114 protein-coding genes (2 of these 114 cut by a window edge) are annotated in these 115343 nt (G+C 56.3%); 49 read left to right on the forward strand and 65 right to left on the reverse strand.

What is annotated here, in order from left to right; all coding sequences use genetic code 11:
• From nadD to JYG33_RS07220, 7 genes are all read left to right on the forward strand, one after another.
• Positions 1 to 565: the 3' portion of a nicotinate (nicotinamide) nucleotide adenylyltransferase gene (nadD, locus tag JYG33_RS07190; protein ID WP_207875305.1), read on the forward strand. 53 nt of this gene lie to the left of the window's left edge; 565 of the gene's 618 nt are visible here — the last part of the coding sequence; the start codon falls outside the window, past its left edge; its stop codon occupies positions 563 to 565.
• A gap of 8 nt (positions 566 to 573) precedes the next feature.
• Positions 574 to 978: a ribosome silencing factor gene (gene rsfS / locus JYG33_RS07195; RefSeq protein ID WP_207875306.1), complete on the forward strand. Its 405-nt coding sequence runs from the start codon at positions 574 to 576 to the stop codon at positions 976 to 978.
• A gap of 147 nt (positions 979 to 1125) precedes the next feature.
• The gene (rlmH, locus tag JYG33_RS07200) at positions 1126 to 1596 is read left to right on the forward strand and encodes a 23S rRNA (pseudouridine(1915)-N(3))-methyltransferase RlmH (protein ID WP_009456141.1); all 471 of its coding nucleotides are present in this window, start codon (positions 1126 to 1128) and stop codon (positions 1594 to 1596) included.
• Between the two features lie 26 nt (positions 1597 to 1622).
• The gene (locus JYG33_RS07205) at positions 1623 to 2234 is read left to right on the forward strand and encodes a Maf family protein (RefSeq protein WP_207875307.1); all 612 of its coding nucleotides are present in this window, start codon (positions 1623 to 1625) and stop codon (positions 2232 to 2234) included.
• Between the two features lie 150 nt (positions 2235 to 2384).
• Entirely contained in the window at positions 2385 to 3158 is a 774-nt protein-coding gene (gene dsbG / locus JYG33_RS07210) for a thiol:disulfide interchange protein DsbG (protein ID WP_207875308.1), read from the forward strand.
• A 20-nt stretch (positions 3159 to 3178) separates the two neighbouring features.
• Entirely contained in the window at positions 3179 to 3481 is a 303-nt protein-coding gene (locus JYG33_RS07215) for a hypothetical protein (protein ID WP_207875309.1), read from the forward strand.
• 132 nt (positions 3482 to 3613) lie between these two features.
• On the forward strand, positions 3614 to 4384 hold the full coding sequence (locus tag JYG33_RS07220) for a MipA/OmpV family protein (protein ID WP_207875310.1): 771 nt from the start codon (positions 3614 to 3616) through the stop codon (positions 4382 to 4384).
• Positions 4385 to 4387: 3 nt separating this feature from the next.
• On the opposite strand, the gene JYG33_RS07225 is transcribed toward JYG33_RS07220, so the two are convergent.
• The 6 genes from JYG33_RS07225 to JYG33_RS07250 form a co-directional block, all read right to left on the reverse strand.
• Positions 4388 to 4765, reverse strand: a complete 378-nt coding sequence (locus JYG33_RS07225) for a translation initiation factor (RefSeq protein WP_207875311.1) — start codon at positions 4763 to 4765, stop codon at positions 4388 to 4390.
• Positions 4766 to 4839: 74 nt separating this feature from the next.
• On the reverse strand, positions 4840 to 6294 hold the full coding sequence (locus tag JYG33_RS07230) for a YdgA family protein (RefSeq protein ID WP_207875312.1): 1455 nt from the start codon (positions 6292 to 6294) through the stop codon (positions 4840 to 4842).
• Positions 6295 to 6372: 78 nt separating this feature from the next.
• Positions 6373 to 7248: an NAD(P)-dependent oxidoreductase gene (locus tag JYG33_RS07235; protein WP_207875313.1), complete on the reverse strand. Its 876-nt coding sequence runs from the start codon at positions 7246 to 7248 to the stop codon at positions 6373 to 6375.
• Between the two features lie 116 nt (positions 7249 to 7364).
• Positions 7365 to 8012, reverse strand: a complete 648-nt coding sequence (gene maiA / locus JYG33_RS07240; protein ID WP_207875314.1) for a maleylacetoacetate isomerase — start codon at positions 8010 to 8012, stop codon at positions 7365 to 7367.
• Positions 8013 to 8046: 34 nt separating this feature from the next.
• The gene (ispH, locus tag JYG33_RS07245) at positions 8047 to 9018 is read right to left on the reverse strand and encodes a 4-hydroxy-3-methylbut-2-enyl diphosphate reductase (RefSeq protein WP_207875315.1); all 972 of its coding nucleotides are present in this window, start codon (positions 9016 to 9018) and stop codon (positions 8047 to 8049) included.
• A complete protein-coding gene (locus JYG33_RS07250) occupies positions 9018 to 9494 on the reverse strand; it encodes an FKBP-type peptidyl-prolyl cis-trans isomerase (protein ID WP_243430294.1) in 477 nt (158 codons plus the stop codon). Before JYG33_RS07250 ends, ispH begins: the two co-directional genes overlap by 1 nt.
• A gap of 49 nt (positions 9495 to 9543) precedes the next feature.
• Here JYG33_RS07250 and radC point away from each other — a divergent pair, with 49 nt between their 5' ends.
• From radC to JYG33_RS07290, 8 genes are all read left to right on the forward strand, one after another.
• Entirely contained in the window at positions 9544 to 10215 is a 672-nt protein-coding gene (radC, locus tag JYG33_RS07255; protein ID WP_207875316.1) for a DNA repair protein RadC, read from the forward strand.
• 86 nt (positions 10216 to 10301) lie between these two features.
• On the forward strand, positions 10302 to 11144 hold the full coding sequence (locus JYG33_RS07260) for a MurR/RpiR family transcriptional regulator (RefSeq protein ID WP_207875317.1): 843 nt from the start codon (positions 10302 to 10304) through the stop codon (positions 11142 to 11144).
• A 311-nt stretch (positions 11145 to 11455) separates the two neighbouring features.
• A complete protein-coding gene (locus JYG33_RS07265; protein ID WP_207875318.1) occupies positions 11456 to 12874 on the forward strand; it encodes an MFS transporter in 1419 nt (472 codons plus the stop codon).
• A 38-nt stretch (positions 12875 to 12912) separates the two neighbouring features.
• A complete protein-coding gene (locus tag JYG33_RS07270; protein ID WP_207875319.1) occupies positions 12913 to 13590 on the forward strand; it encodes an aspartate/glutamate racemase family protein in 678 nt (225 codons plus the stop codon).
• Positions 13591 to 13624: 34 nt separating this feature from the next.
• Positions 13625 to 14950: an MFS transporter gene (locus JYG33_RS07275; RefSeq protein ID WP_207875320.1), complete on the forward strand. Its 1326-nt coding sequence runs from the start codon at positions 13625 to 13627 to the stop codon at positions 14948 to 14950.
• A gap of 408 nt (positions 14951 to 15358) precedes the next feature.
• Complete coding sequence (locus tag JYG33_RS07280) at positions 15359 to 15625, forward strand: type B 50S ribosomal protein L31 (RefSeq protein WP_003802796.1); 267 nt, start codon at positions 15359 to 15361, stop codon at positions 15623 to 15625.
• Between the two features lie 135 nt (positions 15626 to 15760).
• The gene (locus tag JYG33_RS07285) at positions 15761 to 17521 is read left to right on the forward strand and encodes a glycosyltransferase (protein ID WP_207875321.1); all 1761 of its coding nucleotides are present in this window, start codon (positions 15761 to 15763) and stop codon (positions 17519 to 17521) included.
• Between the two features lie 9 nt (positions 17522 to 17530).
• Positions 17531 to 18940, forward strand: a complete 1410-nt coding sequence (locus JYG33_RS07290; protein ID WP_207875322.1) for an MATE family efflux transporter — start codon at positions 17531 to 17533, stop codon at positions 18938 to 18940.
• A 219-nt stretch (positions 18941 to 19159) separates the two neighbouring features.
• Here JYG33_RS07290 and JYG33_RS07295 read toward each other — a convergent pair whose 3' ends face one another.
• From JYG33_RS07295 to JYG33_RS07305, 3 genes are all read right to left on the reverse strand, one after another.
• Positions 19160 to 20437 (reverse strand): glycine betaine/L-proline ABC transporter ATP-binding protein, encoded by a 1278-nt coding sequence (locus tag JYG33_RS07295; protein WP_207875323.1) that lies wholly within the window; start codon positions 20435 to 20437, stop codon positions 19160 to 19162.
• Complete coding sequence (locus JYG33_RS07300) at positions 20434 to 21291, reverse strand: proline/glycine betaine ABC transporter permease (RefSeq protein WP_207875324.1); 858 nt, start codon at positions 21289 to 21291, stop codon at positions 20434 to 20436. Before JYG33_RS07300 ends, JYG33_RS07295 begins: the two co-directional genes overlap by 4 nt.
• Positions 21292 to 21455: 164 nt before the next feature.
• Positions 21456 to 22499, reverse strand: coding sequence for an ABC transporter substrate-binding protein (locus JYG33_RS07305; RefSeq protein WP_243430295.1), 1044 nt, complete (start codon positions 22497 to 22499; stop codon positions 21456 to 21458).
• A gap of 185 nt (positions 22500 to 22684) precedes the next feature.
• Here JYG33_RS07305 and JYG33_RS07310 point away from each other — a divergent pair, with 185 nt between their 5' ends.
• Entirely contained in the window at positions 22685 to 22966 is a 282-nt protein-coding gene (locus JYG33_RS07310; RefSeq protein ID WP_207875325.1) for a hypothetical protein, read from the forward strand.
• 71 nt (positions 22967 to 23037) lie between these two features.
• Here JYG33_RS07310 and JYG33_RS07315 read toward each other — a convergent pair whose 3' ends face one another.
• A complete protein-coding gene (locus tag JYG33_RS07315) occupies positions 23038 to 24294 on the reverse strand; it encodes a class I SAM-dependent methyltransferase (RefSeq protein ID WP_207875326.1) in 1257 nt (418 codons plus the stop codon).
• 332 nt (positions 24295 to 24626) lie between these two features.
• Between JYG33_RS07315 and JYG33_RS07320 the strand changes: the two genes are divergently transcribed.
• From JYG33_RS07320 to rpmG, 3 genes are all read left to right on the forward strand, one after another.
• A complete protein-coding gene (locus JYG33_RS07320; RefSeq protein WP_207875327.1) occupies positions 24627 to 25775 on the forward strand; it encodes a Bcr/CflA family multidrug efflux MFS transporter in 1149 nt (382 codons plus the stop codon).
• A gap of 138 nt (positions 25776 to 25913) precedes the next feature.
• Positions 25914 to 26150 (forward strand): 50S ribosomal protein L28, encoded by a 237-nt coding sequence (gene rpmB / locus JYG33_RS07325; RefSeq protein ID WP_121739234.1) that lies wholly within the window; start codon positions 25914 to 25916, stop codon positions 26148 to 26150.
• Positions 26151 to 26185: 35 nt separating this feature from the next.
• Positions 26186 to 26353, forward strand: coding sequence for a 50S ribosomal protein L33 (gene rpmG / locus JYG33_RS07330; protein ID WP_003802781.1), 168 nt, complete (start codon positions 26186 to 26188; stop codon positions 26351 to 26353).
• 76 nt (positions 26354 to 26429) lie between these two features.
• On the opposite strand, the gene JYG33_RS07335 is transcribed toward rpmG, so the two are convergent.
• From JYG33_RS07335 to JYG33_RS07345, 3 genes are all read right to left on the reverse strand, one after another.
• Positions 26430 to 26996 carry a DinB family protein gene (locus JYG33_RS07335; RefSeq protein WP_243430296.1) on the reverse strand — a complete coding sequence of 189 codons (567 nt, stop codon included), beginning with the start codon at positions 26994 to 26996 and terminating at the stop codon, positions 26430 to 26432.
• Between the two features lie 114 nt (positions 26997 to 27110).
• Positions 27111 to 27740 (reverse strand): LysE family translocator, encoded by a 630-nt coding sequence (locus tag JYG33_RS07340; RefSeq protein ID WP_207875328.1) that lies wholly within the window; start codon positions 27738 to 27740, stop codon positions 27111 to 27113.
• A 45-nt stretch (positions 27741 to 27785) separates the two neighbouring features.
• Positions 27786 to 28190: a VOC family protein gene (locus tag JYG33_RS07345; RefSeq protein WP_207875329.1), complete on the reverse strand. Its 405-nt coding sequence runs from the start codon at positions 28188 to 28190 to the stop codon at positions 27786 to 27788.
• A 264-nt stretch (positions 28191 to 28454) separates the two neighbouring features.
• Here JYG33_RS07345 and leuS point away from each other — a divergent pair, with 264 nt between their 5' ends.
• From leuS to JYG33_RS07390, 9 genes are all read left to right on the forward strand, one after another.
• A complete protein-coding gene (gene leuS, locus JYG33_RS07350; protein WP_207875330.1) occupies positions 28455 to 31112 on the forward strand; it encodes a leucine--tRNA ligase in 2658 nt (885 codons plus the stop codon).
• 2 nt (positions 31113 to 31114) lie between these two features.
• Positions 31115 to 31747, forward strand: coding sequence for an LPS assembly lipoprotein LptE (gene lptE / locus JYG33_RS07355; protein ID WP_243430297.1), 633 nt, complete (start codon positions 31115 to 31117; stop codon positions 31745 to 31747).
• Positions 31748 to 31749: 2 nt separating this feature from the next.
• The gene (gene holA, locus JYG33_RS07360) at positions 31750 to 32811 is read left to right on the forward strand and encodes a DNA polymerase III subunit delta (protein ID WP_207875331.1); all 1062 of its coding nucleotides are present in this window, start codon (positions 31750 to 31752) and stop codon (positions 32809 to 32811) included.
• A gap of 121 nt (positions 32812 to 32932) precedes the next feature.
• A complete protein-coding gene (locus JYG33_RS07365; RefSeq protein WP_243430341.1) occupies positions 32933 to 34174 on the forward strand; it encodes a glutamate-5-semialdehyde dehydrogenase in 1242 nt (413 codons plus the stop codon).
• 3 nt (positions 34175 to 34177) lie between these two features.
• Positions 34178 to 34594 carry a CopD family protein gene (locus JYG33_RS07370; RefSeq protein WP_035272539.1) on the forward strand — a complete coding sequence of 139 codons (417 nt, stop codon included), beginning with the start codon at positions 34178 to 34180 and terminating at the stop codon, positions 34592 to 34594.
• Between the two features lie 10 nt (positions 34595 to 34604).
• On the forward strand, positions 34605 to 37211 hold the full coding sequence (locus JYG33_RS07375) for a THUMP domain-containing protein (RefSeq protein ID WP_207875333.1): 2607 nt from the start codon (positions 34605 to 34607) through the stop codon (positions 37209 to 37211).
• Between the two features lie 150 nt (positions 37212 to 37361).
• On the forward strand, positions 37362 to 37880 hold the full coding sequence (locus tag JYG33_RS07380) for an RDD family protein (RefSeq protein ID WP_207875334.1): 519 nt from the start codon (positions 37362 to 37364) through the stop codon (positions 37878 to 37880).
• 43 nt (positions 37881 to 37923) lie between these two features.
• On the forward strand, positions 37924 to 38835 hold the full coding sequence (hslO, locus tag JYG33_RS07385) for an Hsp33 family molecular chaperone HslO (protein WP_207875335.1): 912 nt from the start codon (positions 37924 to 37926) through the stop codon (positions 38833 to 38835).
• A 78-nt stretch (positions 38836 to 38913) separates the two neighbouring features.
• Positions 38914 to 39747: a hypothetical protein gene (locus JYG33_RS07390; protein ID WP_207875336.1), complete on the forward strand. Its 834-nt coding sequence runs from the start codon at positions 38914 to 38916 to the stop codon at positions 39745 to 39747.
• A gap of 129 nt (positions 39748 to 39876) precedes the next feature.
• Here the strand turns inward: JYG33_RS07390 and ftsB are convergent, their stop codons facing one another.
• The 4 genes from ftsB to JYG33_RS07410 form a co-directional block, all read right to left on the reverse strand.
• Positions 39877 to 40182, reverse strand: a complete 306-nt coding sequence (gene ftsB, locus JYG33_RS07395) for a cell division protein FtsB (protein ID WP_094197272.1) — start codon at positions 40180 to 40182, stop codon at positions 39877 to 39879.
• A 45-nt stretch (positions 40183 to 40227) separates the two neighbouring features.
• Entirely contained in the window at positions 40228 to 41514 is a 1287-nt protein-coding gene (gene eno / locus JYG33_RS07400; protein ID WP_207875337.1) for a phosphopyruvate hydratase, read from the reverse strand.
• A 354-nt stretch (positions 41515 to 41868) separates the two neighbouring features.
• Positions 41869 to 42315, reverse strand: a complete 447-nt coding sequence (locus JYG33_RS07405; RefSeq protein ID WP_207875338.1) for a MarR family transcriptional regulator — start codon at positions 42313 to 42315, stop codon at positions 41869 to 41871.
• A 2-nt stretch (positions 42316 to 42317) separates the two neighbouring features.
• Entirely contained in the window at positions 42318 to 43886 is a 1569-nt protein-coding gene (locus tag JYG33_RS07410; protein WP_243430298.1) for an MDR family MFS transporter, read from the reverse strand.
• 163 nt (positions 43887 to 44049) lie between these two features.
• Between JYG33_RS07410 and JYG33_RS07415 the strand changes: the two genes are divergently transcribed.
• Positions 44050 to 44775, forward strand: a complete 726-nt coding sequence (locus JYG33_RS07415) for an SDR family oxidoreductase (RefSeq protein WP_207875340.1) — start codon at positions 44050 to 44052, stop codon at positions 44773 to 44775.
• Positions 44776 to 44907: 132 nt separating this feature from the next.
• Here the strand turns inward: JYG33_RS07415 and JYG33_RS07420 are convergent, their stop codons facing one another.
• The 8 genes from JYG33_RS07420 to JYG33_RS07455 form a co-directional block, all read right to left on the reverse strand.
• A complete protein-coding gene (locus JYG33_RS07420) occupies positions 44908 to 45192 on the reverse strand; it encodes a DUF1330 domain-containing protein (protein ID WP_153230618.1) in 285 nt (94 codons plus the stop codon).
• Positions 45193 to 45210: 18 nt separating this feature from the next.
• On the reverse strand, positions 45211 to 46062 hold the full coding sequence (kdsA, locus tag JYG33_RS07425) for a 3-deoxy-8-phosphooctulonate synthase (RefSeq protein WP_207875341.1): 852 nt from the start codon (positions 46060 to 46062) through the stop codon (positions 45211 to 45213).
• Positions 46063 to 46138: 76 nt separating this feature from the next.
• Positions 46139 to 46519 carry a VOC family protein gene (locus JYG33_RS07430; RefSeq protein ID WP_207875342.1) on the reverse strand — a complete coding sequence of 127 codons (381 nt, stop codon included), beginning with the start codon at positions 46517 to 46519 and terminating at the stop codon, positions 46139 to 46141.
• A gap of 88 nt (positions 46520 to 46607) precedes the next feature.
• Positions 46608 to 48254: a CTP synthase gene (locus JYG33_RS07435; RefSeq protein ID WP_207875343.1), complete on the reverse strand. Its 1647-nt coding sequence runs from the start codon at positions 48252 to 48254 to the stop codon at positions 46608 to 46610.
• Positions 48255 to 48401: 147 nt separating this feature from the next.
• Positions 48402 to 50186: an aminopeptidase P family protein gene (locus tag JYG33_RS07440; RefSeq protein WP_207875344.1), complete on the reverse strand. Its 1785-nt coding sequence runs from the start codon at positions 50184 to 50186 to the stop codon at positions 48402 to 48404.
• A gap of 93 nt (positions 50187 to 50279) precedes the next feature.
• The gene (locus JYG33_RS07445; RefSeq protein WP_153230622.1) at positions 50280 to 50933 is read right to left on the reverse strand and encodes a CoA transferase subunit B; all 654 of its coding nucleotides are present in this window, start codon (positions 50931 to 50933) and stop codon (positions 50280 to 50282) included.
• Between the two features lie 19 nt (positions 50934 to 50952).
• A complete protein-coding gene (locus JYG33_RS07450; RefSeq protein WP_207875345.1) occupies positions 50953 to 51651 on the reverse strand; it encodes a CoA transferase subunit A in 699 nt (232 codons plus the stop codon).
• 122 nt (positions 51652 to 51773) lie between these two features.
• Entirely contained in the window at positions 51774 to 52196 is a 423-nt protein-coding gene (locus JYG33_RS07455; protein WP_207875346.1) for an acyl-CoA thioesterase, read from the reverse strand.
• Between the two features lie 182 nt (positions 52197 to 52378).
• Between JYG33_RS07455 and JYG33_RS07460 the strand changes: the two genes are divergently transcribed.
• Positions 52379 to 54025, forward strand: a complete 1647-nt coding sequence (locus tag JYG33_RS07460; RefSeq protein WP_207875347.1) for an electron transfer flavoprotein-ubiquinone oxidoreductase — start codon at positions 52379 to 52381, stop codon at positions 54023 to 54025.
• Positions 54026 to 54105: 80 nt separating this feature from the next.
• Here JYG33_RS07460 and JYG33_RS07465 read toward each other — a convergent pair whose 3' ends face one another.
• The 3 genes from JYG33_RS07465 to JYG33_RS07475 all read right to left on the reverse strand — a co-directional run bounded on the left by JYG33_RS07465 (position 54106) and on the right by JYG33_RS07475 (position 58548).
• Positions 54106 to 54996 carry an EamA family transporter gene (locus JYG33_RS07465; protein ID WP_243430299.1) on the reverse strand — a complete coding sequence of 297 codons (891 nt, stop codon included), beginning with the start codon at positions 54994 to 54996 and terminating at the stop codon, positions 54106 to 54108.
• Positions 54997 to 55159: 163 nt separating this feature from the next.
• Positions 55160 to 57145, reverse strand: a complete 1986-nt coding sequence (gene acs / locus JYG33_RS07470) for an acetate--CoA ligase (RefSeq protein WP_207875348.1) — start codon at positions 57143 to 57145, stop codon at positions 55160 to 55162.
• A 98-nt stretch (positions 57146 to 57243) separates the two neighbouring features.
• The gene (locus JYG33_RS07475) at positions 57244 to 58548 is read right to left on the reverse strand and encodes an MFS transporter (protein WP_207875349.1); all 1305 of its coding nucleotides are present in this window, start codon (positions 58546 to 58548) and stop codon (positions 57244 to 57246) included.
• Positions 58549 to 58895: 347 nt separating this feature from the next.
• On the opposite strand from JYG33_RS07475, the gene JYG33_RS07480 reads away from it, so the two are divergent.
• Complete coding sequence (locus JYG33_RS07480; protein ID WP_222666932.1) at positions 58896 to 59615, forward strand: C40 family peptidase; 720 nt, start codon at positions 58896 to 58898, stop codon at positions 59613 to 59615.
• Between the two features lie 109 nt (positions 59616 to 59724).
• Here the strand turns inward: JYG33_RS07480 and JYG33_RS07485 are convergent, their stop codons facing one another.
• The 3 genes from JYG33_RS07485 to JYG33_RS07495 form a co-directional block, all read right to left on the reverse strand.
• Complete coding sequence (locus tag JYG33_RS07485; RefSeq protein WP_207875350.1) at positions 59725 to 60060, reverse strand: DUF2325 domain-containing protein; 336 nt, start codon at positions 60058 to 60060, stop codon at positions 59725 to 59727.
• A gap of 214 nt (positions 60061 to 60274) precedes the next feature.
• Positions 60275 to 61225: a CysB family HTH-type transcriptional regulator gene (locus JYG33_RS07490; RefSeq protein ID WP_207875351.1), complete on the reverse strand. Its 951-nt coding sequence runs from the start codon at positions 61223 to 61225 to the stop codon at positions 60275 to 60277.
• Between the two features lie 86 nt (positions 61226 to 61311).
• Positions 61312 to 62805: a CoA-acylating methylmalonate-semialdehyde dehydrogenase gene (locus JYG33_RS07495; RefSeq protein WP_207875352.1), complete on the reverse strand. Its 1494-nt coding sequence runs from the start codon at positions 62803 to 62805 to the stop codon at positions 61312 to 61314.
• A 165-nt stretch (positions 62806 to 62970) separates the two neighbouring features.
• Here JYG33_RS07495 and JYG33_RS07500 point away from each other — a divergent pair, with 165 nt between their 5' ends.
• Positions 62971 to 63864: a LysR family transcriptional regulator gene (locus tag JYG33_RS07500; protein WP_207875353.1), complete on the forward strand. Its 894-nt coding sequence runs from the start codon at positions 62971 to 62973 to the stop codon at positions 63862 to 63864.
• 66 nt (positions 63865 to 63930) lie between these two features.
• Here JYG33_RS07500 and lptF read toward each other — a convergent pair whose 3' ends face one another.
• Entirely contained in the window at positions 63931 to 65040 is a 1110-nt protein-coding gene (lptF, locus tag JYG33_RS07505) for an LPS export ABC transporter permease LptF (RefSeq protein ID WP_207875354.1), read from the reverse strand.
• Between the two features lie 56 nt (positions 65041 to 65096).
• Here lptF and JYG33_RS07510 point away from each other — a divergent pair, with 56 nt between their 5' ends.
• The 4 genes from JYG33_RS07510 (at position 65097) to epsC (ending at position 69017) form a co-directional block, all read left to right on the forward strand.
• The gene (locus JYG33_RS07510) at positions 65097 to 66590 is read left to right on the forward strand and encodes a leucyl aminopeptidase (RefSeq protein WP_207875355.1); all 1494 of its coding nucleotides are present in this window, start codon (positions 65097 to 65099) and stop codon (positions 66588 to 66590) included.
• A gap of 2 nt (positions 66591 to 66592) precedes the next feature.
• Positions 66593 to 67018 (forward strand): DNA polymerase III subunit chi, encoded by a 426-nt coding sequence (locus JYG33_RS07515; protein WP_207875356.1) that lies wholly within the window; start codon positions 66593 to 66595, stop codon positions 67016 to 67018.
• Positions 67019 to 67099: 81 nt separating this feature from the next.
• Positions 67100 to 67810, forward strand: coding sequence for a Bax inhibitor-1/YccA family protein (locus JYG33_RS07520; protein ID WP_207875357.1), 711 nt, complete (start codon positions 67100 to 67102; stop codon positions 67808 to 67810).
• A gap of 277 nt (positions 67811 to 68087) precedes the next feature.
• Positions 68088 to 69017, forward strand: a complete 930-nt coding sequence (epsC, locus tag JYG33_RS07525) for a serine O-acetyltransferase EpsC (protein WP_207875358.1) — start codon at positions 68088 to 68090, stop codon at positions 69015 to 69017.
• A gap of 230 nt (positions 69018 to 69247) precedes the next feature.
• On the opposite strand, the gene rarD is transcribed toward epsC, so the two are convergent.
• The 20 genes from rarD to JYG33_RS07625 form a co-directional block, all read right to left on the reverse strand.
• On the reverse strand, positions 69248 to 70153 hold the full coding sequence (rarD, locus tag JYG33_RS07530) for an EamA family transporter RarD (RefSeq protein WP_207875359.1): 906 nt from the start codon (positions 70151 to 70153) through the stop codon (positions 69248 to 69250).
• Positions 70150 to 70755 carry a PIN domain-containing protein gene (locus tag JYG33_RS07535; protein ID WP_207875360.1) on the reverse strand — a complete coding sequence of 202 codons (606 nt, stop codon included), beginning with the start codon at positions 70753 to 70755 and terminating at the stop codon, positions 70150 to 70152. Before JYG33_RS07535 ends, rarD begins: the two co-directional genes overlap by 4 nt.
• A gap of 1 nt (position 70756) precedes the next feature.
• Positions 70757 to 71347, reverse strand: a complete 591-nt coding sequence (gene recO, locus JYG33_RS07540) for a DNA repair protein RecO (RefSeq protein ID WP_207875361.1) — start codon at positions 71345 to 71347, stop codon at positions 70757 to 70759.
• Positions 71340 to 72230, reverse strand: a complete 891-nt coding sequence (gene era / locus JYG33_RS07545; RefSeq protein ID WP_207875362.1) for a GTPase Era — start codon at positions 72228 to 72230, stop codon at positions 71340 to 71342. Before era ends, recO begins: the two co-directional genes overlap by 8 nt.
• Complete coding sequence (rnc, locus tag JYG33_RS07550; RefSeq protein WP_009456563.1) at positions 72227 to 72985, reverse strand: ribonuclease III; 759 nt, start codon at positions 72983 to 72985, stop codon at positions 72227 to 72229. The genes era and rnc overlap by 4 nt, the downstream gene beginning before the upstream one ends.
• A complete protein-coding gene (lepB, locus tag JYG33_RS07555) occupies positions 72985 to 73869 on the reverse strand; it encodes a signal peptidase I (protein ID WP_207875363.1) in 885 nt (294 codons plus the stop codon). Before lepB ends, rnc begins: the two co-directional genes overlap by 1 nt.
• 64 nt (positions 73870 to 73933) lie before the next feature.
• On the reverse strand, positions 73934 to 75727 hold the full coding sequence (gene lepA, locus JYG33_RS07560) for a translation elongation factor 4 (protein ID WP_207875364.1): 1794 nt from the start codon (positions 75725 to 75727) through the stop codon (positions 73934 to 73936).
• A 243-nt stretch (positions 75728 to 75970) separates the two neighbouring features.
• Positions 75971 to 77479: a DegQ family serine endoprotease gene (locus JYG33_RS07565; protein WP_207875365.1), complete on the reverse strand. Its 1509-nt coding sequence runs from the start codon at positions 77477 to 77479 to the stop codon at positions 75971 to 75973.
• 26 nt (positions 77480 to 77505) lie between these two features.
• Positions 77506 to 78531: a MucB/RseB C-terminal domain-containing protein gene (locus JYG33_RS07570; RefSeq protein WP_222666923.1), complete on the reverse strand. Its 1026-nt coding sequence runs from the start codon at positions 78529 to 78531 to the stop codon at positions 77506 to 77508.
• Positions 78528 to 79025 carry a sigma-E factor negative regulatory protein gene (locus JYG33_RS07575; protein ID WP_207875366.1) on the reverse strand — a complete coding sequence of 166 codons (498 nt, stop codon included), beginning with the start codon at positions 79023 to 79025 and terminating at the stop codon, positions 78528 to 78530. Before JYG33_RS07575 ends, JYG33_RS07570 begins: the two co-directional genes overlap by 4 nt.
• 6 nt (positions 79026 to 79031) lie before the next feature.
• Positions 79032 to 79634 (reverse strand): RNA polymerase sigma factor RpoE, encoded by a 603-nt coding sequence (gene rpoE / locus JYG33_RS07580; protein WP_207875367.1) that lies wholly within the window; start codon positions 79632 to 79634, stop codon positions 79032 to 79034.
• On the reverse strand, positions 79634 to 80041 hold the full coding sequence (locus JYG33_RS07585) for a hypothetical protein (protein WP_207875368.1): 408 nt from the start codon (positions 80039 to 80041) through the stop codon (positions 79634 to 79636). The genes rpoE and JYG33_RS07585 overlap by 1 nt, the downstream gene beginning before the upstream one ends.
• A 55-nt stretch (positions 80042 to 80096) precedes the next feature.
• A complete protein-coding gene (gene fabF / locus JYG33_RS07590; protein ID WP_207875369.1) occupies positions 80097 to 81329 on the reverse strand; it encodes a beta-ketoacyl-ACP synthase II in 1233 nt (410 codons plus the stop codon).
• Positions 81330 to 81469: 140 nt separating this feature from the next.
• Entirely contained in the window at positions 81470 to 81709 is a 240-nt protein-coding gene (gene acpP, locus JYG33_RS07595; protein WP_003800961.1) for an acyl carrier protein, read from the reverse strand.
• Between the two features lie 184 nt (positions 81710 to 81893).
• The gene (gene fabG / locus JYG33_RS07600; protein ID WP_207875370.1) at positions 81894 to 82637 is read right to left on the reverse strand and encodes a 3-oxoacyl-ACP reductase FabG; all 744 of its coding nucleotides are present in this window, start codon (positions 82635 to 82637) and stop codon (positions 81894 to 81896) included.
• Complete coding sequence (gene fabD, locus JYG33_RS07605; RefSeq protein WP_207875371.1) at positions 82638 to 83573, reverse strand: ACP S-malonyltransferase; 936 nt, start codon at positions 83571 to 83573, stop codon at positions 82638 to 82640.
• Positions 83574 to 83619: 46 nt separating this feature from the next.
• A complete protein-coding gene (locus tag JYG33_RS07610) occupies positions 83620 to 84597 on the reverse strand; it encodes a beta-ketoacyl-ACP synthase III (protein ID WP_207875372.1) in 978 nt (325 codons plus the stop codon).
• Positions 84598 to 84622: 25 nt separating this feature from the next.
• Positions 84623 to 85711: a phosphate acyltransferase PlsX gene (plsX, locus tag JYG33_RS07615; RefSeq protein ID WP_207875373.1), complete on the reverse strand. Its 1089-nt coding sequence runs from the start codon at positions 85709 to 85711 to the stop codon at positions 84623 to 84625.
• 41 nt (positions 85712 to 85752) lie between these two features.
• The gene (gene rpmF, locus JYG33_RS07620) at positions 85753 to 85935 is read right to left on the reverse strand and encodes a 50S ribosomal protein L32 (RefSeq protein WP_003800968.1); all 183 of its coding nucleotides are present in this window, start codon (positions 85933 to 85935) and stop codon (positions 85753 to 85755) included.
• A gap of 74 nt (positions 85936 to 86009) precedes the next feature.
• Positions 86010 to 86531 carry a YceD family protein gene (locus JYG33_RS07625; RefSeq protein ID WP_207875374.1) on the reverse strand — a complete coding sequence of 174 codons (522 nt, stop codon included), beginning with the start codon at positions 86529 to 86531 and terminating at the stop codon, positions 86010 to 86012.
• A gap of 317 nt (positions 86532 to 86848) precedes the next feature.
• Here JYG33_RS07625 and JYG33_RS07630 point away from each other — a divergent pair, with 317 nt between their 5' ends.
• The 3 genes from JYG33_RS07630 to JYG33_RS07640 are packed head-to-tail and all read left to right on the forward strand — an operon-like array spanning position 86849 to position 88950.
• Positions 86849 to 87403, forward strand: a complete 555-nt coding sequence (locus JYG33_RS07630; RefSeq protein WP_243430300.1) for a Maf family protein — start codon at positions 86849 to 86851, stop codon at positions 87401 to 87403.
• A gap of 13 nt (positions 87404 to 87416) precedes the next feature.
• Positions 87417 to 88139: an SAM-dependent methyltransferase gene (locus JYG33_RS07635; protein ID WP_207875376.1), complete on the forward strand. Its 723-nt coding sequence runs from the start codon at positions 87417 to 87419 to the stop codon at positions 88137 to 88139.
• 1 nt (position 88140) lies between these two features.
• Positions 88141 to 88950, forward strand: coding sequence for an N-acetylmuramoyl-L-alanine amidase (locus JYG33_RS07640; RefSeq protein WP_207875377.1), 810 nt, complete (start codon positions 88141 to 88143; stop codon positions 88948 to 88950).
• A 41-nt stretch (positions 88951 to 88991) separates the two neighbouring features.
• On the opposite strand, the gene JYG33_RS07645 is transcribed toward JYG33_RS07640, so the two are convergent.
• From JYG33_RS07645 to JYG33_RS07660, 4 genes are read right to left on the reverse strand one after another with little or no spacing between them, the layout of a single operon-like run.
• Positions 88992 to 89600 carry a protein-methionine-sulfoxide reductase heme-binding subunit MsrQ gene (locus JYG33_RS07645; RefSeq protein WP_207875378.1) on the reverse strand — a complete coding sequence of 203 codons (609 nt, stop codon included), beginning with the start codon at positions 89598 to 89600 and terminating at the stop codon, positions 88992 to 88994.
• A 1-nt stretch (position 89601) separates the two neighbouring features.
• Complete coding sequence (gene msrP, locus JYG33_RS07650; protein ID WP_207875379.1) at positions 89602 to 90555, reverse strand: protein-methionine-sulfoxide reductase catalytic subunit MsrP; 954 nt, start codon at positions 90553 to 90555, stop codon at positions 89602 to 89604.
• Between the two features lie 58 nt (positions 90556 to 90613).
• Complete coding sequence (locus JYG33_RS07655; protein WP_207875380.1) at positions 90614 to 91267, reverse strand: HAD-IA family hydrolase; 654 nt, start codon at positions 91265 to 91267, stop codon at positions 90614 to 90616.
• Positions 91264 to 92172 (reverse strand): RluA family pseudouridine synthase, encoded by a 909-nt coding sequence (locus JYG33_RS07660; RefSeq protein ID WP_207875776.1) that lies wholly within the window; start codon positions 92170 to 92172, stop codon positions 91264 to 91266. The genes JYG33_RS07655 and JYG33_RS07660 overlap by 4 nt, the downstream gene beginning before the upstream one ends.
• 548 nt (positions 92173 to 92720) lie before the next feature.
• On the opposite strand from JYG33_RS07660, the gene JYG33_RS07665 reads away from it, so the two are divergent.
• Complete coding sequence (locus JYG33_RS07665; RefSeq protein ID WP_207875381.1) at positions 92721 to 96050, forward strand: Rne/Rng family ribonuclease; 3330 nt, start codon at positions 92721 to 92723, stop codon at positions 96048 to 96050.
• A gap of 673 nt (positions 96051 to 96723) precedes the next feature.
• Here JYG33_RS07665 and accD read toward each other — a convergent pair.
• The 4 genes from accD to JYG33_RS07685 form a co-directional block, all read right to left on the reverse strand.
• Complete coding sequence (accD, locus tag JYG33_RS07670) at positions 96724 to 97602, reverse strand: acetyl-CoA carboxylase, carboxyltransferase subunit beta (RefSeq protein WP_207875382.1); 879 nt, start codon at positions 97600 to 97602, stop codon at positions 96724 to 96726.
• A gap of 117 nt (positions 97603 to 97719) precedes the next feature.
• Positions 97720 to 98553: a tryptophan synthase subunit alpha gene (gene trpA / locus JYG33_RS07675; protein ID WP_207875383.1), complete on the reverse strand. Its 834-nt coding sequence runs from the start codon at positions 98551 to 98553 to the stop codon at positions 97720 to 97722.
• Between the two features lie 16 nt (positions 98554 to 98569).
• A complete protein-coding gene (trpB, locus tag JYG33_RS07680) occupies positions 98570 to 99769 on the reverse strand; it encodes a tryptophan synthase subunit beta (protein WP_207875384.1) in 1200 nt (399 codons plus the stop codon).
• A 75-nt stretch (positions 99770 to 99844) separates the two neighbouring features.
• Positions 99845 to 102139: a bifunctional (p)ppGpp synthetase/guanosine-3',5'-bis(diphosphate) 3'-pyrophosphohydrolase gene (locus JYG33_RS07685; protein ID WP_207875385.1), complete on the reverse strand. Its 2295-nt coding sequence runs from the start codon at positions 102137 to 102139 to the stop codon at positions 99845 to 99847.
• Positions 102140 to 102222: 83 nt separating this feature from the next.
• On the opposite strand from JYG33_RS07685, the gene JYG33_RS07690 reads away from it, so the two are divergent.
• Positions 102223 to 102741: an NAD(P)H-dependent oxidoreductase gene (locus JYG33_RS07690; protein ID WP_207875386.1), complete on the forward strand. Its 519-nt coding sequence runs from the start codon at positions 102223 to 102225 to the stop codon at positions 102739 to 102741.
• A 64-nt stretch (positions 102742 to 102805) separates the two neighbouring features.
• Here the strand turns inward: JYG33_RS07690 and pncB are convergent, their stop codons facing one another.
• The gene (gene pncB / locus JYG33_RS07695) at positions 102806 to 103981 is read right to left on the reverse strand and encodes a nicotinate phosphoribosyltransferase (protein ID WP_207875387.1); all 1176 of its coding nucleotides are present in this window, start codon (positions 103979 to 103981) and stop codon (positions 102806 to 102808) included.
• A gap of 240 nt (positions 103982 to 104221) precedes the next feature.
• Between pncB and fdxA the strand changes: the two genes are divergently transcribed.
• From fdxA to JYG33_RS07725, 6 genes are all read left to right on the forward strand, one after another.
• Complete coding sequence (gene fdxA / locus JYG33_RS07700) at positions 104222 to 104545, forward strand: ferredoxin FdxA (RefSeq protein ID WP_153230656.1); 324 nt, start codon at positions 104222 to 104224, stop codon at positions 104543 to 104545.
• A 212-nt stretch (positions 104546 to 104757) separates the two neighbouring features.
• The gene (phaZ, locus tag JYG33_RS07705; RefSeq protein ID WP_207875388.1) at positions 104758 to 105981 is read left to right on the forward strand and encodes a polyhydroxyalkanoate depolymerase; all 1224 of its coding nucleotides are present in this window, start codon (positions 104758 to 104760) and stop codon (positions 105979 to 105981) included.
• Positions 105982 to 106033: 52 nt separating this feature from the next.
• Positions 106034 to 106675, forward strand: coding sequence for an RnfABCDGE type electron transport complex subunit B (locus JYG33_RS07710; RefSeq protein WP_207875389.1), 642 nt, complete (start codon positions 106034 to 106036; stop codon positions 106673 to 106675).
• Complete coding sequence (nth, locus tag JYG33_RS07715; RefSeq protein ID WP_207875390.1) at positions 106672 to 107310, forward strand: endonuclease III; 639 nt, start codon at positions 106672 to 106674, stop codon at positions 107308 to 107310. Before JYG33_RS07710 ends, nth begins: the two co-directional genes overlap by 4 nt.
• 245 nt (positions 107311 to 107555) lie before the next feature.
• The gene (locus tag JYG33_RS07720; RefSeq protein WP_207875391.1) at positions 107556 to 108269 is read left to right on the forward strand and encodes an ATP-binding cassette domain-containing protein; all 714 of its coding nucleotides are present in this window, start codon (positions 107556 to 107558) and stop codon (positions 108267 to 108269) included.
• 192 nt (positions 108270 to 108461) lie between these two features.
• Entirely contained in the window at positions 108462 to 109103 is a 642-nt protein-coding gene (locus JYG33_RS07725; RefSeq protein WP_207875392.1) for an OmpW family protein, read from the forward strand.
• Here the strand turns inward: JYG33_RS07725 and JYG33_RS07730 are convergent.
• The 4 genes from JYG33_RS07730 to JYG33_RS07745 all read right to left on the reverse strand — a co-directional run bounded on the left by JYG33_RS07730 (position 109100) and on the right by JYG33_RS07745 (position 114062).
• Positions 109100 to 109882, reverse strand: a complete 783-nt coding sequence (locus tag JYG33_RS07730; protein ID WP_207875393.1) for an ABC transporter ATP-binding protein — start codon at positions 109880 to 109882, stop codon at positions 109100 to 109102. The two genes, JYG33_RS07725 and JYG33_RS07730, sit on opposite strands and share 4 nt — an antisense overlap.
• On the reverse strand, positions 109879 to 111711 hold the full coding sequence (locus JYG33_RS07735; protein ID WP_207875394.1) for a branched-chain amino acid ABC transporter ATP-binding protein/permease: 1833 nt from the start codon (positions 111709 to 111711) through the stop codon (positions 109879 to 109881). Before JYG33_RS07735 ends, JYG33_RS07730 begins: the two co-directional genes overlap by 4 nt.
• Positions 111712 to 111716: 5 nt before the next feature.
• Positions 111717 to 112754 carry a branched-chain amino acid ABC transporter permease gene (locus JYG33_RS07740; protein WP_207875395.1) on the reverse strand — a complete coding sequence of 346 codons (1038 nt, stop codon included), beginning with the start codon at positions 112752 to 112754 and terminating at the stop codon, positions 111717 to 111719.
• 138 nt (positions 112755 to 112892) lie between these two features.
• Entirely contained in the window at positions 112893 to 114062 is a 1170-nt protein-coding gene (locus JYG33_RS07745) for an ABC transporter substrate-binding protein (protein ID WP_207875396.1), read from the reverse strand.
• Positions 114063 to 114391: 329 nt separating this feature from the next.
• On the opposite strand from JYG33_RS07745, the gene msrB reads away from it, so the two are divergent.
• Both msrB and JYG33_RS07755 read left to right on the forward strand, forming a co-directional pair.
• Positions 114392 to 114787, forward strand: coding sequence for a peptide-methionine (R)-S-oxide reductase MsrB (gene msrB / locus JYG33_RS07750; protein ID WP_207875397.1), 396 nt, complete (start codon positions 114392 to 114394; stop codon positions 114785 to 114787).
• Positions 114784 to 115343, forward strand: the 5' portion of a protein-coding gene (locus tag JYG33_RS07755) for a septation protein A (protein WP_207875398.1). 7 nt of this gene lie beyond the right edge of the window; 560 of the gene's 567 nt are visible here — the first part of the coding sequence; its start codon is at positions 114784 to 114786; the stop codon falls past the right edge of the window. Before msrB ends, JYG33_RS07755 begins: the two co-directional genes overlap by 4 nt.

Below are 115343 nucleotides of genomic sequence, written 5' to 3' on the forward strand. Positions count from 1 at the left end.
AGCCCATGTAACGCTGGCCGTGGCCGCGTTTGAACAGCTCAAGCTGGACCAGGTGCAATTATTGCCCGCGGCCCAGCCCTGGCAGCGCAATACGCTAGGTGCGAGTACCGAGGACAGGCTCGCCATGGCAGAGCTGGCCGCCCAAAGCCACCCTGCCCTGGTGGTCAACCCAGTAGAAATCCTGCGCGGGGGACCCACCTACACCATAGACACGGTGCGCACCTTGCCTGCCGGGTCTCAGTACTACTGGATTTTAGGCAGCGACCAATTGCATAATTTTTGCAGTTGGAACGACTGGCAGGAAATTCTTGAATACGTCGAACTGGCTGTTGCCCAGCGCCCAGGCAATTCCCTGGAAACGCCTGCCGCCTTGCAACAGGAACTGCATCGACTTCAGCGCCGTTTACATCAGATCGATTTTCTGCCCATGGACATCTCGGCGACCCAAATTCGGGAGCGAGTGCAGCGCGGTGACAACATCACCCCCCTGGTCCCGGAAAAAGTCGCTCAATACATTGACAAAAACCGGCTCTATCTTTCCCACCCACAGGCGCGCCCTGTATAGTTCTTTTTATGAATATAGAAACACTTCAACGACTCGTCATCGATGCTCTCGAAGACGTCAAAGCTCAAGACATCAAGGTCTTTAGCACTACCCACATGACCGGCCTGTTCGATCGTGTGGTCATCGCCAGTGGTACATCCAACCGGCAAACCCGCGCTCTGGCCCAGAACGTGTTTGATAAAGCACGCCAACAGAAAGTCGAAGTCCTGGCCCATGAAGGCGAGGATACCGGCGAATGGGTCTTGCTGGATCTGGGCGATATCGTGGTGCATTGCATGCAGCCCGCTATCCGCCAGTACTACAACCTGGAAGAGCTGTGGGGCGAGCGCCCCGTCGACGTCGAACTGCTGCCGCAATCGCGTCAGGTTCCACCTGCAGGCTTTTTCGCCAGCGCCGACGAAGACGAAGACTAAGCGCTTCCTCTGCCCTGTCGGCAACACCCGGGCCGCCGCTTGTGATGCGGCCTTTTTTTTACCGCCGGGCCGCCCCAAGGTAAAAACGCCCCCCTGGGGGGCAGCAAGCCGAAGGCGCAGCGTGGGGGCTTTTTTTAGCGTTTTTTCATGAAACTCATTGTCATCGCGGTAGGTCAGCGTATGCCCGACTGGGTGGAACAAGGCTGGCAGGAATACGCACGCCGCATGCCCCAGGATTGCGCCATTGAGCTGCGCGAAATCAAGGCTGAACCCCGTACCAGCGGCAAGACGCCTGCCCAGATGATGCAGGCCGAAGCCAAGCGCATTGAAGCGGCGATTCCCGCCCAGGCGATGCGCATTGCCCTGGACGAACGCGGCAAGGACCTGACCACCGTCAAGCTGGCCCAGGAACTGGAACGCTGGCGTAGTAGCGGCCAGGACATTGCAATTTTGGTCGGTGGCCCGGACGGGCTGGATGCCGCCTTGAAGCAAAGCTGCCACGGCATGCTGCGCCTGTCTTCCCTGACCTTGCCCCACCCCTTGGTCCGCATTTTTCTGGCCGAACAGCTTTACCGTGCCTGGTCCGTCATGACCGGACATCCGTATCACCGCGCCTGAACCCTTTTTGCCAGTCCCTGTTTCCTATGTCTTTTCAGCCTATCTATCTGGCCTCCGCCAGCCCTCGACGCCACGACCTGCTCAACAGCATTCAAATCAGCCACGAGGTACTGAATGTCCCCAGCCCTCCCGGCGAGGACGAGCCCCGTCTGGAACAGGAGGCCGTGCTGGACTATGTACGCCGCACCGCCCGTGACAAGCTGCTGCGTGCGCTGGAATGGCGTGCCCAGAACAGCAGCCTGGATCAGGAACGCGCTATTTTGAGTGCAGATACAACCGTCTGCATGGGCGAAGACATTTTTGGCAAACCCTCGGATATTGAAGACGCTGCACGCATCTTGCGTGAGCTCTCGGGTCGCCGTCACAAAGTCATGACGGCCTTGTCCTTGGGCGTGGGCGGGGTGGAATTTGAAAGCATCAGCATTAGCGAAGTCAGCTTCAAGACTCTGAACGAGCAGGAAATTGCAGAATACTGCGCCAGCGGTGAACCGATGGGCAAAGCCGGTGCCTATGGTATTCAAGGTTTGGGCGGAGCGTTTATCAGCCACTTGAGTGGCAGTTATACCGGCGTGATGGGTTTGCCTGTGCATGAAACCTACCGCTTGCTGGAACTGGCGAATCTGAAGATCCGCGCATAAGGCCAGTCCCAAGCGGAGAAACAGCCCGACCTGTACAAGAATGGGGAACTATCCTGTCACGGCCCAGTCCCATTCTTTTATTCTGTTTGGATCTTAGTATATATTTTCTGGATATATACACTTACCGACTGTTTTGCAGGATTAACCACCATGCCGCTTTCCTCTATTTCGATTCGTCTTGCCCTGGCCGGTTTACTGTGTGCCAGCACCCTGGCACAAGCCGCCGACCGCCCTGCTGCCCTGAAGGCGCTGGAAGAACAAGGGCTGTCTATTGTGGGCGAGTTCGATGCGCCCGGTGGCTTGAAAGCCTGGGGCGCCTATAGTGGCAATCGTGCCTTGGCCGTCTACAGCCTGCCCGACGGGCAACACATGATGGTCGGCACCCTGATCGATGCCAAGGGCGAAGAAGTCCGCCCGGCCGGTCTGGACAAGCTGGTTCAACCCGCCATCGCCAAAGACATGCTGGGCAAGCTGGAACAATCCCGCTGGATCAAGGATGGCGACGACAAGGCCCCCCGCGTGGTCTACGTCTTTACGGACCCGAACTGCCCCTACTGCATGCAGTTCTGGCAAATGGCCCGCCCCTGGGTGGAGTCGGGCAAGGTACAACTGCGCCACATCATGGTGGGTATTCTGGCCCCCAGCAGCAGCCTGAAATCCGCTGCAATCCTGGCTGCCAAGAATCCTACACAAGCCTTGAACGAACATTCCCTGGCCATGTTGAAAGATCGTAGTGCAGGCGTAAAAGGTCTGGACAGCGTGCCCAGCAACATCGAGGCCGACCTGACCCGCAATGAAGACCTGATGATGGGTTGGGATCTGCGCGCGACGCCCGCCATGGTCTGGCAGGACGAGCAAGGTCACATTCAAATGCAGACCGGCGCCTCGCCCGACATTACCGAACGCGTATTCGGCCCACGCTAACTTCACCAGGAACACTATCCATGAGCCACTGCGTTCTCTTGCACGCCCCCACCCCTGATGCCCTGGAGCGTGCACGCAGCAATGCTCGCAATTTGCTCAAGGATATGCCGGATGCCCAGATCCGTATCATCGTCAATGCGCAGGCCGTCAAAGCCTGCGTAGAAGGCGCTAAGCACGATTGTGACGGCTATACCTATCTGTGCCCCAATACGCTGCGTAACCAGTCACTAAATGCGCCTGAACGCTTCCAGACACTGGAGCAAGGCGCCATCACGGCACTGGTGCAACTCCAGGCCGAAAACTGGATTTATATCCGCGCCTGATAGGGTGTAGGGTCAGAACAACAGACCATACTGGCCGGTCATGATTCTGCCTGCCCTGACCCAAACCTTGATACGATAGCTGGGCCCGCGACAAGCGGGCCTATTTCCACCCCGTATCACAAGGAATCTGTCATGCCCACCCTCTCCCGCGCTGCTCTGCGTCCCTGCTTATTACTGGCTTTGTTTGCTTTAGGAAGCAGCCAGGCACTGGCACAGCAAACTACGATTGGTGTGGGTGTGGGCTTTGCTCCCAAGTATGAAGGCGCTGACAGCTACGATGGTCGTTTCTACCCGCTGCTCTCGCACCGCAATGGCCACTTCTTCCTGGCCCCTAAAGCGGGCATGCCTGCCATTGGCCTGCAAACCAACCTGACCGACAACTGGACCATCGGCACCTATGCCGCCCTGGCCCGTGCCCGTAAATCCGGTGATGCTGACCGTTTGTACGGCACCGACGATATTGATCGTCACGGTAATCTGGGCGTGTTCACCGCCTACCGACTGGGCAATGCCAAGATCGAAGGTAGTTACTATCAGGCGCTGAAAAGTGGCTATGGCGCAACCGCCGTACTGGATCTGAGCTACCGTCTCTGGAACGATCAGGACAGCAGCTTCTCCCTAGGCGCTGAACTGAAATGGTCCAACGAAAAAGCCATGCGCACTTACTTTGGTGTGAAGTCGCACGAAGCGGCAGCCAGCAATGGTCAACTGCGCAGCTACCGTCCTGATGCAGGCCTGCGCTCCTACGCGCTGTACGGCCAGTACACCCACAAGCTCAGCGAAAGCTGGTCCCTGCAAGGCGTGCTGGGTGTGAACACGCTGGGTGAAGAAGCCAAAGACAGCCCGCTGGTCGAGAAAAACAGCAGCGTCTTTGGTGGCGTAGGCTTGGGCTACAGCTTCTAAAGCCTAGGGTCTGCCAACCCGCTTGACCGTCAAGCCGTTGTGTTCCAGGCGTGCCTGCACAACGGCTCGATGATCACCCTGAATCTCCAGCGTTCCTTCTTTTAGCGTCCCGCCCGCTCCACAGGCGTTTTTCAGCTCCTTGACCAAAGCCTTGAGCTGCTCTTCCGGCATGACCAGCCCCGCAACAACGGTCACCCCCTTCCCCTTGCGCCCCTTGGTTTCCAAGCTCAGACGCACCGGCCCTTGAGTCTGGGACAAGCTTTCCTGACGACGATTTTCCTCGCAACGGCATTGGTTCTGCGGCTGCCCACAATCCGGGCACATGCGCCCTTGCTCGGTGCTGTAGACCAATCGAGACAATTGATCCGATAAGCTGGCCATGGAATCTGGCTCCTTGAATAATAAAAAAGCCCACCGAACTCGGTGGGCTTTACGCTGGACAAAGCCCAGACGAATTACATCATGCCCATCAGGACCAGACCAAGCAATTGCTCGGAGGTAAAGCGTTGGCCGTTGATGTCGAACACGCGGTCCTTGCCGTCGTACTTGATGGCAGTCGACACACCGTTTTCGTCATTCTTGAGCATCTTGGACTCAGCGTAAGGAGCCACAGCCGCATCCAGAATCATGTCCAGCATGGCGGCATTGCCTTCCTCAGCCGACATACCTTCAGCCTTGTCCATTTCGGTAGCCAGGTCACGCAGCATGGGCTTGGAAATCAACACATCCAGTTGAGCGGCAGGAATCGCTTCCACCCACAACTCTGGGCTTTCTTTCAGCTCTTGAAGGCTGGCGTTAGGCTTCTGGAAATCCATGCGCAAGGTCGCTTTGGACTCACCAGCCGCGGTGTACCAACGCAGTGGCTCAACGCGCAGAACAGGCTTGTTCTCCAGTGCTTGCAGAACCAGTTCCATCATTTTATCGGCGGTGGCCGAGTCTACGGAATCCAGATCGTTTTGCAGATTGGAATCAGAAACCAGCTTGGACAGAGCAGAAATGGCAGGAGCAGACACACGGTCAAAGCTCATGACCAGCTCAGCCGAACCCAGCTTGATCTTGTCTTCAAACACCAGATCGGACAATTGGTAGCTGATCTTGGTATCGCTGATGGAATCTTTGGTGACAGCGTCAGAGTTCAGTGCAATCTGCTTGAAGGTAATGCCATCGGTTTCAGCGGTTTGCATCTTGATGTTATCAACGCTCAGCTTGCCCACTTGGGTGCCGTTCACATTGATGTCACCATTTTGCTTGAAGTCCACCATAAAGTTGTCGGCTTCCAGCTTCAAGGGATCTGCGCTGATGTCATCCACAAACAACTTGGGGAAGCTGCCTGTCACAACAATATCTTTGCTCTTGCCACCGGCTTTGGTGCGCAACTGACCACCGCTGAAATCCACCTTGATTTCGTCGCCCTGGTGCTTGATGGCTTCAAAATGCATATTGGAATCGACGGCACCGTCAAAACCCACCAGGCTGTCAGCCCACAGAGGGGTCTTGTCGCCGGTCAGCTTGAACCAGCCTTCCGTGTCCTTGGTCTTGACCAGGGTGCTGTGCGACAAAGCGGCAACGGGGGTGAAGTTACCCAGTGCCAATGCCGACATGGGCAGTGGACCGTGGCTGATCTTGTCCTCGAAGGTCAACTCCAGAGGTTTCTCTTGAGCGTCAGCCGGTTTAACGGTGATGGTGTAGCGAGCGGTAGAGGAAAATACGCCACGTTGGTAGTCAACCACGTTCATGACGACCGACTCGTTCATTCCCATTTGCTGCAATTGTTCTGCGGCCAAGGTATTGAACTCGGCCACTTTACCGGACACCAGCGCTTCTGTTTTCTTGCCGGTGTACCAGGTTGAACCACCATATACGGCCGCTAACACGACAACCAGTGTGACTAGCCCTGTACTTTTCTTCATGACTTCCCTTTTGTAGACCTACAGTCCCAACTTCAAATAGCCGACATAATACCGAAACTAAGTTTGACTGATGGTAGTTTATTCCCCGTAATTGTAACTATTCACATGCGTAATGCGAGCGACATCTTCTTCGCCCAGGCCCAGACGATGGGCCGCACGATAGGTTTGCTGCGCGGCATGGGCCACCGGCATACTGGTGTGGCTGACACTGGCCAGCTCGGCCACGGTGTTCAAATCCTTCAACATCGTGTCTACCGACGCCTTGACTTGATTGTCTTGCACGGTCATGCGGGGCACGAACAATTGCAGCAGAACCGAATCGGCCCAGCCGCCACCCAGAGCTTCATTGATTTTGGACGCATCCACACCATTGTCATTGGCCAAGCTCAGCGCCTCGGCAATCGCGGTCAAGGTCGTCGCTACAATCGTCTGGTTGCATAACTTTGTTACTTGGCCAGCCCCTACCGCGCCCATCAAGGTGACGCGTTGCGAATACGCTGCCAGTACCGGGCGGACCTGATCCAACTGCGCCGCCTGCCCACCGACCATGATGGCCAGAGTACCCTGCTCGGCTCCACCTACCCCACCAGATACCGGCGCATCCAGCCAATGAGCTCCACACCGTTGTTGCAGTTGCGCCGCCATATCGCGAGTCGCCTGCGGCGGGATCGAAGAATGGTCCACCACAATACGCAAGGCTCCCGGCACACTGGCCAGACCTTGCTCGCCCAAAACAGTATCGTGCACCGCCTGAGCATCGAACACGCACAGGAATACGGCTTCACATTGCTGGGCCATTTGCGCTGGAGTATCACACCAGCTTGCTCCTGCTTCTAATAAGGCAAGCGCCTTGTCTTTGGAGCGATTCCAGATACTGACCTGATGACCCGCCCCCAACAAGCGACGCACCATCGGTTGACCCATACGACCCAAGCCACAAAAACCAATCTTCATGTTTTGTCCTTTACGCCTCCAGGCCGCCGCTTTAACGGCGATGAGGCAAGAAAAACCCGCCTGTCAGGCGGGTGGATTCCGGCTAGCCCCGCTTCGGGCCGCCCTCACGCTGGGCGTCAGGCCGCATCAGGCTGGCGGTCGGGAGCAGCTTCTTGAAACGCGGAGAGTTCCAGACATTTTTCTTCCACCGCCAACAGGCGAGGAAAAGCCGTCAGGTCGATCTCGAAGCGACGCGCATTGAACATCTGGGGAATCAGGCAGATCTCGGCAATACCGGGCGTATCACCAAAGATAAAATGCTGATCTCTCTTGCCATGACGCTGCACCAACGCTTCCAAGCCTTCCAGCCCCACCTTGACCCAGTGGCGATACCACTGGTTGCGGGCGTCTTCCTCAGCATGCAATTCGTTCTTCAAATACTGCAAGACACGCAGATTATTCAAAGGATGAATATCACACGCCACGGTTTGCGCCATGGAGCGTGCCCAGGCACGTTCAGCCGAGGCTTTGGGCAACAAAGGCAGCTCGGGATAGCGTTCGTCCAGATACTCCAGAATGGCCAGGGACTGGGTGATTATCAAACCATCATCATCCAGAGCGGGAAGCAATTGCACGGGATTGACCTGTACATACTCTGGCTGATGCTGCTGGCCGCCGTCTTTCAGCAGATGGACGGGTTTGATCTGATAGTCCAGACCCTTGAGGTTCAAACCAATCCGCACCCGGTAAGCGGCGGAACTGCGAAAGTAGCTATACAGAATCATCTTGTCTCCTGTCCACCCTGCAAAAATCGTTTTTTTATTTGTTCAGGCTTTCAATTTTGCGCGACAGCTCTCGGGGCAGCGGGAAGGCAATGTTTTCTTCCACACCATCCAGGGCTCGCACACGACCCACACCCAGTTCCTGCAAGCGTTGAATCACCTGATTGACCAGAACTTCCGGTGCCGAAGCACCTGCCGTCACGCCAACACGCTTTTTACCCACCAGCCAGGCCGGATCAATCATTTCCGGCTTATCCAGCAAATAGGCTTCCGCCCCCTTGCGTTCGGCTACTTCGCGCAAGCGATTGGAGTTGGAGCTGTTGGTACTGCCCACCACCAGGACCAGATCGCACTGAGGTGCCATGATCTTGACCGCATCCTGCCGGTTCTGTGTGGCGTAACAGATATCGCTTTTCTTGGGTTCCACGATATTGGGAAAGCGCTCGCGCAAGGCCTGGGCCACCACGGCGGCATCATCCACGGACAACGTGGTTTGCGTCACAAAAGCCAGCTTGTCCGGGTCTACAACAGTCAGCCGAGCCACATCTTCCGGCGTTTCCACCAGGTACATGCCGCCATCGGCCTGCCCCAGGGTGCCCTCGACTTCAGGATGCCCCACGTGACCGATCATGATGATTTCCCGGCCTTCGGCACGCATACGCGAGACTTCAATATGCACTTTGGTGACCAGCGGGCAGGTTGCATCGAACACTTGCAAACCACGCTGTGCGGCATCATCACGCACCTGACGCGACACGCCATGCGCCGAGAAAATCACAATGGCACCCGAGGGGGCTTCGTCCAGCTCTTTAATGAAGATCGCCCCCTTGTTGCGCAGGTCTTCGACCACGTAACGGTTATGAACGATCTCGTGACGCACATAAATCGGTGCGCCATGCAATTCCAAGGCACGCTCGACAATATCAATCGCGCGATCAACCCCAGCACAGAATCCACGGGGCTGGGCCAGAACAACCTCAGCGTTCTGAACAGGAGTAACTTGGCTCATTACAGAATCCCCAAAATATGAACATCCAGGCGCAAGGCCACACCCGCCAAGGGGTGGTTGAAATCAAACAAGGCAGTCTTGTCGTCAATTTCCTTGAGCACGCCCGAGTAACGGCTGCCATTCGGGGCGGCAAACTCCACCATATCACCGGGTACGAATTCCACACCTTCAGCAGCATTGGACGCCAGCATTTCGCGAGTGATGCGCTGCAAGAGGTCAGGGTTACGGGCGCCGTAGGCATCCTCCGGGGTGATGTCGAGCTGAAAGCGCTCGTCTTCACGGTGACCCAGCAATTGCTCTTCCATGCCAGGGGCCCACTGACCATTACCCATTTGCAAGGTCGCAGGACGGCCCGTAAAGGTATCCGCAAACACAGAGCCTGCCGCCGGGCCACTGGCCAGCTCTATACGATAGTGCAAAGTCAGGTAGGAATCCTGACGGACAATTCCAAGCTCGGAACTAGCAGAGTTACTCACGATCGCTCACTATAGAAAATCATTCAATTACCGCATTTTAGCGTTTCTTATGGTCACATCCACATTACGCCGCCAAGGGCCCCGTGAGCGCATGTTGGCGCACGGCCCTGCTTGTCTGACCACCCCTGAACTGCTGGGGATTGTGCTGCGCACCGGTACGCGTGGGCGCAATGCTGTCGAGCTGGGCCAGATGCTGCTGGAACATTTTAACGGACTCAAGGGATTATTATCGGCCGATGCGTCTGCACTGCGTCAGCTAGACGGAATCGGCCCGGCCAAATGCACGGAACTGTTGGTTATCCGGGAACTGCAACGACGCTGTGCCCTGGAATCACTAACCGGCCTGCCTGTCCTGAATCAGGCCGACAAGGTTCGCGAATACTGCCTGGCCCATATCGGACATTTGCCAGTGGAACACTGTCTGGCCCTGTTTCTGGATAATCAACTGCGCTTGATCTGTGCGGAAGAAATCAGCCGGGGAACCGTGAATCAGGCCTCGGTCTACCCGCGGGAGATTTTGCGTGCTGCCCTGCGCCACCATAGCTGCGCCATTATTCTCGCTCATAACCATCCTTCCGGGGCCGCCCACCCCAGCGCGTCCGACATACGGCTGACCCGTCATATCCGTCAGGCTCTGGCTTTGGTGGATATTCGTTTGCTTGATCACATCATCGTCACGCCCAGCGAAACTGTCTCCATGGCCGAACGCGGTGATCTGTAAGCCAGAAGGGCCAGCCGGTTTTTTGATACAGTTCGGTGAGCTTCCCCGTAAAATCCAGAACACACCCAAGCCGAGCACGGAGCGCCATGTCTGATACCGCCGTGAAGTCCTTTGTTGGACGCGTACGCGATATTCTTCACGATCTATCCCCCTCAGAACGACGTCTGGCGGAGTTCGCCCTGGACTTCCCGGGCGATCTGGCGGGCTATACCGCTTCCGAACTGTCTACCCTGGCCAATGTCTCCAACGCCACGGTTACCCGTTTCATCCGGCGCCTGGGCTATGCCAACTACGAAGCTGCCCGCAAGCAAGTACGTTCTGAAAAGAATGCGGGTTCGCCACTGCTCCTGGCGGCCACCGAGACGGAGGCCGGACGCTCACTGGCCACACACCTGCAGCAAAGCCAGAATAATCTGGCCTCAACCTACCGGCGCATCCCCGAAGCGCTGCTACAGGAAATTGCCCAGGCTATTTTGGGCGCACGCAAAGTCTGGGTGCTCGGGTTTCGATCCAGCCACGCGCTGGCCAGCTACTTTCGCTGGCAAATGCTGCAAATCGTGCCCGAAGCCCAACTTATCCCCGGCCCCGGGGAGACCATGGGCGAGCATCTGGCAGGCATACAGGCAGACGATGTCGTGGTGATCTTTGCGCTGCGCCGTCGCGTACGCAGCATGGATCAGCTCATCGAGCAAATAGCCCAGCTCAACCCGAATGTGCTGCATATCAGCGATCAGCTCAGCCCGGAAAAAAGCGCCTGCCGCTGGACCTTGCGCTGTGATGTCCAATCGCCCGGCGTGCTGGATAACCACGTGGCCGTTATTGGTCTGTGCCATTTGATCCTCAGCCAGGTCATGGACCAGGCCGGTCCTGCCGGACGCCGCCATCTGGGTATGGTAGAAGCCTTTCACGACAGCTTTCTGGAGCTGTAGGTCGCCCTACGGGCCCCACAAGACCGCGCAAACAACAAGCGCAAGGGCAAGGAAACACGCTGGGGACAACATCCGGGGCAAGAACAATCGCCGCCCATTCAAGGAATCAAATAAGGATCATACGTAAAACGCGATGATCCTTATTTTATTAAAAAACCTTAAATATCAACAACCTGGAAAGCACCCCACCGATTCTGCAAAATCTTTCTCGTTTACCCTAGTATTGAAAATATTTTTTCATATCAATAATTACTGAAAAAATAATGTTGGGAGACGGACGTGCCATACACGTCCTGAAACGAGGAGAAACCATGTCTAGCACCCGTCAAACCTTGCCTGCTGATGCAGAGCAGGCGCAGGCCAGTTCTACGGCCAACCATCATACGGTTCAGCAGCAATTGGAAAATTCGCTGGAAACCATTGGTGTCACCCATTCGCACCGCAAGGTGCTGGCCCTGATTTTGCTGGGCGTGCTGTTTGACGTGCTGGAGCAAAATGCCGTGGGTCTGGTCGGCCCCCTCCTGCAGGAACACTGGGGCCTGACGCCTCGCGATGTCGGGTTTCTGAACACCCTGACCTTCGCTGCCGCTGCTCTGGGACGTCTGCTGTCCGGCTATATCGCGGATCACTATGGTCGACGCGTGATGCTGACTATCAATCTGGCTCTGTTTACCTTGGGTGCACTGATCTGCGCCCTGGCCCCCAGCTACGGGATTCTGGGCCTGGGCCGTGTGATTGTGGGCTTTGGCCTGGGGGGCGAGATTTCCATTGCCGTCACCATGCTGGCCGAGTTCTGCTCCTCTCGTTTTCGCGGCACCGCCGTGGGCACGATTAACGTGGCAGGCGGCGGTTTGGGCAATATGCTGGCTCCCGCTTTCGGGCTACTGGTTTTTACACTCTTTCCCGGCCCGGAAAGCTGGCGCTGGGTATTTGGCCTGCTGGTCATGCCCGCCTTCATGGTCTTGTTCTATCGCCGCTACATTCCCGAAACACCACGCTTTCTGGTGTCCCAGGGGCGTATTGAGGAAGCCAATCAGGTTCTGAATATCCTGGCCTCGGGCAAACTGGGCCGCCATGTCGCCAATCCCTATCCGTATTTGCACAGTGGACCTCAGGCACAGAAAGCAGAGCGCGTACGTTTGAGCGAGATCTTCCAAGGTCCTCTGGCCATGCGCACTCTGGTTACCGGCATTGCGGTCTGCATGACCTACGGCGCACAACTGACGGTTCTAACGCTGATGCCGACTCTGCTGGTAGAGCAAGGGCACTCTTTGGTGAAAAGCTATACCTTCACCATCCTGATGCAGTCCGGCAGTTTGCTGGGCGCCTTGACCGCCTCTTATCTGGGTTCCCGTGTTCCCCGCAAACGCGTGTTCACCATCGGCGCCCTGCTGGCCTGCGCCAGTGGTCTGGCCTTCGGCTTTCTCAGTTTCAACATCTATTTAGTACTGCTGTTTGGCGCAGCCTTCCAGTTCTGCGTGCTGCTGCTGAATACGACGATCTGGATTTTCTCCCCCGAGCTGTATCCCACCCGAGTCCGTGCCTTTGGAACCGCCTTCATTCTGGCACTAGGAACGCTGGCGGGTGCATTTGTGCCCACCCTGAGCGGCTGGGTACTGGAAAGCTACGGCGTGGCAGGCATGTTCACGTTAATGGCGGGTATGTATGTCACCTTTGCCGCCGTTTTGCAGCTAGCGCCCGAAACCTTTGGCCGCCCGCTGGATACCTGATTTCACTTGATAAGCCGTGTTTCTGCGGCCCTGTATTTATGTCTCATACCGTACTGCTCATCAATCCCAATACTTCCCGTCCCACTACGGACATGATGGTCGCGCTTGCCCAGGCCTGCTTCACCAGCCTGAAGCGCGACGATATCCGGGTCCGGGGGCTAACCGCCCCCGAAGGACCAGCCATGTTGACCGAAATGGATGAACTGGAACAGGCCGCTGCCATCGCTGAACACCCACTGGTATTGGCCCAGGCACAGGACTCGGATGGCGTCATCGTCGGCGCTTTTGGTGATCCTGGCCTGCAGACTCTGGCAGAGCAGGTCTCTGTCCCGGTGATAGGCATAGGCCAGGCCTCCATGATGCAAGCCGCCCGCGCTGGCTCCCCTTTTGGTATCGCCACCACCACGCCCGGCCTGGAGCCATCCATTCTGGAACAGGTCCAGCGTTACGGCTGGGCCGAGCAATTCTCGGGCCTGCGTCTGACAGCGACAGCCCCGCTGGATCTGGCCCAAGCACCCCGGCGTCAGGATCAGGAGCTGGAAGACAGTGTGCTGGCCTGTATCCAGAAAGACGGAGCCCGTGCCGTGATCATCGGTGGCGGCCCCCTGGCGCAAAGCGCCCAAGCCTTGCAAAGCAAGCTGGCCGTTCCCGTCATCAACCCAATTATTGCTGCCTGCGAGCTGATGGCCGAGCGCCTGCCTCCAGATCAGCCTTAAGACGCTGTACCCACAACAAAAAAGGAGAAGCCCCATGACAAGCAGTATCCCCGTGGACGATGCCCGTGCCTCGCCCGCCAGCAAAAAAGAACTGGATCAGATCTACAAGAAAGTGATGTGGCGCATTTTGCCCTTCATCTTTTTGCTATGGATGCTGGCCTGGATCGACAGGCTCAATATTGGTTTTGCCAAACTGCAAATGCAGCCCGAGCTGGGCTTTTCCGAAACGGTTTACGGCATAGGCGCCGGTATTTTCTTTCTGGGTTACTTCTTTTTTGAAGTCCCCAGCAACTGGCTGCTGCTGCGTATTGGCGCACGCAAGACGCTGGCCCGTATCGCCTTTGGCTGGGGCCTGATCTGCGTGCTGATGATGTTCACCAAAACAGCCGCCTATTTTTATGTGATGCGCTTTTTGCTGGGCGCCTTTGAAGCCGGTTTTCAGCCCGGCGTGCTGCTGTTCCTGACCTTCTGGTTTCCGGCCCATCGCCGTGCCAAGGCCTTTGCGGTGTTCATTTCCGCCTCCGCCGTTGCCTCTGTCATTGGTGCCCCGCTGGCGGGCTTGATCATGACCCGCCTGCATGGCGTCAATGACTGGTCCGGTTGGCAATGGTTGTTCCTGCTGGAAGGTCTGCCCACAATTTTTGCAGGCATTCTGGCTGTGATCTTCATTGTGGATAGCCCGGAAAAAGCCAGTTGGCTCAGCCAGCGGGAAAAAGACCTGATCAAAGAAGAGCTGGCCCTGGATGCCAAGGCCGCAGGCCCACGCGAACACAGTTTCAAGAAAGCCTTGGGCAATCGTGATCTGTGGACGCTGACCATGATGTTCTTTGGCATTGTGGCCGCCAACTCCACCCTGGCCTTTTTTGCGCCTACGCTGGTACGCTCGCTGGGCCCAAGCGATCCCCTGCACGTCGGGCTATTGGTGGGGCTGGTCTATGTGTTTGGAGCCATTTTCCAACTGGCACTGGGCTTTAGCGCCGACCGTCGCCGCGAAGCACGCTTGCATACGGGCATTCCGGTCATCATCGGGGCCATTGGTCTGGCCGGTGTGGGCCTGTTCCTGGGCAATAACACGCCTATGGCCTTCATCAGCCTGATTATTGCCGTGTCTGGCACCATGGGTTGTATCCCGGTGTACTGGCAATTGCCTAATGCGGTGCTGGCGGGTTCGGCAGCCGCGATTGGCGTGGCCTTCATCAACTCGGTCGCCAACCTGGCAGGCTTTGGGGCGCCCTTTATGTTAGGTGCGCTGAAAGACTCCAGCGGCAATTTCCAAAGTGGTCTGTGGATTATTGCTGCACTGGAACTGGCGGTAGGTATCTGGATTCTGTCTTTCCGCAAGCGCAATGTAGCGGGCTGATTTTCCAGGAGCCCGCACTTGAGTCACACCCTGAAACCTGATCAAGACCCAGGTTTCAGGGTGTTTTCTTATTGTCGAAAATGCCGGGCGTGCTACGGTTTCCCACGCTTTGTAGCGTGGCATCACGGTCTTTACCCCCGTCCTGTTGCACTTGTGCACCGCTTTTACGGAGTTTTCTTTGAAAAGCGGTGGCTCGATGCTAAAATCTCAGGCTTCATCGGATACGTGGCAAAAAGTCTTTAGGCATTATTCAATCGGGCAGGATGTAAAAACCCAAACTCGGTTAAAAAAACAGCCCTCTAGCTTTTTAGTGCCGGTATTTACAAGATTTGAAATCTGCGTGTGCAGCTTTGTTTTTGTAAATACATGCCTTGCTGGCGGTCCTTATTTGTCAAAACAGGAATCATCATGAAAGAAGGCATTCACCCAGAATACCGTGACGTGGTGTTTCTGGACCTGCAAACGGGCAACTCCTTTATCACCCGTTCCACTGTCCAGACTCGCGAAACCACCGAAAAAGACGGTAAGACCTACCCACTGTTCAAGTGTGACGTGACGTCCGAGTCGCACCCCTTCTATACGGGCGCTCAAACCCGTATCGTGGAAACTGGCCGCGTTGAAAAATTCCGCGCCCGTTTTGCCCGTACGGCTGGTACCGTCAAGAAAGGCGAATAAGCTCTCTTTCTCGGCATACCGCGTTCAGCGCAAAAAAGGCAGCTTCGGCTGCCTTTTTTTTAGCGTACATTTCCCGGCCAAGGCGCCCCCTTTGCATTAAGATAGGGCGAATCAACAGACTGTTTTACCCTAGACGTGTCATCCAGCCTCATACCCACCTCCACCCCTGCCCGCCTGACTGCTACCGCTGCTGTCAAACTTCCCCGACTTGTCCTGCTTGTCGTAGGGACCATTTACATTCTTGCGGGTCTGTTTTTCCGTGATCCCTGGAAGGCAGACGATGTCATCGGGCTAGCCACCATGCTGACCGCCTTGTCTGATCCCAGCGGTCAAGCTTTGCTGTTGCCGCAGGTGGGCGATCTGGCGCATGCCCAGGATGGGCCGCTGACAACCTGGCTGGGTGCCCTGTTCATTACGCTGTTTGCCCCCGCCCTGAAACTGTTTACCTCCGAGCTGAACGCCAATATTGTGGCGTCCCGCCTGCCCAATCTGCTGTGGTTCAGCATGCTGGCGGCCTCGGTCTGGCATAGCGCCTACTGGCTGGCCCGTCGCCCGGAAGCCCAACCCTTACGTCTGCCCTTTGGGGGCGAGCCCTCGCCCACGGCCTATGGGCGCATGATTGCCGACGCCACCTTGCTGCTGACGGTAGCCACGGTCGGCATTATCTGGCGCATGCACGAGACCTCGGAAGTGCCTGCCATCATTGCCTTCCAGGCACTGGCCCTGTACAGCCTGGTGCGCATGTTTGACCGCCCGGCTTCAGGTGCAATCCTGCTGGGCCTGTCTCTGGGCGCCTGCTTTCTGACCCGTGGCTGGCTGGGCGCTGGCCCCATCATGCTGGCCACTGTACTGTGCTTTATTCCACGCGGCCCCTTGCGCCAGCACAGCCAATGGCTGGCCTTGAGCGCCGTGCTGACACTGGCCATCATCATGGCCTGGTGGATTCCGGCCAAACGCGTCAGCGTGTACTGGACCGAACAATGGCGTCTGTGGCATCTGGCCGCCTGGGGCTGGGCCGGTTTCAAAGAACAACTGGATAATCTGCGCGACCTGCTGTGGTTCTTGTGGCCCACCTGGCCCCTGGCCCTGCTGGCGCTGTGGCAATGGCGTAGCTGGTTCAAGGCGCCCCATATTTATGTACCGGCCATCAGCTTTATCGTGCCCTTGATCAGCCTGCTGTTCATGCGCGATGCCTTCGAGCCGGAATACGCGCTGCTGGTCGTGCCTTGCGCTATCCTGGCCGCGTTCTCGCTGCCTACGCTGCGCCGTGGCGTCATCAATACGCTGGACTGGTTTGCCATCATGTGCTTTTCGCTGACGGCCACTACCGTCTGGCTGGGCTGGATTGCTCAGCAAACCGGCTGGCCACGTCAGATCTCGCACAATATTGCTCGCCAGACTCAGGGTTACGACACCTTTATTTCCTGGCCGGTCATGATTATTGCGGTGCTGGGCACGCTAGCCTGGATCTCGCTGGTGCGCTGGCGTCTGTCCACCAACCCTCCCGGCTTGCTGCGTGGCACTGTCTTGTCGGCGGGCGGCCTGATTACGACCTGGCTTTTGCTGGTCACGCTGTGGATGCCCTCGCTGGACTACGTGCGTAGTTACCGCGACGTCTCTGGCGAGTTGTCCGCCGCCCTGCGCGAACACAAGCAGCCCGGCGAATGCCTGCGCTCCTGGGGCCTGGGCTCGGGTCAACGCGCTTCCTTCCTGGTGTTCAACAACATCAACATCAATTTCGACAACCGCTGCTCTTTGGTGCTGGAACAGTTCTCCCTGCGCGACCTGCAAGATGGCAAGGCCCCCATTCCCGACAATGCGGTCCAGCTCTGGCAAGGCAAACGTGGGCCAGATCGTCACGAGGCTTTCCGTCTGCTGCGAGTACAAGCTCAGTAAGTTTCAATCATGTCCTCCGCGTTTTATCACAACTGGAAAAGCCAGGCAGGCCGAATCCTGCGCCAGGCTTGGCCTGTGCTGGTCGGCTCCTGGGCCGGTATCGCCTTCGGTGTCCTGGACACCGTCATGGTCGGCCACAGCAGCCCGATCGACCTGCAGGCCATGGGCCTGGGCGTTTCCATCTACATCACCGTCTTTATTGGCTTGATGGGCGTTATCCATGCCCTGATTCCTATCATTGCGCAGCAATTTGGCGCGCGCCGCCTGACTGAAGTGGGCCGCTGGTGGGGGCAAGGCGTATGGCTGGCCTTTTTGCTGACCCTGATCGGCACCCTGGCGCTGGCTTTTCCCAATATATGGCTAAGCTGGTCGGGCGACTTAAGCCCCGAGGTGCATGACCGGGTTACCTGGTATTTGCGCAGCCTGATTCTGGCCCTGCCCGCCGCCTTGGTATTCCGAACGATTTATTGCCTGGGCACGGCGACCTCTCGCCCCAAGGCCGTGATGCTGATCAATCTGTTTAGCGTGGCTTTCAAAGCCCTGTTCAACTGGGTGCTGATTTTCGGGAAATTCGGTTTACCAGCCATGGGGGCCGTAGGCTCGGGCCTGGCGACCACCCTGGTGTCCTGGCTGATGCTGGCCGCAGGCTTGTGGCTGCTGCGCGCCGACCGCTACTACAAACCCTTTACGCTGCGACTGGGCCTGCCTAACTGGGCGGCACAGAAAGAACTGCTGCGTCTGGGGCTGCCTATGGGCGGCTCCTACCTGATCGAGATCTGCGCCTTCAGCTTCATGGCCTTGCTGGTTGCCCGTGAGGGGGTCTTTGCTTCCGGGGCTCACCAGATCATGGCCAATCTGGCTGCAGTCTGCTTTATGGTGCCGATGGCCGTGGGGGTTGCTGCCGCGTCGGTGAGCGCACAGGCGATTGGTGCGGGGCAATATCATCGCGCCCGGCAGGTAGGGATGTTGAGCCTGGCTATTGTGCTGGCAGGGGTCACCCTGACTATCACCCTGCTGGTTCTGCTGCGCCCGACCCTGGCCAATGCCTATACCGACGATGCTGATGTGGCACTGCGTGCTTTACTCCTGCTGCAACTGCTGCCTTTCTTCCACTTTTTTGATGCCTTCCAGTGTCTGATTTCTTATTTGCTGCGGGCTTATAAAGTGGCTTTTGTCCCTATGCTGCTGCAATTTTTTGCCTTGAGCGTGCTGGGTCTGGGCGGCGGCTGGTGGCTAGGCTTTGGACCTGCTGCCGGATCGCTGGAAGGTGTGATTCAGTGGCTGGCACCGGGAGCACCTGTGGGCGCTGCCAGCTTGTGGACCATGTCCAGCCTGGGACTGGGAGCTTCGGCCTTGCTGCTGCTGTTCTGGTACAGCCACATTCTGCGTATCTACAATCCAGCAAGGCGCAAGACTTAGCAATAAGCAAGACCAAGGCACTGGCATTCGCTCAGTTCAGGGCAGACTCAAATGTCCAGATGCTGACCACCCTGTGCCCTTTTGCTCTTTGCTCTTTGCTCAGCATCAAGAGCCTAAGACCAAAATAGGGCAAACCCTCAAAGCGTAAACATATAAAAAAACGGGACCAGTTAAATAACTGGTCCCGTTTTCTTTATCGCCTTATCAAGACAAGTAAGCTCAGGCAGCAGGTTTACTGCCTTCAATCGCTTCCAAAATCTTGGCGGTATCCTCCGGAGCCGACTCTGCAGCCGCATCCGGCGACTGCTCAACCGCATCAATCAGTGGGCTGACCAGGTCCACCACCTTGCTGCGTGAGAGCAAGCCCAGGAACTCATCGTTCTCACCCGTCACGGCCAAAGGCTCGCTGCTGCGCAACAATTGCCCCAGGATTTCATCCAGGCCCATGGTGGCGGGAACCGAACTCATTTCATCCACAAAGCCGGAAATATCCCGAGCGCCTTGCTGCACCGCTTCTTGAGCACTCGCACGCATCAGCACACCGGCCAGCCGCTTGCCATCGAGCACCGGCGCATAACGCACACCCCGCTCGCTCAAGCGCTCCAGCGCATGGACAGCGCGGGTACGCATGGTGAACGTCAGCGTCTTGCTGGAATCGCGCACCGCATGGGCTGCATTCAACACTTTGCTACGGTTCACATCCTGCAAGAAGGCCTGCACATAATCACTAGCGGGCGACAGCAGAATATCTTCGGGCGAACCTTCCTGGATCAGCTCGCCATCCTTCAAGATGGCAATCCGGTTACCCAGACGCAAGGCTTCATCCAGATCATGCGTAATAAACACGATGGTCTTGTTCAGACGGGCTTGCAACTCCAGCAACTGATCCTGCATTTCACGTCGAATCAGCGGGTCCAGGGCGGAGAAGGCCTCATCCATCAAGAGGATGTCCGCATCGGTCGCCAAGGCTCGCGCCAGGCCCACACGCTGCTGCATACCGCCAGACAGTTGATGAGGATACTGATTCTCGAAGCCTTGCAGGCCCACCTGCTCCAGCCAGTACGTGGCTTTTTCCTCGCGGGCCGCACGGCCCATGCCCTGTACTTGCAAGCCATACGCGGCGTTTTCCAGTACGGTGCGATGCGGGAACAAGCCAAAGCGCTGAAAGACCATGCTGATTTTTTGCTGACGAAACTGCATCAAGGCCTTGCAGTCCAGGCTCATGACGTCCACATCATCAACCAGAATTTGCCCTGCCGTCGGTTCAATCAGACGGTTGAAGTGGCGAATCAAGGTGGACTTGCCCGAACCGGACAAACCCATGATGACGTAGATACTGCCATGCTCGATGGACAGGCTGATGTCACGCAAGCCCAGCGTATGACCGCTTTTTGCCAGCAGTTCATCCTTGCGCACACCGTTGCGGGCCTCTTCCAGCCAGCGCTCGGGTTGCGAACCAAAGATCTTGTAGATATTGCGGACTTCAATCTTGCTCATGCGGCCTCCCGGGTCTGAAAGCGACGACCGAATTCTTGCGTGATACGGTCAAACAAGATAGCCAACAGCACAATCCCTAAACCAGCCATCAGACCACGGCCTACTTGCAGGCGGTTAATGCCTTGCAGCACTTCGTAGCCCAGACCCCGCACACCGATCATGGAGGCGATCACCACCATAGCCAGTGCCATCATGGTTGTCTGGTTGATACCGGCCATGATGTTGGGCATGGCCAAAGGCAATTGCACGCCGTAGAGCTGCTGCCAACGGTTGGAACCGAAGGAGCGCGAGGCTTCCAGCACTTCACTGTCGACCAGGCGTATACCCAGATCGGTCAGACGAATCACCGGGGCAATGGCGTAGATAATGGTGGCAATCAAGGCGGCGATCTTGCCCAGATTGAACAGCATCACTACCGGGATCAAATACACAAAGCTAGGCATAGTTTGCATCACGTCCAGGATCGGCATCATGATGCGGCGCAGCCAGTTGAAGCTGGCCATCAGCAGACCTAGCGGTATACCTATCAGGACAGACAAGAAGACGGCCACGATCATCAGCGCCAGGGTCTGCATGGCCGCATCCCACAGGCCGATCAAGCCGATGACAAACAACATGGCACCCATGGCTACGGAAAACAGGACGCGGCGGCTGGCAGCCCAGCCCAGCACGACCACCACCAGCACGACGGCCCACCAAGGGCTGCTGCGCAGGATGGACTCCATGAACACCAGCATATCCAGCAAAGGCTGGGTCATCGCCCGCAAGGTACTGGAATAGTTGGCAACCAGATCACCCACGAACTGATCGATGGGCAAACGTAAGGCGCGCGGATCAATCAACTCAGGAAACATAAAAAACACTCCGTAAAACTCGTGCATGCAGCGCGGGCTTGTGGCCCGGCCATGATCCTGCCGACCACACGGTGGCCAGGCAGAAAAGCGAGGTACGGCTCAGTGCCCGCACCCTCACGGGGTGCAGTCATCGAGACCGGCCTCGCCCTACAACAACACGAATACTAAAGAGCGGCTTTTACGCGCTGAGCCACATCCAGCGGCACCCACTTGGACCAGGTGTCCTCGTGCTCTTTCAGGAACCATTGCGCCACATCCTCGGGCTCACCTTCGGTTTTTTCCATATGAGCCATGGTGTCGTTCATCAGCTCCAGAGGCATGCTGACATTAGCCAGGAAAGCCGTCAGCTCAGGAGCCGTTTTGGAGAACTCCGTATTCACGGCAGTAAACACCGGGTTTTCGGGGTAATCGCTAGGCTCGGGATTGGCGCAATTGGGGTCAGTCAGACACCCGTGCTTTTTCTCGTCATAAGCGGGCAGTTCCAGCTTGACCAGATCCATGGAGCCCACCAGCGGTGTGGGGTACCAGTAATAGAACACCACGTTTTCCTTGCGCTGATAGGCAGACGTCAAGGCAGCTTTTTGCGTGGCACCTGTACCGGGCGAGAACAGGGTGTAGGTATCACCCAGTTTCAGGGCATTGAACAGATTGCCGCTGACCACTTCACAACCCCAACCGGCCGGGCAGCCATAGAAGCGGCCTTTACCGGGTTCTTCGGGGTCTTTGAATTCATCTTTGAACTTGGGCAAGTCCGCAGCGGACTTCAGTTCAGGCAGGCGCTCGGCGGTGTAGCGTGGAATGAACCAGGCTTCGCCACCCATATAAATATCGCCAATACGTTTTACATTTCCCTTGGCTTCAGCCTGTTTCCAGGGATCAGCCACACTGTTGAGCCAGATTTCAGTGTTGACATCCAGGTCGCCTCGCTCCAATGCGGCCAGAGCCGGAAGCGTCTCGACCGAGATGACCTCAGTCTTGCAGCCATAACCCTTGTCAGCAATAAAACGCTCGACTTCAGTCAGGACCAGATTCGATTCCCAATTCATGCCGCCAAAGCGGACAGTGCGGTCCAGTTCGCAGGCAACCGGCGTGGCGGCTTGTGCAGCGGACGACAAACCCAGCAAAATGCTGGTCAGCACAGAGGCTTGAATCAGGGGAAAGCGGTGCAAGCGCGACTTGGCACCGGCATGAGGGAAGTATGAAGACATGATGCTCCTCCTTGAGTTACTGGGACGCGTCCTGCATGATCAGTCGGCGCCAAGGCTAAAGGGGTGTGCGGAAGACGATGCTCTTATCGCCAATACATACCTACGTAGAGAGCGAGTGCCAGGCACTCACAAGAAACCCGGGACGATGTAGATGGGCAAAACCCTTTTTTATACCGTCCTGTGCCTTGACCGAAACAAAACGGCTGGGGCTGGGCTACACCGCGCGGGGCGATGATTTGGTGCGAAGAGAACACGCTGTTCAAGCGGTTCCGGATCGAATTGATGAATCTGATAAGGAGGCCATTCTACGGCGCTTTGCAATCAAAAACAAATTATTACCGAGCAAAACCAGTAGAAATCAAAAATATGTCAATGGCGAAAACACAACAAAACCCTTGTTTGGCGTGGTTTTAGCGATTTTACGAACTTTATTTTGTTACCAATTAATTCCCGATGAATCGGCGTAATTAAGAACCAGCCCAGAAAAGACAAATGACAAGGCATAAAAACCTTGTCATTTGTCCTTGGGCCAAGCCGATCAGGATTGGTACATATAGTCCCGCCGCCATGGGTAAACCAGGTCTGGTGCGTAATCCAGCTCCTGCGCCCGCCCGGCACTTTGTGCCTGAGCCAGAACCTGATGCAAGGCAATCCAGCCGTGCTCAAAGCCCATCGCGCAACCCGCCAGATACACCCGGTAAGCACGCAGGGATTTCTGCCCTTGCTCGGAATCCAGCGTTGCCTTGGCCTTGTCCAACTGACTCTCCAAAGCATCACTCCAGGCCCACAGAGTACGCGCGTAGTGAGGGCGCAGATTTTCAATATCCAGGCCTTCCAGACCGCCCTCGGCCAAATGCCGCAGCACATGACTGATATGGGTCAGCTCCCCACCAGGGAAAATGTACTTTTCGATAAAGTCGCCCATGCCCGCACCGAGCTGGCTATTGTCCACCCCCCCGGCGGTAATGCCGTGGTTCAGGATCAAGCCACCAGGCTTGACCAGACGACGCAGCTTGTCAAAGTAAGCGCTAAGCTGAGCGCGGCCTACATGCTCGAACATCCCGACCGAGGCCAGCTTGTCATAAGGCTTGAGTTCGTCCAGCTCACGATAGTCCAGCAGCATCATGCGAGCCCGGCCCGTCAGGCCCTTTTGCTCGATCAGTCCGTTTACATAAGCGTGCTGGTTGCGTGACAAGGTAATGCCCGTCACGTCTACATCGTAATTTTCAGCCGCCCACATCAAGAGACCACCCCACCCTGCCCCCACATCCAGAAAACGCTCGCCTGGCTGCAAACGCAGCTTGCGACAAATGTGGTCCAGCTTGGCTTCCTGAGCCTGGGCCAGCGTCATGTCCGGCTCCCGATAATAGGCGCAGGAATAGACCCGACGCGGGTCCAGCCACAAGGCATAGAAGTCGTCCGACAAGTCGTAGTGAAACTGGATCTGCTTGGCATCCTTCTCCTGGGAGTGACGCCAGACGGAGGTCAGGTGTTTGACAATGGAAGTCAGCCAGCCCGCCTGAGCCGCATCCACCGGGGAGCCCGGCAGGATGTCTGCGGCCAAGTGCATCAAATCCCGCATGGAGCCCTCAAAATCCATGCGCCCTTCTACGTAGGCCTCACCCAACTGCCCGGATTGCCCGGCAGCCAGTTGTGCCAATGTGGCGTTGTCTTTGATGGTCAGATGAACCGAGGCATTGGCCGCCCCGACTTGCTCGCCGTTGGGCAAAGTCAGCCGAATCGGAACACTGAGCTGATCTAATTTGGCCTGAACCATTGATGAAATTGAACTCAACTTCGCCTCCTTGTATGTAAACAAACAAAGATGACAATGTGTCCTGCACATCGACACACTGCCCGTAAGCTGTCAATCCTGTAGCCTACTGCATTCAAGCCCTCAATCCGTTGCGTCAAAGTCACGAATCATGTGCTTCATACCTAAAGCACATAGACCGGAATTGACATTACCCCATGCTAAACTGCCTGCCTTTGGCCCTTTGCATCGGTTTGCATTGATGCGCGGCGCGGGGTAGTCGGTCTAGGCTCACAGTCAGGATCTGCCCCACCTTAATACTTGGCCCGATGACACGCAACCACTCCCCTGCATTTCCTCCCTGGCTCGTTTTGATGGGGCTGCTGACCGCCCTGGGGCCCCTGGCCATCGACATGTACCTGCCCGCCTTCCCGGCAATGGCAGACAGCCTGAACACTTCAGCGGGCATGGTCGAACGCACACTGGCTGGTTTCTTGTTGGGTGTGGGCCTTGCCCAGTTGGTCTATGGCCCCATGGCCGACCGCTTTGGTCGCAAGCCGCCGCTCCTGCTGGGCGTCCTGATTTTCACCGTGGCTTCCTTTTTCTGTGCCCGCGCCAGCGATATTGACGAGCTGACCGTCTGGCGTATCGTGCAAGCCTTTGGTGGTGCCGCAGGCATGGCCATCCCCCGTGCCGTTATCCGCGATCGCTTTGAGACTCGCGAAGCGGCACGCGCCCTGTCCATGCTGATGCTGATCATGGGCGTCATGCCCATTCTGGCACCCCTGATCGGCGGGCAGATTCTGCTCTTTAGCGACTGGCGTGGCATCTTCTTCTTTATGGCAGCTTGCGGTGTGCTGCTGTGGCTGCTGACTTTTTTCACCATGAAAGAGTCCCTGGCCCCTGAACGGGTCTTGCCCTTGCAGCCCAAACTGATTGCACACAATTACAGTGCTCTGCTGCGCGACCGGCCCTTTATGTTTTACTCGCTGGCCGCCGGTTTCAGTTCTGCAGGCATGTTTGCCTATATCGCCGGATCCCCACGCGTCTTTATTGAATTATTTGCCGTGGACCCACGCCATTTCGGTTTTTATTTCGGCGCCAATGCGGCCTGTCTGATTGTGTTCTCCCAAGTCAGCGCCCGTTTACTGAATACCTACAGCCCGCCCACCTTGTTGCGTATCGCACAAGGGCTGCAAGTTATCTTTACTGTGCTGGGTGCCATCCTGACGCTGATTGGCGTGCTGGACCTGACCTGGCTGATGGTGACTCTGATGGGCTTTATGGCTTGCCAGGGCTTTGTGAACCCCAACTCTGCTGCCCTGGCTCTGTCCGAGCAGGGGCATCGTCTGGGAACAGCATCGGCCCTGATGGGAGCATTGCAAATGCTGTGCGGTGCGCTGGCCGGTTTTGCTGTCAGTAGTTGGGCGGCTTCCGATGCTTTGCCATTGACGGCTGTATTAGCCTGTTGCGCTGTCTTATCGTGGCTGTTTGGCCGCAATGCAGCGACAAAAGCACGGTAAAACTTGATCTAAGTGATTTTTCCATATTAGAATAATCTTCTTTCGACCCCAGCTTGGGGTTAACACGATCCTAATTTTACAATCGCCCGCGGCTTTTTCGTTTAGCGGAGGCAGATTTAGATCTCAAGGGGTATGACCATGGCACGCGTATGCCAAGTGACCGGAAAAGGCCCAATGTCGGGCAACAATGTTTCGCACGCCAACAATAAAACAAAGCGTCGCTTCCTGCCAAACCTGCAGTCCCGTCGTTTCTGGGTTGAAAGTGAAAACCGTTGGGTTCGCCTGCGTGTTTCCGCTAATGCTATCCGCACCATCGACAAGAACGGTATCGAATCCGTTCTGGCCGAAATGCGCTCCCGCGGCGAAAAGTTCTAAGCTGCGCTTCTTAAACATTTAACCAGGAGCTCATCATGGCAAAAGGTATACGCGAAAAAATCAAACTCGAATCGTCCGCCGGTACGGGTCACTTCTACACCACCACCAAAAACAAGCGCAACATGCCTGAAAAGATGGTGATCAAGAAATTTGACCCCGTCGTTCGCAAGCACGTCGAGTACAAAGAAACCAAGCTGCGTTAATCCGCAAACCCGCTGCTACAGCGGACTGGTTTTAAAAAAGCCTCTGCCCTGCAGAGGCTTTTTTATTGCCTGTTTATTAGCAAGCTTGATCTCGCAGGAACACCGGCAAATCATTGGACTCCGGTGTAAATGGCACTTGATACATCATGTCGCTGACAAAACCTCGGTGATACGTGCTGTGGTTCACGACATGCAGAATGATTTGTTCGCGCGTCATGGCCCCTTGCCCACCACCCACAAATTCAAAATGAATGACTTTCGCCAAGTCCTGACAGGGCCAGGCCTCCACACAGTCCATGTACCAGCGGTCCATCTCCTGCACAGCCTCCCATAAGTCCGCCAAAGCAGGCGTCTGATCGGTATTGCGCGATGTGTACGCGTGCTTTTTCCCCTGCAGGTGGTGCCTGAAAATATCATCGACCACGTAAATGTGATTCAGGGTGTGCACCATATTGCCAAAGCGGGTAGGTCTAGGCTTTAAGGCTTCGCCTGCAGGCAGCTCCATCACATTCTTGAAGGTCAAGGTATTGGCCCACTGCTTGTAACGCAGCAGCATTCTCAAGGTGTTTGCTACTGACGAGGAAGACCCGGCTTGATCGTCCGTCTGCTTGAGAAGAGAAGGGTCATGAGAAACGGTATTCATGCTTTATTCCTGGTCTGTTATCAAGATTCCCTGCCATTCGCCCATTGCACGCGGGCACCTTCCCCCGATCAACGCTGACAGGCGCACCGACGAGTGCCACAGTAGAGAGCGCGCTTAGTCCGGCGAGCTCAGTAGCTTCAATCCTGCCGCCGCAAATGTTACCGACAGCACACCCTCGATCCAGCGGCGCGCTCTTGCATAGAGCGTAATCATCATGGCTGTTGAAAAGGCAATGGCATAGCTGCTGAACACCATGATGCCCAGCAAGACACAGCCGCCCACAATCATGGCCAAGCCTGCGCCTGCGGTCTCCTGGCCAACTCCCAGCGAGATAATCGCTACCCAGGCCATCAAGGCTTTAGGATTGCCCATATGCATGAGCACACCCTGCCGATACAGTGCGCGGTAGCGCGGCGTCTTGTGCCCCTGACTTTTCCCCACCTGACCAGAGACGGGGCTCATTGCCGACTTGCCCGCCCGAAAAGCCAGGTACAGAAGGTACAGGCCGCCTGCCATCTTCAGAAAGACCAAGGCTTGAACATGCGTCGCCAGCAAAGCAGAAACCCCGCTGGCCGCCAGAATCGCCCAGAACATCGAGCCGGTCACCACCCCGGCGGCCAAAGCCAGCGCAGAGCGACGGCCATCACGCATGGCTGTGCCCATAATGGCCATATTGCTGGGCCCTGGACTGGCGGTGGCAATCAGATAGGTTCCGTAAACAAGTGCAAGCTGGCTGGCGATCATAAGGGCAGACTCCGGAAATCCAACAAATCGTTTGCAAGCGCCACGCTAGGGCAAAAGGTCAGCACGATAAACAAGATGAATCTTGTTGCCATCCGGGTCACGCAGGTAGGCACCGTAATAGCCATTGCCATAATGGGGACGCGGGCCTGGGGCACCCTCATCACGACCACCATGAGCCATACCGCCTTCATAAGCCGTGTGGACGGCTTCTTGCGAAGGAGCCAGAAAGGCCACCATGCTGCCATTACCCACACTGGCCAACTCCCCATCCAGGGGGCTGTAAACGTAAAAACGCGGCAAAACTGCTTGCGTACCCACCCAGCACAAGGCGGCTGGCCCGCCATCGGGCGTGACCATTCGGCGTTTCAAGCCAAGCGGAATCAGGACCGCATCATAAAACTGAGCAGCGCGCTCCAGATCACGCGATCCGACGGTAATGTGGCTAAACATCAAGCTCTCCTGCCTGGCCGTCATCCCGACCAGGTCTCTTGCGCCAAGGAACTGCCGTTAAGCGGCATAAATTCTAACGGTATACCAATTTCGAGCGGCTGGCTGGCTGAATTTTCAGAGACTTTCCACACTCGCCTCGCGGCCCGAACTTCGGCCTGATTCTTCTAGTGACGACACAGCCCACCTTGCAAGCGTCCACATCGACATTTGCCCCGTATAATGGCGGATACTCCTTTACTTCTGTCTAAAACGGTATTGCCACTCATGCAGGAACGTTACAACCCCAGCGAGGTTGAACAACTCGCTCAGCAAAACTGGACCGATCGGGACGCCTATCGTGCCGTCGAAAACGCCACCGCTCCCGATGGCTCGCTCAAACCCAAGTTTTACGCATGCTCCATGCTGCCCTATCCTAGCGGCAAGCTACACATGGGTCACGTGCGCAACTACACCATCAACGACATGATGGCGCGCCAGCTACGCATGCGCGGTTTCAACGTTCTCATGCCCATGGGCTGGGATGCTTTTGGCATGCCCGCTGAAAACGCCGCCATCAAATCGCAAGTCCCACCCGCCAAGTGGACCTACGACAACATCGCTTACATGAAAAAGCAGATGCAGGCGATGGGTCTGGCAATCGACTGGTCGCGCGAAATGTGCGCCTGCGATCCCGAATACTACAAATGGAACCAGTGGCTGTTCCTGAAAATGCTGGAAAAAGGCATTGCCTACCGCAAGACCCAGACCGTGAACTGGGACCCGGTAGACCAAACCGTTCTGGCCAACGAACAGGTTATTGAAGGCCGTGGCTGGCGCTCTGGCGCGCTGGTTGAAAAGCGCGAAATTCCTGGCTACTACCTGCGCATTACCGATTACGCCGAAGAGCTGCTGGACACCGTAAAAACCGGCTTGCCCGGCTGGCCCGAGCGTGTGCGTCTGATGCAGGAAAACTGGATCGGCAAGAGTCAGGGCGTACGCTTTGCCTTCCCTCACGATATTCGTGATGAGCAAGGCCAACTGATTCAGGACGGTCGTCTGTACGTGTTCACCACTCGCGTGGACACCATCATGGGCGTGACCTTCTGTGCTGTTGCCCCTGAACACCCGCTGGCTGCCCTGGCTGCCCGCAGCAATCCCGAGCTGACGGCCTTTATTGAAGAATGCAAGAAAGGCGGCACCACGGAAGCCGATATGGCTACCCGTGAAAAAGAAGGCTTGCCTACCGGCCTGACCGTCAAGCACCCACTGACTGGCGCAGACGTTCCTGTCTGGGTCGGTAACTACGTCTTGATGAGCTACGGCGACGGTGCCGTCATGGGCGTGCCTGCTCACGACGAACGCGACTTCGCCTTTGCTCTGAAATACCAATTGCCTATTCAGCAAGTCATTGGCGTTGAAGGCAAAGACTACGACGCCACCCAATGGCAAGACTGGTACGGCGACAAGCAGCAAGGCCAAACCATCAATTCCGGCAAGTACGACGGCCTGGCACACGTCGCTGCCGTGGATGCGATTGCCGCCGACCTGAACGCCAAAGAACTGGGCGAAAAGCAAACCACCTTCCGTCTGCGCGATTGGGGTATTTCCCGTCAGCGCTACTGGGGCACCCCTATCCCTATCATTCATTGCGATGATTGCGGCCCGGTTCCTGTTCCAGAAAAAGACCTGCCCGTGGTTCTGCCTGAAGAGCTGATTCCCGATGGCAGCGGCAACCCGCTGAACAAGCACGACGCCTTCCTGAAGTGCGCCTGCCCTTCTTGCGGCAAACCTGCCCGTCGTGAAACCGACACCATGGACACATTTGTGGACTCGTCCTGGTACTTCCTGCGCTACACCACGCCTGCGCTGAACGACTCCATGACTGATCCACGCACCGATTACTGGATGCCTATGGATCAGTACATCGGTGGTATCGAACACGCTGTGCTGCACTTGCTGTATGCACGCTTCTGGACCAAAGTCATGCGCGACATGGGCCTGGTCAAGATTGACGAGCCCTTTACCCGCCTGCTGTGCCAGGGCATGGTGCTGAACCACAGCTATACCCGTCGCACGCCACAAGGCGGCATCGAATACTTCTGGCCTGAAAACGTCGAAAACATTTACGACGAAAAAGGCGCGATTGTCGGTGCCCGCTTGAAGAGCGATGGTTTGCCCGTGCAGTACAACGGCATTGGCACCATGTCCAAGTCCAAGAACAACGGCGTGGATCCTCAGTCGTTGATCGACTCGATGGGCGCCGACACCGCCCGCCTGTTCATCATGTTCGCCAGCCCACCCGAGCAAACTCTGGAGTGGTCAGATTCGGGCGTGGACGGAGCCAACCGCTTCCTGCGCCGCCTGTGGTCCTTCTGCTACAACCACGCCGACGCCCTGCGCGCCGGTAATGCCCAGGCGACCGACTGGAGCGATCTGGACGCGGCTGCCAAGCGTACCCGTCTGGAAATCCATTCCCTGCTCAAGCAAGCCAATTACGACTACGAACGTATTCAGTACAACACCGTTGTCTCGGCTTGCATGAAGATGCTCAACACCCTGGAGCAGACTCAGTGGGAAGATACACCTGCCGCGCAACGCGCCCTGGCTGAAACCACCTCCATCCTGTTGCGTGTGCTCTACCCTGTGGTGCCACACATCACCTGGCAGTTGTGGCGTGAGCTGGGCTGGGCCGACGGTCTGGGCGATATGCTGGATGCCCAATGGCCTGAAGTCGATGAGCAAGCCCTGATTGCCGACGAAGTCGAACTGATGCTGCAAGTCAATGGCAAGCTGCGTGGTTCGCTGGTCGTACCTCAGGGAGCGGAAAAAGCCGCCATTGAACAAGCTGCCGCCGAACACGCGGCTGTGCTCAAGTATCTGGAAGGCCGCCCCGCCAAGCGCATCATTGTGGTGCCTGGCAAACTCGTTAACGTCGTAGGTTAATCATGCATTTAGCCCGCCTGTTTCCTTCTGCCTCTCTGTCTGTTCCTGTACTCGGGCCCTGGCGACTGGCGGGCCTGATCATCCTGCTCAGCTTCGTGTTGACGGCCTGCGGCTTTCACCTGAAAGGGGTGGCTCCGCTGCCGTTCAGCACGATCTACACCAATATTTCGGACAACAGCGCCTTTGGTGCGAACCTGCGTCGAACCTTGTCGGCCAGCTCACCCCAAACTCGCTTTGTTGAACGCTCACAAGATGCACAAGCCATTTTGCAGCAGTTGTCCCACAGCCGTAACCAACGCGAAATCTCCATCAACGCCAAAGGCCAGGTGGAAGAATACGAACTGCAACTGAGCTTTGTCTTTGAACTGCTGGATGCCAAGGGCCGGGTTGTTTTACCGCCCACAACGCTGAACGTGATTCGTGAGGTCCCTTACGACGCCGAAGCTGTCCAGGCCAAAGACAGCGAAATTGAAATGATTTTCCGTGACATGGAACAGTCGCTGATCAATCGCATTGTGCGTCGCTTGAGCTCGCCCGATGTAACCAGCGCCTACCATTTCATGAGCAGCCAGCCCGACGCCAGTTCTCTGGAAGACATGGAGCTGCTACCCACTCGACAGCAGGCCCCGCTGTAAACATGGGACGCAGGGCCGACCACGACACCTTGCTGCGCGAACTGGCCACGCCATCCGCAGCTTTCCAACCGCTTTATGTGGTGTCCGGTGACGAGCCCCTTTTGCTGGTTGAAGCCGCCGATGCCGTGCGCGCCCGCGCCCGCCAGGACGGCTTTACCGAACGCAGCAGCTTTACTCTGGATGCCCGCGCAGACTGGTCGCAATTGTTTGCTGTCGCCCAGAACATTTCCTTGTTTGGGGATCAAAAACTGGTTGATGTGAGCATTCCCAGCGGCAAACCCGGCAAACCGGGTGGCGATGCCCTGCAAAAGCTCTGCGAGCTCATCAGCGGCGGGCAAATGGACGGCACCAGCTTTCTGATTCAGCTTCCTCGCCTGGATAAAGCCACGCGCAATAGCAAATGGTGCCAGGCCCTGGAGCAGGCGGCCTACTGGGTCGAGATTCAGCCCATCAACCGCAATTCGCTGGGCGGCTGGATTGCTCATCGATTAAAAGCCCAGGACCAAAGCCTGGAACGCAACAGCCTGGAATGGATGGCCGACAAAGTAGAAGGCAACCTCCTGGCCGCACATCAGGAAATCCAGAAACTGGCCCTGATCTACCCTCCTGGCCAACTCAGCCAGGAAGAACTGGAAAACGCCGTCCTGAACGTGGCACGCTACAGCGTGTTTGATCTGCGCGACTCCATGCTGGCCGGTCAAAGCCAACGCGCCCTGACCGTGCTCGATGGCTTGCAGGCAGAGGGCGAAGCCCTGCCCCTGGTCTTGTGGGCCGTAGGCGAAGAAGTTCGTACCTTGGCTCGCCTGTCGCAGGCGCGTCAGCAAGGACAGGATCTGTCCAACCTGTTTCGCCAGTACCGTATCTTCGGCCCGCGTGAAAAACTGGTACGCCAGGCGCTGGACCGCATCCCACCTCAGAGCTGGCCCGCGTCGGTGCTACATGCCCACGATATAGACCGCCTGATCAAGGGTCTGCACCCCAACGGACGCCAACAGGACCCGTGGGAAGAAATGCGCCGCCTGACCATGCGTATCGCGGTCGCGACACAAGCACCTCGCCGCTAAGCGTCCGATACCCCTTAACTCTTAATTGTTGCGATAATGCTCTCTTGAACCGGAGAGTTACACGGCTATGAACGATATCACCCAGTCCTCTGTCGCCACCCAGGTCGGCGATCTGTCTTCCATGATGCAAGATTTGGGCAAGCGTGCTCAGCTTGCCGCTCGTCGCATGCGCGCCGCTACTGGCAAAGCCAAGGCCGACGCCCTGCGCTATATGGCTGATGCCCTGATTGAGCAAAAAGCCCAATTGCAAGCGGCCAACGAGCTGGACTTGCAAGCAGCGCGTGAACGCCAGATTGCCCCGGCCATGATCGAGCGTCTGGCTTTGTCAGACCGCGCCCTGGAAATCATGACCACAGGCTTGCGTCAAATTGCAGATATGGACGATCCGGTCGGCCAGATCGGTGCCTCGCGCACCCGCCCTAACGGCATGCGTGTGGCCCAGATGCGCGTCCCTTTGGGTGTCATCGGCATCATTTACGAATCCCGCCCCAACGTCACCATTGACGCAGCGGCCCTGTGCCTGAAGTCCGGTAACGCCACCATTTTGCGTGGCGGCAGCGAGGCATTTCACTCCAATCAGGCCTTGGCACAGATTATTTCCAGCAGCCTGGAAAAAGCAGGTTTACCCAAGGACGCCGTGCAAGTGGTGCCCACCACGGACCGCGATGCTGTTGGTCTGCTAGTTACCATGACCGACTACGTGGACGTCATTGTCCCTCGTGGTGGCAAGAGCCTGATCCAACGCCTGAGCGCCGAAGCCACCGTGCCGCTGATCAAGCACCTGGATGGCAACTGCCATATCTATGTGGATGAGTTTGCCGATCTGGAAAAAGCCACACGCATCACCTTTAATGCCAAGACGTATCGTTACGGCATTTGCGGTGCCATGGAAACCTTGTTGGTTCATCGCAGCATTGCTCCCGCCTTTCTGCCTGAAATTACCCGCCAATTACAAGAAAAAGGCGTGGAACTACGCGGTTGTGAGCAGACCCGTGCTCTAATCGCCAACGTGGCACCTGCAAGCGAGGAAGATTGGGAAACCGAATTTGCAGCGGCCATCCTGGCGATCCGCATTGTGGACTCCATGGAGCAAGCCATGGACCATATTGCCCAGTACAGTTCCGAGCACACGGAATCCATCGTGACAGAAAACCTGAGCCTGGCCGAACGCTTCCAGCGTGAAGTGGACTCCAGCTCCGTCATGGTGAACCTGCCTACCTGTTTTGCTGATGGCTTCGAGTACGGCCTGGGTGCAGAAATCGGTATTTCCACCAACCGTCTTCACGCCCGAGGCCCAGTGGGTCTGGAAGGTTTGACGACCTACAAATGGGTCTTGCATGGCAATGGCCAAATGCGTGGTTAAATCATGCTTTGGCTAAAAACATTTCACATCTTGTTTGTGACCTCCTGGTTTGCGGGGCTGTTCTACCTGCCTCGTATCTATGTGAATCTGGCCCAGGAGCAAGATGCCAAGACCTATGAAACGCTCTTGGGCATGGCCCGGCGCCTGTATCGCTTTATGGCCCCTTTGGCCATTTTGACTTTGCTGACAGGCCTGGGATTGTTTTTGTATTACGGCATAGGCAAAGGACAGGGTTGGATGCACGCCAAACTGACCCTAGTTTTGATCCTGTTTGCCTTTCACGGTGTGTGCGGACGCTATCTGCGGCAGTTCCAGCAAGGGCAACAAAGCCGCTCACACGTATTCTTCCGCTGGTTCAATGAAATTCCGGTCATCGTTCTGCTGCTGGTCCTCATCCTGGTGGTTATAAAACCCTTCTAATACCTAATTCATGTCAGACCAATCTGAACGCAAGACCCTAAGCCTGGCTACAGGCCCTAAAAAGAAATCCAGCAATGCGGAACCCCGCGTGCGCTCGGGTGCGCGCGCACGTGCGGCCAGCCTGCAGCAAGACCGCCAAGGCGGCCCAAAACGCGAATCCCGCCCCTACGCAGAAAAGCGTGACCAGGACCGCCGTGAGCGTCCCGCATTCGACCGCAACCGCGAAGGCGGTCGTCCTCAATCGGGCGAGCGTCGTGAGTTCTCCGGTGAACGCCGTGAACGTCCAGCGTTTGACCGCAATCGCGAAGGCCGCCCTCAAGGCGACCGTCCAGCGTTCTCCGGCGAGCGTCGCGAACGTCCAGCATTCGACCGCAACCGCGAAGGCCGCCCTCAAGGCGACCGTCCAGCGTTCTCCGGTGAGCGCCGTGAACGCCCCGCATTCGACCGCAACCGCGAAGGCCGCCCTCAAGGCGACCGTCCAGCGTTCTCCGGCGAGCGCCGTGAACGTCCCGCATTCGACCGCAACCGCGAAAGCCGCCCTCAAGGCGATCGTCCTGCATTCTCCGGCGAGCGTCGCGAACGTCCGGCATTCGACCGCAACCGCGAAGGCCGCCCTCAAGGCGATCGTCCTGCATTCTCCGGTGAGCGTCGCGAACGTCCGGCATTCGACCGCAACCGCGAAGGCCGCCCTCAAGGCGACCGTCCAGCGTTCTCCGGCGAGCGCCGTGAACGTCCCGCATTCGACCGCAATCGTGAAGGCGGCCGTCCACAATCGGGCGAACGTCGTGAGTTCTCCGGTGAACGTCGTGAGCGTCCCGCTTTCGACCGCAACCGTGAAGGTGGCCGTCCACAATCGGGCGAACGTCGCGAATTCTCCGGTGAGCGTCGTGAGCGTCCTGCATTCGACCGCAACCGCGAAGGCGGCCGTCCACAATCCGGCGAGCGTCGCGAATTCTCCGGCGAACGCCGTGAGCGTCCCGCTTTCGACCGCAACCGTGAAGGTGGCCGTCCACAATCGGGCGAACGTCGCGAATTCTCCGGTGAGCGTCGCGAGCGTCCTGCATTCGACCGCAACCGCGAAGGCGGCCGTCCTCAGTCGGGCGAACGTCGCGAATTCTCCGGCGAACGCCGTGAGCGCCCTAGCTTTGATCGCAACCGCGACAGCCGCCCTCAAACTGGAGAACGCCGTAATTTCTCTGGTGAGCGCCGCGAACGCCCTGCGTTCAAAGGTGACAGCGAATCTTCGGACCGTACCCCTGCCGGAAAAATGCCTAGTGGCTTGTTCAAGCCCGCTGGTGATTCGGATGCCTTTCCGCAGTACGTGTCTCCTATCCAGCGTGTAGACAGCCCCCAGGCCCCCAAGCCTGGTCAGCGCCTGCCCGACAGCACGATCGAAGAAAACGAGCGTGTTCAGGTCAAGGCCTTGCAAGGCGAGCGCTACCGTCTGTTTGCTCCCTGCCCTCAAGGACTGGAGGAAGCACTGTCTTTGGAACTGCAAGCTCTGGGTTACGAAAACGTGCAAACAGGCCGTGCTGGCTGCCACTTTGACGCAGACTGGATCGGCGTCATGCGTGCCAACCTGTCCTCGCGACTGGCCACACGCATTTTGCTGGAAGTCTCGCACGCACCAGTCAGCAACGAAGAAGACATTCTGGCCCTGGCCCGTGTCACTCCGTGGGAACGCTGGTTTGGCCCTGAGCAAACACTGCGTGTCGATACGTCGGCCGTACGCAGCCCGATGCAAAGCCTGCAGTACTGCAATCTGCGTGCCAAAGACGGGATTTGTGATCGCCTGCGCGATCTGGAAGGCGCTCGTCCTTCTATCGATACCGTGCGCCCTGACGCCAAAGTCCATCTGTTCCTGGACGAGACCAGTGCTACCTTCTATCTGGACACCAGTGGCGAGTCTCTGTTCAAGCGCGGCTGGCGTCACGACAAGGGCGATGCGCCTTTGCGTGAAAACCTGGCGGCTGGCCTGCTGGCCCTGTCCGGCTGGGACCCGACCAAGCCTTTGATCGATCCTTTCTGCGGTAGCGGCACCATTCTGATTGAAGCGGCCTGGATGGCACTGGGAGCCCCTCCCGGTATCTGGCGTCCATTCCACTTTGAGCGCCTGCGCTGCCACGATCAGCGTTTGTGGCGCGATATCAAAGACGAAGCGCGTTCATTGATCGCCCCACGTCTGGATACACCTCTGATCGGTTACGACATCAACCCCGCCGTTCTGGATGCCGCTCGTTCCAACCTGGAGCGCTCGCACCTGACGCTGGAGACGATTCGTTTTGAGCAAGGCGACGCGCTGAAGATTCGCCCCGAAACAGAAGCGGGCTGGATTGTGACCAACCCGCCCTACGGCGAGCGTCTGGAACATCAGGACGAGGACTTCTGGCCAAGCTGGGCCAGCAACCTCAAGCAAAACTTCGCCAACTGGAGTGTGAATATGATCAGCAGCGATCTGGAGCTGCCACGTCATATGCGCCTCAAGCCCAAGCGTCGTTTCCCGCTGTACAACGGTGCGCTGGATTGCCGCCTGTTCTGCTTTGACATGGTTCCGGCCAGTTATCGCAATAACGAAGCGGCCCCGGACGCCAGCGAAGACGCTACCAGCGCCGAATAAGCGTTAAACCGTCTTGCGCATGCCCACAAGGGCCAAGTCCATCTCAATGGCTTGGCCCTTGTTTATTGGGATAGGCACCCCATATAAGCAGCATTCCGTTAGGCAGCGATATACGCGATAATGGAAGTCTTCCCTGTCTCAAGACGCACAATGACACCCTCTTTCACTACTCCTGGCCGCTGGCGACGCTTTGCCTGCATGATGTACGAATCCATCCTGCTGTTCGGCGTTATTTTTACCACCGGCTATCTGTTTGATACCTTGACCCAAAGCCGTAGCGGCCTGGATCTGCGTCATGTGCGTCAGGTCGTTCTGTTTATTGCGCTGGGGATTTATTTTGTGCTGTGCTGGCGTAAAGTCGGCCAGACCTTGCCCATGAAGACCTGGCACATGCGTCTGGTTAATGAGCAAGGCCAGATTCCTGCCCTGCGCACCTTGCTGCTGCGTTATATTTTGCTATGGCCCTTGCCCTTGATGGGTGCCTTGCTGGTTCAGCTTCTGTCTGTCTACACAGGCTATGCGTCCACGGACCTTCTTATCGTGTTTACGCCTTTTCTGAACTTTATCTGGACCTGGTTCGACAAAGACCAGCAGTTCCTGCACGACCGTCTTAGCAAGACTCGTCTGATCGATGCACGCCCTACTCGTGTTACGTCGGCAGCCACCTGAACAGACACGCTGCCTCTTCATTTTTTAGTAGTACAACAAAGTCATGACCGACATTTTAAAAAAATACCTGTTTGCCGACCAAAGCACACGAGCCCAGATGGTTCACCTGGAGCAAGCCTGGCAAATGGGGCTGGAACACCAGCACTACCCAGCCTGCATCCGCGACTTGTTGGGCGAACTGGTTGCTGCCTCCGTGCTGCTGGCGGGCAACCTTAAATTTGACGGCTCCCTGATTCTGCAAATTCAAGGCGATGGCCCCATCGCCTTGCTGGTCGTGGAATGCACATCGGACATGGATATACGCGCAACCGTTTCTCTGCGTGAAAACCATCCTGTGCCCCAAACCGGCACACTTCAAACCCTGCTGAACCCACAAGGCCAAGGTCGCTTTACCGTGGTGTTGGCTCCACGCCAAAGTAGCAAGGACTTCCGCCCCTATCAGGGCGTGGTTCCACTAGAAGGCGAAACCGTGGCCGAAGTTCTGCAAACCTATATGCGCACCTCTGAGCAGCTAGACACCCATCTGTGGCTGGCGGCAGACGAGAACCGCTGCGCAGGCCTGCTGCTGCAACGCATCCCGCCACAAGGTGGTCACAATCTGGCTCAAAACCTGGATACCTGGGAACGTGCCTTGGCCCTAGGCTCCACCGTTCAAAGCCAGGAGCTGCTGCAACTGGATAGCGACACCCTGATTCACCGCCTGTTCTGGGAAGAAGACCTGCAAGTCTTTGAACCTCAGGCTGTGCGCTGGCATTGCCCCTGTTCCCGTCAACGAGTCAGCAATATGCTGCGCATGCTGGGCCGGGAAGAAATTGAGCAAATGCTGGCAGAACAAGACACGGTCAATGTGTCCTGCAACTTCTGCGGCAAGCCTTATCAGTACGATGCCATTGACTGCGCCTCCCTTTTTGTCGACAAGGGCGATACCCAGCCCGGTGACGACACACTGCACTAAGGCAATTAGCTAAGGGCGAATACGCGGGTACAAGCCCTTCTACCCGCCTGAACCGCACACAGCCATGATGGAGACATCATGGCTGATTTTTCTGGTACTCCCCATCTGCAATCTGGCTTGGCAGACTCCCATATTCTGGGGGCTCTGCTGGCTATCCTCCTGCTGAGCTTTCTGGCGCTGGATGTGCTCACCCTGTACTCACTACGGGTACGCCTGCAGCACAGTTTGCTGCAGGCCGCCCGTCAGGCCAGCGTGCATCAGGCACGACCTGAAACCATCGCCCAGACATTCAGCCAGGGCTTGGCTGCCGCCAAAGTGCCGCGCCACGATCAATGGCAAATACAGATTGTGTCGCCCTCCTCCCAGGCCTTTGCCTGGCATGGCAGGCCCTCGTCTCAGCACGAAGGACGGCCCGCCATTACCCAGGGCTGGCAAGCCTTGCAAGCCGAGCAGGCAGACCGCAACAGCCCCAGCATCTACCAGGCGAACACGCTACATCTGTACCTGGTGTATGCCCATCAGGCTGGACCACTATCCTTGATGCGTTTGATGCCCCAGCTTCCAGCTAGCGTAGCGAATCCCCTGAACTCTGCAGTCGTTTGGCTACGCCTGGAAATCAAGCACCCCATGCAGTCCGATGCCGTGCAATGGGATGATTTACCGGATGGCCGGGTGATCTATGCCCGGCAGACAGAAGATCAGGCTGCCCTGGCTGTCTCTCAAGCAGATTGGCCTGCTCCCCTGGACTCTCCGGACCTGCCTTCCCTAAGTGGAAACGCCCCCCTTCCAACCTGGGATGGCAAGACACAAGAACCACAGGACGGCTTGGTGCCACCCAACCCCGCTGACACTGTGCCAGACGAAGGAAATGGCGCCCCAGACTCCCATACCCCTAATCCAGCCTGCTACTGATGCCAAATACTAGCCACAGAAAACAGCAGGCACGGCCAAGCCCGGATAATTCATCCATCAATAAAAAGGGGAAAAATCAGAAATGAACCGGCTAGCTTGCCGTTTCCATAGCGCCTTGCGCGCTACTTCTTAACGTGGGCTGGCTGTCGTAGCAGCCGAACCACCGGGAGGCACAATCTGCACGAAGATCTCGCCTTCACGCATCATGCCGAACTCGCTACGAGCACGCTCTTCAACGGCGTGAGTCCCTGAACGCAAATCCTGAACTTCGGCCAGCAAGGCGTTGTTACGCGCCGTCAGGGCTTCATTGGTTTCTTTTTGCGCGACCAGCTTGGTCTGCATTTGCCGTACATCCAGCCAACCGCCTTTGCCCCACCATAAAGCGTAATGGGTTACCAGGGTCAAACAGAGCAGGAGCAGGACGATAAGGCGCATGGTGGCGTAAGAACCGGGTCTCTCGACCCGGTTCATCAAACAGAATTAGCGCAGATTATAGAACGCTTCGCGACCTGGGAAGGTAGCAACTTCTGCCAATTCTTCTTCAATACGCAACAACTGGTTGTACTTGGCCATACGATCGGAGCGGGACAGGGAGCCCGTTTTGATCTGCATGGCGTTCGTCGCCACAGCGATGTCCGCAATAGTGGAGTCTTCGGTTTCGCCCGAACGGTGCGAAATCACAGCGGTGTAACCGGCACGTTTGGCCATTTCGATGGCAGCAAAGGTTTCGGTCAGGGTGCCGATCTGGTTGATCTTGATCAGAATGGAGTTACCGATACCCAGTTCGATACCCTTCTTCAGGATCTTGGTGTTGGTCACAAACAAATCGTCACCAACCAACTGGATCTTGTCGCCCAGTTGCTGGCTCAGAATGCGCCAGCCGTCCCAATCGTCTTCGGCCATGCCGTCTTCGATGGAGATGATGGGGTACTTGTCGCACCAGTTAGCCAACAGATTGGCAAAGTCTTGCGAGCTCAGGGACACGCCGCCTTCGCCAGCCAGGTGGTATTTACCGTCGCGGTAGAACTCGGAAGCCGCGCAGTCCAGGGCCAGAGCGATCTGGGTGCCGGGCTCGTAACCAGCCTGTTCGATAGCACGCAGGATCAGTTCAATAGCCGCTTCGTGGTTGGCCACGTTAGGAGCAAAACCACCCTCGTCGCCCACAGCGGTGGACATGCCTTGATCGTGAATCAGGCCTTTCAGGGTGTGGAACACTTCTGCACCCATACGCAGCGATTCGCGAAAGCTCTTGGCGCCCACGGGCATGATCATGAACTCTTGCAGATCCAGGGTGTTGTTGGCGTGTGCACCACCGTTGATGACGTTCATCATCGGTACAGGCATGGCCATGGCACCACTGCCACCGAAGTAGCGGTACAGGGACAGACCCGAATCATCAGCAGCGGCACGGGCCACAGCCATACTGGCAGCCAGCATGGCGTTAGCGCCCAGGCGGCTCTTGTCTTCGGTACCGTCCAGCTCGATCAGGGTGCGATCGATAAAGGTTTGTTCTTGAGCATCCAAGCCCATCAAGGCTTCGGAGATTTCGGTGTTCAGGTTTTCGACCGCGCGCAGCACACCTTTGCCCAGGTAACGGCTCTTGTCACCATCACGCAGTTCCAACGCTTCGCGAGCGCCAGTGGATGCACCAGATGGAACGGATGCACGCCCCATAGCGCCCGATTCGAGCAATACATCACACTCCACCGTTGGATTACCACGGGAGTCCAGAATCTCGCGGCCAATAATATCTACGATTGCACTCATGATTTTGACAGTCCTGCCTGAAGTAGCATTAAGCTAGATAAGTTAAACAATCCTGCTGCCGGGCGTATCACCGTAAACCGGTCTGAAGACGGGCTTGAAAAGGTGCTTGGCCTGGAAGTCGAAAAGATCAGCAAGCGCGACAGCTATAGTGCAATCAGCGCCCCCTGCCCTCCTGCTAAAACAGGATTGTACCTGCCCATGACACAGCCGTGCCATGTCTGGTTTCGAAAGCTGGAAAAAAGCCTGGATTCAAGCCCTTGCCCCCTTCCTGATCGAAACCGGCACGTCTTTATTATCACCAGAAATTCCGAGACTAGGCGGCGTCTCTGTAAATACAAAAAGTACCGATACGTCTCAAAGTAAATCTTTGTCGCCTGCCTTTAACAGCGCACTTTCCCAATTGCCCAGCAAGGTAATCAACTGCGACAAGTCCTGATCGGAGAAGTCCTGCAACATGGCCTCGACCAGACGGCGGCGGCGCGGCAAGGTGGCCTCGACCAGCTCACGACCCGCAGGGCTCAGGCGCACATTGGTCAGCCGGTTGTCCTGCTCATCGGTGAAGCGTTCGATCAAGCCCAAAGACTCGATGCTTTTAAGCTGGCGCGTCACCGCAGCCGGATCAATGCGCAATAAACGCACCAACTGCTTTTGAGACAGGCAGCCATCCTCTTGATGCAAACAGATCAGGACACGCCAGCGCGGTAAGGGCATGCCCAATTGCTGGTCAAACGCCGCCATCAAGCTGCGATACGTGCGCCCCAACTGCTGAGCCGCTTGAAGTTGTGGAAATTCATTCATCATGTTCAAGACTGTTCTTGACGATTAAATCGTATGGGCGGCACTTTGCGTACCCAATAAAAACACCAGACTATCAACAGCAAGGTAATGGCCATACCCATATTGACGGCATGCGCCAGGGCGTCGCGGGCCAGGCCCAGATACATCTGCCCGTCTTGTCCTGCCTGTTCCAGAAACTGCGTCTGCTGGCTCACACTCATCAGCACTTGCGGGTCTTGCAGGGAGTGGACCAGAGTAGAGGGCAAGGCCGTTAATTGCGTGCGGATGGCTTCACCGTACTGGTAGTTGATCAGGGTGCCAACGACCGCGGTACCCAACATGCCACCCACCATGCGCATGGACTGTAGCATGGCCGTGGCAATACCCAGCATGGAGCGCTCTACAATTTCCTGCGCAAAAACGGTCAGATTCGGCATGATGCAGCCTATGCCCGTCCCGGCCAGCGTGGCATACATCACAAAGTGCCAATACGGATCGGTTTTCTTGATGAACACCATGCCCAGGCAGGCAATCCCCAGCAGTATCAGCCCCAGATACAGCATGCGATTGGGGTGGCGCAGTCGCGTAATAGTACGGCCATTAATAATACTGCCCACGGTAATGAATACCACCAGGGGCGTAATCAATAAACCGGCTGTTTGCGGGCGCAGGCCATAGCCACCTTGCAGCAATAAAGGCGCATAGAACAACAGCCCAAACAAGATGAAGCCCAAGCCAGCCGACAGAATCAACAAGGACAACTGGGCAGGACTGCTGAACAGGACCAGCGGCAAGAGCGGTTCGTCGACACGACGCTCCCAGGCCACCAGCAGAACAAAAGCCCCCAGACTGCACAATCCCAGCAAGACCATCACATAGCTGCCGCCGTATTGAGGCAACAACTCTACCAAGAGCTGAATACACGCCAGGCCCACCATGAGCAAAAAGGCACCCAGCCAATCCAGACGCACCTTGGTCTGACGAAAATGGCGAATCTGCGGCAAGTAACGATAAACAAAATACAGGCTCAGCAAACCAACAGGCAAATTCACATAGAACACCGAGCGCCAGCCGTAGTGTTCCGTCAGAATCCCACCCAGAAACGGCCCCACGCCATTGGCGATACCAAATGAGGCACTGAGCATGACCTGCCAGCGCAAGCGCACACGCGGATCAGGAAACAGATCGGGCACACAGGCGAAAGCCGTACCTACCAGCATGCCCCCGGCAATCCCTTGCAAAGCGCGGGCCAGAACCAGTTGCAACATGCTTTGCGACATGCCGCACAGCACAGACGCCAAGGTAAACAAGACAATGGACACCAGCACAAAACGGCGGCGGCCGTAGAAATCCCCCAGGCGGCCGAAGATAGGCACAGTAATCACCGAGGTCAGCAAATACGCGGTTGCGACCCAGGCATACAGTTCAAAGCCGTGAAGCTCGGACACAATTGTCGGCAAGGCGGTCCCCACCACTGTCTGATCGATCGCCACCAACATCACCACAAAGCACAAACCCATCATCGCCAGAATGGATTCTGTAACGGATAAAACGCGCCCCGGTGTCTTTTGCGGTGTTTCTGAGAGGTTTACCATTTTCATTGACCATGCAATTATTGCCTAGTCAATCATTTTACGAGAGCGATAAAAACCTGACAAGCACTGCCTGAATCAAACCCTGACCCGCTATCCCGGTACACAATAGCGATCATCCGGAAAGCTTGGCTTTCCAAACGAATCTGCCCCACAGGAAAAACGTATGAATATCATGATTGTTGGTGCCAGCATGGGTCTGGGACGCGCCTTGATGGACGGCTTGGCCCAGGATGGCAACACACTGTATGGCGTGGCCAGACGGCCACCTAGCTCCTTGGGCAGCTCTCTAAGACCGGATCCCAGCTCCAATCAGCACTGGATATGCGCCGATTTGTCCCAACCGGACACCGCCAGCCAATTGGCAGCCGCCTGCCCGGACTCGCTGGACGTACTGGTCTACAACCTGGGGATTTGGGAAGACACGGCATTCAGTGATGAATACGATTTTCTGTCACAAAGCGATCAGGCCATTCGCCGTCTGGTCGACGTGAATCTGACTGGGGCCTTGTTGGTCATACGTCACTTGCTGCCCCATTTATTGCGCAGCAAACAGCCTCGCTTGATTCTGACGGGGTCGACCTCGGGTCTGCGTCAAAGCGGACGACCAGAAGTCGCTTTTGGCGCGACGAAATTTGCCTTGAATGGTTTGGCTGACAGCCTGCGCGAAGGCTATAGAGATCAAGGGCTGGCAGTAAGCTGCCTGCAACTGGGCTATCTGAATACAGAAGATGGCCTGGATGTTCCCTTGCACACGGCGGCTGAACGGGATCAGGGCGAGACCATCCCGGTCCATGACGTGCTCACCATTGTGCGCAGCCTGCTGCAACTGTCTCCGGCCAGTTTTATACGCGAGCTGATCCTGCCTGCCCTGCGTGATCCACGCTTCTAAACATCAAAACAAGCGGATCCCGTTCCTGAGATATTGAACAAAAAGCTTGGACTCTATACCTGGGCCCCATAAAAAAAGGGAGTGTTTTCACACTCCCTTTTTTCTGCCTGACTGCGTGGTATAGCCCGCTTTTTACAGACCTTGCACCACGTACATGGTCATTTTGGCAGCGCCTTCACGTGCTTTACGGGCACGACGGTATTCCTCGGAATCGTGGAAAGCCTGAGCCTGTTCCAATGTGTCGAACTCCATCACCACGGTACGCAAAGGCGCATTGCCTTCCAGAGTGACCGTTTCACCGCCACGCACCAACACTTTCACGTTGTGGGTTTTCATGGCGATGCTGGAAAACTCCTGGTACTGCTTGTACTGCTCGGGGTTGGTAACTTCGACATTAGCAATCAAAAATGCGGACATAGTGTCTCCAAACTACGTTTAATAGCCGTGCTGCAAGGCACCGCTGTTTTTAACAATCGAATCGATCTGTTGCAGTGTCCGCAGCAAATCTGCCATCTGCGACAGAGGGACAGCATTCGGGCCGTCAGACAAGGCCTTGTCCGGATCAGGGTGGGTTTCCATGAACACGCCCGACACACCCGCTGCGACAGCAGCACGCGCCAGAACAGGCACAAATTCACGCTGACCACCCGATGTCGTGCCCTGCCCGCCTGGCAACTGCACCGAGTGCGTGGCATCAAACACGACCGGGCAATCCGTTGCACGCATGATCGCCAAGGAGCGCATGTCGGACACCAGATTGTTGTAGCCAAAGGAAGCACCACGCTCACACACCATGATGGTGGAGCCATCCCCGCCCATTTCCATCGCCGCTGCACGGGCCTTTGCCACCACCTGCACCATATCCTGAGGAGCCAGGAACTGGCCCTTCTTGATATTCACGGGTTTCAGGGTAGCGGCACAAGCCTGGATAAAGTCGGTCTGACGGCACAGAAAAGCGGGTGTTTGCAGCACATCCACGACGGCAGCCACATCATCAACCTGATCTTTATCATGCACATCGGTCAGAACCGGCACTTTGTAGTGCGAGCGCACATCCGCCAGAATTTGCAGACCTTCCGCCATGCCGGGACCTCGGTACGACTTGTCCGAACTCCGGTTGGCCTTGTCAAACGAGCTTTTGTAGATAAAGGGGATACCCAGGGCCGAGGTAATCTCGGCAAGTTGACCCGCTGTATCAAACGCCATTTGACGCGATTCAATCACACAAGGGCCAGCGATCAGAAAAAAGGGCCGATCCAGGCCAACGTCGTAACCGCATAAATCCATAATAGACCTCGTTTCAGTATTGCTGCATTCTCCCACATTCCTGACGGCGATGCTGCACTGCAGTGCAGCATGCCTGTCAGCCCAATCGTTCGGAGATTTCGATCAGGTTCAAGTCCGGGTCGCGCACATAGACAGAGCGAATCGGGCCAGTAGCCCCCGTACGCTGCACCGGCCCTTCAATAATGGGCCAGCCTTGTGACTGCAAATGCTCGATTACCTGCTCCAGCGGAATGCTGGCGATAAAACACAGGTCCAGCGCCCCCGGCACCGGCAAATACGCCTTGGGCTCGAACTCCTGCCCGCGCACATGCAAATTGATCTTTTGCGAGCCAAAGCTGAAAGCAATCCGCCCTTGCCCAAAGACTTCCTGCTTCATACCCAACACGTGCGTATAAAAATGGGTGGTGGCTTGCGGGTCAGTACAGGTCAGCACCAAATGATCCAACTGTTCGATCATGCTTACTCCCAGGAAAGCGGGCAACACATTCTGTCACCCGGAATGAAAAAGCCCGCGTAGCGCGGGCCTTTTCAGTCATACCAAATTATCAAGCCGACTTTTTCTGGCGTTCCAGAGCCGCTTTGATATAGCTGGTAAACAGCGGATGGCCATCACGCGGGGTGGAGGTGAATTCCGGATGGAACTGCACGCCCATGAACCAGGGGTGATCTGGCAATTCCATGATTTCTGGCAGGTTCTCGGTAGGAGTACGAGCCGAAATCACCATGCCCACTTCTTCCAGACGTGGCACGTACAAGGTGTTGACCTCGAAACGGTGACGGTGACGTTCGTTCACTTCAGGGCCATAAATGGCTTCAGCACGCGAACCGGGTTTCACCGGGCAACGCTGGGCACCTTTACGCATGGTGCCGCCCAGATCGGAGGAACCGTCACGATGCTCAACCTTGCCTTCGCGGTCAGCCCACTCAGTAATCAGGGCGACAACGGGGTGCACGGCAGAGGGATCGAACTCGGTGGAGTTCGCACCCACCAGATTACCCACATTGCGAGCAAACTCGACCACGGCCAACTGCATGCCCAGGCAGATACCCAGGAATGGCACGCCGTTTTCACGAGCGTATTGAATGGCGCGAATCTTGCCTTCGGTACCACGCTTGCCAAAGCCGCCCGGCACCAGAATGGCATCCAGACCTTTCAGGCAATCCGTACCTTCGTTCTCGATAACCTCAGAATCCAGGTACTCGATATTGATACGGGTACGGGTGTGGATACCGGCGTGAACCAGGGCTTCGCTCAGCGACTTGTAGGATTCCGTCAGGTCTACGTACTTGCCGACCATACCGATACGCACTTCGTGCTCCGGATTTTCCAGGGCTTGTACCAGACGATCCCACATGGACAGATCCGCTGGTGGAGGCGACAGCGCCAGTGCATCACACACCAGGCTGTCCAGACCTTGCTTGTGCAGCATGGCTGGAATCTTGTAGATGGAATCCGCATCCCAAACCGAAATCACGGCGTCCATGGGCACGTTGGAGAACAGCGAAATCTTGGCCAGTTCGTCATCAGGAATGATGCGATCGGCACGGCACAGCAGAGCGTGAGGGTGGATACCGATTTCACGCAGTTTCTGTACGGAGTGCTGAGTAGGCTTGGTCTTGAGTTCACCGGCCGATGCAATGAACGGCACCAGTGTCAGGTGAACAAAAGCAGTGTTGTTGCGGCCCAGGCGCAGATTCATCTGGCGGGCAGCTTCCAGGAACGGTTGGGATTCGATATCACCCACTGTGCCGCCAATCTCGACGATGGCAACATCGGCTTCGCCATTGTAGGCAGCCTTGGCGCCACGAATGATGAAGTCCTGGATTTCGTTGGTGATGTGCGGGATAACCTGCACGGTCTTGCCCAGATAGTCGCCGCGACGCTCTTTGCGCAGCACGGATTCGTAAATCTGGCCCGTGGTGAAGTTGTTGACCTTGCGCATGCGAGCGGAAATAAAGCGCTCGTAGTGGCCCAGGTCCAGGTCGGTTTCCGCACCATCCTCAGTAACAAACACTTCACCGTGCTGGAAGGGGCTCATGGTGCCCGGATCTACGTTGATGTAGGGATCCAGCTTGAGCATGGTCACGCGCAGGCCGCGGGACTCCAGGATGGCAGCCAGGGATGCAGCCGCAATACCTTTGCCCAGGGAGGACACAACGCCTCCCGTTACGAATACATATTTGGTGGTCATTATAAAAGGCGCCTGAGGTCAAATCAGGCGATAGCGGGAAATTTGGATTATAACGGCAAGCGCCCATGCTTGGCGACCTGACAAGTGGCATTTCACAGCGGAAATACCACTTGCCTTGCAACTATTGACAACAGAGAGAGCTGGCGCTCAGATCGCTTGCGTCCTTTGCTCAAGCCACTTACGTGCATCACCCTGAACACGCGGCAAGAGGCGTTCACGCACTTGTTGATGATATTCATTGAGCCACTTGCGCTCGGCCACCGTCAGTAGTGCGGCATCTATACAACGCGTATCGATAGGACACAGGGTCAGGGTTTCAAAACGCAGAAACTGCCCATACTCGCTGCGCATGGCCGGGACAGCAGCGACCAGATTCTCGATCCGTATGCCCCACTGACCAGGACGGTACAGCCCGGGCTCATTGGACGTAATCATGCCAGCACGCATGGCCGAGTGCGGGCCGATGCGACCGCGCCAGGAAATGGACTGCGGGCCTTCGTGCACATTCATGAAGTAACCCACGCCGTGGCCGGTGCCGTGACCAAAGTCCAGGCCCTGCTCCCACAAAGGCTGACGAGCCAGCACATCAATTTGCTGACCGGCAATGCCTTCGGGAAACACCAGCATAGACAAGGACACCATGCCTTTGAGCACCAGCGTGAAATCACGAATCTGCTCGACAGATACCTGACCTACCGGCACCACACGGGTAATGTCGGTCGTCCCACCCTGATACTGCCCACCCGAATCGATCAACAGCAAACCATTACCATCAATGCGGGCATGCGACTGCTGGGTAGCCTGATAGTGCGGCATGGCACCATTGGCGTTATAGGCGGCAATCGTGCCAAAACTGGGGCTGACAAAGCCTTCCTGACGGGCACGGGCGGCGCAGATATGTTCATCCACATCCAGCTCATTCACTTCGCTTTGCTGTTCAAACCAGGCAAAGAACTCGCACAAGGCAGCGCCGTCTTTCTCCATGGTTTCGCGCACATGGTCCAGCTCGGCATCGGTCTTGCAGGACTTGAGCAATTGAGCGGGGTTGATGTACTCGACCACATTCAAATGGGCGGCCAACTGGGCGGCCCAGGCCGTGGTCCGGGCCATATCCAGCAGGATAGGCATGGACGCGGGCAAAGCGCGCATGAAGGAGGACAGCTCGGTATAGCCTTGCACCTGGACACCGTCCAGAGCTAGCGCTTCCTGAATACCTGCCGACAGTTTGTTGCTATCAACAAACAGGAACGCCTGATCCGGGCCAATCAGCAAGTACGACAAAAATACCGGGTTATAGGACACATCGCTGCCGCGCAGATTCAAGGTCCAGGCAATATCATCCAGTGCGCTGAGCAAATGCCAGTGAGCGCCCTGCTCCTGCATGGCGGCTCGGGTACTGTTCAGGTTTTCCTGACGAGTGCGGCAGGCAAAAGGAGGTAAATGCTCCACCACTTGGCCAACAGGCGCTGCAGGCCGGTCTGCCCAGATTGGACTGAGCAGATCGGCTTCCAGCACCCATTCCAGTTCCTGCTCTTGCGTGGCTTTTTTCCAGGCCAGCAAACTTTGCGCCGAGACCGACTGACTATCCAGGGCCACACGCGACTGGGCGGGCAGATTATTCGCCAGCCAGTCAGCCGGTTCAGGTACTCCAGCATCACCCGCACGTTGCAATTGAATGCCACTGCCCTCCAATTCCTTGGCTGCCTGCTCCCAATAGCGGCTATCGGTCCACAAACCGGCCCAATCTGCCGTCACTACCAAAAGGCCCGCCGAGCCCACAAAACCACTGAGCCATTGACGGCTCTTCCAGCGATCTGGCAGATATTCAGACAGATGGGGATCTGATGTAGGCCAAATGCTGGCCTGCACCGACTGAAATTGCATTTGTTCGCGCAGCGCCTGCAAGCGTGCGGTAACGGGGGTATGGGCCATGCCAACTTCCTTTACATAGACAGCGTTCACGCACCGATCAAACATAAAAAAAGCTCCGACTCGCGCCGAAGCTTTTTTAGCCAGAGAAACCGATCAGGCCACAGCGCTGACGTCCAGCGGGACGCCTGTCTTGGACTGAATGTACTCAAGGCTGACTTCTGGTGCCAACTCAAGCAACTTTAAACCATTTTCCGTCACTTCCATCACTCCCAGATCGGTAATGATGAGGTCAACCACACCCACGCCCGTCAGGGGCAAGGTGCAAGCAGGCAGAATTTTCAGGTCTTCAGTACCGTCTTTCTTGGTGGCTACATGCTCCATCAGAACCACGACGCGACCGACGCCAGCGACCAGATCCATGGCACCGCCCATGCCCTTGATCATCTTGCCGGGAATCATCCAGTTGGCCAGATCGCCCTTTTCCGACACCTGCATGGCACCCAGAATCGCAATATTGATCTTGCCGCCACGAATCATGGCAAACGAATCTGCCGAGGAAAAAATGGACGAGCCGGGCAAGGTGGTGATGGTTTGCTTGCCAGCGTTGATCAGGTCAGCATCAATCTTGTCCTCAGTTGGGAACGGGCCGATACCCAGCAAACCGTTTTCCGACTGCAGCCAGACCTCAATACCCGCAGGCACGTGGTTGGCAACCAGCGTAGGCAAACCGATACCCAGGTTGACGTAAAAGCCGTCCTGAAGCTCCAGAGCGGCGCGTGCCGCCATTTGATCTCTATTCCAAGCCATTATTATCTTGCCTCGCTAATCAGGAAGAACGAACGGTACGCTGTTCAATGCGCTTTTCGGGCTGGGCATTGAGCACGATACGGTGCACGTAAATGCCGGGCAAATGCACATCATCGGGGTCCAGGCTGCCGGTCTCGACAATTTCCTCGACTTCGACAATGGTGATTTTTCCTGCCATCGCCACGTTCGGGTTGAAGTTGCGTGCTGTTTTGCGGAACACCAGGTTGCCACTACGGTCGGCCTTGTAGGCTTTGACCAGCGACACGTCCGGCACCAGCGCCTCTTCCATCACATATTGTTGACCGTTGAACTCTCGGATTTCCTTGCCATCGGCCACGATGGTGCCCACACCCGTTGCGGTGAAAAAGGCCGGGATGCCCGCACCGCCAGCACGCAGCTTTTCAGCCAGCGTACCCTGGGGGGTGAAATCCAGTTCCAGTTCGCCCGCCAGATACTGGCGCTCAAACTCTTTGTTCTCGCCCACGTAGGAGGAAATCATCTTGCGGATCTGGCGCGTTTCCAGCAATTGCCCCAAACCAAAGCCATCCACCCCGGCATTATTGCTAATGCAGGTCAGGTTTTTGACTCCGCTATCGCGCAGCGCAGCAATCAGCGCTTCGGGGATTCCGCACAGGCCGAAACCACCCACTGCGACTGTCTGTCCGTCGGCAACGACTCCCTGCAACGCCTCCTTGGCGCTTGGATAGACTTTATTCAATTGACTCTCCAATGACTCTTTAATTGGCCTAAACAGCAAACTTTGTCCAATAATGCCGCTGCGCACCATTGGGCGCTATCAGGCATTCTACGACTTGACTATGCTTTCCGTATACGTAAAGCTTAACCCTGAAAAACCGAGTGTATCTGTTTACGCTCATCTTCGGTCCAAGGTTGTGAACCGCCTTGGGGGTTAATGGACACCAGCACGCAACGACCGCGCGCATAAATGACATCGGCTTGATTTGCATCACATACAAAGACTTCCAGCTCAATGCTGCTGCCACCGACCTTCAGCAATTTGTGCACAATCCGCACAGTGGCCGGATACAGGATCGAGCGCTGGAAATCCAGGCTGGCATGGGCCAGCACCCCGGTACGTGGTGAAGGTGGCACCATGCCCAGCTTCATCATTAACTGAACACGGGCTTCCTCGATATAGCGGAAGTAAACCGTATTGTTAACATGATTCATGGCGTCCAGATCACCCCAACGCACGGCAATATCAAAAGTGGCTCCAGCACCAGAATCTACAACTTGTGTCATTACATGCTCTCCTTACTGATATTTACTGATGTAGCCAGAGGCAGCCAGATACCGGCTTTTGCCGCTGAACTCAAAACGGGATTGCTCAGACTACAATACAATCGACCGTACGCACAGTACACGAATTTCACCCGCCAACAATCAAGAACAAAGCGCTAAGCCGTAATAGGAGATCAGCAGCAATGTCTGAACGTGAATCGATGGAATATGACGTTATTATCGTCGGCGCTGGCCCTGCAGGCCTGGCTACCGCGATACGTCTGAAACAGCTCGCCCAAGAAAAAGAACAAGAAATCAGCGTCTGTATCCTGGAAAAAGGCGCTGAAGTAGGCGCCCATATCCTGTCTGGCGCCGTGATGGATACGCGCGCCCTGGATGAACTGCTGCCCGACTGGAAAGCGCAAGGCGCCCCCATCTCGGTAGAAGTCACCGAGGACAAATTCCTTTTCCTGACCGAAAAAGGCGCACGCAGCACGCCCATGTGGTTGCTGCCTGACTGCTTTAAAAACCATGGCAATTACATTGTCCGCCTGGGCAATGTCGTGCAATGGATGGGGGAACAGGCCGAGGCCCTGGGCGTGGATATTTTCCCCGGCTTTGCCGCTGCCCACATTCTGTATGACGACAACGGTGCGGTACGCGGCGTCTTGACGGGCGATATGGGTGTGGCCCGTGATGGCACCCACACCGCCCACTACCAGCCCGGCATGGAATTGCTGGCGTCCTACACGATTTTTGCTGAAGGTTCACGCGGCCACCTGGGCCGTCAGTTGACTGAACGCTTCAAGCTGGACGAATCCCGCAATGCCCAAAGCTACGGCATTGGCATTAAAGAACTGTGGGAAGTGGACCCGTCCCAATCGCAGCCTGGCCTGGTGATTCACACCGCTGGTTGGCCGCTGGATTCGGATACCTACGGTGGCTCCTTCCTGTACCACCTGGATAACAATCTGGTCATGGTCGGTATGGTTGTAGGCCTGGATTACGCCAACCCCTGGTTGTCTCCCTTCGAGGAATTCCAGCGCTACAAAACTCACCCTGCCCTGCGTGCCACCTTTGAAGGCGGCAAGCGCATTGCTTACGGGGCTCGCTCCCTGACAGCGGGTGGTCTGCTGGCTCTGCCCAAGCTCAGTTTCCCCGGTGGTGCTCTGGTCGGTTGTGATGCCGGTTTCCTGAATGCCTCGCGCATCAAGGGCAGCCACGCCGCCATCAAATCCGGCTCCCTGGCCGCTGAAGCAGCCTTCGAGGCTTTGCAGGCTGGCCGCAAGCAAGACGAGTTGTCCCAATATGCAGAGGCATTCAAACAGTCCTGGCTGCATGCCGAACTGGACAAGGCCCGCAACTTCAAACAGTGGTTCAAGAAAGGCCGCTCGATTGCATCGGTCATGACCTTTGTGGAGCAAGGTCTGCTCAAAGGCAAAATGCCCTGGACCCTGCGTAATAACAAGCCTGATCACGCCTGTTTGCAGCCTGCCGCCGAGTGCGCACGTATCGACTATCCAAAGCCCGATGGCAAGATCACCTTCGACCGCCTGAGTTCCGTGTTTATTTCAAACACCAACCACGAAGAAGATGAACCTGTTCACCTGACGCTGAAAGATCCGTCCGTACCTGTGGCGGTGAACCTGGCTCGTTACGGTGGCCCGGAAGCCCGCTTCTGCCCCGCTGGCGTGTACGAGTTCATCAAGACGGAAACCGGCGACGACAAACTGCAGATCAATGCGCAGAACTGCGTACACTGCAAAACCTGTGACATTAAAGACCCGACCCAGAATATTGTCTGGGTGCCCCCTCAGGGTGGCGAAGGTCCGGTGTACAGCGGCATGTAAAAACAAATCTGGCCTTGGTGCAATCGCCAAGGCCAGATGTTTTTTTGCTGATAAAGAGCCACCCCAAACGGGTGGTTTTTTTATGCCTTGCGACGGGAGCGTGTCGGCCAGTTCACGACAAACAAGCCCAGAAGAATCAAGCCTGTACCCATCAGTTCCAACTGCGTTGGCCACTCATCCAGAATCAGCCAGGCCAACAGAACGGTCAAAGCAGGCACGCCCAGACTGGACATTCCGGCCAGGGTTGCACTGACCCGGCTGACCACCGCCATCCATAGCAGCCAACCCACTCCGGTGGCGATAATCCCCAAATACAGCACACCGCTGAACATCTGCCATTCCATCACAATGGGACGCTGGGGAATCAGGAAACTCAAAGGCAGCACAATCACAATACCCAAAAGGCACTGCCACACTGTGGCATTTAGCAGCTCCACTCGGTGACGCTCAAATAGCTGCTTGGAGAAAACCGCCCCCAAGGCCCAGCTCACGCCACTCAAGGTCGCCAGAACGGAACCGAGTATGCCGCCCATCCCTTCCCAAGGCGCGATCAGGAGCATCAACCCCAGGATGGCAGGCACCATGCCCATAATGTGGCGTTTTTGGGGACGTTGGCCCAACATGGGCCAGGACAAGAGCAAAATCCAGATCGGCATGGTGTAGGCCAGAGCCACCATTTTCCCTGCTCCACCAGCCTGCAAGGAAAACTGGCTCAGCAACTGGAAACCAGTGGTCTGAAAAATGGCGACGCCCAGACTCAGCTTCCAGGGTGTAGGCCGTAAATGCCCGCCTTTAAGACGCAGCACCAGCCATAAAAAAACGAATGCCACCGCATAGCGGGCTGCAATCAGATCGACTGGCCCAATGTAGACGGTCATCGCCTTCATCACGACCCAGCTCATGCCCCAGGTCAGTACCACCAAGCCCATCAGCGCCAAAGCGCCCCTGTCTGCCTGCTGTTCCCCGCTCAAACCTTTCCCCTTTTTTTGAATTCTTGGACCGATGTTTTGGCCACGGACTCAATGCTAGGCTAATTCCACATCGAGCAGGTTTTCAGTAACAAAATAATCAAAGGAAATAAAAAAACCCTGGCTCCGAAAAGAAACCAGGGTCAAACAGGAACTACCAAAAAATTTAGTGTGCTTCGGATAACTGATCCAGAATGGCTGGATTTTCTAGTGTGGAAACGTCTTGGGTGATAGGTTCGTTATTGGCGACAAAGCGCAGCAAACGACGCATGATCTTGCCCGAACGTGTCTTGGGCAGGTTTTCACCAAAGCGGATTTCACGTGGTTTGGCGATAGGACCAATTTCCTTGCCCACCCAGTTACGCAGCTCGGCGGCAATCTTGTCGGCTTCTGCGCCCGAGGGCAGATCACCATTCAGCACCACAAAGGCCACAATAGCTTCACCGGTGGTCGGATCTGGCTTGCCGACAACAGCGGCCTCCGCCACCAGCGGGTGTGCCACCAGGGCCGATTCCACTTCCATGGTGCCCAGGCGGTGACCGGATACGTTCAGCACGTCATCGATACGGCCCATGACCCAGAAGTAGCCATCCGCATCACGCTGTGCACCGTCACCAGCCAGGTAATAGCCTTTCAGCTCGGGTGGGAAGTAGCTTTTCACGAAACGGTCGGGATCGCCCCAGATGGTGCGAATCATATTGGGCCACGGTTTGCGAATGACCAGGAAACCACCATTGCCACGTTCAGCTTCGCCACCCACTTCGTCCACAATGGCCACGTCCATGCCGGGGAACGGCAGACCGCAAGAACCGGGTTTCAGGGGTGTTGCACCAGGCAGAGGGGTAATAACGTGACCGCCGGTTTCTGTCTGCCACCAGGTATCCACAATGGGGCAACGCTCGCGACCCACGTTCTTGTAGTACCACATCCAGGCTTCGGGGTTGATAGGCTCACCCACCGAACCAATGATGCGCAAGGTATCCAGATTGTATTGCTTGGGGTGAATGGCCTCGTCCGCTTCGGCCGCCTTGGTCAGCGAACGAATAGCGGTCGGTGCGGTGTAGAACACCGTTACGCCGTGACGCTCAATCATGTTCCAGAAACGGCCTGCATCCGGGTAAGTGGGCACGCCTTCAAACACGACTTGCGTCACGCCAGCAGCCAGAGGGCCGTAGGTGATGAAGGTGTGGCCGGTTACCCAACCGATGTCGGCGGTACACCAGAACACATCGCTGTCTTTGGCGTCGAAGGTCCACTGCACGCTCAGCATGGCACCCAGCAGATAACCTGCCGAGGAGTGCTGCACGCCTTTGGGTTTGCCGGTGGAGCCAGAGGTGTACAGAACAAACAGAGGGTGTTCTGCATTCACGGACACGGCGGGGCAATCGCTGCTTTGACCCTTGACGGCATCTTCCCACCACAGGTCACGACCTTCGTGCCAGGCAACAGGACCGCCTGTGCGCTTGTACACGATGACGTGACGCACGGCTTCGCAGTCGCCGCCGCTCAGGGCTTCGTCAACCGCATTTTTCAGAGGAATGGCACGGCCACCACGACGCTGTTCGTCAGCCGTAATAACCAGGCTGGCGCCTACGTCCACAGCGCGCTCGTGCAAGCTCTTGGCCGAGAAACCACCAAACACGACGGAGTGGGTAATACCCAAACGGGCACATGCCTGCATGGCCACAATGGCTTGCACCGACATGGGCATATAGATCAGGGCGCGTTCGCCGGTTTTGTAGCCCAGGGCTTTCAAACCATTGGCAAACTGACAAACTTGTTCGTACAGCTCGCGGAAGGTCACTTTAGTGACTTCACCACCGTCGGCTTCAAAAATCAGCGCGGTTTTGTTTTCGGTGGGAGTGCCCAGGTGCTTGTCCAGACAGTTGGCCGAGACGTTCAGCTCGCCATCATGGAACCACTTGTAAAACGGGGGCTTGCTGTCGTCCAGAACCTGAGTGAAAGGCTTGGTCCAGACCAAACGATCGCGGGCCAACTCCGCCCAGAAGCCGGGATTGTCCTGCTCGGCTTTCTGGCAAAGTTCCTGGTAGGCCGCCATGCCAGCAATGCTTGCTTCGCGTTCCAGCTTGGGGAACACGGGAAAGACTCGGCTTTCCGACAGGACGGATTCAATAGACGTTGGACCGCTCATGGTGTTGGCTCCTTTATTTTCCAGATTTGGTGTTTTTTATGGGCTGTGCATAGGACAACCCAGCTTAATTTTATATAAACGTAACGCGCCTTACTTACTCAATCCTGACAACTGAGATTGGCTTGATTCTTGGCCAAAATGCCACGTTCAAAATTCAAACGCGACAGGATCAGCAGACCGGCCAGAAAGAACAAACCAGTGCATGCCAAGGCCAAACGATGGTTGCCACCACTGAGCCAGGTCACCAGACCGTAAGACAGCGGACCACATACAGCGGCCAGTTGAATCGCGAAGGTCCACAAGGCAAAAAACTCGGCCAGACGGCTTTTCGGCGCCAGCAAACCCACCATTGCCCGGCCCGCACTTTGGCTACTTCCTATACACAAGCCCGCAACGGCAGCCGCCGCCCAGAAACCCGCCAGTGATCGTGTGCTGACTGCAATGGTCACCATCACCAGCCAGGCACATAAGGTCAGCGCCAGCGCTCGGCGATGGCCGATGCGATCTTGAATATGTCCAAACAGCAAAGCCCCCACTGCCGCCGCAATATTCACGGTGAAAATCAGCGTCATGGTTTGCGCCATCGTGAAACCCATAGCCTCGGTCGCATAGACGGCGGACAAAGTAATAATGACGGCAATCCCGGCCTGATAGGCAGCACCGCACAGCAATAAGGTGCGGAAGTCGGGAAAATGCTGATGCACATCGCGCGCCGACGCAATCAAACGGGACAGCATCCCTTGCTGCTTTGCTCCGCTAGGCGCGCTGCGCTCCCGCAAAAACAGAAAGGATGGCAAGGCAGACAAGGCAAACAGAGTGGCGGTAATCAGGGCAATACCCGGCACGTACTCCTGAGCCGTCCAGCCCTGCGAGGTCGCCCAGGTCAGAAAAGCCAAAGACAGGCCCAAGGCCAACATGCCACCAAAATAGCCAAAACCCCAGCCCCAACCCGAGACCCGACCCAAGGCTTCAGGCCGGGCGATTTCCGGCAAGAAAGCGCCGATGATGGACTCGCCTATGCAGTAGCAATAATTGGATAAAGCGATGAAAACCAGAGCCCAGACAATGTCATTGGGACCGGCCCAATACAGCATCACCGTAGCCAACACACAACCTATGGTGCTGCTAAACAAAAGCCGCCTTTTGCCTTGACGTGCATCGGCTTTTGCACCGAGCCCAGGCATGGTCAACATGATGCTTAAATAAGAAGCAGACAAAGCCAAGGTCCACGCCAAGGTAGCCCAACTGCGGCCTTCGGCGATAACGCCCACAAAATACGCGCTATAGACACTGGTCAAAATGACGGTGGTGTAGCCAGAGTTTGCGAAATCATACATAGCCCAGGCCCACAACTCGCGCAGCCGAACTCCCTCGTTTAGGGCTTTCCCTAGGGCTTGTCCCATAAATCGCATCATTCAATCCCTATAAATAGTAAAACTTCGCTCTATTTCGCTTATTTTCCGGCAAATCACCAACAAGAGCACTGGACCCATGTACAGAGCCTGAAAACCGCTGCCGACTGCACTTTGAAACAGTATGATTCAATCGCAAAATACCCTGCCACAATGCTTTACGGTGCAATTATCATCCGGTACACTGCCTAGCAATTCAACGTACAGCAACGCCCGGCAAGGTATGCGCTTTTAGCCATACTTACAGCCCTGATACCCATCAATTGCTGCTAATTTCAGCAAAAATAGGCATCAAGGTTGTGCTGCTGCCCACCAAGTCCTTAAAAAAGCCCTGGTTCATGCCGCCACATTACCTGAATCCACCTGCACTTTTGCACATTACCTATCGCAGCGCCAAGTATCTTTTGTTAGCTGGCGCGCTAGCTCTGACAGGGTGTGCCACCACTGGAACTCAACAGTCCAGCCAGGACAAAGATCGTGCGGAACTGGATCACGGCTATTACGCCGATTACGAATTCCAGACCGAGTCCGACCCGCTGGGTACTTACCTGGCCAACCGCGCTCGTAACGACATCAATATTGCTTACAGCAGCGATCGTCGCCAGGGGCGTACCGAAAGCCGCAGTAGCCAAGGTTCTTCCTCTACTCATGGCCTTGCCAACGCCGCCCTTAACTTTCTGGGCGTGAAGTACAGTTTTGGTGGCGACGCCCCCAGCACTGGCTTCGATTGCAGCGGCCTGGTGTCCTACGTGGCTGAAAAGTCCCTGGGTTTAAAACTGCCCCGCCAATCCAAAGATATTGCCAAAGAAGGCACCTCGGTTAACCGTAGCGAGCTGCGCAAAGGCGACCTGGTCTTCTTCAATACCCGTGGCGCTCGTTTCTCTCACGTAGGCATTTACCTGGGCGATGACAAATTTGTCCACGCTCCTCGCACGGGTGCCGTTGTACGCGTCGAGAACATGGAAGTCGGTTACTGGAAAAAACGCTATAACGGCGCACGCCGCCTGGCCGCTGCCGATACGCAGCAGTCCGAAACGCGTCTGCGCAGCGTCAAGTAAGACTGCCCTGCTGCCATTTAAGCAGCCCACAAAAAAGCCACTGTTATGAAACAGTGGCTTTTTTTATCGGTAAAGATTCCTTCTTGCCCCAGTAAGTCATGCAGCCAGTCTAGTGGCTCTTGGTCTTACCGAGCGGACAAGATTCACAATAACCGCACTGGGTTAAAGCTTGCTTCATGCTACAAACCGAGCGACGGCAGGCGACCACTCGAATACCGGACTTCAAGGCAGCAGCACGGAATGTTTTCATGACGTTGTGACCGAGGAAGTCAGTCAGCAAAATCAGCAAATCGGTGCCGGAAGGCAACTGCAGGGTTTTTTTCTGATGAGCAGGATCACGCCCGCTAATATGGTGTTTGATCGAGATATTGTGGATCTTGAGCAAGTCGGGAATATTACCCAGACGGTCTGCTCCAACCACGACAGCACTGACATATTGAGACACGGGAAGCTCCATTGGCTAAGAAAGTTGGATAATGATAATCATTCTTATTATCATAGTCAATTGAGTCGATAGCTTGTTTCAATTTTTACTTATAGCCTTTCTCAATAAGTCCTTCAGCGCTCAAGAAAGGCACTCCAAACGCCCCAACAACAAGGGCCACCGTGATACCACGGTGGCCCTTGTTTCTACCCAAACAGGTGCTGTGAATACCGCCTTACAGCGAGCCACTACCCTGTTTTTCGTCCAGAGCGCTTAGCACGACATCCCGGGTCAATTCCGGTGCCAGCATCTCCAGCAATTCAAAAATATAGTCACGCAGGAAGGCACCGGCTTTCACCGCCACCTTGGTATGGTGAGCACCGAACAAATGCCCCGCTGGCAAGCCCACCAGGCCCTTGTCACGGCGTGGATCAAACGCAATCCCCGCGATGATGCCAATCCCCAGGCCTACGTCCACATAGGTCTTGATCACGTCAGCATCAATGGCCTCCAGCACGATGTCCGGAGTGATCCCGTGTTTGGCAAAGGCCTCATCAATCGAACCTCGACCCGAGAATGCGTGGTCATAGGTGACGATGGGATATTGCGCCAGGGTTTCAATGGATAGCTGTTTGTTGGCAGGCAGATCCGCCAGGGGGTGATCGGGTTTGACCACCACCGTGTGCTCCCAGGTGTAGACCGGCAAAGCCACCAGGCCCGGCGTCAAGGCCAGGGTCTCGGTAGCAATCGCCACGTCAGCCTGTTCATGAATCACCATCTGGGCCAGCACCGGCGGGCTGCCTTCGGCCAAGGACATATGTACCTTGGGAAAGCGGCGGCGGAACTCGGGGATCACCTTGGGCAGCAAATATCGTGCCTGGGCGTGCGTACAAGCAATCACCAGGGTGCCTTCATCGCGGCGGGCGAAGTCGTCGCTGACGCGCTTGAGGTTATCGATCTCGCGCATGATGCGGTCAATCACCTCGGCGACGGCTTCTCCCGGTCGAGTCAGGCCCTTGATGCGTTTACCATGACGTTCAAAAATCTTGATGCCCAGCTCATCTTCAAACTCGATGATCGCTTTGGATACTCCCGGCTGGGAGGTATACAAGGAACGAGCGGCTTCAGTCAGATTGAAGTTACGTCGGATGGTCTCTCGGACAAAGCGGAATTGTTGAATATTCATATGTTAATAGCCCCAGGTACAGGGCTATTATATGTAATAAGAAACGCTCCGCTTATTGCATTAAGTTATATATTTAGATTGAACGATTACGTCATGCTGATTGTTGTATTCATCGTATTGGCATGAGCCTGCCAACGAGCCGTCACGGTTTTGGTCTGTGTCCAGAACTGAACGGCTTGTTTGCCGTTTGGACCCAGATCGCCCAGCTTGGAAGCACGCGAGCCCGTGAAGCTGAACCAGGCCACAGGCACAGGGATGGGGATGTTGATACCAATCTGGCCCACATCAATACGGTTCTGGAAGTAACGTGCATGGCCACCGTCCTGCGTAAAGATGGACACACCATTGCCGTTGGGGTTGCGGTTGATGAACTGCACCGCTTCTTCCAGGGTGTTGACGCGCACAATGCAGAGCACAGGCCCGAAGATTTCTTCTTCGTAAATGCGCATCTCGGCTTTCACATCGCTAAAGACGGTAGGACCGACGAAGTTGCCACTTTCATAGCCGGACACTTTGACGCCACGGCCATCCAGCAAGAGCTTGGCTCCTTCCTGTACACCGGCTTCAATCAAGGATTCCACACGCTGGCGAGCGCGTGGCGAGACCAGTGGTCCCAAATCAGCCTGACGGTCCGTACCTACATTGACCTTCATGGTGGCGGCGCGTTTGACCAGCTCATCAATCCACTCACCGCTTTCACCCACCATCACTGCGACCGAAATCGCCATGCAGCGCTGACCGGCTGCACCAAAGGCCGCACCCAGCAGTTGGTTAATCGCCACATCGCGATCGGCATCAGGCATCACGATGCAGTGGTTCTTGGCACCCATCATGGCTTGCGAACGCTTGCCAGCTTCAGTGGCGCGACGGTGAATCTCGGTCCCGACGGCGGTCGAACCAATAAAGGAAACGGCTTTCACTTCTGGGTGGGTCACCAGGGCATTGGCGATATCAGCACCGCCATGCACCACGTTCAGCACACCTGGAGGCAGACCCGCTTCCAGAGCCAGCTCGGCCAACATCAGGCTGGCGCTGGGATCTTGCTCGGAAGGCTTGAGCACGAAGGTATTACCGCAAGCCACGGCCAGCGGGAACATGAAGCAAGGCAGCATCACGGGGAAGTTGAAGGCCGTCACGCCTGCACACACGCCCAAGGGCTGGATCAGGGTGTAGACATCAACACCGCCCGCGGCGTTTTCTGCGTATTCGCCCAACTGCATCGAGGCAATTGAACACGCGTATTCGATCACTTCCAGACCACGGCCCACTTCGCCCTCAGCATCAGGCATGGTTTTGCCGTGCTCACGCGAAATGGCTTCAGCCAGCTTGGTGCTGTTCTCGCGCACCAGGCGCTGCAGATTCAGCATGACGCGCATGCGAGCGCCCTGGCTGGAATGGCGCCAGCTTTCATAGGCTTTGGCCGAGCTGGCAATAATGGTCTCCAGCTCTTCCATCGTGGCGTAAGGCACTTGGGCTACCACTTCCTGGGTGGCTGGATTGAGCACATCGTCCCAACGGGTGCTCTTGGATTGAACATGTTGTCCATCGATCAGCAAAGGTACACGAACCACTTCCGTCATAGCATGTCTCCAATGAATTGCTCAGGCGGCTAAGCCTTGTTTGTTATCCCACTTGTATGAGGGTTCTCATCGAGTGTAGAAGCCTCAAGACCCGTTTACCATGTTGAAAAATGCACAGGAGCTGGGCATTTATGCACAAGTCTTTTTCAAGGCGGGCTCATCAGGATGGACTGGGATAATCTGCGTTATTTTCTGGAAGTGGCTCGCTGCCAACGGATCAGCGTGGCAGCCCAACGGCTGGGGGTGCAGCACAGCACGGTCGCCCGCCGTATCCAGGCCCTGGAACAGGAACTGGGTTTACGCCTGTTTCATAAGTCCACCGTCAGCGGCTATAGCCTGACCAGCGAGGGGCAGAATCTTCAACAACGTATGGAGCCGGTGGAATGCCGCTTGCTGGCGGCTCGGGATGCGATTACTGGCAAGGCACGGCCTTTGACCGGCAAGCTGCGTCTGGGTTGTACCGAAGCCTTTGGCAGTTATGTTCTGACGCCTTTATTAAGCATTTTTCAGACTCAGTACCCGGAGCTGACTTTAGAGCTGCTGCCCGTCCCCCGCCCGATCAGCCTGTCTCGCCGCGACGCGGATTTGGCGATTGCACTGGAGCGCCCCCAACGTGGGCCGTACTGGTGTACGCGCCTGGCGGATTACAGCTTGCGGCTCTATGCACATCAGGACTATCTGAATGTCCACCCGCCTATCGAAAACGTGCAGGATTTGTCCCAGCATCGCTTTATTGCCTATGTGGATGATCTGGTGTTCAGCGACAGCCTGCGCTATCTGGAAGAAATCGTCAGATCAGCCGCTGTGCGCTTTCGTAGTACCAGCGTGATTGCGCAGTACCAGGCTACCTTGCAGGGGCAAGGGATTGCTGTGCTGCCCTGCTTTCTGGCGAAAACCGATCCTCGTCTGCGCTGCGTTTTGCCGAATGAGGTGGAACTGCGACGCCGTTTCTGGATGTTCTGCCATGAAGAGCAGCGTCAAAACCCTAGCCTGACCCGGCTCTGGCATTTTCTGAAGCAGTCGGTGGAAGAGCGGCAAGACCTGCTGGATGGAGCTTAAGCCGCCAAACCGATCAACAAGTCATTCGACAGGAACAAAAAAGGGGCTGAATGCCCCTTTTGCCGATCAAGTTGTTGCTGGCGGTTTCGGTGCCTTGATGCGCAATTTACGCCACATCATGAAGACCATGATCAGCAGGAAGACCGCGTGGACCAGCCACAAACCGATCTCGAAGCCCAATTGCCCGTTACGGATCCAGCCACGCGACAGGTTGATCAGGTTCATGTAGAGCAGACCCACCAGACCGGCCACCAGAATATTACCGGAGCGGCCCATACGCGGGTTCACCGCCCCCAGGGGAATAGCCAGCAATGCCAGATTCAAGGCTGCCAACGGCAAGGCCACGCGCCACATGATTTGCGAGCGCGCCTCGGCATCGTCATCATTGAATAACAAGGTCGTTTGACGCGCCTTGATCTGCTGTTCAGCACGGGCACGGATAGTTTCGGCGGTGTTACCTGCATCACGGCTTTCCAGCCGCATGCCATAGCTTTCAAAGTCCACCATGCGGAACTCGGCCTGGCCAGGCTTCAAGTCGTAGCGATGGCCTTCACTCAAAACCAGGAAGCGGTCGCCATTGGGCTGCTCTTCCATGCGGGCGCTTTGCGCTGTCACAATGCTTAGCCATTGCGGGTCAATCACGCGGGCAATGACATTACCCAGCTCATCGCCGTCTTTCTCGGGCGAATCTGCATAAAACACGCGGGCACCGTCGTCAGACTCGATAAACTGCCCGGCGGTGACTTTGCTCAGATCGGAACGCTGCTCAAAACGCTGACGGTACTCGGCAATCTGGCGATACGCCCAGGGAGAAGCCTGCAAGGTCAGGACGGCAATCAGGATGGCTGTCGGCACCGCGCACTGCAACACAGGCGTTACCCAGTTTTTCAGGGACAGGCCACTGGCAAACCAGACCACCATTTCAGACTCCCGAAAACTGCGCGTCACGGTCGTCAGCACGGCAATAAACAGGGAAACGGCCAAAATGATCGGCAAAGCGGTAATACTGGAAAAGGCGGCCAGACCCAGCACCACATCAGGCCCAATCGTGCCGTTGGCCGCTTCGCCTAACAAACGCACCAGAAGTACACTAAGCCACACAATCAGCAAAGTGGACAGTACAACGCCACTGTGACTTAAGATTTCGGATACCGCAGAGCGTTTAAATAGAGACATATGAGAATTTGCGAGATAATCGCAGGTACGATTTGCGACACACTGAGGATAGTTGAATGGAATTTAGCACACAGACATCCGCTTCTTTGCACCAAATTAAGACAGCCGCGCTAGGCGTGGGCGTCTTTGCCGAGGGCATTCTAAGCCCCGCAGCGGAACTTATCGACCGCGCCAGTAACGGAGCTGTGAGCGCTGCCGTCAAAGCCGAGTTTAAAGGCAAGCCTAACACCCATCTGGTGCTGCGCAATCTGCCTGGTATTAAGGCCGAACGCGTTATTTTAGTCGGCTTAGGCGCTCAAGAGGAATACAAAGCAGCAACTCATACGCAAGCACAAGCTTGCCTGGCTGCTTATTGCCTCAAGGCTGACCTGAAAGAAGCCGTTTCCACCCTGGCCAGCATCGATTGTAAAGGCACCACCTTGCGCAGCCGCGCACAGGATGCTGCCGTGGCAGTATGCCGCGCCAGCTACCGCTACACGGCCACGTTCAGCAAGCCAGAACCCGCTCCTCAACTGAGCCAGTTCCTGCTGTGGACAGCCCGCACACAAGCCAGCGAAGCCAAGGCTGGTCTGGAACAAGGCCAGGCCATTGGTAACGGTGTGAACCTGACCCGCCTGCTGGCTGACCTGCCCGGCAATATCTGCACCCCTACCTACCTGGGCAAGACCGCCAAGCAGTTGGCCAAAGAATTCAAGACGCTGAAAGCCGAAGTGCTGGAGCGCAAGCAGATTGAAGCCCTGAAAATGGGTTCTTTCCTGTCGGTAGCCAAAGGCTCGGACGAGCCACCTGCCTTCATCGTGCTGCGCCACACACCGAACACCAAGACCAAACACGAGGACGGCCCTATCGTTCTGGTCGGTAAAGGTCTGACATTTGACTCGGGTGGTATCTCCATCAAGCCAGCCGGCAATATGGACGAGATGAAGTACGACATGGGCGGTGCTGCCAGCGTTCTGGGCACCATGCGCGCCATTGCCGAACTGAATATCGACCGTGAAGTCATTGCTGTAGTCGCATCGTGCGAAAACATGCCCAGCGGCAGCGCCAACAAACCCGGCGACGTCGTGACCAGCATGTCCGGCCAGACCATCGAAATTCTGAACACGGACGCGGAAGGCCGCCTGGTTCTGTGCGATGCCCTGACCTATGTCGAGCGTTTCAAACCTGCTGCTGTCATCGATATGGCCACCCTGACCGGCGCTTGCGTGGTCGCTTTGGGCCACATCAACAGCGGTCTGTTCTCCACCGACGACGAACTGGCTGAAGAGCTGCTGCAAGCAGGCAAGCAAACGGGCGACACCGCCTGGCGCATGCCTATGGACGACGCCTATCAGGAACAACTACGCTCGAACTTTGCGGATATGGCCAATATTGGTGGCCCACCCGCCGGTTCGGTCACCGCCGCTTGCTTCCTGGCCCGCTTCACCAAGGCCTACCGTTGGGCTCACCTGGACATCGCAGGCACCGCCTGGCGTGGTGGCAAGGACAAGGGCGCCACTGGCCGTCCCGTGCCTTTGCTGGTTCAGTACCTGCTTAATCAGTGTCGCTAAGCATGACGACCCGCGTCGACTTCGCTTTCGGCGCACCAGATCGTTTGCGCATGGCCTGCGAGGTCGTGCGCAAGCACTACGAGGCGGGCCGTCAGGTGGTGGTGTATCTGTCCGATGCCCGCCAACTGGCCCGTTTCGACCGTCTGCTCTGGGGTTTTGAATCCACGGCGTTTGTACCCCATGTGGGTGTGGAAGACCCCCTGGCAGCCAGTACCCCTATTTTGCTGACCAGTACGGCCCCTGTGCCCTCCGGTGAGCAAAGCTGGCTATTGAATCTGGATGCCCAATGCCCACCCGGTTTTGAACAATTCCCACGAATTTTGGAAATTGTGTCTGAACGGGAAGCCGACCGTACCCAGGCTCGCGAACGCTGGCGTGTGTACCAGACACAGGGCTGCCAAGTGCATGCTCATAAACTGGGGGCTTGAATAATAAAGAAGATTCTTGATTATTCAGGTAATTGTCAGTTATTCTTGACCACTGATCTCTCTGTATTCTAAGGACTCATCATGAGCGAATTTCGTCAATCAAGCTTGCCTGAGCATAACGGCACCCTGGGCGCCCAGTCGCTGATTGCTCGCAATCGCGTCCTGCGCAACACCTACTGGCTGCTGGCCCTGTCCATGATTCCCACTGTGTTGGGAGCTTTGCTGGGCCTGTCTTCCGGCATTAACCGGGTTATGGGCGCCAGCCCAGGCCTGAGCGCCATTGTTTTCCTGGTCGGTGCCTTCGGCCTGATGTTCCTGGTCGAAAAGAACAAGAACAGCTCGCTGGGCGTTGCCCTGCTGATGGCTTTCACCTTCTTCATGGGCATCATGTTGTCCCGCCTGCTGGGCTTTGTCCTGGGCATGGGTAATGGCGCACAACTGATCATGCTGGCCTTTGGCGGTACCGCCGCGGTCTTTGGCACAATGGCGACCATTGCCAGCACCACCAAGCGTGATTTCTCCGGCATGCAGAAATTCCTGTTTGTCGGTGCTGTCATCCTGCTGGTTGCCGCCTTGGCCAACATCTTCCTGCAACTTCCTGCGCTGATGCTGACCATCTCCGTGATGGCTATAGGTATCTTCTCGGCCTTCTTGCTGGTTGACCTGCAGCGCGTCATCAACGGTGGTGAAACCAACTACGTGTCGGCCACCCTGGCGATCTACCTAGACGTCTACAACATTTTCAGCAACCTGCTGATGCTTTTGGGCGTGCTGGGCGGTAACCGCGAATAAGATCGCGAATCCCGCACTCCCCAAGCCCCCTCCTCGAAGGGGGCTTTTTTTATACGGCCAATCCAATGATCCCCCTCTTGGAAAACGCCTCTAGCACCCCATCTTTCAAGTCTTGCTTTCCATTGTTCAGGCCCACCAGACACAAATCTGGCCCTGTTCAGCACTCCCCATCTGCCAGGATTAATCACCCTGACGAAGCGCCCTGTTTTTCGTGTCCTTGCCAGGACGCGCGGGTATAGTAAACCTTATAGAAAAATTTCCCCTCTGGAGAACACTGGTGGCCGTCTTTGAAACTCAACATATTGTCGATAATCTGCGCGGGGCTCGCGAAGAATGGCGACAGGCGCATCAACGCTTGAATGAGCTTGAAGGCCAGGAATTTCCATCGGTACAAGCTTTGATTCAAGTGACCGAGCAGCTCAAAGGCATTTTGTTTCCCATGCGCCTGGGCAGCCCGGAACTGCGCCGCGAGTACGAAGACCACTTTGTTGGCCACCACCTGGGCCAGGCATTGAACACGCTGCTGCAACAAGCCCGTATCGAACTGCAGCGCGCCGCCCTGCTCAACGGTGCCAAGTACGACCGCGAAACTATTGAAGACCAGGCCCACCAGGCTATTCAATCCTTTGCCAACAAGCTGCCAGAGCTGCGCCGCACGCTGGATCTGGATGTGGTCGCGGCCTACCAGGGTGACCCGGCTGCCCGCAATGTCGACGAAGTGCTCTTGTGCTATCCCGGCCTGCTGGCCATGATTCACCACCGTATTGCCCACGCCCTGACCAATCTGGGCTTGCCCCTGACCGCCCGCATTATTGCGGAACTGGCCCATAGCCAGACCGGCATTGATATTCACCCCGGTGCGCAGATTGATCACTCCTGTTTCATCGACCACGGCACCGGCGTTGTTATTGGCGAGACCGCCATTATCGGCAAGCGGGTACGGATTTATCAGGCTGTTACGCTGGGTGCCAAACGCTTTAGCAAGGATGAAAAAGGCTTGCTGCTCAAAGGCCAGCCTCGTCACCCGATTGTGGAAGACGATGTGGTCATTTACGCTGGTGCCACGATTCTGGGCCGCGTGACACTGGGCGCGGGCTCCACCATTGGCGGTAATGTGTGGATTACCGAGGACGTCGCAGCGGGTTGTTCGGTAACCCAGGCCAATTTGCTGCGTAACCAACCTGACTGCCCGGAGAAACTGCGCTAAGCAGATCACTACGCTTTTAGGCTGCTGAAGCTAACAGGCGATGCCCCCTCTTCTGCACAAGGTCTTCAAGTGCAAACAAGAGAGCGCATCCAGGCATAAAAAAAGACTCCTGCTATCAGGAGTCTTTTTTATTCGGGCTCTGGCACAGCCCCGGATTCATCCTGACGGCCACACGAAGCCGTACAGGCGAAAAACTTGGTGTAGACCCAGGTAGGCCCCAGGCCCGAGCATTAAGCCTTGGGAAGCGGCGCAGGCGGCCCTGCTCGCCACATCTTGATGAACCCTTCCACAGCCATCAAGGTAATAGCAACCCAGATCGGGATATAGGTCCACCACTGATTGGCACTCATGGGCTCATCCAGCAGCAAATACGCCACCCAGAACAAGAGCACCGGCTCCACATAACCCAGAATACCGAACAAAGCCAAGGGCAACTGGCGACTGGCAGACAGATAGCTGACCAGAGCGACAGAACTGATCAAACCCAACACAGGAACCTGCCAGAACAGACGCGGCTCTGTGGTGAACATGCCCCACATCTGAGTGTCCTGCACAAACAGCAGCCAGCAGGCGGGCAAAAACAGAAAGCTCAGATCAAACCATAAAGACGCCAAGGAGCCCAGGCGCAGATAACGGCGCAGCATGAAGTACGGCGGATATCCCACCACCACGACCGCCGTCGCCCAGGACACACTGCCCACCCGAAACAATTCGTGCAGCACGCCCAGCCCGGCCAGCACAACAGCAATCCACTGAATGGTGCTTAATCGGTCCTTGTAGATCACGCGCCCTACCAGCACCATCATCAAGGGCAAAAGAAAGTAGCCCAGGGAGACATCCAGCGCCATTTGATGCAAAGGAGCCCAGACAAAAATCCAGAGCTGCACACCGACTAACACCGCAGCCAATAGCAACAGGGCGAAATAACGCCAGTTCCCCGGCCAGTGGCGCAAGACCCAACGCACTTCCCGCCAACGTCGAGCGCGAGTGATCACCAGCGCCAGAGCGGGCAAGCCCAGCACAATACGCCAGGCAAAAATCTGTTCACCACTTAGCGGATGCAAGACCGTGGCGTAGTAATACAGGCAGGCAAATAAAGCCGAGGCCAGAACAGACAGCAAAACCCCTTGCTTCATGAATGGACCTCGTCCATTTTCTGACGCCGCAAATAGGCCTGCCCCACACTGAACAAACGATCACGTTTGAGCAAGGTGTGCGTATCCAGTGCCTGGGCTTCAGGCGTCAGCATCAAGGCAGGCAAACCGTCCAGCAAGCGCTGCATCAGTTCAGGCTGAGCCGCCATATACAGACCCAATAGCTGATCCGGCTCCCACAGGCTGATTCCCAGACGTCGCAGTTCTGAACGATTGAAGTCTTTCAGATTACGGGTCAGGATACCCACCGGCTGATCAGGATAGTGTTGCTGCGCCAAACGGGCGGTGGCGATCACATGCCAGTCCTTGGCATCGGAATAGCGCAAGTTCTTCTTGAACTCGCTGCTATCGCCCAAATCCGCCTCGGGGTAACGCTGCTGCAGCTCCTCCCACTGCTCCTCAATGGACGTGGGCATGACCTTCCAAAGGCGGCCCGCATTGCGACGCCATTCATCCCCGATAACCGGGCTCCAGACAGGCTTGAAAAACTGCTCGTCAGCCAGAGCCAGCAGCAAGCGGCGCAGCACATTGGAGATCAGTACGCAGGTGTCGAGCACCAGCACGGAAGGAAGGGAGACGGCCATATCAGTAGCGTTGCAACTGCATAAGAACGGAGCGGGTGTGGAGAGGACGGCCTAGCAGGCTGTTCAAGCGTTCACGCAGACGTATGCGCAACTCGGGCTCGCCCACAGGATCATTGAAATCGGGGGTTGCTTCATCAAAGCCGTAGCCGGTTTCTGTCAGCAGCACCCATTCAAAGCGCCGCAGTGCCCCCGCAACGGGAGGACGAGGAACCTGGGCCAGATGCACCAGGGCCTCTTCGTAAGCATCAAATAAAACAGGGTGCGGGTCTTCACGCGGTAGCAGACGAATCAATAACTCGTTCATGTACCAGGCCGACATCAAGGCCCTGCCTTTTAAAGGACGAATCCCGGCACAGTCGGCCCTTATCAATGTTTTAACTTCGTTCTTGCCCGACCAGGCCAATAACAAAGGCTGAAACACAGACAAAGCAGGCCGCAAAATGGAATGCGGCCTTTTGGCGCCTTTAGCGACCAGGGGCACTAGCCCGTGGTTGCGCGTAAAGGCATGACAGATCAGGGACGTTTCACGCCAGGCACTGGTGTGCAGTATGTAGCCCGCTTCGTCCTGAAAGCGATGACGGGGATTACTCATACCCCAGGTCACGCAGGACCGCTTCACGATCAGACCAGCCCTTGCGCACCTTGATGTACACATCCAGGAACACGGGCTTGTCGATCAGTTTGGCAATATCTTGGCGAGCCTCGGTCGCGATACGCTTCATGTGCATACCACCGGCTCCCAGCAGAATCGGGCGGTGGCTTTCACGCTCCACCACCACGCAGGCGGCAATACGGGCGCCCTGCTCGTTCTCGTCCCATTGTTCGATCACAACGGTACAACCGTAAGGCAGCTCGTCACCGACCAGACGGAAGATCTTCTCGCGCAGCAGCTCGGAAGTAATGAAGCGCACCGAGCGGTCAGTAATCGTGTCCGCATCGAACATGGCTTCGCCCTCGGGCAAGCGACCAGCGATCTCGTTGAGCAAGTTGTCCAACTGCAAACGCTTGGCAGCGCTGACGGGAATCACGGCACCGTAATCGAACTCCTGGGACAGGCGTGCGATGTAGGGCAGCAACTCATTCTTGCTTTTCAGGGCATCGACCTTATTGATGACCAGAATCGTTTTGCCACCTTTAGGCAGCAAAGGCAGCAGCTCGGCATCCGAAGCCGACCACTTGCCTGCTTCCACCACATGCACCACCACGTCCACATCGGCCAAGGCCTGAGTCACGACGCGGTTCATCATGCGGTTCATGGCACCGCCGTGCTTGGTCTGAAAGCCGGGGGTGTCCACAAACACCATTTGATCGTGATCACGGGTCAACACGCTATTGATGCGGTGACGCGTGGTCTGCGCCTTGCGCGACACGATCGAGATTTTGCTGCCGATCAGGGCGTTGGCCAGCGTGGACTTGCCGACGTTCGGTCGTCCAACAATAGCCACAAAGCCGCAGCGGAAAGGGGTCTCTGTCATTCTGTTTCCTGCGACACTGCCACGGGCAATGTCAATTGTGAGGGGCGACGATGGCGACTGGCGCGCGTCGTCTTGGCTGGAAATTCAGCTTCTAAAATAGCAATGGCCTGTGTTGCGGCAGCTTGCTCAGCAGCACGACGGCTGCTGCCACTGGCACGCACATGGATATTGAGCTTGGCGATCGTGCATTCGATATCGAAGAGCTGATCGTGGGCTGCACCATGCGTGGCCACCACGGTGTACACGGGCAAATCCAGCTTGCGACCTTGCAGCAGCTCTTGCAGCAAGGTTTTGGGATCTTTCCCCAGGGTCTTGGGGTCCACATCCACCAGCATCGGTTCATAGAGCTGGGTGATGACGGTTTGGGCTTGCGTAAAGCCCGCATCCAGAAAGACAGCGCCGAAAATCGCTTCCAGCGCATCCGCCAGGATGGAAGGACGGCGGAAACCACCGCTTTTCAGCTCCCCTTCTCCCAGACGCAAATAATCCGACAAACCCAGACGGGTTGCGATTTCGGCCAGGGCGGCCTGTTTGACCAGGTTCGCTCGCAGGCGCGACAAATCGCCTTCATCAATGCGCTGAAAGCGGTCGAACAACAAGGCCGCAACCGTGAAGTTCAAGACCGAGTCACCCAGAAACTCCAGCCGCTCGTTGTGACGAGCGCTGTGGCTACGATGGGTCAAGGCCTGCTCAAGCAGGCCTGTGTCTTTAAAGGAGTAGCCGATAGCGGCTTCAAGCAGAGCAAGACGTTTCATTAATGGAAGCGACCTATACGGCTAAGTTCGCGGAAATTCATCCAGATAAAGAAGGCGCGTCCCACAATATTCTCATCGGGCACAAAGCCCCAATAACGACTGTCCAGACTATTGTCGCGATTGTCACCCATGACGAAGTAATTACCCTCGGGCACGACACAAGAGACGCCGTTGGAGAAGTACTCACAGGAATCACGATGGGGGAACGCCACGATAGGCATCAAACCCTGAGACTGAGTCTTGTTCAGCAAGATGTTGTGCTGCACTTTGCCCAGCTCTTCCAGATAACGCCCAATGTAGGCGGAGCGATCCGGTTCGTAGTAATCGCCACTGCGTACTTGAGTCACCACCTGCCCGTTCACGGACAGGACTTTGTCACGGTATTCCACCCGATCACCCGGCACGCCAACAACGCGCTTGATGTAGTCCACGGTGGTATCCACGGGATAACGGAACACAATCACATCGCCACGCTCGGGATGGCCCAGTGGCACAACCTTGGTGCCACTGACCGGCAGGCGGATGCCGTACTCGTATTTATTGACCAGAATCAGGTCGCCATTTTTCAGCGTGGGCAACATGGAGCCCGACGGAATACGAAATGGCTCGATGATAAAAGAGCGCAATACGAACACAAACAAAATGACTGGGAAGAAACTGACGCCATACTCAATCCACCAGGGCATGCGATTGGCCTGGTCATACGCGTCCTGGCGCAATTGCTGCAAATGCTCGGGGTCTTGAGCCGCCGTTTCCGGTACTGCCTGCATCGCGGCCTGCGCACGCGCCAGTCGGCGGGAACGCAGGGAGAAACGATCCAAAAACCAGATTGCGCCGGTCAATAGCAGCAGTACAAACAAAATCAGAGCGAAATCCCAGCTCATCGGTTTCCTTTAAAGAAATTAAAGCAGTCCTGGCTGTGGTCGGCTGGGGTTGCCGACCATAGCATTACTTATCCTCGACCTGCAAAATTGCCAAAAAGGCTTCCTGCGGAATTTCCACGTTACCCACTTGCTTCATCCGCTTCTTACCGGCTTTTTGCTTCTCAAGCAGCTTTTTCTTACGAGAGATGTCGCCGCCATAACACTTGGCCAGCACGTTCTTGCGCAGTGCCTTGACGTTTTCGCGAGAAATCACCTCAGCACCAATCGCGGCCTGAATAGCAATATCAAACATCTGGCGCGGGATCAAGGAGCGCATCTTGGCGACCACTTCGCGGCCACGGTAACGGGCGTTGCTACGGTGCACAATCATGGACAGGGCATCGACCCGGTCGCCGTTGATCAGGATATCCACCTTGACCACATCGGCCGAGCGGTATTCCTTGAACTCGTAGTCCATCGAGGCGTAGCCGCGCGACACAGACTTCAGGCGATCAAAGAAGTCCAGCACGATTTCGGCCAGTGGCATTTCATAGACCAGATTCACCTGACGGCCATGATAGGTCATATTTAACTGCAAACCGCGCTTGACTGTACACAGCGTCATGACCGGGCCCACGTATTCCTGCGGCATTAGCAGCGAAACCACAACAATAGGCTCGCGTACGTCTTCGATATGAGAGACCTCCGGCATGCGGGAGGGGCTTTCAATCATCAGAACTTCGCCATCACGACGTTCGACCTCGTACACCACCGACGGCGCGGTAGTGATGATGTCCATGTCGAATTCACGTTCCAGACGCTCCTGAACGATTTCCATGTGCAGAAGGCCCAGGAAACCGCAACGGAAACCAAAGCCCAGTGCCTGAGACACTTCAGGCTCGAACATCAGGGACGAGTCGTTCAGCTTCAGTTTTTCCAGCGAGTCGCGCAGTTGGTCGTACTCACTGCTTTCCACCGGATACAAACCAGCGAACACCTGAGGCTTCACTTCTTTAAAGCCGGGCAAGGCTTTTTCAGCAGGCTTGCCAGCCAGAGTGATGGTGTCACCCACCTTGGCGTGTTCCAGCTCTTTAATACCGGCAATGATGAAACCCACCTCGCCTGCGGACAGGTGAGGACGGTTTTCCGATTTGGGGGTGAACACACCAATGTGCTCAACCAGGTGCGTGGCGCGGGTGGCCATCAGCAGGATTTTTTCCTTGGGCTTGAGCACACCATTGACGATGCGCACCAGCATGACCACGCCCACGTAGTTGTCGAACCAGGAGTCGATGATCAGGGCTTGCAGCGGTGCCGCTGGGTCACCTACTGGCGCCGGTACGCGGGCCACAATGGTCTCCAGGATATCGTCGATACCCAGGCCAGTTTTGGCACTGGCAGCAATCGCATCGCTGGCATCAATACCAATCACGTCTTCCACTTCCTGGCGTGCTGCATCGGGATCTGCCGACGGCAAGTCCATCTTGTTGAGCACGGGAATCACTTCCACGCCCTGATCCAACGCGGTATAGCAGTTGGCAACCGTCTGTGCTTCCACACCTTGGGAGGCGTCCACTACCAGCAAGGCACCTTCACAGGCCGACAAGGAACGGCTGACCTCGTAGGAGAAGTCAACGTGGCCGGGGGTGTCGATCAGGTTCAGGTTGTAAACCTTGCCATCCTGAGCCTTGTAATGCAAAGCGGCGGTCTGGGCCTTAATCGTAATGCCACGCTCTTTCTCGATGTCCATCGAATCCAGAACCTGGGTCGACATCTCGCGGTCGGCCAGGCCACCACAGCGTTGGATCAGGCGGTCAGCCAAGGTCGATTTGCCATGATCGATGTGGGCAATAATAGAGAAATTGCGGATGTGATCCATAAACCCGTTAATAAACAAAGAAAATGTTGAGGCGCAATGCCAGAGAGACGGCACAAGAAAGGGGCGCCCATGACGCCCCTTTTCAGTCCACGCGCCTGAAACGCAAGACCCGTCCTGTCAGACGGGCGCACGTGGAGCCATTATCCATTCGGGGCAGACTGCAGCTCCGAATGGTGGCGGAGAAACTCCGGCCCGTGGCCGGAGTTCATCAATGGCTACCATTTTAGCCGTTTTACAGAATTTTTATTTCGATGGCGTAATCAAAACCCATTGCGACTGGCCTTCACGCAAAACCAGCAAGGCTGCTGCTTTGGATTTATCCAAGGAAGCCACCATTTTAGCGTATTGATCCGGGGTCCCTACGTCTTTATCGTTGACTCGCAAAATAAGGTCGCCCGGCTGTAGACCGGCTTCGCTGGCAGGGGCCGTGGCCTCTGTCACCTGAACGGCACTTTCCACACCCAGACGCTTCAGATCGGCGGCTGGTACTGCCGTCACCTTCAAGCCGAATGCGTCTGCACTGCTGGCGGCTGGACTATTTTTCTCGTCCTTGCTGGCAGTATTGGTATTGCTGGAAGGGATCTCATCAACCTCGATCTTGACGGTCTGTACCTTGCCCTTGCGCCAGATTTCCACCGTAGAGCTTTGACCTGGCTTGGTGCCACCCACAATACGGGGCAGATCTGTCATCTGATTAATGCTGCGATCGTTAAATTTCAGGATCACGTCACCGGACTGGATGCCGGCCTTGGCGGCTGGACCACCCTCTTCCACACTGCTGACCAAAGCACCCTTGCTGTCTTTCAGACCCAGGGCGGTAGCAACATCATCTGCGACCGGCGTAATTTGAACGCCAATACGGCCACGCGTCACTTTACCGTCAGACTTGAGCTGCTCGACCACGCTCATGGCTTCGTCAATCGGAATCGCCAGGGAAATACCCATGAAACCGCCACTGCGCGAGATGATCTGCGAGTTCACACCGACCACTTCACCATTCAGATTGATCAGTGGACCACCGGAGTTACCGGGGTTCACCGCGACGTCTGTCTGAATAAAAGGCAGGTAATCACCCGTTTCGCGATTGATTGCGCTGACAATCCCGGACGTCACCGTCGACTCCAGGCCGAACGGAGAGCCAATGGCCAGAACCCACTGCCCTTTCTTGAGCTGTTTGGAATCACCAATCGCCATGGGCTTCAAATCTTTGGCTTCGATCTTGATCAAGGCCACATCAGTGCGTTCGTCCGTACCGATGATCTTGGCAGGGTATTCCTTGCCATTGCTCAGGGTCACGAAAATACCGTTGGAATCCGCCACCACATGGTTGTTGGTCAGGATGTAGCCATCAGCAGAAATGATGAAACCCGAACCTACGCCACGCGGGACCGTGCGCTCTTGTGGCTGCTGACCTTCATTACCGCCGCCACGGGGACGCTGAGGAGCCATGCCAGGAGGCATGAAATCCGGCCCGAAGAACCAGCGGAACATATCGTAGGGGTCCGAACCCGGGCCCATGGCAGGGGAACGCACCTGCACGGCCTCGGTAGTGCGGATATTGACAACCCCATCCTCGGTCTTGGCAACAACACCGGTGAAGTCAGGCAAGCCCAGGGTCGTGCTCTGGACTTGCTCGCCCGTCTCTACGGGCTGGGCCTGAGCGTGGGCCATGGGCGCACCGGCCGCAAACAACACGGCAGCCGTCAAAGCCGAAAGAACAGGAATACGCATTTTTAGACTCGATTTTTCCATTCTCAAATACTCCTGGTGGACGATCGTCAATGTGTCCGGGATAGAGGGGTGTACTGTGTACCTTCCAGCAAAGCGCGCAAGGTCTGTACTGGGACCGCGCCCGTGCTCGTCAAAACATAATCATTAATGCGACTGCGGTACATATTCATGGAACCACGGTGAAATGCCCCCAAGCTGTTTTCCTCGGCTTCCGGGGTTCCTACCCGTTCCAGAAAGACCGAAATCGCAGCCAGACCGTCAGACATCATCAAGTGCGTTACCTGACGCCCGGCCCGCATGGGTCTGAGCATCTCGGAACGCAAGCTAAAACCGGCAGGCATGGCCAGATGCCACCCTAGCTCGCTCAAATCAATTTTCTGGACCTCGGGTTCGACCACTTCCCACTTGCTGGGGTTCCAACTGGTACGCAACTCTTGCAGGTCCACCTGCTCGCCAAAGGCGACCGAGGCAAAGGCAATCTGGTCCACTACAACTTGTTGTGGGTCCAAAGTTTGCATTTTCAACAATAAATGGTGATCGGTATCAGCGCAGACCCGATAGCCATAACGCTGCTCATCCTTGGGCACCAGCTCGATCAGGTCGCAGGGCCGCCCGGCAACCCGCTCCGGAGTGGGCAGACGCCGCATGTCGTAGAAATTGGGGAGCTGGCTGACATCACCGACCAGAAAACTGGGAAAACGCTCGTTTTCACGACGTTCGATCACCACCATTTTCTTTTCGGGAATCAGACATTGCGTCACTTCGTTTTGACGCAGGAATTCACGCGGTTCGCCATCCAGAATTTCCAGACGCTCGCGCTCGCCCGTACCGTCAATGATATGAACCAGCTTCATGGACTGGCTGGACTGATCCTGGGTGTAAATAATGACCCCGGAATAATCCAGATCGCGAGCCGCTTTATGAACTTTCTGCAGCCAGGGCAAATCCAGCGGTTCAACCCCGCTGGCGTCCTGAGCCAGTACAGGTGTACACAGCATCGCCAGCGAAAAGGCAAACAAACCCTTGTAGAGACGTGCCAGGGCCACCTGCGACGGCATACGTACAGACCTCATTGACCCAGGGCTCCACTTTCAAAGGAAACATGGCGTACCGGACCGGTACCAACAAAGTCGCGGTGCAAATCCGCGTAATCATTCCAGAGCTGATCGTCCTGAACGCTAGCGACCAACGTGCCGGGCACCGAACTGATGCCCATATAAGGCAGACCGACCCACAAGGCAGCCGCCACCGCCGCCACCACAACCAGGCCGCTGACGCCATAGCGCTGTACCAGAGGCCGTTTCATGGCATTGGGTGCGAGCACGGTAGGCTCTTCATCAATCGCTTTGGACAGGCGCGCGTAAAAGCGATCCGAGGTACGGATCGCCAGCGCGTCGGTACGCATGACGTCGCCAATCAAATGATAGGTATCCCAGACTTGTCGCCCATAAGGGGAGTCCAGTTCCTCGGGGCGTATTTCAGCCTCGCCATCCACCCAGGAGGACACAGCGGCCTCCCAGGCATTGAGTTGGTCTTCATCGGAATGGGATTTCAAGGCTTGCATCATCAATCCTTACCACCGTCGTTCACTATCATCACCATCCAGTATGGGGCGCAATTGTGCAGCAATCGCGTCTCGAGCCCGAAAGATGCGTGAGCGCACAGTTCCTATAGGGCAGTCCATGGTTTGAGCTATGTCTTCGTAGCTCATACCTTCTATTTCACGTAGCACGATAGCCGTCCGCAATTCTTCCGGCAGCGCCTGGATTGCTGTATTCACAGTCTCAGCAATCTGGCGACTGACCATCATGGATTCTGGCGTGCTTATATCGCTTAGGTTGTCGATTCGGTCAAAAGTTTCACCTTCTTCAGTTTCGACGTTCTGCACGGTATTGGGACGTCGTGCTGCCGAGGCCTGCCAATTACGGGCTGTGTTGATCGCAATGCGATACAGCCAGGTGTAAAAAGCACTCTCTCCCCGGAACTGGGGAAGCGCTCGGTATGCTTTGATGAAGGTTTCTTGTGCCACGTCCTCGACTTCGGACGGGTCACGCACCATGCGGCTGAGCAGACGCATGATCTTGCGCTGATACTTCAGTACCAGCAGGTCAAAGGCTCGCTTATCCCCACGCTGAACACGTGCAACTAGTTCGGCATCGGTATCGCGTTCACTCATTAAGAATCCTTGTTCTGAGCACGGACCTGATGGGACAGCCGGTTAACGCATAGACACAATGCCCACCAGGCCTGCTTAGTCTGGGCACCCCGCCATAGAGTCACGGTACAGGGCTCGGTGCTGGCTTGATCCCCCAGCAGACGCAAGGTCATAAACCAGGGAGAGCGCCAGACCTGCTCGATCCGCACGGCTTTATCTACTGACCCGGCGCACTGCAAGGAGTATAGCCCTGCACAATGAGCTAGTGTAGCGTGCTCGTTCCATGCCCGACGACTGCGAGCATACAAAAAATAAGCCCACAAAGCACCTGTTGAAATCGCCAAGGCCACAGGCAATTGCCAGCTATTCATTGTCCAGGCCAAACTCAAGGCCACCAAGACACAGATAAAAACGCCCAGTCGGCGCATCGGAGCCGGAGCTCCAATCGACCAGGACTGGGCGTTACGAGTGGGGCAGTCTAGCTTAACGAAGACGACGAACCACCATCGAACCGTTGGTGCCACCAAACCCGAAGGAATTGGACAAGGCCACATCAATCTTCATGTCACGCGCTTGATTGGCGCAGTAATCCAGATCGCAAGCAGGATCCTGATTGAAGATATTGATAGTAGGTGGCGAGATCTGGTTGTACACCGCCAAGGTGGTGAACACCGCTTCAATACCACCGGCCGCACCCAGCAGGTGACCAGTCATGGACTTGGTGGAGTTCACCACCAGCTTGTAGGCGTGATCACCAAAAGCCAGTTTCAAGGCTTCAGATTCGTTCACGTCGCCCAATGGCGTGGAAGTGCCATGAGCATTCACGTACTGAACTTCATCCGCATTGATGCCACCGTTGCGCAAAGCGTTGGCAACACCACGACGAGGACCATCACGGTCTGGCGAAGTAATGTGATGCGCATCGGAGCTCATGCCATAGCCGGAGAACTCACCGTAAATACGTGCGCCGCGTTTCTTGGCGTGTTCGTACTCTTCCAGTACCAGCACACCTGCGCCTTCGCCCAGCACAAAGCCGTCGCGATCCACGTCCCAAGGACGCGATGCCGTTTCCGGATCATCGTTACGGGTGGACAAAGCACGCATGGCGGCAAAACCACCAATCCCCAGGGGGGACACGGTGGATTCTGCACCACCGGCCAGCATGACATCCGCATCGCCGTATTCGATCAGGCGTGCTGCATCACCAATGGAATGCAGACCTGTCGTACACGCGGACACCACGGCATAGCTAGGGCCTTTCAGACCCAGGCCGATAGACAGTTGGCCCGATACCAGGTTAACCAGGGATCCAGGCACAAAGAACGGGGAAATCCGACGTGGACCCCGATCCAGATACTCTTTTTGGGTTTCTTCAATACGGGGCAACCCACCAATCCCCGAGCCGACAATAACGCCGACGCGCTCTGCATCAATGCTATTGATATCCAGGCCACAATCCTGCCAAGCCTGCATGCCAGCCACCACGCCATAATGGATAAAGGTATCCATTTGCTTGGCTTCTTTGACTGAAATGTAGGGTGCTAACTCAAAACCCTTGACCTCACCCGCTATTTGGGCGGTTAGGGCTGAAGGATCGAAACGGGTAATACGCCCGATGCCCGAACGCCCATTGACGATGTTATCCCACGCGGTAGGAATATCGTTGCCGACCGGGGAAACAATACCCAGCCCGGTAATCACGACACGTCGTTTCACGGATGACTCCTAAACACAAAAAAAGCGGTTTAAAGGGAATAACTGCGTCTTGCAAGCTAAAGCCGCCGGGCACAAGCTACTCTCTGGAAACCGCTCTGGAGCGAGGGCGTGCACAATGCCGCCCACCCTCTTAATTGAACTTACTGCTTGCTGTGAGAATTGATGTAGTCCACAGCTTGCTGGACCGTCGTGATTTTCTCAGCTTCTTCGTCTGGAATTTCAGTTTCGAATTCGTCTTCGAGCGCCATCACGAGCTCGACCATGTCGAGCGAGTCGGCACCGAGGTCGTCGAGAAAAGAAGATTCGTTTTTGATCTCGGCTTCGTTAACGCCAAGTTGTTCAGCGACGATCTTCTTGACGCGCTGTTCGATGCTTTCCATGCAGATTCTCCAAGTTGGGAAAAATTCCCGCAAATTATAGCCAATCCATACTGCTAAGAGGGATAAGCTATGACAAAAAACGGCGTTCTTGTATGAGGCCCAACGTTATTCTTACAACGCCGGCTCAAGCAATAGGCCCCAAATAATCCCGCAATTTTACCTCAGCCGGGCGCGATGCCAAGCCTTACATGTGCATACCACCATTCACATGGATGGTACTGCCCGTAATATATTGCGCTTGCGACCCGGCCAGGAAGGCGACCGCGTTAGCGATGTCCTCAGCCGCACCCAGTCGTCCCAGGGGGATTTGCGACAAAATAGCCGCCGACTGCTCAGGAGTCAACGAGCGTGTCATGTCCGTATCGATAAAGCCCGGAGCGACACAATTAACTGTAATGTTACGGCTACCCAGTTCGCGCGCCAAGGCACGGCTCATGCCAGCTACGCCCGCTTTGGCAGCAGCGTAATTGGCCTGGCCGGGGTTACCGCTCTCGCCCACCACCGAAGTGATGCTGATGATGCGGCCCCAGCGGGCCTTCATCATGGGGCGGATAACAGCACGCGACAGGCGGAACACCGCGCTCAGGTTCGTCTGGATAACGGCGTCCCAGTCTTCGTCTTTCAGACGCATGGCCAGGTTATCGCGGGTAATCCCGGCGTTATTGACCAGAATGTGCGGGCCGCCATCTTCTTTGCTCAGTGCCGAAATCAGCGCTTCACAAGCGGCGGGATCGTCCACGTTCAACATCTGGCCGTAGCTGCCGTTCTGATCCAGCACAGCAGAAATTGCCTGCGCGCCCGCTTCAGACGTAGCCGTACCCACAACCTTGGCACCGCGTGCCATCAATTCTTTGGCAATGGCCTGACCGATACCACGCGATGCGCCGGTTACCAGGGCAGTCTTGCCACTAAGATCCAATTCTTGCATTTACGCTCCCTCCAGGGCTTCTAAGGTGGCCTGCAAGGACGCAGGGTCGCTGATCGACAAGGCGACCAGGTCACGATCAATACGCTTGATCAAACCGGTCAACACTTTGCCAGGACCACATTCAACCACGTGGGTGACACCCTGGGCCTTCATGGCCTGAATGGTCTCTACCCAACGTACGGGATGCCAGGCCTGACGGACCAGCGCATCTTTGATCTGCTCTGGGTCGGTAGGCGCGGCAACGTCCACGTTATTGATCACAGAAACAGCAGGAGTCTGAACCTGCACCGAGGCCAAAGCCTGGGCCAGCACAGCAGCCGCCGGCTCCAGCAAGCTGGAATGGAATGGAGCCGACACGGGCAACACCAAGGCACGCTTGGCGCCTGCTTCTTTGGCCAGCGCACAAGCGCGATCTACCGCTTCCACATGACCCGCAATCACGACCTGGGCCGGTGCGTTGTAATTAACGGCCTGAACCTGTTGACCCTCAGCAGCGCGAGCACACACATCACGCACCTGATCATCATCCAGACCCAAAATGGCGGCCATCGTACCGACACCCAGGGGTACCGCGGCTTGCATGGCATCCGCACGTACACGCACCAAGGGAACAGCCTGCTCCAGGCTCAAGGCACCAGCAGCCGTCAAGGCAGAGTATTCACCCAGGCTATGTCCGGCCATTACGGCAGGAACGGGGCCACCAGCCTGAATCCAGGCCTGGTACATGGCCACGGCGCTAGCCAGCATGACTGGTTGAGTATTGGTGGTCAGGTTCAGCGCATCGGCAGGACCCTGAGCCATCAACTGGGCCAGATCCTGACCCAGCGCCTGGCTGGCCTGTGCAATGGCTTGCTGTACAACAGCCGACTCGGACCAGGCATCAAGCATGCCAACGGACTGCGAGCCTTGTCCTGGAAAGACAAACGCAATTTTCATGGTAGAAAAACCCAAAGATATGAGGCGGTAATCCGGATCGCGCTACTTAGCAGCGGACCAGCACCGAACCCCAGGTAAAGCCGCCACCCACGCCTTGCAACAGCGCCAGATCCCCGGCACGGATACGACCGTCCCGGCGAGCAGCATTCAGGGCCAAAGGCACACTGGCTGCCGAGGTGTTGGCATGTTGATCAACCGTGATAACCACCTTTTCGGAGGGGATACCCAGCTTACGACCTAGAAAATTGATGATGCGAACGTTGGCCTGGTGAGGAACCAGCCAATTGATATCGGACAAGGAAATGCCCGCCTGTTCACAAACTTGATTGGCCGAGGTGGCCAGAGAGGTAACAGCCAGCTTGAACACAGCCTGACCGTCCATGCGCAGGAAGGGATCGCCCACCACCTGGCCATGCGAGACATTGCCTGCCGCGCACAAAATACCCATTTGGCTGCCATCTGCATTGAGTTGAGCGGCCAAAATACCAGGCTCATCGCTGGCTTGCAGAACCACAGCGCCCGCACCGTCGCCAAACAGGACGCAGGTAGAGCGGTCGTTCCAATCCAGGATGCTGGAGAACACTTCAGCGCCGATGACCAGCGCATTACGCGCACGGCCCGCCTTGATCATGGCGTCAGCCGTTGTCAGCGCATAGACAAAGCCGCTGCAAACCGCTTGTACGTCGTACGCAGCAGCGCCTTTGTTGCCCAGTTCCGCCTGTACCAGACAAGCCGTGCTGGGAAAAACATAATCGGGAGTAGAGGTAGCCACCACGATCAGGTCCAGATCCTGGGCAGCAATGCCCGCATCTTCCAGTGCCTGACGCGCAGCGTGTGTCGCCAGATGACTGGTACGAACACCGGGATCGGCAAGATGACGCTGGTGAATACCGGTGCGCTCGACAATCCACTGATCGGAGGTTTCGATACCCTTTTGAGCCAGCTCAAGCGCTAGATCATCGTTAGACACAATCCGAGGAGGCAGGTAGCCGCCTGTACCGATAATCTTGGCAAATATCGTCATTTTATGTTCCCGATCAAGCCCGTTCTTATGAGGACGAGGGCTCTGAAGTATGGCGTGTATCTGGTTCGCCGCTTTGCGCATCTTGCAAGCTCACGCTTTGCATGATGCGTTCGACTGCCTGGCTGGTGCCGCTGAGCAGACCATTGAGCACCGCATCGCGGGCCCGCTGCAAAGCATAACCGAAAGCATAGGCATCGGCAGAACCATGACTCTTGATAACAATACCGCGTAAACCCAAAAGAGCCGCACCGTTATGTCGACGATTATCCACCCTGTCGCGGAAACGATTCAAGACCGGGCGAGCCAGTAAAGCGGATACTTTGCTCAAGGGGTCACGGGTAAATTCGTCGCGCAGCATGCTGCCGACCATTTTGGCCAGGCCTTCAATGGATTTAAGGACCACATTGCCCACGAAACCGTCGCACACGACCACATTGACGGTACCTTTGCAGATATCGTCGCCTTCTACGTTGCCGTAAAAATTCAGTCCGCTGGAGCGCAACAATTCAGCCGCCTTCTTGACGACCTCGTTGCCTTTGATGACCTCTTCCCCAATATTGAGCAAGCCCACAGTGGGACGCTCGTGGCGATCCACGATACTGGCCAGCGCAGATCCCATAATGGCGAACTGCAAAAGGTGTTCTGCGGAGCAATCCACATTGGCACCCAGGTCCAGCATGATCGTGGCCCCGCCCTTTTGGTTCGGGATGGACGTGGCAATGGCTGGGCGATCAATCCCATCCAGAGTTTTGAGTACGTAGCGCGAAATTGCCATCCATGCGCCGGTATTACCTGCAGAAATGCAGGCATCAGCTATCCCGTCCTTGACGGACTGGGCAGCCACTCGCATGGAGGAGTCTTTTTTGCGGCGCAGGGCCACCTCGACCGAATCGGCCATGGTGACAACTTCGGATGCGGGAAGAATGTCGTACCAGGAGGTATCGACATTACCTTGCGCACGCAATGTTTGCTCGATGGCCTGAGGCTCGCCAACCAATAAGCAGTGCACATCCGGATAGCGCTTGGCAAAAAGCAGCGCTGCAGGGACAGTGACGGATAAACCGATATCGCCGCCCATGCAATCGATGGCAATACGTATTTTTTTGTTAGACATCAAGCATGCAACCTATGTTGCTTGCAACGACAAGGAGACTATTACTCGTCGTTCTTTGTCTTCAGCACTTTACGGCCACGATAGATGCCGTTGGGGCTGATGTGGTGACGCAGGTGCAGTTCGCCAGTCGTAGGCTCGATAGCCGTCGAAGGACCAGTAAGCGCGTCGTGCGAACGACGCATGTTACGCCGGGACGGGCTCTTTTTATTCTGCTGAACAGCCATGATGACTCCTGTAGATGGACAACCCCGAATAAATGGGTGCAGCCCGAAAAAATTAACGAATTAGTAACAAACAATCAAGACTTCTTGAGCGAGCCCAGTACAGCAAATGGAGATGGCCGCTCGAAAGCGGATTCATCCAGGTCGTCAGACTTGGCTTCCATGGACAAGGACTGCGCGTCGGGGCAAACCTCATGGCGCGGCACATACGGCACGCTAAGAATCAGTTCATCCTCGACCAGCCCCAAGACATCCAACTGGCCTTCACACAAGATGCGATCAGGACCTTCCGTATCGTCATCGTCCAGCTCCAGTTCTTCCTCGGTTGCCACAATCTGTACTTCATTAGAAATATCGATGGGCCACTCAAAAGGCTTTACACAGCGCTGGCATTCCAAAATGACGGTGCCTTTGGCCTGCACATGCACAAAACGACGCCGGGCAGAATCTTCCCGACCCGATACACTCCATTCAATGCGCAAATCGCCTTGATCGGGCAAATCGGATACCAGACGAGACATATCTTCCACCAGCACCTGACCCGCCATTTCCTGGGGGGCACGAGCTAGATTCAAGGTGTCGATATACTGTGTCGTCATAGATATGTAAGGCATCAAGCCAGGCTGTACCAGAACCCTGATGCTGTTTTGTTTGTTGCTCGTGTTACTTGTTTTGCTTGTTTGACTGCTTTGCTTTGGTATCGCTTGGGCGCTCTACCACTTTATTTCTTTTTCCTGCCCTTCGCTATTGACGCCTGCAAAGCAAACCCGACAAGCGCCAAGTAAGTCCGCAACCATTTCAATAACGAAGAAAACATTAGATAATACCGTGCTAAGCACAAGGCAGTCAAACCAAAGCACAGCTAAAACACACTATGCGTCTCATCCTTGCATCAAGCTCAGTCTACCGCCGCGCTATGTTAGCGCGTTTGGGCTTGCCTTTCACCTGTCAGTCTCCTGACATTGATGAAACCCCACTTCCCGGAGAGGCTCCAGCCGAGCTCAGCCTGCGTTTGGCCCGCGAAAAAGCGGCCCGCATCAGCCTGCTCAACCCAGGCGCACTGGTGATAGGCTCCGATCAGGTCGCCACCTCCGGCCAGGACGCCATAGGCAAACCTGGCGACCATGCCGGTGCGCAGAAACAACTGCGTCGCCTGAGCGGTCAGCTCATCGATTTCCATAGCGCCTTATGTGTGACGGATGGACAGGAATTCCTGTGCAGCGATATTGTTACCAATTGTCGTTTTCGCGCATTAAGCGATGAGGAAATTGAGCACTATCTGCTTCAGGAACAGCCCTACGACACCGCAGGCAGCGCCAAGGCCGAAAGTCTGGGCATTGCCCTGATGGAGTCCATGCGCTCGGATGACCCGACCGCCATTATCGGCCTGCCTCTGATCGAACTGTGCACCATGCTGCGTCACTTTGGTCTGAACCCCTTGCGCCCCAACCTTCTGACCCCTTCCGTTTAGGACTGATTAGCCCATGCCCCAAGCCGCCCCCTTGCATCTGATTCCCGTTGGCTTAAGTGAGAGCCCGATCAGCGGCTGGCTACCTGCCGATGTACGCGCGCTGACACGCGAACTAACTGTATTTATTGCTGAGAACGCCAAAACAGCCCGCGCCTTCCTGAAGTTGATTGAACCTGTGGTGCCCCTGCAAGAAATCACGATCCACACCCTGGATAAACGCGGCAACAAGCCCGGTGAAATGCGTGAATGGCTAAAACCAGCCCTGCAAGGCCAAGCCATTGGTCTGGTTTCAGAAGCTGGCTGCCCGGCCGTGGCCGACCCAGGCTCGCTGGTCGTGGCAATGGCCCACGAAATGAAGATTCCGGTGCGTCCACACGTGGGCCCCTCTTCCATTTTGCTCAGCCTAATGGCCAGCGGCCTGGACGGCCAGCAGTTTGTGTTCCATGGTTACGCCCCGGTCGATGGCAGCGCCCGCGCCAAGCAGCTCAAGCAATGGGAAAACCAATCCCAAAGTCTGAAGCAAACCCAGATTCTGATCGAAACCCCCTATCGCAACCAGGCCATGTACAGCACTTTGCTGCAGGCTTTGAAGCCCACCACTCGCTTATGCCTGGCTCGTGACTTGACGGGTTCGCGCGAACTGATTCAAACCGCTACGGTAGAACAATGGCGCGAGCGTCAGCCCCCTGCACTGGACAAAACCCCGTGTATTTTCCTGTTTCTGGCTGGCCGCTAAGATGAGCCCCCTGTCTTGCCTCACCCCTGCCTTGAAACGCAGTGTCCAGATCGGCGTCCTTAGCCTGACGGCATTATTAGCCGCCTGTGGCAGCAGTGGCCCTATCAAGTTTGATGATAGCTATAGCGCTCAAGGCCAGAACAGCCGCGTGCGCTATCTGGTTCTGCACTACACCGCAGGCGACCATGCCACCTCGCTGAAGGTGCTGACCCAGCGCGATGTCAGCGCCCACTACCTGATCAGCGACGAGCGCCGCCCTACTGTCTACCGATTGGTACCTGAAGACCGCCGTGCCTGGCACGCCGGGCTGGGCTCCTGGTATGGCTTCACTGACCTGAACACAGGCTCGATCGGGATTGAGATCGTCAATATGGGTCGTTTGGGCAATGGTCGTTGGGAGCCCTACACTCAAGGGCAAATCAACACCTTGAAAGTCTTGCTGAAAGACCTGGCGCAGCGTCACAACATCTCGCCACGCAATATTATTGGTCACAGCGATGTCGCTCCACAGCGCAAGACAGACCCCGGCCCTCATTTCCCTTGGAAAGAACTGGCTCAGGATGGCATAGGCCGCTGGTACAAGGAATCACAGGCTCGCGCCTTGCAGGCTCAATACGCAACACGCCCGCTGCCCTCTGCCTCTCAAGTTCAGGCCTGGTTGCGCAAGGCTGGCTATGAAACACCGGAAAGTGGCATGTTCGACAAGGCCACACAAAACGTGATCGCCGCCTTCCAGATGCACTACCGCCCTGCCCGCTACGACGGCATTCTGGACGCCGAAACCGCTGCCATTCTGCAAAGTCTGGATTGATAAAAAAACAGGTAATGAGCACCCAGCCCATTACCTGTTTTTTAATGTGCCGTCTTATTCAAAGCAGGCCAACGGCGCAAAATCAACAGCCCCGCCAGTACCAGCCCATAGACGAAAACTTCCACCACATCATTCTTGCCGGTACGGATCAGGTAAAAATGCAGGACGGATAACACCGCCGCCACATACACCGTCTGATGCAAACGACTCCAACCACGCCCCAACCGCTTTTGCCAGCCTTGCGTGGATGTCAGGGTCAGCGCCAATAAAATCAGCACTGCCACTACGCCAATAGCAATCAAGGGCCGCTGCAACACATCCTGCCACATGGATAGCCAATCGCCCGAGCGATCCCACCAGGCCCAGGCCAAAGTATGCAAGGCCGCATAAAAGAAGCTGAACAAACCCAACATGCGTCGCCACCGAACCAGGGCGGGCTGAGCCAGCAGGCGTCGCACCGGACTGAGCGCCAACGTCACCAACAAAAGCACCAAAGCCCAAACTCCACTGGAGCGGGTCAGGAACTCAGCCGGATTGGCACTTAAGCCGTTCGTAAAACCCAGCCAGATCCAGCGCCCCAGTGGATACAAGGCAAATAAAAACACCAAAGGTTTGAGACGATCTAGCTGCGCCGCTTTCCAGGTTGCCATATTAGTAATAGCGCCTTAAATCCATATCGGCATACAAAGCCGCCACATCATCGGCGTAACCATTAAAAGGCAAGGTCGGCTTTTTAGTCGCAAAAAAGCCCGAGCCTATGACTCGCTCCGTGGCCTGACTCCAGCGTGGATGTGGCACTTCCGGGTTCACATTGGCGTAAAAACCGTATTCATGGGGTGCTACGCGCATCCAACTGGATTGGGGCATGGTATCCGTCAAAGTGATACGAACCAGGGACTTGGCAGATTTGAAACCATACTTCCATGGCACGATCAATCGTACCGGTGCACCGTTCTGAGTCGGCAAAGCCTTGCCATACAAGCCTGTCGCCAGGAGTGTCAGCGGGTGCATGGCTTCATCCAGTCGCAGCGCCTCCACATAAGGCCAGTCCAGGATACGGGACCGCAGGCCCGGCATGGTTTCAGAATCGGCCGCCGTTTCAAAGCGCACAAAGCGAGCCTGCCCCATCGGTTCGGCTCGTTGCAGCAAGGCAGACAAGGAGTACCCCACCCAAGGCACCACCATGGACCAGGCCTCGACACAGCGCAGTCTGTAAATTCGCTCCTCCAAAGGAGCCAGCTTCAGAATCTGGTCCATATCCAGAGTCAGAGGCTTGTTCACCAAACCGTCTATCTGCAAGGTCCAAGGCTCTGTCTTGAAGGCAGCCGAATTCCGGGCAGGGTCTTCTTTACCAGTGCCGAATTCGTAGAAATTATTGTAGGAGGTGATGTCCGACTCGCTGGTCAGCGCATCGTCCAGCTTCCAACGCTGGGAAGGAGTGGCCTGCAAAGGCTGGCCCACCGGAACAGCCTGAGCCCGGCCGGGCAGACTGGCCGCCAGCGCCAAGGCACCGGGAGCCTGCAAAAGTAGACGGCGGCGAGCGCGCCAGACCGACTCATCGGTAATTTCAGAGGGGCGCGGGGCTTGCGAGCGTGATTTGAACATCTCCATCTCCTGTCCTGAAACTAGCTGGCAAGATGGCTACGCAACCCGCTTGCCTCTATTAAATACGTGACAACACCCAATCGCGCATCTGCGCCACATTGTCGACCATCACCGTTGGCTCGGCCTTGGCCAGTGTTTGCGGATCATGCGCGCCGTAGGTGACAGCCACACTATCCATACCAGCATTACTGGCCATATGAATATCGTGAGTCGTGTCGCCCACCATCAAGACCTGCTCAGGTTCCAGCATCAACTCAGCCAGCAATTGATGCAACATTTCCGGGTCCGGCTTGCTGCGAGTTTCGTCCGCACAGCGGGTGGCATCAAAAAAAGTACTGAGATTGACTTGCTGCAGCACCCTGTCCAGACCTTGGCGGCTTTTACCGGTTGCCACTCCTAAGGCAATCTGGCGACCACGAAGTTCACCCATGAAAGGCAAAATTCCGTCAAATAACTTGATATGGGGATCTCGCTGCATGAAATGATAGCGATAGCGCTCCAGAAACAAGGGCATCTGCTCGGCCGTCAAATCGGGCACTGCACGATACAAGGCACTTTCCAGAGACAAACCAATGACCCAGCTAGCTAACTGAATCGAAGGCACAGGCAATTCCAGATCCGCACTGGCCAACTGAATAGAACTGGCAATTGAGTACGTCGAATCCATTACTGTACCGTCCCAATCAAACAGAACGGCGGCATAGCGCGTCATAAGGACTTCTCCAAACGATCAAGAAGGGCCTGACAGGCGGCAGGCATGGCGGCCTCCAGAACCAGAGGCTGTCCGGTGACAGGGTGATCAAACTCCAGGCGTCCGGAATGCAGGAACATGCGCTTGAAACCCTGGCGCGCGAATTGTTCGCGCAGGGCATCGTCGCCATACTTGTCGTCACCCACAATTGGAAAGCCCGAATGGGCCAAATGAACCCGGATCTGGTGGGTACGGCCCGTTTTCAACTCCGCCTGCACCAGACTGAAGCGCCCAAAGCGGCGCTGCATGGTAATGATGGTGTGCGCAGGCTTACCCGTAGGGTCAACCTTGACACGCCGCTCACCACTTTCTGTCAGCCAGCGTAGCAAGGGAAAGCGAATGTGCTGACGATCATTGACCCAATCGCCCTGCACCAGCGCCCAATAAAACTTGCGGGCACGAATTTCACGGAACATATCATGCAAGCCCACCAGGGCGGCACGACGTTTGGCAATAATCAGCAAACCGGATGTGTCCCGGTCCAGGCGATGGGCCAATTCCAGGAATGGCTCTTGAGGACGGGCGGCGCGCAACTGTTCGATCACGCCGAAAGACACACCGCTGCCACCGTGCACCGCCACACCGGCGGGCTTGTCGATCACCATCAGATGCTCGTCCTCGAACACCACCGGAAAAACAGCGGCAGGGACATGACGGGGCTGCTCGGGCTCGGGCAGACGCAGGGGCGGAATCCGCACCATATCGCCATCCTGAAGACGGTAATCACTGCTGATACGGCCTTTATTGACCCGTACTTGCCCGCCGCGAATGGCTTTATAGATGTGGCTTTTTGGCACCCCTTTACATTCGCGTAACAAAAAATTATCTATACGCTGACCCGCCCGCGTTTCATCAATGCGTAGTATTCGCACTTGGGGGGCAGATCTTTGTGATTCATGAGGTTTGCACATAACAAAAAGGGGCATATAATCGCTTCAGCCTATGGAAGCTGAGACTGGGTCCAGCGTAGAGATGCAAAGGGTGCGTCTCCGTTGGATGACCAAGGACTGATAATTGTATCCTTGAGTTCCAGCTTCCGGGTCATAAGGTCGCCGGGGTGAGTCCGAAATAGCGAAAGTCGTGTGGCAAGAAGGCCCGCTTTCCAAGAGATGTTTTCCTCCCGCGTGCCGCGCTGAATTCCTGCACAGATTGTCCCGCTCTTTTGCACCAGCCGCATGATTTATGCAGCTGCCGTTCCCCAGCAATTTTATATTCGTCAAACACACATCGTGACCCTGACCCCCCTGCTGATTGAACTTCGCGCTTTGGCGCGACTCGTGCCTCCCAGACTATAAGCCGGTAGGCCGATTTTGCCTGCCTGCACCAAACTGATGCAGCTATAGCGCTACACACCCTGTGACCCGCGGTCGTGCGCCGATATTTCGGTGCTCCATGACAACGGAGATCCACACTCATGAAACGCATGTTGTTCAATGCGACGCATCAAGAAGAACTACGCGTCGCCATTGTCGACGGTCAAAAACTGATTGACCTCGACATCGAAACAGCCGGGCGCGAACAGCGCAAAGGCAACATTTACAAAGGGGTCATCACCCGCATCGAACCCGGCCTGGAAGCCTGCTTCGTCAGCTACGGTGAAGAGCGTCACGGCTTTCTGCCTTTCAAAGAAGTGGCTCGCAGCTACTTCAAAGAAGGCGTTGATGTCCGTACTGCCCGCATCCAGGACGCCCTGGTCGAAGGCCAGGAACTGATCATCCAGGTTGAAAAAGAAGAGCGTGGCAACAAGGGCGCTGCCCTGACCACCTTTATTTCCCTGGCTGGCCGCTACCTGGTTCTGATGCCCAACAACCCTCGCGGGGGTGGCGTATCGCGCCGTGTTGAAGGCGAAGACCGCCAGGAACTGCGCGAGGCGATGGACCAACTGGACATCCCTCAAGGCATGAGCATCATTGCTCGCACTGCAGGTATCGGCCGCAGCGTCGAAGAACTGCAGTGGGACTTGAACTACCTGATGCAGTTGTGGACCGCCATTGACGGCGCAGCCCGCGACAACGCCGCTCCCATCCTGATTTATCTGGAATCCAGCCTGGTTATCCGGGCGATTCGCGATTATTTTTCGCCCGATATCGGCGAGATCCTGATCGACACGGATGAAATTCACGAGCAGGCCGCCGCTTTCATGAGCGTGGTCATGCCCGACAATCTGCATCGCGTGAAGATGTACCGCGATGACATCCCCCTGTTCTCGCGCTTTCAGATCGAACACCAGATCGAAACCGCCTACTCGCGTACCGTGCAATTGCCTTCGGGCGGTGCTGTCGTTATCGACCACACCGAAGCCCTGGTTGCTATCGACGTGAACTCGGCCCGCTCCACGCGTGGTGCCGACATTGAAGAAACCGCCCTGCGCACCAACCAGGAAGCCGCCGACGAAGTAGCCCGCCAGTTGCGTCTGCGTGACTTGGGTGGCCTGATTGTTATCGACTTCATCGATATGGAGGACAGCAAGAACCAGCGTGCTGTCGAACAACGCCTGCGTGATGCCCTGCACCTGGACCGCGCCCGCGTCCAGATGGGCAAGATCTCGCGCTTTGGTCTGATGGAACTGTCCCGTCAGCGCCTGCGCCCTGCCCTGAACGAAGGCTCCCACATTACTTGCCCACGATGCACCGGCACTGGCGTGATTCGCGATGCCGAATCCAGCGCCCTGCACGTACTGCGTCTGCTGCAAGAAGAAGCCATGAAAGAAGGCACCGCCGCCCTGCACGCTCAAGTGCCGGTGGATGTCGCTACCTTCCTGCTGAACGAAAAACGCGCCGACATCACCAAGATCGAATCGCGCTTGAACATTGCCCTGATCCTGATTCCCAACAAGAATCTGGAAACTCCGCACCACATCATCGAGCGCCTGCGTCACGACGATCCTCGTCTGGACGAACTGCGCAGCAGCTACGAGCTGGTTCAGCAACCTGAACAGCAAGACAGCCTGGTGCCGCACCGCAGCCACGAAATCAAGCCTCGTCCAGAAGCCCTGGTCAAGAGCACCACACCGGCCCAGCCTGCTCCCATGAGCAAGCCTGCCGCTGCCGCCGCCGCCAGCGCCGCTGCCAAAGACAATCAACCCGGCCTGCTCAAGCGCCTGCTGAACTGGTTGTCCGGCAAACCCGCCGAACCGGTTGCGGAAGCTGCCAAATCTGACAGCAGCAAATCCTCCTCGGGTCGCCGCCAAGGCCGTCCTGGCCAGTCCAACAGTGGTCGCGGTCAAGGTGGACGTGGTCGTCGTCAGTCCAACCGCCCCGAAGCCGCTCAGGAAGAAAAAGCCAGCACGGAGAACACCAGCAACAATACGCGCGGTCGCCGCCGTAACGCCTCTGCCGGTAACGAATCCGCTCTGGAAACCCCACAAAGCGCCAACGCCGCACCCGCTACAGCCACTACAGACGAAGGCAGCAGCAACAGCCGCAACCCACGCAATCGTCGTGGCCGTGGCCGCCAACGTCGCGAAGAAGGCAGTGCAGAAAACGTTGAGCTGAACAAAGACGTCGCCAGCACGGACGCCCAGCCAGAACAGGCTGCAGCAGCCGTTGCCAGCGTCGCCGCTGTCGCTGCCATTTCCGCCACCAAGCAAGAAGCACAAAACCGTGCCGACCAACAGGCAGAGGCCGATAACGCCGACACCAGCGATAGCTCGGATGTGGATACGGATGACAACAGCGAAAACGGGGCCCTGGACCCAGAGCGCAAACGCCGCCGTCGTCGCAGCCGTCGTGGTCGTCGTAGCACCGACGCCAACGCCGTAGCCGAAAACGAAGAGAACAACGAAGAAGGCAACTCGGGTGCCTACGTTGCTCACGAAACGCCTAGCTTCAATCCTGCCGCCCTGAACGCTGAAGAACAGGCTGAACAGACTGCCCAAGCCGCTGCAGCAGAGCCTGCACAAGCCCAGGCAGCCGTAGAAGCACCAGCCGCCCAGGAAAGCACTCCAGTCGTCGCCAACACCGCTCAGGAAAGCCCTGACGCCGCCCCTGCTCCAGTGGCTGCCCAGGAAAGCGCCCCTGCACAGCAAGTTGAATCGACTGCAAGCGCAGTTAGCGAAGCAACACCAGCCCAAGAGCCAGCAATCGCTACCGCTCCTGTTGCTGAACAAGTTCAGACCCAGGTCGTTGCAGAAACAGCTCCTGCTGTTGAAGCTCCTGCCGCTGAGACCCCTGCCATTGAAACGCCGGTAGCAGAAAGCCGCGACGCTGAGATTGCTCAGCAAGCCGAAGAAGCCACCAGCATTCAGCCAGAGCCTGTCGCTGCTGACGCAACTCCTGCCCAGGAAGAAGCTGCTGCACCCGTTGCAGAAGCCACTCAGGAAACACCTGCTGCTGAAGAAGTAAAAGCTGAAGCCGCAGCCCCTGTTGCAGAGCCTGTACGTGAAGAAGCTGCAAACGTACAAGCCGAGCCTGTTGCTGAAGCCCAGCCTGCCGTTGAAGCTGCTGCTGAAGTAGCTACCGCTGAAGTCGCTCCTGTAGAAGCAGCTCCAGTCGAAACCGTTACAGAAGTCGCAGAAACACCTGCCGCTGCTGTTGAAACATCGGCACCTGCTGCCGAAACTCCAAAGCCAGCCGCAGCCCCTCTGGACGCTGTCCTGAACGCAGCCGGTATCGAACTGGTAGAAACAGCCCGCTCGGCAGTGCAAGACGATTACCAAGCGGCTCCCGTCCGTTTGGGTCGCCCACGCAAACGCCCAGCTCAAACTGAAGCCAACGAACCGATGCAACAGGTCGAAACGCAGTAAAAAGCCAGACTAAAAACGCCGCCTTCAAGGGCGGCGTTTTTTTATGCTCGTTATATTTGTTGATAGCAATCGCCCGAGAACCAGCACCACTACCTCCTCTTCCTCTTCCTCTCCCTCTTCCTTTCTTACGCCCTCCTCTACATCAGCGTCACCTCGCCCTAATCATCCTGACTATCATCCCTTACCACCTCCTCACCCTCCTCACCCTCCCCCTCACCCTCACCCTCCTCACCCTCCCCCTCCCCCTCACCCTCACCCTCCCCATCCCCACTTCCCCACTTCCCCACTTCCCCACTTCCCCAAAAGTCTGTATGAGCCTTCTCCGACATTTCTCTTTTTCTAGAGCGATGAGGGGAGCGCTGCGGTGGGCGAGTCAGGGCTCTGGCCGCGGGCTCTTGAGCTATCCAGGGTGCAAGCCCTGTGCTGTTTGAGCGGGGCGCTTGTGGTTCGTCCGGGGGACGAACCACCCCGTGAGTTCACAGGGCGCCTGGATAGCTCAAGAGACAAGGGCACCCGTGCGCAGCACGGGCGGGGGCCCCGCCACACCGCAGCGCTCCCCTCACCGCTCTAGAAAAACTGAGCCAATCTCAACAACAAGACTCAAACAGCAGACAATAAAAAACGCCACCTGAACCCAGATGGCGTTTTCTTCAATCCGCTTAAGCCTTGAGCATCAAGGATGACGCGACACAGCCTCAGCAGGTTGGCGCGTCAACAGAGCCAGCAGCTCCGCCAATTCACGCTGCAATTCACGGCGATCAATCACCATATCAATAGCGCCCTTCTCCAGCAGGAACTCGGCACGCTGGAAGCCTTCAGGCAGCTTCTCACGCACCGTCTGCTCGATCACGCGGGGACCGGCAAAGCCGATCAAGGCATTAGGCTCAGCAATCACCACATCGCCCATAAAGGCGAAACTGGCCGACACCCCACCCATCGTTGGGTCCGTCAAAATGCTGATGAACGGCAGACCAGCCTCGGACAGCTCAGCCAAAATAGCCGTCGTCTTGGCCATCTGCATCAAGGAGAACAAGCTCTCCTGCATACGAGCACCACCGGAAGCGGCCACGCAGATGAAAGGACTGCGATTAGCAATAGCCGCCTGCACACCACGTGTGAAGCGTTCGCCAACCACCGAACCCATGGAACCAGCCATGTACTCAAACTCGAAACAAGCCACAACCGCAGGCACAGACAAAATCGTGCCGCTCATCACCACCATGGCTTCAGTTTCGCCCGTTTGCTTGGCCGCCTCGGAAACGCGCTCCGTGTACTTGCGCGAATCGCGGAACTTCAAAGGGTCCATAGGACGGGTGTTGGAACCAATCTCGGTCTGGCCTTCGGGGTCCAGCAAGGATTTGATCCGGCCACGCGCACCAATACGCATGTGATGGCTGCACTTGGGGCAGACATTCAAGGTTGCCTGGAGATCTTCCTTGTAGAGCACAGACTCACACGACGGACATTTCACCCACAGCCCTTCGGGAACGCGACGGCTGCTTTCGGGGTTACGGTTAATTCGCGGCGGGAGTATTTTCTCGATCCAGCTCATTGTTAGATCCTGTTTTCGCTTGGCCGACACCCGGCCCGCCAAGCTCTTTATTCTGAAAAAAAGCGCCTGCTCATCAAGAACAGGCAGATGATTCTATACGCGGAATAGGTATTTAGGCTAATTATCCAATGCCTGACGTATCTGCGCGAGCCATTGGCTGGCTGCTGCAACCGCAGCAGCATCCACATCTTTGGGCTCCTTGCCGGCATTTTCCTGTACCGCCTGCTCCATCGTCTGGATCAGCTTGGAGCCAATAACCACGGCATCTGCACTACGGGAAATCGCTTTGGCGCTTTGCGCATCGCGAATCCCGAAACCTACTCCGACCGGAATTTTGACGTGCTGGCGAATGCGCTGCAAGTGGTGCTCCACATCAGCCACATCGATCTGGGCCGAGCCGGTCACCCCTTTGAGAGACACATAATACACATAGCCCTGAGCCAGAGTCGCCACTTTGGCGATACGCTCGTCAGTCGACGTAGGCGAGAGCAGGAAAATCGTATCCACACCCTGCTCGGTCAGCAAACGGGTGAAATCGGTGGACTCTTCAGGCGGGTAATCCACCGTCAGCACCCCGTCCACACCCGCTTTACCGGCCATCACGGCGAACTCGGCCTGGCCGATGCGTTCAATAGGATTGGCGTATCCCATCAACACCACCGGCGTTTCCTCGTCGATCAGGCGAAACTGCTGCACGATCTCCAGCACTTTACGCAAACCGACGCCACGGCTGATGGCGCGTTCAGCAGCTTGCTGAATGACGGGACCATCGGCCGTAGGATCAGAAAACGGCACACCCAATTCAATGACATCCGCCCCGGCCTGACGCAATGCATGCATCAGAGCCACGGTCGCAGGCACCGAAGGATCGCCAGCCGTAATATAAGGCACCAGGGCGCAGCGCCCGTTCAAACCTTCAAACGTCTTTTTCAGACGCACATTACTCGACATATCAGTTCCCGATTGCTTACAGAGTCAAGCCGCCGTACTCGGCGACCGTGTGCATGTCTTTGTCGCCACGACCGGACAGGCTGACCAGGATGATCTTATCCTTGGGCAACGTCGGGGCGATGCGAGCCGCATGAGCCAAGGCGTGCGAGGACTCCAGCGCAGGCATGATGCCTTCGATACGGCAGCAATCGTGAAACGCTTTAAGTGCGTCCTCATCGGTGCAAGTAGCGTATTGGGCACGGCCGCAGTCTTTCAGCCAAGCATGTTCAGGGCCGACACCAGGATAATCCAGACCAGCCGACACCGAGTGCGTAGGCATGACGTTGCCGTCATCATCCTGCAGCACGTAGGTACGGTTGCCGTGCAACACACCAACCATGCCCTTATTCAGGGAGGCCGAGTGCGCCAGCGTATCCAGACCACGGCCAGCCGCTTCCACACCGATCAGTTCAACATCCTTGTGTTCGATATAGGGGTAGAAAATGCCCATGGCATTGGAACCACCACCCACCGAGGCCAGGACGTAATCAGGCTGACGACCAGCGTCCTGGGGCATTTGCTCCACACACTCGTCACCGATCACGCACTGGAAGTCGCGCACCATCATCGGGTAAGGATGAGGGCCAGCAACCGTACCAATGATGTAGAAGGTATTGCTGATATTGGTCACCCAGTCGCGCATGGCTTCATTCAGCGCATCTTTCAGGGTGCGCGAACCGGATTCCACGGGCACAACTGTCGCGCCCAGCAGTTTCATGCGGTACACATTGGAAGCCTGACGACGAACGTCTTCGCTACCCATATAGACCACACACTCCAGACCATAGCGGGCGGCAACGGTTGCCGTGGCCACGCCATGCTGGCCTGCACCGGTTTCCGCAATAATGCGTGGCTTGCCCATGCGGCGAGCCAGCAGAATCTGACCAATACAATTGTTGATCTTGTGCGCGCCAGTGTGATTAAGATCTTCGCGCTTGAACCAGATTTGAGCTCCACCTAGTTGCTCCGACCATCGACGAGCATGGTACACGGGGCTGGGACGACCGACAAAATGCTTGAGTTCATAGTGAAACTCGCGCAGAAACTCAGGATCGTTCCGATACTGTTCGTAGGCTGCTTTTAACTCGTCCAGGGCGTGGACCAGCGTTTCAGCGACAAACGAACCACCAAACTGACCAAAATGTCCATCCGGGTCGGGCAAGGTATAGGTTTTCAAAGCTCGCTCTCTTGATTGACAAGAACAATCGCGGGCACAACGCCCGCGAGGTTTAGGTTTACTGATTTTAGCAGTTCAGGACGAGTAGCGGCGGGCGCTGACGCCCGATAACTCGTTCAAAGCCACCAAGGCCTTTTGAATTTGCTCGCCATCACGCACTTCAATCGTGAAGATCATGCGTGTCAATGAACGTCGACTTAGGGTATTAATGCCGGTGACGTTCAAACGCAGGCGGGCAAACACTTCCGACAGATCGCGCAACAGGCTGGGATGTTCTTGTGCCTCAATCGCCAGATCTACCGGATATTGAGTATCTCCCGTATCGCCCCAATCCACACTAATAGCCCTTTCAGGCTGTCGCTCGGCCAATTCCTGATAGGACTTGCAGTCCGCACGGTGAATCGACACACCTCGGCCACGGGTCACGAAACCGGCAATCAGATCGGGCGGAGCAGGACGGCAGCAACGAGCCAACTGTGTCATCAACGAATCCACGCCTACCACCAGCACACCGCTTTTGCCTGTCTTGGACACGCTTTCCCGAGCCGCGTCAAACACACGCTGGACGGGTTCTTCTTCCGGAGTGTCCTCCCGGAACAAAGCATCCACTTGCCGCAGGCTGAATTCGTCCTTGGCAACGGCTACATACAAGTCGTCCGCCTTGGCAAAACCCAATTGCTGCGCCATCTGCTCCAGGTTTACTGCTGTGCGGCCCAATCTTTGCAACTCTTTTTCGACCATATTCTGGCCTTGGGAGATGCGCTGCTGCAATTCAATCGCGTTAAACCAGGCCCGCACTTTGGAGCGCGAGCGTGGGCTAGCCAAAAAGCCTAGCTGCACATTCAACCAGTCCCGCGACGGACCACCGGACTTGGCAGCCACAATTTCCACGGTCTGGCCCGTCGACAAACGGGTCGACAAAGGCACCATCTGCCCATCGACGCGTGCGCCCCGGCAACGGTGTCCCAGGTCGGTATGCAGGTAATAGGCAAAATCGACCGGAGTCGCCCCCACGGGCAGCTCGATCACACGAGCCTGGGGTGTCAGCACATAAATGTGTTCGTCTTCCTGAGCCTTCAAGGGCCGGGCAACAGCAGGCTTCCTGGGGGCGTTTGTCGCCACTGCGGTTTCAGCAGCGGGGTCTTTACTGGTTTCCGCCTTGGGAGCAGGCTCGGTCGCATTGGATGTCGCCGCTTCCCTATCCCAGGCCAACAACTGGCGCATCCAGGCGATTTTCCGGTCATCCTCGCCATCGGCTGTCTGCTGACCACCCTGCGCCCCGGCTTCCTTGTAGCGCCAGTGAGCGGCCATCCCGTATTCCGCAAACTGGTGCATGTCACGGGTGCGAATCTGAATCTCAAAGCAACGCCCCTGCGCATCCGCAATCACCGTATGCAGAGAGCGGTAGCCGTTGGGTTTGGGCCGGGAGATGTAATCATCAAACTCCTCGGGAACCGGCGTCCACAGCGAATGCACCACCGCCAGCGTGTGATAGCAACTGCGTTCATCATCCACAATGACGCGCAAGGCCCGCAAATCAAATAGCTGCTCAAAGTCCAGATGCTTGTTACGCATCTTGTTCCAGATACTGAAGATATGCTTGGGCCGACCGGAAACCTCAGCCACGATATGCTCGCGCTTCAAGGCGGCTAAAAGCTGGTCACGTACCTGGCTGATCAGGGTCTCGCGCTCTACCCGCTTATCTTCAAGCTGACTGGCAATATTCTTGTAGACCTCAGGATTCAGGAAGCGAAACGCCAGATCTTCCATTTCCCATTTGACCTGCCAAATCCCCAGCCGATTAGCCAGCGGCGTATACAGTTCCAGCGTCTCCCGGGCAAACTCCACCGGGCATACGGTTTTGGACTGTCTGTACCAGCGCAGGGACTGTAGGCGGGAGGCCAGACGCATCATCACAATGCGCAAATCTGCGGCCATTGCCAACAGCATCTTGCGCTTCATTTCTTTTTGATCGCCCCCGCCCGTCTGCTCTTTGGCCTGACCGGTAATAGAGCCCAAGCGATACAAGGCACGCGAGCCGCGCACCAGTGTCATCACTTCTGCGCCAAAGGCTTTTTGAACCGGGTCCTGCTTGACCTCCGGCCCAGGGGCGGGAGTGACGGCCAGCAAGGCGCTGGCTCGGGTTTGAGCGTCCACACCCAGGCCCGCCAAAATAAGCGCTACCTGAGCGCAATGGCTGTCCAAGGGTTCGCCGGTACTTCCGGCCAGATCCAGCAAAATAGGTCCCGCCCAGTCGGCAGCCGCCTGTAACAGCGTACGCCCTGCTTCATCCAGTCCGTGGCTGGCTTGCGCGAACCATAGAGGATTGAAGGCCGACTCGGCCATAGGGGGAGAAGCAGTGTGATTCATGTGGATTACGTCGATGTGGCCACTCAGCGCTGAAGTGGCTCTCTATACTGTAGACGCTAGTCTATCACCGCGAGTAAGAGCTTATGAGTCTGAACACATGCCGCCAGCTTCTGTTGATTTGGCACTCCCGTACCGGCGCGGCCCGACAATTGGCCGAACAGGCCGAAGAAGGTGCCCTGAAGGTGCTCAAGGAACTGGGCGAGACAGAACAGGTCTGTATCAAACGCTTGCATTGTGATCAGGTGCAAGCACAGGATTTGCGCGATTCCCAGGCCTATTTGTTCTGCGCCCCCGAGAATCTGGGTAGCCTAAGTGGGGCCATGAAAGAGTGCCTGGACCGGAACTATTACGAGGTGCTGGATCAGCTCAATGGACGCCCGTATACCGCGCTGATCAGCGCGGGCAGCGATGGGCAAGGTGCACAGCGGCAACTGGAGCGGATTTGTACCGGCTGGCGGCTAGATTTGGCCGCCCCTGTCCGTATATTCAATTTTCACGCCCAGACGCCAGAAACTATTCTGGCTTCCAAGACCTTGAATGAAGAGCAAATTGCCCAGGCTCGGGAAGCCGGTGGGCATCTGGCGGCCCTGCTTTGTCTATGAAAAAAGCCCTTTGCATTAAGCAAAGGGCTTTGAATCGACTTTATCGCATGACATAGCCAAAAGCTTAAGCTGGCGGCAACTGAAAAACCTGCCGCAAGTAAGCCAAATACGCCGGATCATCACACATGGTCTTTTCAGGCGCATCCGAGACTTTCGCCACCGGCTGACCATTGCAACGCACCATTTTCATGACGATCTGCAAAGGCTCATGGCCCAGGTCATTGGTCAGATTGGTGCCAATCCCGAAAGACACTTTGCAGCGCCCAGCAAAACGCAGGGCCAGCTCAATAGCTTTAGGAATAGTCAGGCCATCAGAGAACACCAGGGTCTTGGTACGCGGATCGGTACGGTTGGCTTGATAATGCGCCAGCAAGCGTTCGCCCCAGATGAAAGGGTCGCCCGAGTCGTGACGGGCACCGTCAAACAGCTTGCAGAAGTACATGTCAAAGTCGCGCAGGAAAGCATCCATGCCGTAGACATCCGACAAGGCAATGCCCAGGTCACCGCGATACTCTTTGGCCCACACTTCCAGGGCAAAAATCTGCGAATCACGCAAGCGAGGGCCCAAGGCCTGACAAGCCTGCAAGTATTCGTGACCCATAGTGCCCAGTGGCGTCACCCCATACTTCATGGCCAGCCAGACGTTGCTGGTCCCCGCAAAATGCGGCTTCATCTGGTCAATCATGGTGGTGACCACTTCTTCGTGCCACTGCTTGGAAAAGCGGCGGCGCGTACCGTAGTCAGCCACACGGAAATCGCTCAAGGCAGGATCATCCACCACCAGGCGCATTTTGGACTGCAGGCGTTCACGCCCTTCGGTCCATGGCGGCTGCGGACGCTCGTTACGGAAGTAAACCTCGTTCACAATGGCCAGCACCGGGATCTCGAACAGGATCGTGTGCAGCCAGGGGCCCTGGACCGAAATCTCGATCTCGCCGGGCTTGTCCCCCGCCTGCACTTGGATACAACGCTCCGGCAGATGGAACAGTCCCAGGAAATCGACAAAATCGCTTTTTATAAAGCGTAGACTACGCAAATAATCCAGCTCGGCGTCTGAAAAACGCAACTGGCACAGCGCATGAATTTCCGCCCGGATCTCATCCAGGTACTGGCTCAAATTAATGTTGGGAGTACGGCATTTATAGCGATACTCCACGTGCGCAGCGGGGAAATGATGCAGAACAACCTGCATCATGGAAAACTTGTACAGGTCCGTATCAAGTAAAGAGGTAATGATCATCACAAACCTACCGATTTTGATTGCGCAACCATAGCACGGGCGCCCATTCTTGCGTACCGCTATCTAGCAGGTGAGCTATTGCGCCATCTCAATAAGCAAGAAGCTGAATATTCGTTAAAATCGAAAGATTCGATTTAAATCCCATTTTTATCGTTCAGGCCCTGTGCGTTGTCACGCACCCCATCCACGACCCTTTGCCGTGACTGACCGCCTTAGCGATACCGCAGGAGTGTTACTGAAATGACCCACGTCGTCACCGAAAACTGTATCAAGTGCAAATTCACCGATTGTGTGGATGTGTGCCCCGTAGACTGTTTTCGTGAAGGCCCGAACTTTCTGGTGATTGACCCGGACGAATGCATCGATTGCGCCGTCTGTATTCCCGAATGCCCGGCCAATGCCATTTTTGCTGAAGAAGACGTCCCGCAGGACCAGGTTCCCTTTATCGAGTTGAATGCCGAACTGACCCCGATCTTTGGCAGCATCAACCGCTCCAAAAAACCGCTGGAAGATGCGGACGACTGGAACGGTGTGGAGAACAAACTACAGTATCTGGAGCGCTAAGCCTTTAGCCTGCCCTATACCAGCCAGACCGGGTGGCTGCATTTGTACCCAGCCACTCTTGCGCCCAATCTCGCCTTTTGATAAAAAAACTTGCCGCACTGCAGCAAGGGAAAATCCCAAGTACAGAGGAACGGTAAACGTCGTATTGTTTCCCACAGGAATAAGCATATACATTCCTCTGTATCAAATTAGGCAACACCAAGGCGCACACTATGCTTTACGATCTGCACGAACTTCAGCGGTCCTTTTTGGCCCCGCTGGCTGCCTTTACCGGCACCAGCTCCCAATGGTTCTCCAACCCCTACAGTCCACTGGCCTATACCCCCCTGTCGCGCCAACTGGCGGCGGCCTCTGAACTGGTACACCGTATCGGCAAAGATTACGAGAAACCGGCCTGGGGTCTGAGCGAAACTCAGATTGACGGGCAAACCGTTGCCGTGCGCGAGGTCGAGCATCTCAGCAAGCCCTTCTGTAGACTGATCCACTTCGAGCGCGATCACCCCAAGGCGGCTCAAGACCCCACGATTTTGCTAGTTGCTCCCCTGTCCGGCCACCACGCCACCTTGCTGCGCGAAACCGTCCGTGCACTGCTGCCTGATCATTCGGTGTATGTCACCGACTGGATTGACGCCCGCATGGTGCCCCGTACGGCTGGCCCCTTCCATCTGGACGACTACGTGCTCTATGTACAAGAGTTCATCCAGACACTGGGCCCCAGTGTGCACGTCATGTCGGTTTGCCAGCCCACCGTGCCGGTACTGGCCGCCGTCTCGCTGATGGCAACCCGTCGCTCGGCCGTGATGCCGCGCAGCATGATCATGATGGGTGGCCCTATCGATACCCGTCAGTCGCCCACCGAGGTCAATCGCCTGGCGACGACCAAATCGTATTCCTGGTTTGAAAACAATCTGATTCACCGCGTACCAACCAAGTACCCCGGTGCTCACCGTCGTGTCTACCCCGGCTTTTTACAACACGCCGGTTTTGTGGCCATGAACCCGGATCGTCACGTCAGCTCGCACTACGATTTTTATCAGCACCTGATCAAGGGTGATGATGACGACGCCCAGGCCCATCGCCGTTTCTACGACGAATACAATGCCGTGCTGGATATGCCCGCCGAGTTCTATCTGGACACCATCCGCATCGTGTTCCAGGAACACCGCCTGCCCAAAGGCCAATGGCACGTGCATGGCGAACAAGTCCGCCCACAGGATATTGATGGCGTAGCCTTGTTTACCATTGAAGGCGAGCTGGACGATATTTCCGGCCAGGGTCAGACCCATTCAGCTCAAGGGCTGTGCTCGAAAATCGCTCCCGACCTTAAACAACAATTCACCGCGCCCAACTGTGGTCATTACGGGATTTTCTCCGGAAGCCGTTGGCGCACCCTGATCTGTCCTAAAATCAGGGACTTCATCCGTCAGCACAACTGATATTTGGCTTACGCCGTTTCTGACGGGGCCAGATGGCCCCGTTTTTGCATTCATGTCCGACACCTTAATACGGCGCATTGACGCCCTGCTCCCTCAAACCCAGTGCACCCGCTGTGGTTACGACGCCTGTTTGCCCTATGCCCAAGCCATCGCTCTTGAAGGCGAGGCGATCAACCGCTGCCCGCCCGGCGGGCAGGAAGGCGTGCAAGCCCTGGCCGAACTGCTGGAGCGCGAAGCTCTGCCTTTGGACCCCGCCTGTGGCGAATTCACCGGTCCCAGTCGAGCGGTAATTATTGAAGAGCACTGCATAGGCTGTACCTTGTGTATTCAAGCCTGTCCGGTCGATGCCATTATTGGCGCCAACAAACTGATGCACACCGTGCTGGCCGACCGCTGTACAGGCTGTGAGCTCTGTGTGCCGCCCTGTCCGGTGGACTGCATCAGCATGGTGCCTACCGATGAATGGAATAGCGCACAGGCCGAGCAGGCGCGTCAAGATACCGAGCAACGCCGCGACCGCCTGCTGGCTCGCCACAAGGAAAGCTCGGATCTGGCAGCCCGTACCCTGGCCAATAAACCCGTTCTGGCCACTACAGCCGATCAGGCCGATAAACGAGAGGCGTCGATTGCCTCTGCCCTGGCTCGCGCCCGTGCCCGCCGTGCCAGCAAGACTGCAAGCGGAAGCACGCCATGAACGCTGCCAAGCGCCACGAGATTTTCAGCCGTTTTCAGGCGGCCAACCCAAAGCCCACCACCGAGCTGGAATACGCTGACACCTTTCAGTTGCTGATTGCGGTCATCTTGTCCGCACAGGCCACAGACCGTTCCGTGAATCTGGCCACCGCCCGTTTCTTCCCGGAACATGGCACGCCGGAAGGGATTTTGGCCATGGGTGAAGAAGGTTTGCGAGAAGCCATCAAGACCATTGGCCTGTACAAGACCAAGGCTGCCAATGTCATCAAGACCTGTCAGATGCTGCTGGACCTGCATCAAGGCAAAGTTCCCTGTGACCGCGCTGCTCTGGAAGCCCTTCCAGGCGTAGGTCGCAAAACTGCCAATGTTGTTTTGAACACGGCCTTCGGCTTGCCCACCATTGCCGTCGATACGCATATTTTCCGCGTCGCCAACCGCACTGGCATTGCTCCGGGCAAGAACGTGGTCGAAGTGGAAAAAAAGCTGGAAAAAATGATTCCCAAGCCTTTCTTGCTGGACGCCCACCACTGGCTGATTTTGCATGGTCGCTATATCTGTGTGGCTCGCAAACCCAAGTGTCCACAATGTGGTATTTCAGATTTGTGCGACTTCAAGCCCAAAACTGTTAACACTTAAGTAACACATGACCGGTTTAACAACATTTGTTTACTAAACAGTGTATTAAACCGGACCTTCCTATGACAAACCCGCATAGTTTTGCTTTCTTGGCGCTTCCATACTGAAACGCATGAAGGACTCTGCCTACCGTTTGCTGACGATGGAATCACCGCAGTAAGAGGCAAAGAACAGAAATCGGGTTCCTGCGCCAGCCAGCCAACGTACAGGCCCTTATTGACGACTCACGACAAGGAGCGTTTCTCATGACACGGGCTGCCCTGGATATTGAGAACCTGTACGCCTGGCACCGAGAGTTCCCGCTCTTGCGCGGATTGAATTTGCAGGTGGCCTCTGGCGAAGTCTGCACGGTACTGAGCCGCAACCGGGCTGGCCGCAGCGCCATGCTACGCGCCATTGTCGGTTTGACGGATAGCCGTCGCGGATCCGTCCGTATTCAAGGTACCGAAGCCATCCACCTGAACCAGCATCAGTTGGCAGATCTGGGCGTTGGCTACAGCCCTTACGAGCAAAGTATCTTCACAGGCCTGAGTTGCGAGGAAAACCTCCTGCTACCACCTGCCATCGGGACGACCCTGGGTGGAGGAATGTCTCTGGTGCAAATCTATGAGCTCCTGCCCTGCCTGGAGCAACGCCGCCATCACATGGCTACCCAGCTCTCCACCGGTGAACAAAAGGTTCTGGCCATTGCCCGTTTACTGCGCACCGGTGTGAACCTGCTGCTTTTGGATAAAGTATCCGAAGGTCTGGCACCTGTGCAGGCCCAAACACTGACCAGGTTGATCTGCACGTTACGCAACGAGGGCTATACCATTGTGCTGGCGGAACAGTGTCCGCAATTCTCGGCCGAGTTCAGCGATCAGTTTCATGTGCTGGAACAAGGGCAAATTATCGAGCGCTTCAGCAAAGCCGAATTGAGCCATAAATACGAGGCTCTGCACGCACTCCTGAATGTATGAGCCCTTGATCCCGGCTGTTACCAGGTGATGCGAAAAACAGACATAGAGGCCGAATCGGCCTCGCATGAATCCTGCTTTCTTGATCTACAACAAGGTCAGGCGGCCAACTACTTCTGAAGCTTGCTTTGGATCAAATCCGCGGGCCCAGCCCTCATGCACTCTGTAGGCTTTACACATCCCTACGGAGCTCCTATGAAAACCCGCCACTTGATTCCAGGTCTGCACCTGTCCCTGCTCGCCGTTGGACTGGCTGCTGTCTTGTACGCCCCCCAGGGCCAAACACACGAAGCGGGTGATTTCTTGCTTAAAGGCGGTGTGACCTGGGTAGCTCCAAAATCCAATAACGGTTCGGTCGCTGACGGCACCGTGGATCTGGATGTAGGCAATAACGCACGCCCCAGCTTTTCGCTGACCTACATGGCCACTCGCAACATTGGTATTGAGCTGCTGGGCGCATTCCCCTTCCAGCACAATATCGACAGCAATCTGGGCCGTATCGGCAAGACCAAGCACTTGCCCCCAACCCTGAGCCTGCAATACCACTTCCTGCCCGACAGCAACTTCCAACCCTATGTGGGCGTGGGCGTGAACTACACCATGTTCTTTGACACCGAGTCGCGTGGTGCGCTGGCAGGTTCGGACCTGAAGCTGAAAAATAGCTGGGGTTTTGCAGCCCAGGTCGGCGTGGATTACAAACTGGATAACAACTGGTTCCTGAACGCCGATATCCGCTACATCAGCATCCGTCCAGACGTGAAGCTGAACGGTCAGTCCATTGGTAAAGCCAAGCTGGACCCCGTGGTTGCCACCATCGGGGTCGGCTACCGCTTCTAAGCGCTGGCTTCTTCCTGCTCGCGTTTGCCCTGCCCCAAGCCCAGATAGCTTTCTATCACTCGGGGATTATGAGCCAGGTCAGACGCGGGCCCTTGCAGCACCACATCGCCCGTCTCCAGTACATAACCGTAGTCAGCCACTTGCAAAGCGGCACGAGCATTTTGCTCGACCAGCAAGATGGCCACGCCGGTACTGCGCAGTCGGGCGATGATCATGAAGATCTCCCGCACCACACGCGGCGCCAGGCCCAGGCTGGGTTCATCCAGCATCAGTACCTTGGGTTGCGCCATCAAGGCACGGCCCACAGCCAGCATCTGCCGCTCCCCACCTGACAAAGTCCCTGCCAACTGGGTACGACGCTCTTTCAAGCGTGGGAACAAGGTATAGACCTTGTCCATCGTGTCGCGCCAGCCGGGATGACGGGCACGATACAGGCGAAAGCCACCCAGCAGCAGATTGTCTTCCACCGTCATGCTGCCAAACAGCTCACGGCGCTCCGGCACCAGAGAAATACCGGCCGCCACGCGACGCTCTACTTCCCAGTGGCTGATTTCCTGGCCTTCGTACTGCACCGAACCTGTACTACGGCCCACGCTGGGCAAAGAGCCCATCATGGCGTTCAGCAAGGTGGATTTACCGGCACCGTTGGCACCAATCACAGTGACAATGCTGCCTGCACGTACGTCCAGGCTGGCCCCCATCACGGCACTGACTTTGCCGTATTGAGCCGCCAGATTGTCCACCTTCAAAATAATGTCATTCGATTGTGCCGAACTCATAGCGCTGCTCCTGCCGAGGCGGGCTCATTGACCTGATCCAGATCCAGGTCGTCATCAATACCACCCAGGTAGGCTTCCAGCACGGCTGGATTTTCCTGAATTTCCTTGGGCAAACCTTCGGCCAGCTTGGTGCCAAAATCCATGACAACCAGCTTGTCCGTCAAATTCATGACAAAGTCCATGTCATGCTCAACCAGCAAAATGCTCATGCCTTCGCTACGCAACTGATCCAGCACTTTGGCCAGTTCCTGCTTTTCTTTGTAGCGCAAGCCAGCAGCCGGTTCGTCCAGCAGCAAGAGCAAAGGATCGGAGGCCAGTGCACGGGCGATTTCCAGAATACGCTGCTGACCCAAGGCCAGATTGCCAGCTTCTTCGTACAGATAATCACCCAAGCCTACACGCTGCAGTTGAACAGCGGCTTCGTGCAGCAACTCGGCTTCACTACGGCGTTCGGTATGCAAGACCGCCGACACCACACCCACCTTGCGACGCAAGTGAGCGCCCAGCGCCACGTTTTCCAGCACAGTCATGGTTGGCAGCAACTGCACGTGCTGGAAGGTACGACCCACGCCCAGACGCGAGATTTCTCGGGCAGGCTGACCATCAATCCGTTTACCCAGGAAGCTGACCTGACCGCTGGTTGCCGACAAGACGCCGGTAATCAGGTTGAAGGTCGTGCTCTTGCCTGCGCCGTTAGGACCGATCAGGCCCATGATCTGACCCGCATTCAAGGTGAAGCTGATGTCGTTCACCGCCACCAGACCACCAAACTCCTTGCGGATCTTGTTCACTTCCAGAACCAGCGAACCGGCCTGGGGACGTTCACGCTGAGGCAGTGCCTCGGCTTGCGGAGGAGCTGCTTGATTGCGTTTCTGCGCACCAAAGATCTGCTCCCAGGCTTTTTGCAAGATAGGCCACAGACCATCACGGGCGTACTGCAAAATCAGGACCATCAAGATACCGAATACGATCAGCTCGAAGTTGATGTCGGTATTGAGCAGCTTGGGCAACCAGTTCTGCAATTGATCCTTCAGGCTCAGCACCAGAGCCGAACCCAGCACGGCACCCCAGACACTGCCTGCTCCACCCAACACCGCCATGAACAGGTATTCAATACCGTAGTTCAGGCCGAAGGGGCTGGGCGACACAGCTCGCTGGTAGTGGGCGTAGAGCCAGCCCGACACGCAAGCCAGCAAGGCAGCGTAAACGAACACAATGACCTTGTAATTGGCCATGTTCACGCCAAAGGACTCAGCCATGCCGCTGCCATGTTTCAGGGCGCGAATAGCACGACCAGGACGGGAATTCAGCAAGTTGCGAGTGCCCCACATGGCCAGCAAGGCGAAAGCCCAGATCAGGTAGTAAATATCCCGGCCTGAGGCCAAGGAAATACCAAAGAACTCCAAAGGCGCAATACCGGAAATACCGTCGTACTGCCCCAGGAACTCCAGGTTACCGAACAGGTAGTACAGGGCCAGACCCCAGGCCAGGGTACACAGTGGCAAGAAGTGACCCGACAAACGCAGCGTGATCGCGCCCAGAATGTAGGCCACCATCATGGTCACGGCCATGCCGATCAGCAGGTTAAACCAGGGCGACCAGCCCAAACGGGCGGTCAGATAGGCTGTGGTGTAAGCACCAAGGCCCACAAAGGCTGCCTGACCGAAAGAGGTCAAACCGCCCACGCCGGTCAACAGCACCAGACCCAGAACCACCAGGCTGGTCAAACCAATATAGTTAAGCTGGGTAATCCAGAATTCGGGCGTTGCGCCCAGTTGCGGCAAGACCAACAGAACCGCAATAAACAATAGCGTCAGCAAGTGTCTCATGTGATTTACTCCTCATCATCCACGTGCTTGCTACCGAAGGAGCGCCACAACAACACCGGTATCACCATGGTAAATACAATAACTTCTTTATAGGCACTGGCCCAGAAAGAGGAAAACGCCTCCAGAACACCCAGGAACAAAGCGCCGAACAGGGTGACGGGGTAGCTGATCAGACCGCCAAAAATTGCGGCCACAAAGCCTTTCAGACCGATCAGGAAGCCCGTGTCGTAATAGATGGTCGTCACAGGAGCGATCAGCATGCCGGACAAGGCACCAATGGCGGCTGCCAGAGTAAACGTCAGCGAACCGGACATATTGGTGCTGATACCCACCAGACGAGCACCGCGACGGTTCACCGCCGTTGCACGCAAGGCGCGACCATACAGGGTCTTACCGAAAAAGCCCCACAGAGCCAGAATCAGCAGCACACAAGCGCCCATCACAAAGAAGGTTTGTGCGGACCAGCTCACGGCGCCCAAAGAGACTTCGCCTTCCATGAAGGGGGGCGTACGCCAGCCCTCAGGACCGAAGAACACCAGACCCAGGCCGGTCAGCGCAAAGTGCACTGCCACAGAGGTAATCAGCAGCACCAGCACACTGGCTTCGGCAATAGGCTGATAAACCAGGCGATACACCATCGGTCCCAGCGGGATCACGACAGCCAGCGAGAACAGCACGGCGACCCACAGGGGCAACTGCGAGCTGACAATCGCGGGGGCAGCAAAATAGACGGCCACAGGGATCACGATATTGACCAGGAACTTGCGTGGCATACCGGCCAGACTGCGGCTGCGCAAGGCAGACAGCAACTCCAGCAAGAACACCAGAGCACCAGCGATCAACAACAAAATAACGGTTCCCGGCATACGGCCATTGACCACAAACGCCAGGGTCAAGGCGCCAAAGGTGACAAACTCACCTTGCGGGATAAAGATGACGCGGGTAACCAGAAAAACCAGAACCAGGGCGAGCCCGAGCAAGGCATAGATGGCGCCATTCAATATGCCATCCTGCAACAAAATTAAAGCAATGGTGGTATCCATGTCGGACAACATCCTGTACAACAAAAAGGGCAAAGGGCTTACGGCAAACGCAGGCCTGTAGCGGGAACGGGTGCCAGGATCAGCCAGCACCCGCCTTGGAAAAAACCGGCTATTGAGCCGGTTTTTGCCTGTCAGATATTACAGATCAGGCTGATATGTCCATTTACCGTCGACCACTTTCACAATCACGTGGGCACGGGTATCCAGCCCAGCGTGGTCTGTTGGAGACATATTGAACACACCCTGGGAAGCCGCCAGTTCCTTGGTTTGTTCCAGAGCGTCACGCAAGGCAGCGCGGAACTCGGGAGTACCGGGTTTGGCACCGGACTTCAGGGCAACAGGAATTGCTTCGGTCACGAGCAGACCGGCATCCCACATATGGCCACCAAAGGTATTGATGGAGCCTGCACCGTACTTGGCTTCATATTTTTCCTTGTAGTCCATGGCGGTCTTTTTCACCGAGCTGCTGTCAGGCAGTTGTTCGGCAACCAGCAAAGGACCGGCGGGCAAGATCATGTCGTTACAGTCTTTGCCACATACACGCAGCACGTCGCTGTTGGCAGCACCGTGTGTCTGGTAAATGATGCCTGCGTAGCCACGGCCTTTCAGTTCACGCTGAGGCAAGGCAACAGGGGTACCGGAACCGGCGATCAGAACGGCATCAGGCTTGGTGCCCAGCAGCTTCAGAACCTGACCGGTCACGCTGGTGTCGTTACGGCCATAGCGCTCGGCACCCAGCACTTTAATGCCTTTGGCTTGAGCCGCTTCGGTAATCACATTCAGCCAGCCGTCACCGTAGGCGTCGTTGTAGCCGATAAAGCCCAGGGTTTTGACGTTCTGTTTAACCATGGCTTCAGCCAAGGCACCGGCCATCAACTGGTCATTTTGAGGAGTCTTGAAAACCCAGGTACGAGCGCCTTCAACAGGATCAACAATCTTGGCGTTGGCGGCCACGCTGATCATGGGTGTCTTGGTTTCACCCGCTACGTCCACCATGGCCAGGGAGCCGGGTGTCACGGACGTACCGATCACCACGTCCACTTTGTCATCGGTGATGAGCTTGCGCATATTGCGCACAGCCACCGTGGTGTCAGTGGCATCGTCCAGCACGATGTATTCAATTTTCTGGCCAGCCACTTCGGTAGGCAGCAGGCTGACTGTATTGCGCTCAGGAATGCCCAGCGAGGCCGCCGGTCCTGTTGCCGCCACCGTCACACCCACTTTGATCTGCGCGGACACGGCCACGGGCAGGCTCAAAGCCAGGGCTGCAGCCAATGTCGTCAGGCGCCCAGTAGTAATGCAGTTCATCCTTTTCTCCCAAATTTTGTTCATTGTTGTGGACCGGATTTAGCGGTCAAAAATCGTAATACAGATAATCACCAGCACATACCAGAAACGTATCAAGTCACGCGGATTTCAGATATTGGTGTTTACCTTAAATATTAAAAGTTTAAATAGTGCACTAACTAAAGTGATAGCTCACTAATTAAGTGCGCAAACCGGCAATTTTCCTGCTCACCCTATAGGGATGAGGGGCACTTTGGAACCCTCTGCTCCAAACACACTCTAATTGTCGATTACTATGTAGGACTGCGCCTCCTGTAGGCATTGATCCGTTTTTTCATAAGGCAGCACACGTGGAAAAAGTACGCAAAACCGACGCTGAGTGGCGCGCCCAGCTCAGCCCCGAAGAATTCTATGTCACCCGTCAAAAAGGGACGGAACGCCCCTTTACCGGTCGCTACTGGGACACCACCAGCGCCGGGATTTATCGCTGCGTCGGTTGTGGCACGGCCTTGTTTGCGTCCGACACCAAGTTTGATGCCGGTTGCGGCTGGCCCAGCTACTTCACCCCCCTGAATCCGGATAACGTGCGTGAAGAGCTTGATGTCAGCCACGGCATGCGCCGTACCGAAGTGCTGTGCAATGTCTGCGATGCCCATCTGGGCCACGTCTTTGAAGACGGCCCGCCCCCCACTGGGCTACGATATTGCATTAACTCCTTGTCCATGACCTTTGAACCCGAAGCATGAAGAAGCTCTTATTTGATCTATTCCCGCTCGTCCTGTTCTTTCTGGCGTTCCGCTTTTCCGATATCTATGTCGCAACCGGCGTGGCCATGGCGGCCTCGATCCTGCAGATACTCTGGCTGAAGCTCACCAGCAAGGCGATCGAGACCTCGCACTGGATCAACCTGGCGGTCATTGTCGTGTTTGGCGGTGCCACCCTGTTCTTCCATAACGATGTGTTCATCCGTTGGAAACCCACGGTGCTGTACTGGATCTTTGCCCTGGTGCTGCTGGGCGGTCGTTACCTGATGCATCGCAACCTGATGCAAAAATTCATGGGCACCCATCTGGTGTTGCCCGGCCATGTCTGGGACAAATTAAACCTGGTCTGGGCCAGCTTTTTTGTCGCCATGGGCCTGGTGAATTTGTACGTTGCCTTCTCCGGCCACTTTACCGAATCCCAATGGGTCAACTTCAAGGCCTTCGGCCTGCTGGGTTTGATGCTGGTGTTTGTCGTTGCCCAATCCTTGTGGCTGGGCCGCTACCTGCAAGACTCTTCCGACAACTCCACTCCCCCAAA

The sequence above is a fragment of the Alcaligenes sp. SORT26 genome (assembly GCF_017377875.1).
Taxonomy (GTDB): Bacteria; Pseudomonadota; Gammaproteobacteria; order Burkholderiales; family Burkholderiaceae_B; genus Alcaligenes; species Alcaligenes parafaecalis.

Bases quoted from the DNA above. Each gene is read 5' to 3' on its own strand.
- acpP (WP_003800961.1), bottom strand. From the start codon at position 81,709: ATGGAAAGCATCGAACAGCGCGTCAAGAAGATCGTCGCTGAACAACTT.
- JYG33_RS07430 (WP_207875342.1), bottom strand. From the start codon at position 46,519: ATGATCGAACAGTTGGATCATTTGGTGCTGACCTGTACTGACCCGCAA.
- JYG33_RS07205 (WP_207875307.1), top strand. From the start codon at position 1,623: ATGTCTTTTCAGCCTATCTATCTGGCCTCCGCCAGCCCTCGACGCCAC.
- JYG33_RS07490 (WP_207875351.1), bottom strand. From the start codon at position 61,225: ATGAATATTCAACAATTCCGCTTTGTCCGAGAGACCATCCGACGTAAC.
- ispH (WP_207875315.1), bottom strand. From the start codon at position 9,018: ATGAGCCAAGTTACTCCTGTTCAGAACGCTGAGGTTGTTCTGGCCCAG.
- lepA (WP_207875364.1), bottom strand. From the start codon at position 75,727: ATGGATCACATCCGCAATTTCTCTATTATTGCCCACATCGATCATGGC.
- trpA (WP_207875383.1), bottom strand. From the start codon at position 98,553: ATGTCGAGTAATGTGCGTCTGAAAAAGACGTTTGAAGGTTTGAACGGG.
- JYG33_RS07230 (WP_207875312.1), bottom strand. From the start codon at position 6,294: ATGAAGAAAAGTACAGGGCTAGTCACACTGGTTGTCGTGTTAGCGGCC.
- fdxA (WP_153230656.1), top strand. From the start codon at position 104,222: ATGACCCACGTCGTCACCGAAAACTGTATCAAGTGCAAATTCACCGAT.
- nth (WP_207875390.1), top strand. From the start codon at position 106,672: ATGAACGCTGCCAAGCGCCACGAGATTTTCAGCCGTTTTCAGGCGGCC.
- JYG33_RS07635 (WP_207875376.1), top strand. From the start codon at position 87,417: ATGCCCCAAGCCGCCCCCTTGCATCTGATTCCCGTTGGCTTAAGTGAG.
- rlmH (WP_009456141.1), top strand. From the start codon at position 1,126: ATGAAACTCATTGTCATCGCGGTAGGTCAGCGTATGCCCGACTGGGTG.
- eno (WP_207875337.1), bottom strand. From the start codon at position 41,514: ATGAGTGCAATCGTAGATATTATTGGCCGCGAGATTCTGGACTCCCGT.
- JYG33_RS07345 (WP_207875329.1), bottom strand. From the start codon at position 28,190: ATGTTTAGCCACATTACCGTCGGATCGCGTGATCTGGAGCGCGCTGCT.
- JYG33_RS07710 (WP_207875389.1), top strand. From the start codon at position 106,034: ATGTCCGACACCTTAATACGGCGCATTGACGCCCTGCTCCCTCAAACC.
- era (WP_207875362.1), bottom strand. From the start codon at position 72,230: ATGACAGAGACCCCTTTCCGCTGCGGCTTTGTGGCTATTGTTGGACGA.
- JYG33_RS07260 (WP_207875317.1), top strand. From the start codon at position 10,302: ATGTCTGATACCGCCGTGAAGTCCTTTGTTGGACGCGTACGCGATATT.
- plsX (WP_207875373.1), bottom strand. From the start codon at position 85,711: ATGTCTAACAAAAAAATACGTATTGCCATCGATTGCATGGGCGGCGAT.
- JYG33_RS07405 (WP_207875338.1), bottom strand. From the start codon at position 42,315: ATGATGAATGAATTTCCACAACTTCAAGCGGCTCAGCAGTTGGGGCGC.
- lptE (WP_243430297.1), top strand. From the start codon at position 31,115: ATGCATTTAGCCCGCCTGTTTCCTTCTGCCTCTCTGTCTGTTCCTGTA.
- JYG33_RS07415 (WP_207875340.1), top strand. From the start codon at position 44,050: ATGAATATCATGATTGTTGGTGCCAGCATGGGTCTGGGACGCGCCTTG.
- rpoE (WP_207875367.1), bottom strand. From the start codon at position 79,634: ATGAGTGAACGCGATACCGATGCCGAACTAGTTGCACGTGTTCAGCGT.
- JYG33_RS07335 (WP_243430296.1), bottom strand. From the start codon at position 26,996: ATGAATACCGTTTCTCATGACCCTTCTCTTCTCAAGCAGACGGACGAT.
- JYG33_RS07270 (WP_207875319.1), top strand. From the start codon at position 12,913: ATGTCTCATACCGTACTGCTCATCAATCCCAATACTTCCCGTCCCACT.
- JYG33_RS07585 (WP_207875368.1), bottom strand. From the start codon at position 80,041: ATGCGCCGACTGGGCGTTTTTATCTGTGTCTTGGTGGCCTTGAGTTTG.
- JYG33_RS07305 (WP_243430295.1), bottom strand. From the start codon at position 22,499: ATGTCTTCATACTTCCCTCATGCCGGTGCCAAGTCGCGCTTGCACCGC.
- JYG33_RS07460 (WP_207875347.1), top strand. From the start codon at position 52,379: ATGTCTGAACGTGAATCGATGGAATATGACGTTATTATCGTCGGCGCT.
- JYG33_RS07480 (WP_222666932.1), top strand. From the start codon at position 58,896: ATGCCGCCACATTACCTGAATCCACCTGCACTTTTGCACATTACCTAT.
- JYG33_RS07375 (WP_207875333.1), top strand. From the start codon at position 34,605: ATGTCAGACCAATCTGAACGCAAGACCCTAAGCCTGGCTACAGGCCCT.
- JYG33_RS07690 (WP_207875386.1), top strand. From the start codon at position 102,223: ATGAGTCTGAACACATGCCGCCAGCTTCTGTTGATTTGGCACTCCCGT.
- JYG33_RS07685 (WP_207875385.1), bottom strand. From the start codon at position 102,139: ATGAATCACACTGCTTCTCCCCCTATGGCCGAGTCGGCCTTCAATCCT.
- JYG33_RS07500 (WP_207875353.1), top strand. From the start codon at position 62,971: ATGGACTGGGATAATCTGCGTTATTTTCTGGAAGTGGCTCGCTGCCAA.
- JYG33_RS07575 (WP_207875366.1), bottom strand. From the start codon at position 79,025: ATGATGCAAGCCTTGAAATCCCATTCCGATGAAGACCAACTCAATGCC.
- JYG33_RS07340 (WP_207875328.1), bottom strand. From the start codon at position 27,740: ATGATCGCCAGCCAGCTTGCACTTGTTTACGGAACCTATCTGATTGCC.
- rpmB (WP_121739234.1), top strand. From the start codon at position 25,914: ATGGCACGCGTATGCCAAGTGACCGGAAAAGGCCCAATGTCGGGCAAC.
- JYG33_RS07440 (WP_207875344.1), bottom strand. From the start codon at position 50,186: ATGGCCCATACCCCCGTTACCGCACGCTTGCAGGCGCTGCGCGAACAA.
- hslO (WP_207875335.1), top strand. From the start codon at position 37,924: ATGACCGACATTTTAAAAAAATACCTGTTTGCCGACCAAAGCACACGA.
- JYG33_RS07610 (WP_207875372.1), bottom strand. From the start codon at position 84,597: ATGACGATATTTGCCAAGATTATCGGTACAGGCGGCTACCTGCCTCCT.
- lptF (WP_207875354.1), bottom strand. From the start codon at position 65,040: ATGTCTCTATTTAAACGCTCTGCGGTATCCGAAATCTTAAGTCACAGT.
- radC (WP_207875316.1), top strand. From the start codon at position 9,544: ATGGTCACATCCACATTACGCCGCCAAGGGCCCCGTGAGCGCATGTTG.
- JYG33_RS07380 (WP_207875334.1), top strand. From the start codon at position 37,362: ATGACACCCTCTTTCACTACTCCTGGCCGCTGGCGACGCTTTGCCTGC.
- msrP (WP_207875379.1), bottom strand. From the start codon at position 90,555: ATGTTCAAATCACGCTCGCAAGCCCCGCGCCCCTCTGAAATTACCGAT.
- JYG33_RS07320 (WP_207875327.1), top strand. From the start codon at position 24,627: ATGGGGCTGCTGACCGCCCTGGGGCCCCTGGCCATCGACATGTACCTG.
- JYG33_RS07295 (WP_207875323.1), bottom strand. From the start codon at position 20,437: ATGAGCAAGATTGAAGTCCGCAATATCTACAAGATCTTTGGTTCGCAA.
- JYG33_RS07390 (WP_207875336.1), top strand. From the start codon at position 38,914: ATGGCTGATTTTTCTGGTACTCCCCATCTGCAATCTGGCTTGGCAGAC.
- JYG33_RS07455 (WP_207875346.1), bottom strand. From the start codon at position 52,196: ATGACACAAGTTGTAGATTCTGGTGCTGGAGCCACTTTTGATATTGCC.
- JYG33_RS07445 (WP_153230622.1), bottom strand. From the start codon at position 50,933: ATGGCTTGGAATAGAGATCAAATGGCGGCACGCGCCGCTCTGGAGCTT.
- JYG33_RS07740 (WP_207875395.1), bottom strand. From the start codon at position 112,754: ATGGATACCACCATTGCTTTAATTTTGTTGCAGGATGGCATATTGAAT.
- JYG33_RS07280 (WP_003802796.1), top strand. From the start codon at position 15,359: ATGAAAGAAGGCATTCACCCAGAATACCGTGACGTGGTGTTTCTGGAC.
- fabG (WP_207875370.1), bottom strand. From the start codon at position 82,637: ATGCAAGAATTGGATCTTAGTGGCAAGACTGCCCTGGTAACCGGCGCA.
- JYG33_RS07435 (WP_207875343.1), bottom strand. From the start codon at position 48,254: ATGACCACCAAATATGTATTCGTAACGGGAGGCGTTGTGTCCTCCCTG.
- JYG33_RS07410 (WP_243430298.1), bottom strand. From the start codon at position 43,886: ATGGTAAACCTCTCAGAAACACCGCAAAAGACACCGGGGCGCGTTTTA.
- rnc (WP_009456563.1), bottom strand. From the start codon at position 72,985: ATGAAACGTCTTGCTCTGCTTGAAGCCGCTATCGGCTACTCCTTTAAA.
- rarD (WP_207875359.1), bottom strand. From the start codon at position 70,153: ATGAAGCAAGGGGTTTTGCTGTCTGTTCTGGCCTCGGCTTTATTTGCC.
- JYG33_RS07370 (WP_035272539.1), top strand. From the start codon at position 34,178: ATGCTTTGGCTAAAAACATTTCACATCTTGTTTGTGACCTCCTGGTTT.
- JYG33_RS07515 (WP_207875356.1), top strand. From the start codon at position 66,593: ATGACGACCCGCGTCGACTTCGCTTTCGGCGCACCAGATCGTTTGCGC.
- acs (WP_207875348.1), bottom strand. From the start codon at position 57,145: ATGAGCGGTCCAACGTCTATTGAATCCGTCCTGTCGGAAAGCCGAGTC.
- JYG33_RS07725 (WP_207875392.1), top strand. From the start codon at position 108,462: ATGAAAACCCGCCACTTGATTCCAGGTCTGCACCTGTCCCTGCTCGCC.
- lepB (WP_207875363.1), bottom strand. From the start codon at position 73,869: ATGAGCTGGGATTTCGCTCTGATTTTGTTTGTACTGCTGCTATTGACC.
- JYG33_RS07475 (WP_207875349.1), bottom strand. From the start codon at position 58,548: ATGGGACAAGCCCTAGGGAAAGCCCTAAACGAGGGAGTTCGGCTGCGC.
- recO (WP_207875361.1), bottom strand. From the start codon at position 71,347: ATGAGTAATCCCCGTCATCGCTTTCAGGACGAAGCGGGCTACATACTG.
- ftsB (WP_094197272.1), bottom strand. From the start codon at position 40,182: ATGCGCCTTATCGTCCTGCTCCTGCTCTGTTTGACCCTGGTAACCCAT.
- maiA (WP_207875314.1), bottom strand. From the start codon at position 8,012: ATGATTCTGTATAGCTACTTTCGCAGTTCCGCCGCTTACCGGGTGCGG.
- JYG33_RS07365 (WP_243430341.1), top strand. From the start codon at position 32,933: ATGATGCAAGATTTGGGCAAGCGTGCTCAGCTTGCCGCTCGTCGCATG.
- JYG33_RS07225 (WP_207875311.1), bottom strand. From the start codon at position 4,765: ATGGCCAGCTTATCGGATCAATTGTCTCGATTGGTCTACAGCACCGAG.
- dsbG (WP_207875308.1), top strand. From the start codon at position 2,385: ATGCCGCTTTCCTCTATTTCGATTCGTCTTGCCCTGGCCGGTTTACTG.
- JYG33_RS07520 (WP_207875357.1), top strand. From the start codon at position 67,100: ATGAGCGAATTTCGTCAATCAAGCTTGCCTGAGCATAACGGCACCCTG.
- JYG33_RS07420 (WP_153230618.1), bottom strand. From the start codon at position 45,192: ATGTCCGCATTTTTGATTGCTAATGTCGAAGTTACCAACCCCGAGCAG.
- JYG33_RS07275 (WP_207875320.1), top strand. From the start codon at position 13,625: ATGACAAGCAGTATCCCCGTGGACGATGCCCGTGCCTCGCCCGCCAGC.
- JYG33_RS07645 (WP_207875378.1), bottom strand. From the start codon at position 89,600: ATGGCAACCTGGAAAGCGGCGCAGCTAGATCGTCTCAAACCTTTGGTG.
- JYG33_RS07630 (WP_243430300.1), top strand. From the start codon at position 86,849: ATGTTAGCGCGTTTGGGCTTGCCTTTCACCTGTCAGTCTCCTGACATT.
- JYG33_RS07300 (WP_207875324.1), bottom strand. From the start codon at position 21,291: ATGTTTCCTGAGTTGATTGATCCGCGCGCCTTACGTTTGCCCATCGAT.
- JYG33_RS07565 (WP_207875365.1), bottom strand. From the start codon at position 77,479: ATGGAAAAATCGAGTCTAAAAATGCGTATTCCTGTTCTTTCGGCTTTG.
- fabD (WP_207875371.1), bottom strand. From the start codon at position 83,573: ATGAAAATTGCGTTTGTCTTTCCAGGACAAGGCTCGCAGTCCGTTGGC.
- holA (WP_207875331.1), top strand. From the start codon at position 31,750: ATGGGACGCAGGGCCGACCACGACACCTTGCTGCGCGAACTGGCCACG.
- JYG33_RS07745 (WP_207875396.1), bottom strand. From the start codon at position 114,062: ATGAACTGCATTACTACTGGGCGCCTGACGACATTGGCTGCAGCCCTG.
- JYG33_RS07510 (WP_207875355.1), top strand. From the start codon at position 65,097: ATGGAATTTAGCACACAGACATCCGCTTCTTTGCACCAAATTAAGACA.
- JYG33_RS07290 (WP_207875322.1), top strand. From the start codon at position 17,531: ATGTCCTCCGCGTTTTATCACAACTGGAAAAGCCAGGCAGGCCGAATC.
- JYG33_RS07495 (WP_207875352.1), bottom strand. From the start codon at position 62,805: ATGACGGAAGTGGTTCGTGTACCTTTGCTGATCGATGGACAACATGTT.
- rsfS (WP_207875306.1), top strand. From the start codon at position 574: ATGAATATAGAAACACTTCAACGACTCGTCATCGATGCTCTCGAAGAC.
- kdsA (WP_207875341.1), bottom strand. From the start codon at position 46,062: ATGGATTTATGCGGTTACGACGTTGGCCTGGATCGGCCCTTTTTTCTG.
- JYG33_RS07720 (WP_207875391.1), top strand. From the start codon at position 107,556: ATGACACGGGCTGCCCTGGATATTGAGAACCTGTACGCCTGGCACCGA.
- phaZ (WP_207875388.1), top strand. From the start codon at position 104,758: ATGCTTTACGATCTGCACGAACTTCAGCGGTCCTTTTTGGCCCCGCTG.
- JYG33_RS07215 (WP_207875309.1), top strand. From the start codon at position 3,179: ATGAGCCACTGCGTTCTCTTGCACGCCCCCACCCCTGATGCCCTGGAG.
- JYG33_RS07570 (WP_222666923.1), bottom strand. From the start codon at position 78,531: ATGAGGTCTGTACGTATGCCGTCGCAGGTGGCCCTGGCACGTCTCTAC.
- leuS (WP_207875330.1), top strand. From the start codon at position 28,455: ATGCAGGAACGTTACAACCCCAGCGAGGTTGAACAACTCGCTCAGCAA.
- rpmG (WP_003802781.1), top strand. From the start codon at position 26,186: ATGGCAAAAGGTATACGCGAAAAAATCAAACTCGAATCGTCCGCCGGT.
- JYG33_RS07625 (WP_207875374.1), bottom strand. From the start codon at position 86,531: ATGACGACACAGTATATCGACACCTTGAATCTAGCTCGTGCCCCCCAG.
- rpmF (WP_003800968.1), bottom strand. From the start codon at position 85,935: ATGGCTGTTCAGCAGAATAAAAAGAGCCCGTCCCGGCGTAACATGCGT.
- JYG33_RS07655 (WP_207875380.1), bottom strand. From the start codon at position 91,267: ATGACGCGCTATGCCGCCGTTCTGTTTGATTGGGACGGTACAGTAATG.
- JYG33_RS07735 (WP_207875394.1), bottom strand. From the start codon at position 111,711: ATGAGACACTTGCTGACGCTATTGTTTATTGCGGTTCTGTTGGTCTTG.
- JYG33_RS07665 (WP_207875381.1), top strand. From the start codon at position 92,721: ATGAAACGCATGTTGTTCAATGCGACGCATCAAGAAGAACTACGCGTC.
- JYG33_RS07235 (WP_207875313.1), bottom strand. From the start codon at position 7,248: ATGAAGATTGGTTTTTGTGGCTTGGGTCGTATGGGTCAACCGATGGTG.
- JYG33_RS07730 (WP_207875393.1), bottom strand. From the start codon at position 109,882: ATGAGTTCGGCACAATCGAATGACATTATTTTGAAGGTGGACAATCTG.
- JYG33_RS07265 (WP_207875318.1), top strand. From the start codon at position 11,456: ATGTCTAGCACCCGTCAAACCTTGCCTGCTGATGCAGAGCAGGCGCAG.
- pncB (WP_207875387.1), bottom strand. From the start codon at position 103,981: ATGATCATTACCTCTTTACTTGATACGGACCTGTACAAGTTTTCCATG.
- JYG33_RS07535 (WP_207875360.1), bottom strand. From the start codon at position 70,755: ATGGCCGTCTCCCTTCCTTCCGTGCTGGTGCTCGACACCTGCGTACTG.
- JYG33_RS07220 (WP_207875310.1), top strand. From the start codon at position 3,614: ATGCCCACCCTCTCCCGCGCTGCTCTGCGTCCCTGCTTATTACTGGCT.
- accD (WP_207875382.1), bottom strand. From the start codon at position 97,602: ATGAGCTGGATCGAGAAAATACTCCCGCCGCGAATTAACCGTAACCCC.
- JYG33_RS07640 (WP_207875377.1), top strand. From the start codon at position 88,141: ATGAGCCCCCTGTCTTGCCTCACCCCTGCCTTGAAACGCAGTGTCCAG.